This window comes from Aeromonas sp. R7-5 (genome assembly GCF_040908015.1).
GTDB classification, from domain to species: Bacteria; Pseudomonadota; Gammaproteobacteria; order Enterobacterales; family Aeromonadaceae; genus Aeromonas; species Aeromonas caviae.
Genome location: NZ_JBFOCZ010000035.1, coordinates 135525 through 249548 on the forward strand (window position 1 = coordinate 135525; position 114024 = coordinate 249548).

Genomic DNA, 114024 nt, shown 5'->3' on the forward strand with positions numbered 1-114024 from the left:
ATGTGGCCCGCAACAACCCGCTTTGGCAGGAGGTGAAAGACGGCGACGAGGTGCTGGTGATCTTCCGCGCCGCCGAGGGTTATATCTCCCCCAGCTGGTATCCGGGCAAGCAGGTGCATCATCAGCAGGTGCCCACCTGGAACTATGCCGTGGTGCACGCCCATGGCCGTATCCGGGTGAGGGACGATGCCCGCTTCGTGCGTCGCTTGCTCGCGACCCTGACCCGTACCCACGAGGCGGGAGAGTCCATTCCCTGGAAGATGGCGGATGCTCCGAGAGACTATCTCGAGACCATGGTGCAGGCCGTGGTGGGCATAGAGATCGAGATTGAGCGGCTGGTCGGCAAGTTCAAGCTGGGTCAGAACAAGGAGGCGGCGGATCGCCTGGGAGCGGCCAATGCCCTGCAGGATCGCGGGCAGAGCGCGCTGGCCGGCGCCATGCTGAACCCGCCCCCTTCACAGTCCTAGCGTGACATCTTGAGATTCGGCCCGACAAAAACGGCAACCGTCTGGTTGCCGTTTTTCATGGTTCCACTCCCGCTCACGCGCTGGCATTGAGCAGCTTGCCGACACCTTCCCCCTTGCCATTGGGCAGGGTCTGCTTGAAGGCGTAGAGCAACTGATCGAGGTTGAGGTCGCTGTTGCCAAGGGAGCTCTTGAGGGTGTCGAGCTCGCTCTGCAGCGCATCGAGGCGGGTGCTCTGGGTGCCGTCTGCCAACTGGGTGCGGGCGGCGTCGATGGCCTGGGGCAGGGGCTGGCCCGAGGATTCCTGACCCAGGGTCTGCATCAGCGCCCCCATGAAGTGGTTGATGGCGGGGCGGTTTTGCTCGCTGTCAGCCTCCTGGATGCCGAGGCGCTGGAACAGGCTCTGCACCGTGGGGGCAAGGTGCGCTTCCTGCACGGCGGGCTCGGTCTGGGCGGGCGGCGTGCTGTCGTCCAGCAGCTTGCTGCCGAGCTTGATGGCAAGGGAGGCGAGGGGAAGCAGGGTGCCGATGGCGATCATGATGTCACTCTCCGTACGACTGATGTCATGACGGAGCAGGGAACGGACCAGTTTGGCGAACATTCACCCGAAAAATGGCAGGGGATTGATCCTGCTGTGAATTTCGTTTTTGCCAGGCGGAGGGCGAGCGGGTGCGAACGGGGGCGGCGGCAAACCCTTGCAGCCCGGGGGCTGGCCGGTTTGCCGCCCGGCTTGCCGGATCAGAGCTCCTTGAACGGGCGGCGCTTCTCCTCCTCGATGACGATGGCCTCCAGATTGGCGATGCGCTCCTGCAACTCCTTGATGATCATGTCCTGCTTGCCAAGACGGTCGGTAATGCGGGCATCCCCCATCTGGTAGCGGGCGCGTTTGGTGAGATAGCTGAACGACACGCTGATAAAGACGATCAGGACGATACCTGTCCACATGGTCATGAATGACTCCTTTCAAGATTTGAACGAGAGGATCTGTCTCCCGCGCTGTCGTTGTCTCATACCCGGCCCTGGGCGGCAATGCCCGCTCAGTCTTGTCTGATGCGAGCACCAACATTTCCCATTGGCGACATCCACCATCCATGGACTGCGATTGGCAATGGAAGCCCTGCGCCTCCCGGCGCAGGTGAACAAGAGCCATCGACCTGAAGGCAGGTTGCTCTAGATATGTGTATGACACACCCCATGAAGGGGGATGGTATCGTTGCCGCTGCCGAAGTCGCCAGCACCCAGATGGACGGCGTAGTGGCCATCGCTGCCTTCGGCCTCGGATGTCCAATAAAAGTTCGAGGTGAAGCCTGCGTTCCCGTATTGTCCCAGATCCCCCCACTCCGACCACAATGAGCCCACTCCTCGGGTTCCCGATGTCAGGTCTGTGATGGAAGGCTGACTCCAGCCCAGCGTGGCACACCCGCTGGACGCGCTGACCCAATCCTGGGGGGCGGCCCCCTGGGGCTCAAACCAGCTTGTGACCTGGAAGGTATAGGCCAATGGAGCGCCACCCCATTTGGGCATGGCCATGATGGTGACTGGAGCCGCATTTCCCTGGGAGATGAAACGGACGTTGCCGCTGCTGTCAACCGAGACCCATGGTGTATTGCTGCTCCAGTGGTAGCTACTCGCCGTACCGGAGACATTCAGGACAAATTCTGCCCCTGTAAACCCGGTGCCAGGAAAACCGGCGCCCAGTGCGTAAATGATGTTCCCGGCAGAGATGTTGGTGAACGCCGGTGCTGACACATTGATCGCGACGGCGTTGCTGGTCATGCCATCTTTGCTGGCTGTGATGTCGGTCGTTCCCACCCCGCCGGCATTGAGAAGGCCTGAAAGTGTGACGGTTGCTGTGTCGGTGTCGAGTGATAACCAGGCTACGCTATCGCTCACATCCGAGGTTGAACTGTCGCTGTAAGTGGCGATTGCAGTGAGTTGCTGAGGCTGCCCAACGAGCAGAGACGCCTGTTCGGGGGTGACATCGATTGACGTCAATATGGCGGCCGTGACACTGACGGTTACGTTGTTGCTGCCAATACCATCCTTGCTGGCGTTGATTTCTGTAGCGCCTTCCTCTACGCCAGTCAGCAGGCCCTCTGGCGTGACGGTTGCCGTGACGGCGTCAACCGGTAGCCAAGTCACGCTGCTGCTGATATCCCCCGTCGTATTGTCGCTGTAGGTGGCAGTGGCGGTCAGTTGCCGGGTTTGTCCTTTGGCCAGAGAGACGTTCGGCGGCGTGACTTGAATGGCGGTGAGGGTGGCAGGGGTGATGGTAATGTTGATGGTGTCGCTGGTGATGCCGTCCTTGATGGCGGTCACTGCCGTGGATCCCGGTGTGATCCCGGTCAGCAGGCCGGTTGAGGAGACGGTTGCCGTAGTCATGTCTATCGCAAGCCAGGTGACATCGCTGCTGATATCCGCCGTGGTGTTGTCGCTGTAGGTGGCGGTGGCGGTCAGTTGCCGGGTCTGGCCCTTGGCCAGCGAGACGCTCGGAGGCGTGACTTGAATGGCCGTAAGGGTAGCATCGGTGATGGTTATGTTGGCGGTGTTGCTGATGATGCCATCCTTGCTGGCAGTCACTTCCGTGGTGCCCGGCATCATCCCGGTCAGGATACCCGCTGAATTCACGCTGACGGTGTGTGCTCCGACAGGAAGCCATGCAACCTGGTGGCTGATATCCGCCGTGGTGTGGTCGCTATAGGTGGCGATGGCGGTCAGTTGGTGTGTCTGGCCCTTGGGCAGTGACAGGATGGAGGGGGTGAGTTGAATGTCAGTGATGCTTGCCGCGCTGATGTTAATCGTCACCGCATTGCTGATGATGTTCTCTTTGCTGGCCGTTACATGAACTGTCCCTGTTTCAGTGCCGGTGAGCAGGCCCGAAAAATCAATATTCGCCACGGTCGGGTCACTGAGTATCCAGCGTACTGAGGTTGATATGTTATGGGCAGTACCATCCGAATAATATCCCATGGCAACAAAAGGCTGGGTGTTCCCTTTCGCCAGCGTCAGAACACTTTTTCCCTTTGTCACTGTCTGAGTCGGAATAATCTGAATTCGCATCAGACCGGTATCACTCGTTGTCATGGATGAACTGTTTTCACACCCGCTCAGTAACGCAGCGAGTATGCATAAAAATATTAAGTATATGTTTTTAATGGCCAAGTTATATCTCTCTCAACATGTGGCGTACTATGGGGTTGTTGGTTTTTTCCGGAAGTATTACCAGAAATAAATGCTGTTAGCCCCAAGTGCGAGTAATCGTCGAGATGTGTTCCCAGACGGGACTGATGGCAGGGGCCATGGGTAGGTGAGTATGCGACTTTCAATTGGCGCCCTTGATGCCCCCAGTCATCGGCTTTGGATGACAGATGAGGTTCCAGGGGGACTCATTCCTACTCGGTCAGGGTGGGCGTTATGCCTCTTTTGTTATGTGTTACTTGTAGTTGCGAGATCTTGTTGCGATATGGAGCGGCACTTACACAGCATGATAGGATATATAAAAATGTCACTGATAAAAAATTGATTTTATCATTGAATATATTCAGCCATGAGATGTGAGTGATCCGATATGTCCTTTCATATTCATGACAGCAAGAAAGTCTGATGCACTTTCAAACACCCCAATAGCCTACCACGTGAAATTGAATATGACCACCCAGATTACAGGCTTATTTAGCTCGTATCTTGGGAGTGTTGTTGATTTTGTCTGGCTTGTTCTGCATGGAATGTATAAAGGTTTGAACGTTATTGTATAGGGGGTGTGTATTTTTTGATTAGAGCCATTTTTCTTTCTGAAATGGAATGAATGAAGTCTGAATATTATTATCTTCCTCATATTTTCAGAAATTTCTTACAGATTTATTATTTCCCATGTAAGAGAAAGCTGAATTTCCCCTACTTTCCTAGACACCTCAAGAGCCTCAAACTGAGGTCATTCAGGAGATGCTATGAGCAAGCCGCAACGTGACACGAAAGAATTCAAACTGGCAGACGTCAAGCAGGTGACTGAGCGTCATTACCCAGTGACAGAGGTCGCTGAGCGACTTGGTGTTTCCAGCCACAGTCTCTACGCCTGGATCAGGCGCTACAGCCAGCCCGACGTGCAGCAACAGCATGACTCCAGCCAGCAAGCCGAAATTCGGCGCCTCAAGGTTGAGCCACGCCGTGTCACCGATGAGCGAGATATCTTAAAAAGGCCGCCGCGTACTTTGCCAAGCTGTCAGGGTAAGGTACACCTTCATCCGGGAGCACACGTCCGCACATCCCATCCGCCGACGGTGTCGGATGATGAATGTCCACCCGAGCGGTTATTACGCCTGGCAGCACCAGCCTGTATCTACCCGCGCTCTGGAAGACCAACGCCTCCTGGGCCAGATCAAGCAATGTTGGCTAGAAAGCAGCGGCGTCTATGGCTATCGCAAGATCCGGGACGACCTGCGAGAGATGGGCGAGACCTGCGGGAAACACCGGGCGGCGCGATTAATGCCTCATGAAGGTTTATGTTAACAAACGGGTTATCGTCGCCGTCCCGGTCATTATGGTGGCAGGCCAGCAGTGGTTGCACCGAATCATCCTGAGCGCCAGTTCGATGTGACTGAGCCAAATAAGGTCTGGGTAACGGACATCACTAATATCCGAATCCATGAAGGCTGGCTCTATCTGGCTGCGGTATTGGATTTGTTCTCACGACACGTCATTGGTTGGTCAATGGGGCCACGGCTCGACCGAGAGTTGGCCATCAGCGCGTTACTGATGGCAGTGTGGCGACGACGACCCGAACAGGAAGTGCTGGTTCATTCTGACCAAGGGAGCCAGTTTAGCTGCTATGATTGGCAGGATTTTTTGCGGGATCACCGGCTCAAGGCCAGCATGAGCAGACGCGGCAATTGTCATAACAACGCGGTGGCGGAGAATTTCTTCCAACTTCTCAAACGCGATCGGACCCGACGTAGAAACTATGCGGATCGCGAGGAGGCCCGACAGGATGTGTTCGATTACATTGAAATGTTTTACAACCCCAAGCGCCGACACAGCTTCAATAATGGGTTATCACCAGTAGAGTGTGAGATGCAATATTTCGAACGGCTCAAACGTGTCTAGATAAGCTGGGGCGATTCAGTCCGGGATGATTAAACCACTACAAAAACACCGCCAATGGGCGGTGCTTTGTCATTGCGATGAGAAGCAATGCCATCTATTTACAGCAACGCCTCACCATAGCGGTTGGCTTCATCAGAACCTTTTTGCAATTTAATCAGCAGCAACAGAACAAATCCGATAATGGGGACAGCGCCGAGCAGCAAATACCAACCAGTACGATTGGTATCATGTATCCGACGCACAGCCAGTGCCGCACAAGGAATGATCGTCAGCAATCCATAAACACCCAACGGATAATTAATATGATCCGGAACGTTGAACGCCAGCGTTAAAATTACAGAGATCACGGTATGAAACAGCAAGAACATAAAGTATTCTTGACGTGATGCACGCCCGTGGAAATTAAAGTATCTTTTGAATGCTTTAAAATAAAAATTCATCACACACCTCGATATGAGTACCTGAAAAAATGTTGTTGTGCCAATTTTAATGAGTTATGTCGCAATTGGCCGGAGCAGTTCAACAATAACCAATAGCGTTAGCCGTACCAACACAATAAACATTATTAAAAGATATTAACGCGAAAATATAAAAAACGAGGATGGCGCAGCGTGTCCTGGCAGATGGCTTACTTGCCGCCAGCCTCCCTTTTCGCACTCGATGGGAGCCTCGCTGCTTGGGAGAGGTGGCTTACTCACTGCATCAGCAAACGTGCTTGAAAATGGGCGTTCGGCCGTCAGCACCGCTCACTAACCTCATGATTTAATCTATTTTAACAGTTTTTAATAATTATTTTTGGTTGGCATCTCACTGGACTGGCCAGTTAGGCTTCAGGTCAGAAAGCAACGTTCCACATCACAAATGCCAAACAGGTGATATATGAAAAAAAGTTTAGCCATCCTTGTTACCATGACCTTGCTGACCACAGGCTGCTCGAATATCAGTACCCGTGATGCCTTGATTGGTGCAACAGCATTGGGTGCAGCCGGTGCGATTGGCTATTATGCCGGGCATCATAAAAAGTCAGGAAAAGAGAGCAGTTCAGCACAATTCGATCAGCAAGACTTGACCGGCATGCGTGAAAGCCAGGCCAGTGATCAATTGCAGCAACATGGATTTAATATGGTCGATGGCTGGCAAAATGATCACGGTAACCATGCCTCCTTTGCCATCTGGTATAACGACAACTCTCATCAGTGTTTGCAGTTGAAAAGTGTTCATGGCGACGTAAAAAATGCCTCTGACACACGCAATGAAAATTGCCATGCCTAATTTAATTATCTTTATTAACAGGAACATCCACATGAAAATGACATCTTCTAAATATATTGCTATCGCTGTTTTGCTGAGCACATCTAGTTGTGCATTGCCGATAATGGCGGCCGACACGGCCGATCTTAATTATCAGGATATTGGTTGGGTCAAACAGGAACTGAGCGACCGCGGTTTTGTAAAAGGTTCTGCACCCAGCAGCGCCGTCGAATATTGGTGGAACCAACAAGACCAGCAGTGCATCCGCCTGGCCATCAAACATGGCAAGGTCAATGACATCAGTGACGAGCAACGTGATGAGTGTGGCGCTGTCGTACAACGCTCTCACTCTTCAACCCCGCGTCATGACCACAAACAGCGACTTGCCGTCAACCAGATGCCCAGCTATTGCCTGAATTTTGCTGCCGAAGACTTGGGAAGATACAAAGATGATGTCAGCACCCTGCCCGCCGAAAAAAGCCATGGCAAATACGTGGTGCCGGGGCAGAGTGACTCGATTTTCTTCGAGTGTACCTTTAGCAAAGATGGCTCTTTCCTCGGCATGAACCTCAAACGCTAACCGCCCTCTTCCTCTGCTCAGGGCGGGAGTCTGTTGTGACGACTCCTGCCTTTACTCACGATCAGCAACAACAGAAGCCTGTCAGGCACATACGTCCCTTGACAAAAAAGAGCCTCCCCCGTCAGAGTTCACTATCAAGTTGACCTTCAGCACCATGACTCTCGAGACGCTCACCACGCCATGCTTCCGGATCAGGATTCCCATTTGCACTCTTTCGGCCGATTCGTGCTGGACACCAAACAACTTACGTTGACCCGACGCCAGGATGGCGAGCCATCGGTCATGCGTGTCTCTGCAGCTGAAGCGCGCCTCCTGCATTATTTTCTCACGCATGCAGGCACCTTGCTCAGCAAAGAAACGCTGCTGCAAACCGGCTGGCTGGGTCGACCTGTCAGCACCAGTTCACTGCCAGTCGCCATCGCCAACCTGCGCCGCTATCTCGATACCCCGGAACAAGAGGCGGTGATCAGAACCTTGCCGCGGCAAGGCTATCTGTTCATGCTTGCTCCCGGCGCTGTCGCTGTGCCGGAGGCCGAGCTGACCCAGCCGCAGGCTCCCTGTGAAGAAGGGGCTGCTGCCACGCCTATCATGTCGACCCCTGATGACCCACCCCATCCGGTATCAGCAACGACAAGCGAAGAGCCAAAGCCGCTCCCGCTGTCAACCTGGCAGCAAAATCTGATGCTGATCATGATGGGGGGATTTGTGCTCCTGCTACTGCTGACAGGCATTTACTTGAGTACTACCTGGGTCACCGTCAAATGCGAACCGGCTGGAGAAGGGATCCTTTGCCATACCCAGAAGCCAGCCAGTCAACTACCGACCCCAAAACAGGGGGAGATCTGGTTGATGGTGGGTGACGAGCAGGCAAAATTTCAGGAAAAACAGCGATGAAACGTAGTTTATTGACTCGATTGCTCTATGTGTCGAGTTCGCTGGGGATGCTGCTGGTCTCGCTGATACTGCTAAATAGTCTGGGTTGTGACTATGAAATGCGTCTGTCGTCCAAAGAGGCTGATTATTATGCCGTTTGCCGAGCTGGCAAATTTACCGTCATCGAACGTGAACACGGCTCCAAAGCGACCTGGATGGTCACGGCATATCAGGCTGTGCTGGGTAGCCAGCTCATTTTCTTCGTCACAGAACGTTCTCAGGTTGAAGCCCCCCAGACCAAATCGCCTTTGAGTGACCTTAATAAGATGCATGGCAGCTTCACCATGCCCCTTAACTATGGCTGGAAGAAGCTGACCCCTGACCATATCGCCATTTTTCAACAGTCGCCTCACCCGGAAATACTGCAGGGTCATTTTGAGGGTTCACTGGATTTCTACCACAGGTTCTGGCCTTCAACACCAGTGAAAATCGCAAAGTGAGGCCGAACAAGCCCTTGAGCATCAAGGCAGTGCTGATAGCTTGGCCAGTGTAAAGCTGGCTGCAGTCTATTACTCGTGTGCAGCGCAGCCCGCTCTGCGAGATGTCTGCAACCAGAGCGAGCGGCTTAGCCGGCGCCCGATCTGCCGCTATTCCAAAGGATGGTTTAGAACCTTAACCTGTGACTCTCCTGCTCTCTGCTTGCTCAGATCCCCTGCCAGATCGGCCAGCTGAGCCAGATCCCGAGCAACAGCAACTGCCTCCAGACGATGGCCCAGAACCGCAGGCGGTAGCTCCCTTTCTGGGTCTTGTGGCGTAGCCACTGGCGGGCGACCAGGGCGCCAGGCCAGCCGCCGCACAGCTCAAGCAGATGCAGGCGGGCCTCGGGCACGCGCCAGCCGCCACGAATGGCCTGGCGTTTGTCCCAGTCGTAGACGACCAGGGTCAGCAGGCTCATCAGCAGGATCAGGGCTAGCGGCCACCAGTTGGCGTCCCGCACCCCGAGCCAGCCTGCCCAACCCAGGGGCAGCAGGGCAAGGGCCATCATGACAGCAGCGCCGGATCCCGGGTCTCGCCCGGGTGTAGCGTGCGGATCACCCGGGCCGGATTGCCCACCGCCAGGGAGTCCGCCGGGATGTCCCGGGTCACCACGGCGCCAGCCCCTATGATGGAGCGGGGCCCTATGGTGACGCCGGGGCAGATGATGGCCCCGCCGCCAATCCAGCAGTCATCGCCGATCCGCACCGGCTTGTTGTAGGCGGTCCAGTTGCGTCGCTCCAGATGATCCATGGCGTGGGTGGCGGTGTAGATCTGCACGTTGGGGGCCAGCAACACATGGTTGCCGATGTGCACCTCGCCCACGTCGAGTATGGTGACGTTGAAGTTGAAGAAGGTCTTCTCGCCGATGTGGATGTTGCGGCCGAACTCGCAGGTGAAGGGGGTGCTGATCCAGCAGGAGTCGGGACAGTGGGCGAAGAGGTCGCGGCAGATCTGCTGGCGCAGGACGTGATCCCCCGCCGGTGAGGCGTTGAGTCGGCTCAGCAGCGCCTGGCCGCGAATGCGGTCGTTCGCTATCTCCTCGCTCTGGCTGTCCAGGGCGCCCCCCGCCAGTACCTTGTCCCAGTCGCTTGCCATGGTCATCTCCTCCTGCTGCAAGAGGGGGCAGTATACGCGACAAGGGGAAAGGGTGTCAGAGTGCCGGGCCCGTCAGGTGATCCCCGTCATCCTGTCACAGGACAAGGGGCAGGATGAGCAGGATGGAGACGAGGTAGGGGAGCAAGACCCGCCGCCCCAGGCTGCGTCCACCAATCACCAGTGCCAGCACCCCTTTCACCAGGGAGTTGACCAGCCCGGCGAGCAGTATGCCCCTGGCGGCTACCTCCAGGGCCAGCTCCTTCTGGGCGAGCTGGGAGAGGGAGAGGGTGATGGCGTCCACGTCCGTGATGCCGGAGACCAGCGCCAGCAGATAGACCCCGGAGTTGCCCACCTTGCTCTGCAGCAGGGTGGCCATGAAGCCGATGAGGGCCAGCAGCAGGCCGAACTTGATGGCGGTGGCGAGATCCAGCGGGTTGCGGGTTTCGGGCTGTACCGGGCCGTCCGGCATCTCTTCCCGCTGGCGCCAGAACCAGAAGGCAAAGCCGTAGACGATGGCTGCCAGCAGCAGCAGGGGGGCGGCCAGACGCAGCGCCAGCTCTCCGTGGATGATCAGCACTAGTGCCAGCAGCCTGAGCCACATGGTGGCTCCCGCCAGCAGAATGCCGGTGGCCAGCAGCCGCTCCAGCCCTCCCTGCTCCTTGTTGAGGCGGGCAAATTGCAGGGTGAGGGCGGTGGAGGAGGCGAGCCCCGCCAGCATGCTGGTGAGCACCAGCCCGGAGCGGGTGCCGAGCAGGCGCACCGCAAAGTGACCACAGAACGAGATGCCGGCAATCGCCACCACCATGAGCCAGATCTTGAAGGGATTGAAGGCATTGAGGGGACCCATCTCGGTATCGGGGAGCACCGGCAGCAGCACCAGGGAGATGAGCAGAAAACGCAAGGTGGCGTGAAACTCCATTTCGCTCAAGAACAGCATCCCTTGCTGGATCTTGCCCTTGAGCCCCATCAGGAGGGCCGCCAGCACGGCGCAGGCCACCGCCTCGCTCGGGCTCTGCAGCACCGACATCAGCCCCAGCAGGTAGGTGAGCACCATGGCTACCGAGCTGGTGAGGCCGAACTCCCCCTGCCAGCGCTGGGCCAGCCAGACCGAGAGGCCGCACCCCGTCACCACGGTCAGCAGACCGAGCAGGGCCAGCCAGGGCCCCAGGGTGGGCAGCAGCAGGGCGCAGACCCCGCCGAGCAGGCCGATGAGGCCATAGGTGCGCATCCCGGCGATGCGCTGGTTGTCTCCGAGCTGGCGTACCTGCCAGCCCCGCTCCAGCCCGATGATGAGCCCGATGGCCAGGGACACCAGGGCGCCGTAGACGGGCTCGGCCTCTATCCACATGGGTTTCTCCTCCCGCTGCCGTTTCAGTGAGGATGGCACAGGGCATCCCGGGGCAGGGGGAGCTGGCTCACAGAGCGGGTGTCCCGCCTGCCGGGGTCTTGCAAACAAAAAAAAGGCGCCACCTGGAGGGGGCGCCTGGAAAGGTCAAACCTTGCGGTTTGCAGACCAACGGAACCAAAGATCACACACTTCACACTCAGCACTGCTGTGGGGGCAGGGCTCAACCCTGCCACTTGCCTCCTTCCACTATCACGTCGTTGGGATCGGTATCGGCGCTAAGCTTGTCGCGCACATACTGGTCGTAGAGTTTGAGCAGGTACTTCTCTTCCCCCAGCTTGGCGAGACGGTCATTGACCCAGTCACGCAGCTCGATATTGCCCTTCTTCACCGCCGGGGCGATGGGGTCTTCCGAGCCCAGCTTCTCGGGCAGCACCCGATAGCCCGGGTTCTCCTTGGCCCAGCTGAAGAGCACCAGGTTGTCCTGGGCATAGGCGTCGCCACGGCCCTGGGCCAGGGCCTGCAGGGATTCGGTGTTCTTCTCGAACTTGAGCACCTTCCACTCCGGGTGGTTGCGGGTCAGCCAGATGTCGGCCGTGGTGCCGGTAGTGACGATAAGCCGCTTGCTGGCCAGATCGTCGAGCTTCTTGGCGTCGCTGCCTTCCGGCACCAGCACCTGCACCGCGACCTTGAGGTTCGGGTTGGTGAAGTCCACCACCTGCCGCCGCTCCGGGGTCACCGTCATGTTGGCGAGGATCAGATCCACCTTGTCGCTCTGCAGGAAGGGGATGCGACTGGCGGGCTCCACCGCCACGAACTCGACCTTGTTCTCGTCCCCCAGCAGATCCTTGGCGAAGCGGCGGCCGAGATCGGTGTCAAAGCCGACGTAGTTGCCCTTCTCGTCCACATAGCCAAACGGCGGCTTGTCGGTGAAGACGCCGACGATGAGCTTGTCCCGGGCCTTGATCTTGGCAAGGGAACCGTCTTCTGCCTGGGCGGCGCCGCTGGCGAGGCCCAGGCCGATGAGGGCGCTAAACAGGACCGAGGTAATTATCTTCATGCTGACTCCTTTCGTTTGCTGACAGTTGTATAAGAAAACTTGGCGAGGAACTGGCGGGCACGCTGGCTCCTGGGATTGTCGAAAAATTGATGGGGGGCGGCCTGCTCCAGGATGTGGCCGCCGTCCATGAAGATGATGCGATCCGCCACCGCCTGGGCGAACGCCAGCTCGTGGGTGACGATGAGCAGGGTCATGCCGCTGCCGGCGAGATCCCGGATCACCTCCAGCACCTCCTGCACCATCTCGGGATCCAGCGCAGCTGTCACCTCGTCAAACAGCATCACCTGGGGGTTCATGCACAGGGCCCGCACGATGGCGATGCGCTGCTGCTGGCCGCCGGAAAGCTGGCGTGGATAGTCGTGGCGCCGCTCCCACAGGCCGATGCGGGTCAGCAGCTGCTCTGCCTGCAGCAGGGCCTCCTGCCGCTCCCGCTTCTGCACCTGCACAGGGCCGAGCAGCACGTTCTCCAGCACTGTCAGGTTGGGGAAGAGGTGATAGCTCTGGAACACCATGCCGATGCGCTGGCGCAGCCGCTGCCAGTCGGTGCTGGCATCCAGCCTGTCTCCATCGAAGCGAATGTCGCCCCCCTGAATGGGTTCGAGCCCGTTGAGAGTGCGCAGCAAGGTGCTCTTGCCGCAGCCGCTCGGCCCCAGGATGACGATCACTTCCCCGGCGTTCACCGTGAGGCTGACCTCATCCAGTACCCGCTGTTGGCCGAATTGTTTGCTGACAGCATTGAGCTCAAGCAGAGGTGTCATACCGCATTACCCCATTGTTGCTCCAGCCAGCGCGAGGCGAGCGAGAGCGGATAGCAGACCAGAAAAAAGAACAGGAACAGCAGACCGTAGATGAGCAGCGAGCCATAGGTGCGCTCGATGATCTGCTGGCCCACCTTGATCACCTCCACCACCCCGATCAGCACCGCCAGGGAGCTGGTCTTGATGATGCGGGTGTAGATGTTGATGGTCGGCGGTGTCAGCCGTTGCAGCGCCTGGGGCAGCAGCACGTGGCGATAGAGCTGCCAGCGGGAGAGCCCGAGCGCCAGGCCGGCCTCCTGCTGGCCGCGGGCGAGGGACTTGAGACCACCGCGCACCACTTCCCCCACCTCACTGGCGCCCCACAGGGCCAGCACCAGCACGGCGCACCAGAAGGCCGGGATGTCCAGGCCAAAGAAGATCGGCAGCCCGAAGAAGAAGAAGTAGAGCCAGACCAGCACGGGCACCACCCGAAACAGCTCCAGGTAGACCCGCAGTGCTCCCCGAGTCAGCCTTCCCCCTTGCTGGGCCAGCACGCCATAACCGACCCCGCCCAGGGTGGCGAACAGGATGGCGAGCAGGGAGATGGCGAGGGTCTGACCCGCACCCACAGCCAGCAGCGGCAGCGCCTGCGCCAACTGCTCAGTAACCGGACTGGCCATAGTGATCCCTCCCTTCTTGTGTATGGGTGGCGAGTGACAGCGGCTGCAGCTGCAGGAAGATAAGTGCCCACATCGGGATCCTCGCCTGCATCAGCGATTCAGTGACCGAACTGACCATATTGATCCCTCCTTTCCTCTGCATGGGTGGCGAGTGACGGCAGCAGCTGGACAATAGGTGTCTGCATCAGTTGCTCAATGACCGAACTGACCATGTTGCAGCCTCCTTTCAACGACGCGCAGGGCAAGGGAGAGCGGCAGAAAGATCAGCACGCACATCAAGGTCAGCACCGCCAGCATCTCGTAGGTCTTGTAGTAGAGGGCGATGTAGTTCTTGGTGGTGTAGAGCAGTTCCGGCACCGCCACCGCCGAGGCCACCGTGGTCTCTTTGAGCAGAAAGATGAAGTTGGCAAACAGCGCCGGCAAGCTGGCGAGCCAGGCCTGGGGCAGCTGGACGTGGCGCAGCAGTTGCCAGCGGGAGAGGCCGATGGCCCGGCCCGCTTCCAGCTGGCTGGGGGGGATTGCCTGAACGCCTGCACGCAGCGCCTCGGTCAGGTAGCCGCCGCCGAGGAAGGTCATGGCGATCACTGCCGTGGCAAAGCCGGAGAGCGAGATGCCGAGCGCCGGCAGCCCGAAGTAGAGAAAGAACAGCTGGATCAAGAGCGGCGTGTTGCGGGCCAGCTCCACATAGGCGCGGATCACCCCGTTCAGCCAGGGCTTGTGCAGGCTTTGCAGCGTCACGTTGAGCAGCGCCACCCCGAGCGAGGTGAGGATCACGATGGCGCCGAGCTGCAAGGTGACCCAGACCGATTGGCCGAAGGCCGGCAGTGTGCTGAGGACAAAGGACCAGTCGAAGCTCATGCCGGGATCCTCCCGTCGCGGCGCAGCCGCTGGGGCAGCACTGTGATGGCGTCCGGGTACTTGATGCCGGCACCTGTGTTGAGCACCACCACCCGCTCGCCCCCCTGGATCCAGCCCGCTTCCCGAAGCTGGCGGGCGGCGGCGAAGGCGGCCGCCCCTTCCGGGCAGACGAAGCTGCCCTCCAGGGAGGCGAGCTGGCGGATCTCGCGCTGGATGGCGCCATCTTCCACCGCGACGGCGCAGCCCTCGGTGCGATAGAGGGCGTCCAGCACCAGAAAGTCCCCCAGCGCCTTGGGCACGTTGATGCCAAAAGCGAGGGTCTGGGAATCGGGCCAGAAGCGCGATTCGCGCTCCCCCTGCTGCCAGGCCTGGACGATGGGCGCGCAGCCGCTCGCCTGCACCGCCACCAGTCGCGGCAGCGGCCCCTTGACCCAGCCCAGCTCCTGCAACTCCCGCAGCGCCTTGTAGATGCCGATGAGACCAACCCCGCCGCCGGTGGGGTAGAGGATGACGTCCGGCAGGGTCCAGCCGAGCTGCTCGGCGATCTCCAGCCCCATGGTCTTCTTGCCCTCGATGCGATAGGGCTCCTTGAGGGTGGAGGCATCGAACAGCCCCTGCTCGGCCACCGCCTCGGCCACCTGGCGACCGGCGTCGCTGATGAGGCCATCCACCAGATAGAGGCGGGAACCGGCCAGCGAGGTCTCCAGTCTTGTGATGGCGGGTGCCGCCTGGGGCATGACTATGGTGCTGCGCAAGCCGGCGCGGGCGCCATAAAGCGCCCAGGCCGCACCGGCGTTGCCGTTGGTGGGCATGGCGAAGTGGGTGATGCCGAGCTCCCGGGCGCGGGAGACGCCGACCGCGGCGCCGCGGGCCTTGAAAGAACCGGTGGGGATGATGCTCTCATCCTTCATCCAGAGATCCGGAATGCCGATCTGTTTGCCGAAAGCGGGCAGGGGCAGCAGAGGGGTGAAGCCTTCCCCCAGGGTGATCACCTGGGCGGGATCGCGCACCGGCAGCAGCTCGTGGTAGCGCCACAGGCTGGCGGGGCGCCCCAGCAGAGCGGCCGGGTGCCAGGCCTGTTTCAGGGCCTCGAGGTCGTAACTGGCCAGCAAGGGGGCACCGACCGGGCTCAACTGCTGGGGCTGATCGGCATCCACTATCTCGCCGGTCTTGCTGCAACGCAGATGTGATAGGTAGCTGTACGGCATGCTTTATCCTGAATGGCTCACGTTGGCTGGTGTCTTATTCCATCCTGTGACCCAAGGGCCGGATAACAAACAAAATAAAGCGGCAAACTTAAGCGAAAAAATTCATATGGCTCCCCCGTGTCGGCGGGCCACCCTCTGCCACCGGTCGGGGGGTTGGGCCATCCGGCGCGCTTTGTTAACCTGCCCGCTCACTCAAACCGCAGGGAGCCGCCTCGATGCGAGCCATTGTCAACCTGCTGGCCCTGTCACTGCTCTGTGCGTGCAGCGGCCAGCCAACCAGAGAGGATGCCATGTCAGGGAATACGCGCCTTCACTACCCCGTCACCCGCCAGGGTGAGCAGGTGGATCACTACTTCGGCCAGGCCGTGGCCGACCCCTATCGCTGGCTGGAGGATGACCGCAGCCCCGAGACCGAGGCCTGGGTCAAGGCCCAGAACGCCGTGACTCAGGGTTACCTGGCACAGATCCCGTATCGCGCCGCCATCAAGGAGAAGCTGGCCGCTTCCTGGAACTACGCCAAGGAAGGGGCGCCGTTTCGCGAGGGGCGCTACCACTACTTCTTCAAGAACGACGGCCTGCAGAACCAGAACGTGCTGTGGCGCCAGCTGGAGGGCAAGCCGGCCGAGGTGTTCCTCGATCCCAATACCCTCAGCCCCGACGGCACCACGGCGCTGGATCAGCTGAGCTTCTCCCGCGATGGCCGCATCCTGGCCTACTCCTTGTCGCTGGCCGGCAGCGACTGGCGCGAGATCCACCTGATGGACGTAGAGAGCAAGCAGCCGCTGGAGGCGCCCCTCAGGGACGTGAAGTTCAGCGGCATCAGCTGGCTCGGCAACGAGGGCTTCTTCTACTCGAGCTACGACAAGCCCGACGGCAGCGAGCTGTCGGCCAGGACCGATCAGCACAAGGTCTATTTCCACCGGCTCGGCACGGCGCAGGAGGATGACCGGCTGGTGTTCGGCGCCATCCCGGCCCAGCACCACCGCTACGTGGGGGCGACCGTCACCGAAGATGACCGCTTCCTGCTCATCTCGGCGGCGAACTCCACCTCAGGCAACCGCCTCTATGTGAAGGATCTGAGCCAGGAGAACGCGCCGCTGCTGACGGTGCAGGGGGATCTGGATGCGGACGTGAGCCTGGTGGACAACAAGGGCAGCATGCTTTACTTGCTGACCAACCGGGACGCCCCCAACGGCCGGCTGGTGACAGTGGATGCCGCCAACCCGGGGCCGGCCCGCTGGCGGGATCTCATCCCCGAGCGTCAGCAGGTGCTGACGGTGCACAGCGGCAGCGGCTATCTGTTCGCCGAGTACATGGTGGATGCCACCGCCCGGGTCGAGCAGTTCGACTACGAAGGCAAGCGGGTGCGCGAGGTGGCGCTGCCCGGCCTTGGCAGCGTCAGTGGCTTCAACGGCAAGCACGATGATCCCGCCCTCTACTTCGGCTTCGAGCACTATGCCCAGCCGCCGACTCTCTACCGATTCGAGCCCAAGAGCGGCGCCATCAGCCTCTATCGCGCCTCGGCGGCGCCGTTCAAACCGGAGGATTACGTTTCCGAGCAGCGCTTCTTCCAGAGCAAGGACGGCACCCGGGTGCCGCTCATCATCAGCTACCGCAAGGGGCTGAAACTCGATGGCAGCAACCCGACCATCCTCTACGGCTATGGCGGCTTCGACGTGAGCCTGACCCCGAGCTTCAGCGTATCGGTAGCCAACTGGCTGGATCTGGGGGGCGTCTATGCGGTGGCCAACCTGCGCGGGGGCGGCGAGTACGGCCAGGCCTGGCACCTGGCGGGCACCCAGCAGAACAAGCAGAACGTGTTCGACGATTTCATCGCGGCGGCCGAGTACCTCAAGGCCGAGGGCTACACCCGCACCGATCGGCTGGCGATCCGAGGTGGCTCCAACGGCGGTCTGCTGGTGGGGGCGGTCATGACCCAGCGGCCGGATCTGATGCGGGTCGCCCTGCCGGCGGTGGGGGTGCTCGACATGCTGCGCTACCACACCTTCACCGCCGGGGCGGGCTGGGCCTATGACTATGGCACCAGCGCCGACAGCGAGGCGATGTTCGACTACCTGAAGGGCTACTCGCCGCTGCACAACGTCCGGGCCGGGGTCAGCTACCCCTCGACCCTGGTGACCACGGCGGATCACGACGATCGGGTGGTGCCGGCCCACTCCTTCAAGTTTGCTGCCACCCTGCAGGCCGACAATGCCGGCCCCCATCCCCAGCTCATCCGCATCGAGACCAATGCCGGGCACGGGGCGGGCACGCCGGTGGCCAAGCTTATCGAGCAGAGTGCGGACATCTATGCCTTCACCCTGTACGAGATGGGCTATCAGCAGTTGCCGCGGCAGCCTTGATCCGGGCGAGGCGGGCGCCAGCCATCCATTATCATCAGGGCCCTGCGGGGCCCTTTTTATTGCCGCGCGTTGGAAGAGCTGCGCTGGCTGCACTCGCTGCGACCATCCCTGTCTCGCCGCTGGCCCGTTTTGGCAGACGGGCCCCATCTGTCATCCCCCCGGTGGTATAGTCAGCCACAAGATCCGCATTCAAGGAGTCCATCGTGAAGAAGATCATCTACATCCTGCTGGGGTTGGCGCTGGCGGCCGTGGTGGCCATCGCCGCCCTGGTGTCCCTCATCGATCCCAATCAGTTCAAGCCCCAGCTGGTGGAACAGGTGGGCAAGAGCACCGGCCGCGAGCTGGTGATACAAGGGGATATCGGCTGGCGTTTCTGGCCGAGCCTCGGCCTCTCCCTCGAGAAGGTGGCGCTGCGCAACCCCGCCGGCTTTGCCGAGCCCGACCTGGTGCGCTTCACGCGCGGGGAGGCCTCGGTGGGCCTGCTGCCCCTGCTTTCCCACAAGCTTGAGATCGGCAAGGTGACCCTGAGCGGCGCCCATCTCTTTATCCAGACCAAGGCTGACGGCAGCTCCAACCTGAGTGACCTGCTCAAGGCCTCCGCCGACCCCAAGGAGGAGGCGGCCTCCGAGCCTGCCGCAACGACGCCCCCAGCCGCCAGTGACAAGCAGCCCTGGCAGATCAGCCTGCAAGGCATCGCGCTGGTGGATGCCAGCGCCCTGGTGCGGGACGACCGCAGCGGTACCGTCTCCCGGCTCGACAGGCTGGATCTCGATCTGGGGCAGTTGACCCCGGGGGAGTGGGTACCGGTGACCCTGGCGGCCAAGGGGGCACAGGGGGATCTGGCCTTTGATCTCAAGGGTCAGGCCCAGCTCAAACCGGCCCGGGAGGCCATGAAGAGCGAGCTCAAGGATCTCAATCTCAGCGGCAGCCTGAACCAGCCGGTGCTGCGGCTCGATGCCTTCACCCTCAAGGCCGATCGGCTGGCATTGGGGGAGTGGAGCAGTCTGAGCCTTAGCCTCAGCGGGGCACAGGGGGCGGCGGACAAGCCGACCCTGGCCGGTACGCTGGAGGGGACCCTCAAGGCGCGGCTCGATGAAAACCGGCAACTGCTGGAGCTGTCGGATGCCGTGCTGGCCGCCAAGCTGAGCGGTGATGCCCTGCCGCGCCCGCAGATGCAGCTCAAGCTCGCTGGCTTTGCCCGCGCCGAGCTGGACAAGCAGGCCGTCACCCTCAGCAACCTGGTGATGGGAGCGGACGATGCTCTGCTGAGCGGCAGCGGCGCCGTTCGTCTGGGGGCCGTTCCCAAAGTGGACTTTGACCTCAAGGGGGACAAGCTCGATCTCGACGCCTGGCTCGGTCAATCGGCCAAGGCCGCGCCCGCTGCGGCCACGTCAGGGGCGGCTGCACCGGCCGGAGCAAAGGATCAGGCTGCGGCGCCCGCCAACAGGGCGCTCTCCACGGTAGAGCCTGATCTGACCGCCCTCAAGTCGGTGGACCTGTCTGGCCGCCTGCAACTGGGTAGCCTGCGCCTCAAGGGGCTGGATCTGAGCGCCGTCGATCTGCAACTGGCCCTGGCCGGTGGTCAGCTCACCCTCAAGCAGTTCAGTGCCGGGGTGGCCGGCGGCAAGGTGACCGCCAGCGGTCTGCTCGATGCCCGTCAGCAACCCGCCCGCTATCAGGTGCACAAGCGGGTGCAGGGAGTCGATGTGCGGCCCCTGCTGCAGACCCTGGCCCAGACCGACCTGCTGGAAGGCAAGGGGGATCTGGAGGTCGAGGCGCAGGGCTCAGGACTCTCCGAACAGGCGCTGCGCAGCCGGATGCAGGGCAAGGTGAGCCTCAAGTTGAGCGACGGTGCCCTACACGGCATCAACCTGGCGGAGATGATCCGCGAGGCGCGGGCCACCCTGACCGGCAAGGGAGCGGATCAGGTGAAGGAGGTGCGCAAGACCGACTTCAGCGCCCTCACCGCCAGCTTCCAGATTGCCGACGGGGTTGCCAGGAGCGACGACATCCAGCTCTTTGCCCCCGCCCTGCGGGTGAAGGGGCAGGGCCAGACCGCCCTGGTGCCGGAGACCCTCGACTTCCTGTTCCTCACCTCCGTGGTGGAGAGCAGCAAGGGGCAGGGGGGCAAGACGGTGGACGAGCTCAAGGACATCACCATACCGGTGCGCATCGGCGGCCACTGGCAGGCGCCGAGCTACAAGCTTGACGTGAAGGCCTTGCTCAGCAGCAACAAGGTGCTGGAGGAGAAGGCCCGCAAGGAGGCCGAGCGCGGTCTCAAGAAGCTGCTGGGTGACAAGGCCGACAACGAAGGGGTGAAAGGGGTGGCGGACCAGCTGCTCAAGGGCCTGTTCAAATAGCCAACTTCCCCTTGTTGCCATCAAGAGCCCGCCCCGTGCGGGCTCTTTGTTGTGGGGCCGGGCGTCACGGGACGAGGTGTGGTCGCCAACATGAGGTACTATGCGAAGCAGTCTTCGAAACCGGGAATCAGGAGGGTTCATGAACAAACGGGTGCTGATCACCGGCGGCGGCAGAGGTATCGGGGCCGCGACAGCCCGCTATCTGGCGGCTCAGGGTTACCATCTCTGTCTCAACTATCGTCAGGACAGGGTGTCCGCCGAGGCGGTGGTGGCCGAGATCCTGGCCACCCATCCGGTCGAGTGCATCGCGGTGCAGGCCGATGTCAGCGTGGAGGCAGAGGTGGTGCGCCTGTTCGAGGAGATGGACGCGCGGCTCGGCCCCGTTACCCACCTGGTGAACAACGCCGGCAGGTTGCAGCCCCAGATGCGGGTGCTGGAGATGAGCGCCGAGCGCATCAACCAGACCCTGACCACCAATGTCACCAGCTGCTTTCTCTGTTGCCGCGAGGCGGTGCGCCGCATGACGGCAGGGGGCGCCATCGTGAACGTCTCTTCCGCCGCCGCCCGGCTGGGCTCCCCCGGGGAGTACGTGGATTATGCCGCCGCCAAGGGGGCCGTCGACGTGCTGACCAGAGGCTTGTCCCTGGAGGTGGCGGCCCAGGGGATCCGGGTCAACGGGGTGCGCCCGGGTTTCATCTACACCGAGATGCATGCCGACGGCGGCGAGCCCGGCCGGGTGGACAGGATCAAGGGCAATATTCCCCTGCAACGGGGCGGCGAACCCCGTGAGGTGGCGACCGCCATCGCCTGGCTGCTGTCGGACGAGGCCTCCTATGCCACCGGCACCTTTATCGATGTGGCAGGCGGGCGTTAGGTCATCTTCAACAAGCCTCTCGTCAACGAGAAGGGGCGCCATGGCGCCCCTTCTGCTTATTCTCCCAGAAGCTGTTGCCAGACCGCCAGCACATGGCCCCGCTCTCGCGGCAACTGATCGTCCCCCACCTTGCGGGAGATCTCCGAGAGATTGAGGCGATGGCCGAGGTTGCGGATCTCCAGATAGGCCTGCTTGAGCCCCTCCGCCTGCTCCAGTGTGAGTACCCCCGCCATGACGCACTCATCGAAGATGCGCACATTGTCTGACCAGCGGGTGAGGGCGTCCGGCTCACCGCAGGCATGGGCCAGCACCAGGTACTGGGCGATGAACTCGATGTCCACCATGCCGCCGGGGGACTGCTTGAGATCGAACTCTCCCTCTCCCGCCTTGAGCAGGTGATCCCGCATCTTCTGGCGCATCTCCCGCACTTCGCGGGCCAGGGTGGGCAGATCCCGCTCCTTGGCCAGCACGTCGCGGCGGATGCGGGCAAATTCGGCGACCACGGCATCATCGCCATAGATGGGACGGGCTCGCACCAGGGCCTGATGCTCCCAGGTCCAGGCTTCCTGCTGCTGGTACTGCTCATAGGCCGACAGCGATGAGACCAGCAGGCCGGCGTCGCCGGAGGGGCGCAGCCGCATGTCGATCTCGTAGAGGATGCCGGACGGGGTGCGGGTGCTGAACAGGTGCAGGATCCGCTGGGCGAGGCGCAGGTAGAACTGGCGGCTGTCGATGGACTTGCGACCATCGGTGTAACTGTTGGGGTCGCCGCCGTGCAGGAACACCAGATCGAGATCCGAGCCGTAGCCGAGTTCGATGCCCCCCAGCTTGCCGTAGGCCACCACCGCAAAGCCGCGCTCACCGCTCACCGCCACCTCGGGCGGCACCCCGTAGCGTTCGCTCATCTGGGCCCAGGCCTGGTTGACCACCTCCTCGGTGATCGCCTCCGCCAGCCAGGTGAGGTGGTCGCTCACCTTCATCAGCGGCAGGGCACCGGCGATGTCGGCGGCGACGATGCGCAGGAGCTGCACCTGCTTGAACTGGCGCAGCGCCTCCATCTGCTGCTCCACGTCCTCCTCGGGGATGCGCAGCAGGAACTGGCGCAGCTGGGGCTTGTACTGATCCAGCGGGGTGGGGTGGTAGAGGTGCTGGGGATCCAGCAGCTCGTCCAGCAGGATGGGGTAGCGGGCCAGCTGCTCGCTCACCAGGTTGCTCTCGTCACACAGGCGTACCAGCTGGCGCAGGGCGGCGGGGTTTTCCGCCAGCAGTTGCAGATAGGCGCTGCGGGTGAAGATGCGGGTCAGCAGGGTGCAGACCCGCTCGAACAGGCGGGCGGGCTCGCGGCTCGCCACCACCAGCCGCAGCAGCTCCGGCATCAGCCAGTCCAGGGCGATACGCCCCTGGGGCCCCACCTGACGGCGCTTGTACTCCTCCTTGAAACGCAGCAGGGCGGCGCAGAGGGGGGCGGGCTCCACCACTCCCTGCGTGGTCAGCAGTTTTTCCAGCTCGGCGGCATCAAGCTCGGTGCGCCAGAGATCGAGCCAGAGCTGTTCCAGGTGGGCGGGGGCCTCCTTCTCTTCCCCCACCACGGCGACGAACTCCTGATGGACGGCGGCCATCTCCTCGTCAAGGTGGGCCATGAAGGCGTCCCAGTCGGTAAAGCCGAGGGTGGCGATGAGCCGCTGGCGATCCCGATCCTCGGTGGGCAGGGTCTGGGTCTGCTGATCGCCGATCTCCTGCAAGATGTTTTCCACCCGGCGCAGGAAGCGATAGGCGGTGAGCAGGCGTTCGCACTGGCTCCCCTCCAGGGCACCCCCCTGGGCGATGGCGGCCAGCGCCTCCGGCAGGTGGCGTACCCGCAGGGCGGGCTCGCGCCCGCCACGGATGAGTTGCAGCGCCTGGGCGATGAACTCCACCTCGCGAATGCCCCCGGCCCCCAGCTTGATGTTGCCCTCCAGTCCCTTGCGGCGCACCTCAGCGGCGATCATCGCCTTCATCTGGCGCAGGCCGTCGATGACGCCGAAGTCGATATAGCGGCGGAACACGAAGGGGCGCAGCAGTTCGGTCAGGGCCGTGGCATGTTCACACTGGGGGCCCAGCACTCGCGCCTTGACCATGGCGTAGCGCTCCCAGTTGCGGCCGTGATGCTGGTAGTAGTCTTCCATGGCGGCGAAGGAGATGGCGAGTGGCCCCGCATCGCCAAAGGGACGCAGCCGCATGTCGACCCGGAACACCTGACCATCCTGGGTGGGCTGGTGGAGGGCGTTGATGATGCGCTGGCCCAGCTTGATGAAGAACTGCTGGTTGGCGAGCTCCCGCCGCCCGCCAACGGTGTAGCCGTTCTCGGGGAAGGTGAAGATAAGGTCGATGTCCGAGGAGAAGTTGAGCTCGCCGCCGCCGAGCTTGCCCATCCCGAGGATGAGCAGCGGCTGGGGGTTGCCATCGCCGTCCATGGGGGTGCCCAGCTCGCCGCACTGTTTGGCGTAGAGCCAGTCGCGGGCACCACAGATGAGGGCATCCGCCAGCTTGGTGAGATGGATGAAGCTCTCTTCGACCTCGGACTCCCCGAGCAGCTCGCGCCAGGCGATCACCAGCATGCGGCTGCGGCGGAACTGGCGCAGGATGCGCTTGAGCGCCTCCTCGTCCGTGACCTCGGCGAGCAGGGCTGCGAGCTCAGGTTCATAGGCGGGCCAGCGCTCGGCCCGGGTCAGTGCGTCCGATGCCAGGGTCTCGGCCAGCAGGCCCGGCTGCTTGATAAGGGAGTCGGCGACAAAGTCGGAGAGGCCGAGCAGGGTCAGCAGGGTCTGGCGGGTGGGCTCGGGCAGTGCGTCATACTGGGGCGCCAGGGCGAGCAGCCGCTGCCAGTGGCGCAGGGCCTGCTCCTGCAACAAGGGAGAGAAGGCGGAGAAAGAGGGAGAGTGCTGGGCCACGGTTGCCATCCTTGTGGTTGACGAGTCTGCAGGGAGAGTGAAATGCCGGCTGCCAATCTAGCACTCCCGGGCGCTGGCGTCACAGCGCCGCTGCCCGGAAGGTGATCCGGCGACGGATCTGGCGATCGGCCGGGCTCAGGGACGCCGGTAGATCTCGGGGTCGTAGATTTCCATCAGGCTGCCGGGGCTTCTCGGCGGCACAAAACCGAAACCGGCGTAGAGGCCGTGGGCATCGGAGGTGGCGAGGGAGAGACGGCGCAGCCCTTGCAGCTCCGGGTGGGCGAGGATGGCTGCCATCAGGGCCTTGCTGTGACCGCGCCCGCGATGTTCGGGCAGCACGAAGACGTCGGCGAGATAACCGAAGGTGGCCTTGTCGGTGATAACCCGGGCGAAGGCGACCTGCTGGCCGTCGAGATAGGCTCCGAAGCACAGGGAGTGGTTGATGGCCCGCTGCAGGGTGGCGAGGGGAATGCCGAGGCACCAGTAGGCCTCTTCACTGAGGAAACGGTGAATGAGCGGGACGTCGAGGCGCCCCTTGTCGTCGCTTATCTCAAGCGCACGTTCTGTGGTCTGCATCCTGGCTCCTTGCCGTGATGAAAAAAGAAAGGCCCCTAAGGGGGCCTTCCAGTGTACTCAAATCACGACCTCAGGCCAGCCTGAAGGTTTGACGATGGGCGCCAGCATCAGGCCAGCATCAGGCCAGCTTGAAGGCCTGGATATGGCTGTCCAGCGTCTGGCTGTGGTGTTCCACCAGTTCGGAGGCATCTTTCAGCTCCCGCAGCACCACGACGGAGCCTTCCACCACCTGTTTGACCTGCTCCAGGTTGGCATTCATCTCCTCGGCCACCGAGCTCTGCTGCTCGGAGGCGGCGGCGATCTGGCGGTTCATGTCGGCCACTCCCTGCACCCGCTGCACTATGGTGTCGAGCTGGGTACCAGCCTGAGTTACCTGCTCCACCCCCTTGTCCGCCTGTTGCACGCTCTCGGCCATCAGGCCGACGGCCTGGCGGGCGTTGCCCTGAAGCTGCTCGATCATCTTCTGGATCTCGACGGTGGCCGCCTGGGCACGGTTCGCGAGTTCGCGCACCTCGGAGGCGACCACGGCAAAACCGCGACCCGCCTCACCGGCGCGGGCGGCCTCGATGGCGGCGTTCAGGGCCAGCAGGTTGGTCTGCTCGGAGATGCTGCGGATGGTGTCCACCACGGAGCCGATGCGATCGACCCCGTGCTCCACTTCGTTGACCACGGTGGAGGAGCGCTGGATGTTGCCGGAGAGAGTGTCGATGGTGTTGACGGTAGCCGCCACGCAGCGGCTGCCCTCCTCGGCCAGCTGGCTGGTTTCGGCGGTGGCGTGGGACGCCTGCTCCGCGTGGTTGGCCACTTCTCGAATGGCACCCACCATCTGGCTCATGGCGCTGGCAAGCTGCTCAATCTGGGTGAACTCCTCGTTGATGGCCTCGTTCGCCTCATCCATGCAGAGAGTCACCTGGGAGGCGATCTCGTTGAGCTCCTTGCAGGCGGCACGCTGGGTCCCGAACACCTCCTTGAGGTTCTCCTGGGAGTGGGCCACCGCCTTGGCGATGTCGCCGAACTCGTCCCGGGACTTGAGCAGCACGCTGTGGCTGAGATCCTTGTTGGCGAAACGCTCCAGCAGCCCCACCAGGTAGTGGACCTGCTTGACCATGAGGCGGGAGCCGGTGAGCAGCAGCACCACGAAGACGACCCCCATGAGCGCCGTCTCCACCAGCCCGGTCCAGAGCAGGCGATCGGCGATGGTGTTGGCCATGGCGGCATCAATGCCCTCGCTGAGCAGGGTCGCTTCCAGGTTGCTGGCATCGAACCAGAGTTTGGCCAGCAGCAGCAGGGTGCTGAACACCATGAGCAGCACCACCTTGGGCACCAGTCGGATGTTGCTCATGCGCCTCTCCAGCGGGTTCAACTGCATAATTTTTCTCCTTTCAACGTCCATTATTCCTTTGCCGTCATAGCTATCGGCATTATCTTCCTTTTTATTAATTTGCACCGTGCTTAAAGTTGGAAAATGTATGCGACATCACTTAACTCATTTGCGTACCATGGATTTGCTGATGGGGTTTCTCTCCGTGATTTCGGTCTGCCTGGTGGCCGCTCGCTGGCTGGGGCACGGTGAATTGAGCCCCCAGACCCTGCAGCTCTTTTATGATGTCGACAGTCTGATCTGCTACTTCTTCCTCGCTCACTTCGCCTATGGCTGGGCGCGCGCCTCCGACAGGATGGCTTTCTTCAGGAGCAACTGGTTCTATCTGCCCGGCAGCCTGCCCATGGTGGAACAACTGCGTTGGGCGCGGCTCATCCAGCTGTGGCGGGTCTACCAGTTGCTCCGGGACAGACCGGATCTGCTGGCCATGTTCCGTCGTGAACGCAACGAAACCACCCTCTCCGGCATTCTCTTCCTCTTCTTTCTGTTGCTGGGGGTCGGCTCCGGCGTCATGTACTGGCTGGAAACGGGGCAACCCGGCAGCCAGATCCAGACTCCTTACGATGCCTTCTGGTGGACGCTGGTGACCCTCTCTACCGTGGGGTACGGGGATCTGGTGCCCAAGACGGAGGAGGGGCGCTTCGTCGCCAGCCTGCTGATCCTCTTTGGCGTGGGGTTGTTTGGCGCCCTCAGCGGCTTCATGGCCAGCCTGTTCGTCCATCCCGGCAAGACCAACGACGACACCGCGGTGTGGCGACGCCAGCAGAGCGAGCAGCAGGCGCAACTGCTCAAAGAGCTCAAGGCCCTGCGCGCCGAGGTGCAGGCGCTGAAACAGAAGTAGGTGCGACGTCTGGAATGGTCGCGTCGTAAACCGGCGGCGCTGCGAGACAGCTCTCACTCGGGGAGATGGCGCTTTTCTTTGCTTGTCCTTTGACCCGCAGGCGGCTTAACATTCGGCCTGCAACCTAATCCAACGAAGAGAATCGATCGACCATGCGCGCCCTTCTCGGGATCCTGATCTGCTTGTGTGCCCAACAGGCACTGGCCGATACCCGCTATGTTTCAGACAACATCTTTACCTATATCCACAATGGTCCGGGTACCCAGTACCGGATCCTCGGCAGCGTCAAGGCCGGTGAGCCGCTGGAGGTCAAGGCGGTGAACCAGGAGGCCGGATTCACCCAGGTGGTGGACGGTCGTGGCCGCGAGGGCTGGATCAAGAACAGCGAGCTGCAGGGGGAGATCAGCCTGCGTGAACGTCTTCCCCAGGTTCAGAAAGAGCTGGACGAAGCCAAGGCCCGTCTGCTGAACCTCAATGGCGACAACGAAAAACGCTTCGCCGAGAAGGATGGCAAGATCGCCGAGCAGAGCAAGGAGATCGCCAGCCTCAAAGCCCGTCTGGACAGCCAGAGCGCCGAGATGAGCAGCCTCAAGGAACAGAACGACGCCCTGACCCAGAGCTATGACAACCGTGAGCACGACATGCAGATGGACTGGTTCATCCGCGGTGGTGCCATGGTGGGGGGCGGCATCCTGCTCGGGATCCTCCTGCCCATGCTCCCGCGCCGTCGCAAGAGCAGCGAGCGCTGGATGAACTGATCGCCCGGGCGGTCAACAGGATGAAAGGTCGCCAGAGGCGGCCTTTTTTCATGGTGTGTCTGGCGAGAAGAGGGCCATGTCGGGGGTCGCCATCGGCCCTTCCCGCTCGTAAGATGAGGCAAACGATCCTGTGCCGCGCGCATTCTCAACAAGAGCCTTCATCATATGTCATCAACTGAACAGGCCTTCTGGTTCGTGCTGGGGGGCGATCACCTCGTCCTGCTGGATGAACAGGGGGGCATTCCACAAGGGCCCCGCGCCGTTTTGCCCACCCATCTGCACACCGCCCCCTTCGAGCGCTTCGACGAGTGGGACGGCCTGCCTTGCCATCTGCTGGATCTGGGGGCGGAGGCGGAGACCGGGGCCATGGCCCCGCTGCGCCAGCTCATGGTGGCGGGGGACGAAGAGGGCTTTCGCCTCGCAGGACGGGCCTGGCAGCTCGCCACCTTTCGCCGAACCCATCGTTTCTGCGGTGAGTGCGGCGCCCCCATGACCCCGAGGGAAGGGGAGTGGGCCCAGGGGTGTCATCACGGCCATGTCGTCTATCCGCGCATCTCCCCCTGCATCATCGTCGCGGTGCGCAAGGGGCCGGCCATCTTGCTGGCAGCCCACCGCCGTCACTATCAGGCGGATGATCCCATGTATACCGTGCTGGCCGGCTTCGTGGAGGCAGGGGAGAATCTGGAGCAGTGCGTGGCGCGGGAGGTGTTCGAGGAGAGCGGCATCCGGGTGACCAATGTGCGTTACGTGGCGAGCCAGCCCTGGCCCTTCCCCCACAGCCTGATGATGGGCTTCACCGCCGACTACGAGAGCGGCGAGATCCGGGTGCAGGATGACGAACTGGTGGCGGCAGGCTTCTTTGAGGCTGACCGGCTGCCGCGCTTGCCCCCTCATGGCACCATAGCGCGGCGGCTCATCGAACAGTGCCTCGCCGAGGCGCGTTGAGGGAAAACGGGGGCGCTTGTATGCGCCCCCTCACATCTTTGCACTCCTGCGGCGATGTGCGGCGTCAGGGTCGCCCTCAGCCTTGCACAAAGTGGTATCATGTCCGCCATTTTATGCGTGACATGACTCAGGAACTGGGATGAAAGAGCTGAAAAACGATCGATACCTGCGTGCCCTGCTGCGCCAGGAAGTGGACATGACCCCGGTATGGATGATGCGTCAGGCTGGCCGTTATCTGCCGGAATACAAGGCGACCCGCGCCGTTGCGGGGGATTTCATGTCCCTGTGTCGCAACGCCGAGCTGGCCTGTGAAGTCACCTTGCAGCCCCTGCGCCGCTATCCACTCGATGCCGCCATTCTCTTCTCCGACATCCTGACCGTGCCCGATGCCATGGGGCTGGGCCTCTACTTCGAACACGGGGAAGGCCCGCGCTTCGAGCGCCCGATCACCTCCATGGCCGACGTGCAGGCCCTGCCCATCCCGGATCCGGAAGACGAGCTCGGCTACGTGATGAATGCGGTGCGCACCATCCGCCGCGAGCTCAAGGGCGACGTGCCGCTCATCGGCTTCTCCGGCAGCCCCTGGACCCTGGCCACCTACATGGTGGAGGGGGGCAGCTCCAAGGCGTTCACCAAGATCAAGAAGATGATGTATGCAGAGCCGCAGACCCTGCATCTGCTGCTCGACAAGCTGGCGGACAGCGTGATTAGCTATCTCAACGCCCAGATCAGGGCGGGTGCCCAGGCGGTCATGGTATTCGACACCTGGGGCGGCGTGCTCACCCCGCGGGATTACCGCGACTTCTCCCTGCAGTACATGCACAAGATCGTCGATGGCCTGATCCGTGAACATGAGGGCCGCCGTGTACCGGTCACCCTGTTCACCAAGAACGGCGGCCAGTGGCTGGAGCAGATCGCCGCCACCGGCTGTGATGCCCTGGGGCTGGACTGGACCACCGACATCGCGGACGCCAAGCGCCGGGTCGGCGACAAGGTGGCGCTGCAAGGCAACATGGACCCCTCCATGCTCTACGCCACCCCGGAGCGGATCCGCGAAGAGGTCGCCACCATTCTGGCCGGTTTCGGTCATGGCAACGGTCATGTCTTCAACCTGGGGCACGGCATCCATCAGGATGTGGACCCGGAACATGCCGGCGTGTTCGTCAACGCGGTGCATGAGCTCTCCGCCCGGTACCACGGTCGCTGAGCGCGGCAAACAGCGTGATGAACGGGGCCTGCGGGCCCCGTTTTGCTGTCCGTGACACAGGGGGCTGCATCCTGGTTGCTGCTCGGGTTACACTGCACCCCCCATGTTGGCAGTCGTGGCCGGGATGGGGTCGTTGAGGGGCAGGAGGCTGGATGGAGAAGCAGGCGTGGGATTGGGGGATCGACCTTGGCGGGACCAAGTGCGAGTGCGTGGTGCTCGATGGCGACGAGGTGTTGCTGCGCCACCGCATTCCCACTGAACGGCACGGCGGCTACCAGCACATGCTGGGCCAGATCGCCAAACTGGTGGACGAGTGTGCCGCCAAACTCGGTCAGCGTCCTGCACTCATCGGCATGGGGACGCCGGGGGCCCGGGACCCCCAGACCGGGCTGCTGAAAAACAGCAACACCACCGAGTTCAACGGCAAGCCGCTCAAGGAAGATCTGGAGCGCAGGCTGGGCGTCCCCGTGCTCATCGCCAACGACGCCAACTGTTTCGCCCTGGCAGAAACCCATCTGGGGGCGGTGCGCCAGCATCATCCCGATGCAAAAGTGGTGTTCGGCATCATCATGGGCACCGGGGTCGGGGCCGGCATCGTCATCAACGGCCAGATCCTCAACGGTCACCACGGCATCGCCGGGGAGTGGGGGCACAACGTCCTGCTGCCGGAGGGGCCAGAGTGCTACTGCGGCAAGCGCGGCTGCGTCGAAACCCTCATCAGCGGCCCGGCGCTGGAGGTCTGGTACGAGGCCAGGACCAAACGCCGTCTCTCGCTCGCCCAGATTGCTGCGGCCAGTGCCCATGATCATGTCGCCAGGCTCACCATGGACAGGTTGCACCTGCTGTTCGGCCAGGCCCTCGCCAACGTGATCAATATTCTCGATCCGGACGTCATCGTCATCGGTGGCGGCGTGGGCAATGTGCAGAGCCTCTATCGCGCCGGGCGCGAAACGGTATTGCCCTTCCTGTTCAACCCCCGCTTCGCCACCCCCATGATAGCGCCGGCTCTGGGGGACAGCGCCGGGGTATTCGGTGCCGCACTGCTGGCCCGCGGCGTCTTTCGTGAGGCACTGCTCTCGTGAGTCGCCCCTTCCTCCCATCCCTTTGTCGCAGCTAAGGACACAACGTTTCCATGATCAAGATTGCCATCAACGGCTATGGCCGCATCGGCCGCAACGTGCTGCGGGCCCTCTACGAGAGCGGCCGCGACAAGACCATCAAGATAGTGGCCATCAACGAGCTGGCGGCCCCCGAGGCCATGGTGCACCTGACCCGCTTCGACACCAGCCACGGCCGGTTCCGCTATCCGGTGCAACTGGCGGGCAACAGCATGCAGGTGGGGGAGGATCTCATCGCCCTATTTGCCGAGAAGGATCCGTCCAGGCTGCCCTGGCGGGCGCTGGGGGTGGACGTGGTGCTGGACTGCACCGGGGTGTTCGGCTCCCGGGCCGATGCCGAGCTGCATCTGGGGGCGGGAGCGGGCAAGGTGCTCTTCTCCCATCCGGCGGACGCGGACGTGGACGCCACCATCGTCTACGGGGTCAACCACCAGGTGCTGACCGGGCGGGAGCGGATCGTCTCCAACGCCTCCTGTACCACCAACTGCGTGGTCCCCGTCATCGAAACATTGCATCGAGAATTCGAGATAAATTGTGGTACTATTACGACAATTCATTCGGCCATGCACGATCAGCAAGTCATCGATGCCTATCACGGCGACTTGCGCAGAACCCGGGCAGCCAGCCAGTCCATCATCCCGGTGGACACCAAGCTGGCAAAGGGGTTGGAACGTATCCTTCCCCACTTTGCCGGCAAGTTCGAGGCGATCGCGGTACGGGTACCGACCATCAATGTAACCGCCATGGATCTGAGCATTACTGTTCGTAAAAAAGTGACAGTTAGTGACGTAAATCAAGCCCTGCAACGGGCATCCAGAGGTACATTACACGGTATTCTGGACTACACGGAAGAGCCACTGGTCTCCGTAGACTTTAATCATGATGCACACTCCTGCATCATTGATGGTACCCAGACCCGGGTCAGCGATGCCAACCTCGTCAAGATGTTGATGTGGTGCGATAACGAATGGGGCTTCGCCAACCGCATGCTGGATACCACCCGGGCCATGATGGCCGCAGGCTGAAAGTCTGCACCGGGCGCAAGGTTACTGTTTTTTTAACATTACCTGAAAATATATAGAGGACTGAATATGTCTGTTATCAAGATGACCGACCTGGATCTGGCGGGTAAACGCGTTCTGATCCGTGCTGACCTGAACGTGCCGGTAAAAGACGGCAAGGTCACTTCCGATGCACGTATCGTTGCTACTCTGCCGACCATCAAGCTGGCTCTGGAAAAGGGCGCCAAGCTGATGATCACCTCCCACCTGGGTCGTCCGACCGAGGGTGAATACAACGAAGAATTCTCCCTGGCTCCGGTTGTCAACTATCTGAAAGACGCACTGTCCTGCCCGGTTCGTCTGGCCAAAGACTACCTGGATGGCGTAGATGTCGCCGCCGGTGAGCTGGTTGTGCTGGAAAACTGCCGCTTCAACAAAGGCGAGAAGAAGAACACCGAAGAGCTGGCCAAAAAATACGCCGCCCTGTGTGACGTCTTTGTAATGGATGCGTTCGGTACTGCTCACCGCGCCGAAGGTTCTACCTACGGTGTGGCCCAGTTCGCGCCGGTTGCCTGTGCAGGCCCCCTGCTGGCCGGTGAACTGGAAGCCCTGGGCAAAGCCATGCTCAAGCCCGAGCGCCCCATGGTTGCCATCGTTGGCGGCTCCAAGGTCTCTACCAAGCTGACCGTGCTGGAATCCCTCTCCAAGATCGCTGACCAGCTGGTGGTCGGTGGTGGCATCGCCAACACCTTCATCGCTGCTGCCGGTCACAACGTCGGCAAGTCCCTGTGCGAGCACGACCTGATCGACACCGCCAAGAAACTGGCTGCCGAAACCAACATTCCGGTGACCACCGACGTGGTTGTGGGTAGCGAATTCTCCGAATCCACCCCGGCCACCATCAAGTCCGTGTCCGACGTGACTGACGGCGACATGATCTTCGACATCGGTCCGGATTCCGCCAAGGCCCTGGCCGACATCATCATGAACGCCAAGACTATCCTGTGGAACGGCCCGGTCGGTGTGTTCGAGTTCGACCAGTTCGCTGAAGGCACCAAGGTGATCGCCGAAGCCATCGCCGCTTCCCCGGCCTTCTCCATCGCTGGCGGTGGTGACACCCTGGCTGCCATCGACAAGTTCGGCATCGCCGACAAGGTCTCCTACATCTCCACCGGCGGCGGCGCCTTCCTGGAGTTCGTAGAAGGCAAGGTACTGCCGGCTGTTGAGATTCTGGAACAGCGCGCCAAAGCCTAATTGACCCGGGACGGGGGGCAAAAGCCTCCCGTTTCGTTTATCATGTGGCCGCTGTGCCGGTTCATGATGAACCCCCCACTTTTTATTAACGGCATACGAGACAGGACGATTAAACATGTCTAAGAAAATTTTCGACTTCGTAAAACCCGGCGTGATCACTGGTGATGACGTTCAGAAAGTGTTCGCCATCGCCAAGGAAAACGGCTTCGCTCTGCCAGCCGTCAACTGCGTCGGTACCGACTCCGTGAACGCCGTGCTGGAAGCTGCTGCCAAGGTCAAAGCCCCGGTTATCGTACAGTTCTCCAACGGTGGTGCCGTGTTCACCGCCGGCAAGGGTCTGAAGCTGGAAGGCCAGCAAGCTGCCATCCTGGGTGCCATCTCCGGTGCCAAGCACGTGCACGCCGTTGCCGAAGCCTACGGTGTACCGGTGATCCTGCACACCGACCACGCCGCCAAGAAGCTGCTGCCGTGGATCGACGGTCTGCTGGACGCGGGCGAGAAGCACTTCGCCGAAACCGGCAAGCCGCTGTTCTCCTCCCACATGCTGGATCTGTCCGAAGAGTCTCTGGAAGAGAACATCGACATCTGCTGCGAGTACCTGACTCGCATGGCCAAGATGAACATGACTCTGGAACTGGAACTGGGCTGCACCGGCGGTGAAGAAGACGGCGTGGACAACAGCCACCTGGACCAATCCTCCCTGTACACCCAGCCGGAAGACGTGGCCTACGCCTACGAGCGTCTGTCCAAGATCAGCCCGCGCTTCACCATCGCTGCCTCCTTCGGCAACGTGCACGGTGTGTACAAGCCGGGTAACGTCAAGCTGACTCCGAAGATCCTGGACAACTCCCAGAAGTACGTCTCCGAGAAGTTCGGTCTGCCTGCCAAGTCCCTGGACTTCGTGTTCCACGGTGGCTCCGGCTCTACCCTGGAAGAGATCCGCGAATCCATCTCCTACGGCGTGGTGAAGATGAACATCGACACCGACACCCAGTGGGCGACCTGGGAAGGCGTGCTGAACTTCTACAAATCCAACGAAGCCTATCTGCAAGGCCAGCTGGGCAACCCGGAAGGTGCCGACAAGCCGAACAAGAAGTTCTACGATCCGCGCGTATGGCTGCGTGCCGGTCAGACTGCCATGATCGCGCGTCTGGAGAAGGCCTTCTCCGACCTGAACGCCATCGACGTACTGTAATTCGCTGCACCTTGATTGCATGAAAAGGCGCCCTTCGGGGCGCCTTTTGCATTTCTGTGATCCTGACGGGCTGGATTGGGGATGGGGGGCTGGGTATTATCGATGACATCCGTTTAATTTAGTAAACGAATGCAACCAGGCAGGATGCTGAGCATGCAGACAGGAAGACAGGGACATCAGGAACACACGGCCTCCTATTACGCGGCCACTCGCAACGACCATCGGCAGTGGCCCGAGCTCAGTGGTGAGCTGGATGCGGACGTCTGCGTCATCGGTGGCGGTTTCACTGGCCTCAACACCGCCATCAACCTGGCCGATGCCGGTTACAAGGTGGTGCTGTTGGAGGCCAACCGCATCGGCTGGGGAGCGTCGGGGCGCAACGGCGGCCAGCTGATCCGCGGCATCGGCCACGATACCAGCCAGTTTGCCCGCTGGATTGGCGAGGCGGGCGTGCGGGAGCTGGATCTCATGGGGATCGAAGCGGTGCAGCTGGTGCGCGAGCGGGTCGAGCGTTTCAATATCGAGTGCGATCTCACCTGGGGCTATTGCGATCTCGCCACCAAGGCGCGCCACCTGAAGGGGTTCGAGGAGGATGCCGAGCACCTGGCGAGCCTGGGTTACCGGCACGCACTGAAAATGGTGGCACGGGAGGAGATGCACACCGTGGTCGGGTCGGATCGCTATATCGGCGGGATGATCGACATGGGCTCCGGTCACCTGCATCCTCTCAACCTGGCCCTCGGTGAAGCGCGTGCGGCAGCCAGTCTCGGGGTCTCCCTGTTCGAACACTCAAGGGTGACCCACATCGACTACGGCGAGCGGGTCGAGGTGACCACGGCCCACGGCCGGGTCAGCGCGGACTACCTGGTGATCGGCTGCAACGCTTACCTGGGCGACCTCCAGCCCGATCTCGGGGGCAAGGTGCTGCCGGCGGGTTCCTACATTCTCGCCACCCAGGTGCTGGAAAAGCGCCTGCGCCAGCGCTTGCTGCCACAGAACATGGCGGTGTGCGATCAGAATGTGGCGCTCGACTACTATCGGCTGTCGGCGGACGGTCGCCTGCTGTTCGGCGGGGCCTGCAACTACTCGGGCCGTGACCCCCGCGATATCAAGGCCTTCATGCTGCCCAAGCTGCTGCGGGTCTTTCCCGAGCTCGCGGGTACCGCCATCGAGTTCCAGTGGGGGGGCATGATAGGCATAGGCGCCAACCGGCTGCCCCAGATAGGCCGCCTCGAGCAGCATCCCAACGTCTTCTATGCCCAGGCCTATTCGGGCCATGGCCTCAATGCCACCCACATGGCGGGCAAGCTGGTGGCGGAGGCGATCAAGGGGGAGAGCCGGGGCTTCGATCTCTTCAGCCGCGTCCCTCACATGACCTTCCCGGGTGGCCCGGCGTTGCGCTCTCCGCTGCTGGCGCTCGGGATGCTCTGGTATCGGCTGAAGGATCTGCTCTAGGGGGAGGGGGGCTCGGGATTATCCCTGCTGCGTCGCGTCTGGCTCGGCCAGGCGCCAGCCCTGCTCCGTCTTCATCATCCAGACCTGGGTCTCCTGCGCCAGGGCCTGGCCTGCCTCGAAGTCGCCATATTTGCGCTCGAGCTCCATCAGTCCCATCTCCTGCTGGAAGGGGCCGACCCTGTCATAGACGAGATCCTCGTCGTGTAGCACCTGCAACTGATCCAGTCCCTGCTTGAAGTGGAGCTGATAGCTCACCTTGACCAGATAGACCCCCTCCATCCGCTCCTCCTTGCCGAGCACGGCGAAGTCGCGGATATCGAACAGGTCAGCATCTGTGCCCGCCTGCAACCTGGCGGTGACCTGGCTCTGGATGGTCTCTTCACCGGGACCTGCGTTGCAGCCATAAAGCCAGAGGGCCAGCAGGGGGATGAACCACTTTTTCATCAAAACTCCGGACGAACGAGACGGGAAAGGGCAAATTCTGCCACGGCGTCGGTCATATACAAGGGATTGCCGGAAAAATGGCGGTCAAACCGGGGGCCCACACGGTTGCACGGGCCACCCGGTATCAGCGCAGCTTGTCCAGCTGGCCGAGAAATTCGACAGGCCCCATGAAGCCGGTCACCCGCTGGCCGTTCACCTCGTTGCCATCGCGATCGAAGAAGATGAGGGTCGGCAATCCCAGCACGTTGAGGCCGTTGAGCAGATCCACGTCGGCGTCGTCGTTGGCGGTGACGTCCGCCTGCAGCAGCACCATCTCGCTGAAGCGCGCCTGCACATCGGGGTTGCTGAAGGTCTTGTGCTCGAACTCCTTGCAGGCCACGCACCAGTCGGCGTAGAGATCCAGCAGCACCGGCTTGCCGCGGGCGGCGGCGAGCTGCACCTTGAGATCGTCCAGGGTCTTGATGCGGATGAATCGGGGGGCTTGGGTCTGGGCGGCGGCATTGGCCCCCTCGGGTGGCAGCAGCAGATCCTTGCCCACCACCACCAGACCCATCATCGCCAGCAGCAGAACGAAGCCGCCAAGGCTCTTGCCCACCGAATGGGCGCGATGCTGGTTGTGGTGATAGAGATAACCGCACAGCACCAGCCCCCAGCCGAGCCAGAGCAGGGTGGCGACGAGGTCGCTCAGGAGCCTTGAGAGCAGCAGGATGGGCACCGCCAGCAGCGCAAAACCGAAGAGTTGCTTGATCACATCCATCCAGGCGCCGGCCCTGGGCAGCAGCTTGCCGCCAGAAGTGCCGAGCAAGAGCAGCGGCAGCCCCATGCCCAGGGAGAGGGCATAGAGGGCCGCACCGCCGAGCCAGAGGTCGCCACTCTGGGCCACGTAGATAAGGGCCCCGGAGAGCGGCGCCGTGGTGCAGGGGGAGCAGACCAGTCCCGAGATCATGCCCATGATGGCAACGCCGGCCACGGATCCGCCCTGCTGGCGGTTGGAGAAGCCCGAGAGACGGGTTTGCAGGCTGCTCGGCAGTTGCAGGGTGTAGAGCCCGAACATGGAGAGGGCGAGCAGCACGAACATCACCGAGAGGCCGATGAGCACATAGGGGTGCTGCAGGGCCGCCTGGAATTGCAGGCCCGCCGAGGCGACGACGAGCCCGAGCAGGGTATAGGTGACCGCCATCCCCTGCACATAGACGAAGGAGAGCAGGAAGGCGCGACGGGTGGAGAGGCGATGCCCGGCCCCGGCGATGATCCCGGTCAGGATGGGATACATGGGGAAGACGCAGGGGGTGAAGGCGAGGCCGAGACCCAGGGCGAAGAAGGCGGCGACGCTGATCCAGAACCCCTGGCTGCCGAGGGCGGCCGCCAGCCTGTCCTGCTGGCTGCCCGGCACGTCGGTGCCCTGAAGGCTGGCCACCGCTTCCGCCCGGGCGGGGGCGGCGAGGGGCTCGACGGCGATCCGCTTGTCGGTCGGTGGGTAGCAGAGTCCCTCGGTGCAGCCCTGGTAACTCAGGGTGAGGCTGGCCGCGTCCCCGACCCGGGTCAGCGCCACGGGGATCTGCACCTCCTGGTAATAGACCCGGCTTTTGCCGAAGAAGTCATCCTCGTGCTCGGTGCCGGGGGGCAGGACGGGCTCGTCGAAGGCGAGGTTCTCTCCCTTCACACGGATACTGTGGCGATAGAGGTAGTAGCCGTCGGCGATGCGTATCCGGAGCAGCAGCCGATCACCCTGTTGTTCGCTCTCGAGGGCGAAGGCCTGATCCACCTTGAGGAATCTGGGCTGGGTCTCGATGCCGAGGCTGCCGAGCAGATCCTGGCTGCTGGCCCGGGCGGGGGCCGTCGTCAGGACGCAGAGCAGGCCCAGCAGCATCAGCAGGAAGGAGAGGGGGCGAGAGGCGGTCATGAGGTCTCCTGTGTCAACCAGTCGAGATAGGCAGGGTGGCCCTGGCTTGCCGGGAGCGCCAGGATCTCCGGTACCTCGTAGGGATGGTGGGCGAGAATGCACTGGCGCAGGGGCTCGAACAGCGCGGCCCGACTCTTGATGACGAGCTGGATCTCCCGGGTTCGCTCCGTCTTGCCCTGCCAGCGATAGACGGAGGTAACCCCGGGCAGCTGGTTGATGCAGGCGGCGAGGCGCTGGTCGAGCAGCTGCTCGCAGAGGCGGTCTGCACTGGTCTCGTCGGGGCAGGTGCAGAGCACCAGAATGGCGTCGGTCATAGGGATGGATGGTCTCGGCAACGGGGCGCACGGGCCCCCTGGATCAGCCGTTACTATACCGGGCCGGGGGGCAAATAGCACCCGGCCCCCCGCACCCGGAATAAGTCATGCGCCCGAGATGGACGCTGTGAAAAGGACAGGGCAGAATGAGCGGGCTTGTTCCAATTCTACGTAAGGAAATGTATGACCCAACAGAATGAGCAGCAGAGAAACCGCATGTTGAGCCTGTTGCGTGAAGGGGAGCGCCGCATGCTGGTGCAACTGGCCGGTCTGCTGCGTACCAGTGTCGACGAGATCAATGCGGAGCTGGAAAAAGAGGAGCTGTTGTCGGCGTTGGAGCAACCCATCACGGTGGAGTACCTCAACGGCGTGGTGCAGCATCATCTGTTCGAGCGCCTGCACAAGGGGGACATGGTGGCGGCCCAGCGCATGCTGAACCAGTACCAGAGCGACCTCGAAGCCATGATGCGCCAGGAAACCAGGCAGGACGATACCCCGCCGGAAGAGGTCAAGGCCCAGGCCTGACCCCGCGAGGCCCTCTTCAGCACCATCATGCCATCGCATGATGGTGCCTCGCCCTTACCCCTCGAATCGCTTATCCCAGCGCCTTCTGCACCTGTCCCATGGGAATGGGGAACACCTTGTCGTAACTCCAGTTGTAGACGAAGGCATAGACCAGGTAGAAGAGCACGAAGCCCATATCCAGCACCAGCGCCTCCAGCAGGCCGATGTCGAGCCACCAGGACATCACCGGCAGGGCCACGATCAGCAGGCCCCCCTCGAACCCCAGGGTGTGCAGCACCCGCTGCCACAGCGCCTTGTGGGTGTGGCCCTGATAGCGCAGCAGCAGCTTGTCCACCCCGATGTTGTAGACATAGTTCCAGACGGTGGCGACCACCGAGAAGAACAGGGCCAGGGGGCCCATGTGGTTGAGCCCGACGCCGGTCACCCAGCTGGCCAGCGGGGCGGCGATCAGCAGGCCAATCAATTCGAAGCCGATGGCGTGGCGCAGGCGGTCACGGGTCGTACGCATGGTCTGTCTCTCTCTTTGGTCAGGGAATGGCGGCAATGTATCGCCAAAACCGGATAGATTCACGTTGGTATCTATCGCTAAAATAGATAGATGTGACGACACAACAGCACGGCGGAGCAGGCTCATGACCCCTTCACTGGAACACTTCAAGGCATTGCTGGCGACGGCCGAGACCGGGTCGTTCTCGGCGGCGGCGCGCAGGCTGGGCAAGGCCCAGTCGGTGGTGAGTGCCGCCATCGCCAACCTGGAGATCGATCTCGGCCTTGCGCTGTTCGATCGCAGCGGCCGCTATCCCGTGCTGACAGAGGCGGGTGCCCGCATCTGTCAGGAGGCGGGGGTGCTGCTGGCCCAGAGCGAGCGACTGCAGGCCATCGCCGGCGAGCTGGCCAACGGCGTCGAGTCGCGCCTCACCCTGGCCATCGACGATGACTCCCACCTGCCCTGGCTTGGTTCCCTGCTGGAGGAGTTTGCCAGCCGCTACCCGGCGGTGGAGCTGGAGCTGCTGTTCCCGCTGATGGAGGACGTGACCGAGCTGCTCAAGAGCGGCCGTGCCCAGCTCGGCATCAGCTATCAGAAGGCGCACCCCGAGCGGGAGCTGGTCTCCCGCTCCCTGGGGACGGTCACCATGCCCCTGGTGGTCTCTCCGGATCACCCCCTGGCCCACAAGACGCCGTTGAAGGAGAGCGACCTGCAAGGGGCTCGCCAGTTGATGGTGACCGGACGGCGGGAGGGGACGGAGCGCCATCGCTTCCGCCTCTCGGCGCAAGTGTGGTGGGTGGAGGGGGATCTCGGGATCCTGGAGCTGGTGAAACTGGGGTTGGGATGGGCGGCGGTGCCCGAGTTTCTGCTGCACCGGCCCCTGGCGCGGGGGGAGCTGGTGGTGCTCAAGCCGGACTTCATCGCCGAGGCGGAACTGGCGCTGGAGTTGCAGTGGTATCGCGCCCGCCCGCTCGGGCAGGCGGGGCGCTGGTTGCAGGAGGCACTGCTGGCGCGGGTGCCTCGCTAGGGGGGATTCAGTCGATCAACGCATAGGGCAGGGGTTGCAGACCGAGGCTGGAGCCCTCTTCCAGCTTGAGGCGGAAGCGGGCGTCGGCCTCGGTGTCCTTGGGCAGCACGGTGGTGAGCCACACCTGACCCTGCTGCTGCCAGGCGTTGAGCACCAGACCGCTGCGGCGCCAGTTGTCACCGAGCTGGATCTCCAGGGTGTCACCGCTGGCTACCTGCGTTGCGGCAGTGCCGCTCAGCACGAAGAGGGCGCGGTTGTTGGCGCCGCGATACTTGGCGCGCGCCACCGTCTCCTGCCCCATGTAGCAGCCCTTGTTGAAGCTGATGCCATCAAGGGCTTGCAGGTTCAGCATCTGGGGGATGTATTCCCCCTGATGGACCGCTTCCAGATGGGGGAGACCGGCTTTGATTTCCAGCCCCCACCAGAGTCCTTCGTCGCCCACCGGCAGGTTCAGGGCCAGTGGAGATGTGCTCGCCAGCAGCCAGCGGTCCGCCTCCACCCTGACTGCCATGCCGCCCTCCACCAGACCGGTGCCGGTCAGCGCGAAGTGCTGTGCCATCCAGTCGTCTGTCCCCTGACCAGCCAGTCCGGCCAGGCTGCCCTGAAACTCGCCGATCTCGACCTTGGCAAAGATCGCAAACTTCTTGAGCTCCGGCAGCTGGCGGGCCAGCACCGAGGGCTTGGTCAGCATCAGCAGGCTGTCTTCCAGGCAGAGCAGGCGAAAATCGCTCCACAGCTTGCCCTTGGGATCGCAGTGGCCGCCGAGGGTGCTCTGGCCCGGTTGCAGGGCGTTGACGTCGCAGGTGACCTGACCTTGCAGATACTTGGCGCGATCCGGGCCGCCGAGGCGGGTGATGGCCAGGTTGGTCAGGGAAAACAGGGTCGGCTCGGCAGGAAGAAGAGGGGTCGGCAGGCTCACGATGGGATTCCAGAGACAGAAAGTATGTGACCTGCATGGTAAAGACGTAAGGAATGTTTGTCAGCCGGAAAATCCTGCTGCTACCATTCCCCGGTCTTTGTAAGGAGAGTTCCATGTTGAACCCAAGTGAGAAGTCCCGCCTGAAGTGGGCCTGCCGTCGCGGCATGCTCGAGCTGGATGTGATCTTTATGCCCTTCTTTGAGCACGAGTTCGATGGCCTCGGCGAGGCCGAACAGCGCACCTTCATCCGCCTGCTGGAGTGCGAGGATCCCGAGCTGTTCCGCTGGTGCATGGGTCACGGCGTGCCCGAGGATCCCGATTTTGCCGCCATGATCCCCCTGATCCTCGAGCGCAACCAGGCCCGTCACGACAGCCTGCGCTGAGCCCGACTCGCGACCGCCACCCCTCATGGCCAGCCTCGCGTCTCCCCAGCGGGTAGTGATGCCCGTGATCGCCTCCCGCCAGCAGCGTCTGTTGCTGTGCATCCTGTTTCTGTTGCTGCTCTTGCCCGTCGCCAGCCTGATCCAGGGCTGGCAATGGGGGCTGTTCCTCCCTGTCTGGGGGCTGGGCCTGTGGCGCGCGTTGCGTCGCCATCCGGCGGCGAGCGGCGTGCTCGTCTGGGACGGGGAGTGGCTCGAGTGGCAAGGGGCGCGCCATCGGCTGGATCCCCGCAGCCGCATCCTGCCCGGGGTGCTCTGGTTGCGGCTGAAGACGGTGGAGGGCTCCGAGGGGCAGCTCTGGCTCTTCTCCGATGCCCTGGCCCCTGCACACTACCGCGCCCTGGCCCGCGCCATCCACCTCGCTGTCCGCTAGGGGCGTCTCTCTCTGCCTGCCACATCTGCCGCTCATAGCAGATGACCCCGCCTGGGCGGGGTCATCTGGGGGAGGGCATACGCCCGAATCGAACGCAACGGCCTTATTCCTGATCCGGCGTCATTCCCGATCCGGGGTCAGCACGGTCGGCTTGGAGTCCGGCTGCATGTCCGGATAATCCAGGTTGTAGTGCAGACCGCGTGACTCCTTGCGCTCCAGGGCGCAGTTGACGATGAGCTCGGCCACCTGCAACAGGTTGCGCAGCTCCAGCAGGTTGTTGGAGACCCGGAAGTTGGCGTAGTACTCCTGCACCTCCTGCTTGAGCAGATCGATGCGACGCTTGGCCCGGGCCAGGCGCTTGTTGGTGCGCACTATGCCCACGTAGTCCCACATCATCAGCCGCAGCTCGTGCCAGTTGTGCTGGATCACCACCTGCTCGTCCGAGTCATCCACCTGGCTCTCGTCCCAGGCCGGCAGGCTGGGGGGCGCCACGCTGGTGGGCAGCTTGGCCAAGATGTCGGCTCCCGCCTGATGGGCATAGACCACGCATTCGAGCAGGGAGTTGGAGGCCATGCGATTGGCGCCGTGCAACCCGGTATAGGTCACCTCGCCGATGGCATAGAGGCCGGGGATGTCGGTCTGGCCGTTGTTGTCGATCATCACGCCGCCACAGGTGTAGTGGGCCGCCGGGACGATGGGCATCGCCTCCCTGGTGATGTCGATACCGACCGCGAGGCAGCGCTCATAAATGGTCGGGAAGTGCTTGATGATGAAATCCGCCGGCTTGTGGCTGATGTCCAGATACATGCAATCCGCCCCGAGGCGCTTCATCTCGTGGTCGATGGCGCGGGCGACAATGTCCCGAGGGGCCAGCTCGGCCCGCTCGTCAAACTCCGGCATGAAGCGGCTGCCGTCCGGGCGGCGCAGATAGGCCCCCTCGCCACGCAGGGCCTCGGTCAGCAGGAAGTTGGGGTCGTCCGGGTGGAACAGGCTGGTGGGGTGGAACTGGTTGAACTCCAGGTTTGCCACCCGGCAGCCGGCGCGCCACGCCATGGCAATGCCATCGCCGGAGCTTACATCGGGGTTGGAGGTGTACTGGTACACCTTGGAGGCACCGCCGGTGGCCAGCGCCACGAAGCGGGCGCGGATCACCTCGACCTGCTCGGCGTTGCGATTCCAGACATAGGCTCCCAGTACCTTGTTGCCCGGCAGACCCAGCTTGCGGGTGGTGATGAGATCGACCGCGTTGAAGCGCTCCATCAGCTGGATGTTGGGGTGGGCGCGCACCTGGTCGATCAGGGTGAGCTGCACCGCCTTGCCGGTGGCGTCGGCCGCGTGGAAGATGCGGCGATGGCTGTGGCCCCCTTCCCGGGTCAGGTGATAGTGGGATTCCCCCTCGGCATCCTCTTCCTGATCGAAGGGGACCCCTTGCTGAATGAGCCACTGGATGGAGTCGCGGGCGTTGCGGGCGGTGAACTCCACCACCGCCGGGTCGCACAACCCGGCGCCGGCGTTGAGCGTGTCGCTCACGTGGGATTCGATGCTGTCGGTCTCGTCGAACACGGCAGCGATGCCTCCTTGCGCATAGAGAGTGGCCCCCTCACTGATGGGCCCCTTGCTCAGAACCAGGACTTTGGCCTGGTCTGCCAATCGCAACGCGAGGGACAGACCGGCGGCACCGCTGCCAATGATGAGTACGTCGCAAAGGTATTCAACACTTGCTTTCATAAGTATCATTGGCCTGGATTAAGAACTGGCCCCATGGTAGCCCAAGGGGGGTTGTGATGCAGCCCGCATCACATTTTTTTCAATGCAAGCGAACTTTCCCTGATTCCTCCTGTCTGAACTTGTGCGCTTAGAAGGGGCCGGAAAAGAAAAACGATAACCTGATGGGGGTTTTACGGCTCTGATGAGCGACCAGAATCTACTGGACGAACAGCTGGTTGAACGGGTCCAGCGTGGCGATAAAAATGCATTCAACCTGTTGGTACGCAAGTACCAGCACAAGGTGGTCAACCTGGTGGCCAGGTATGTCAACAATCCGGGCGATGTACCGGATGTGGCGCAGGAGGCATTCATCAAGGCCTACCGTGCGTTGCCGACATTCCGTGGCGAGAGCGCGTTTTACACCTGGTTGTACCGGATTGCCGTCAACACGGCCAAAAACTACCTGACGTCACAGGGGCGCAGACCGCCCAGCAGTGATGTCGAAGCGGACGAGGCTGAATATTATGGTGGTGGTGAAGCCCTGCAAGAGGTGGCCACCCCGGAAAACCTGGCGCTGACCGACGAGATCAAGCGTACCGTGTTTACCGCCATAGAAGCCTTGCCAGAAGATTTGAGAACGGCGATCACCCTTCGTGAAATGGAAGGGCTGAGCTACGAGGAGATTGCGGAGATCATGGATTGTCCGGTGGGTACGGTGAGATCCCGCATCTTCCGGGCGAGGGAAGCAATCGATAAAAAGCTGCAACCTCTGATCGAGCATTAACTGGGGAAAGACAGGCAAACTTATGGCAAATAAAGAGCAACTTTCAGCCCTGATGGATGGCGACCTCAGCGAAATCGAGGTACTGAACGAGCTGGGAACGGATCCCGCTCTGCAGGATACCTGGTCGCGTTACCATCTGATCGGTGATGCCATGCGGGGTGACCTGCCGGTCAATCTGCAACTGGATCTCAGCGACAGCATCATGCTGGCGCTGGAGGATGAACCCGCCATACTGGCGCCCAAGCCGGCACAGCCTGCTGCGCCCCAGGTGCAGCCCGCCGGCAAGGTGATCCCCTTCGTTCGCCGCTTTGGCCAGCAAGTGGGGCAGTATGCCATTGCCGCCTCCGTGGCTGCCGCCGTCATCTTCGGCGTGCAGCAGTACCAGGGCAAGGATGGTGTGCCGACCAGCCCGGTGCTCAATACCATACCCGTGGGTGGCAGTGCTGCGCCGGTGAGCGTGCACTATCCCCAGGATGGCAGCCGGACCGGTGTGCGTCAGCAAGGTCTGAGCGAGCAGCAGATGCAGGAGCAGCGCGAGCGCATCAATGCCTTCCTGCGCGACCATCAACTGCAACAGCGTCTGCTGCAAGACAAGCAGATTCAGGAATAACGCATTTTTAGGGATCAGATCGTGCGCCAGTCCAGCCGTATCCTGCTGGCCTCTCTCCTGTTGATTTGTGCCAAGGCCTCGGCCGACGATCTGTCGGCCGAGGCCTTGTTGCAGCAGATGCAGAGTGCCGTTTCGCAACAAAACTTCGAATTGTCCATGGTCAAGGCCCGCCAGGGGCGCCTCGAGCCTATCCGTTTCAGCCACGGGATCATCGATGGCAAGGAGGTGGCTCACCTGAGCTATCTCGACGGCAAGGCCGTGGAGTTCCTGCAACGCCAGAACGAATACACCTTCTTCGAAAACACCCATGAACCCTACACCCTCAAGGGGGCGCGTTTCCCCGGGGTGTGGTCGAGCCTGGTGAGGATGCCGCTGCCCCGGGTGATGGAGAGTTATGACCCCGTGCTGGCGGGCCGCAGCCGGGTGGCCGGCCTGGTGGCACAAGTGGTACGGCTGGTGCCCAAGGAGGCAGACAAGTACGGCTTCGTGCTCTGGATTGATGAACAGAGCCATCTGCTGCTGCGGGTGGACATGGTGGATCGAGAGGGCAATCTGGTGGAGCAGGTGCTGGGGGTGGATCTGGACAGGCAATCTGCGCCGGCCCCCTGGCTGGTCACCCTGGCACGCAGCAAGCTGCCGGATGCGCTGGCGCTGGAAGATGCCTATCCCGCTCCCCAGCAGACCCTCAACTGGCACCTGACCTGGTTGCCCGATGGCTTCAAGGTGCTCTCTCAGGATCGGCATCAGCTGGTCAGCACCAGTCTGCCGGTGGATTACATGATGCTCTCCGACGGGCTGGTGGATCTCTCCGTCTACGTCTCCCGGGTCGATCCCAAGCAGGCGGTGCGCCAGCAGTTGATTCGCCAGGGGGCCACCTCGCTGGTGAGTTTCGTCAACGAGGTCGGGGTGGAGATCACCGTGGTGGGCGAGGTGCCAGCCGAAACCGCCAAGCGCATCGCCGAGGCAGTGCAGCCCCTGGCCCGCAACGAGGCGGTGCAGTGAGTCTTTGCCGTGAGACTTGCCCTGAGGGTGCCGCCGTGCTGAGATCCGGAGCATCCACCGCCCCCTGTGAGGAGTCATCAGGTGAGTAACATGAGTGAAGAGCTGGCCACAGTAGTGGCCATCGACGGCAATCACGCCTGGGTGGAGTGCGAGCGGCGATCCGCCTGCAGCGGTTGCCACCAACAATCCAGCTGCGGGACCGGCACCGTCGCCAAGGCCTTTCCCATGAAGGCGCAGCGGCTGCGGGTCGCCCTCACCGGTGATGTGGCGGTGGGCCAGCAGATCCGCCTGGGCATCCCTCAGGCCAGCATCCTGCGCGGTGCGGCCCTGGTGTACGTGCTGCCGCTCTTCTGTCTGCTGCTGGGTGCCCTGCTCGGCCAGCTCTGGCTGGTGCCGCTCTTGTCGGCGGGAGAGGGGGTGACCATCCTCTGCTGTCTGCTGGGCGGCGCCATCGGATTTTTACTGGTTCGTTACTTTTCTGACCGGCTCGAGCAGGGGGAATACGGTCCCCGCATGCTCGGGGTGGTGCTCAATACCCGTCATCTCTCTTGAGGGGCCGGGTCTGGCGGAGGGCATCCAGGTGCCCAACGCCCGCCAGACAAGGCGCTATTTGTGGGGCCCGCCGACTAAAGATTGGCCGTCGACCGGGTTATCCAGTAAAATCCTGCCCTCATATCCGACCCTAACTTAATTTTGAGTGATTCTTGCTCGATGAAACACATTCGTAACTTTTCGATTATTGCGCACATCGACCACGGTAAGTCGACCCTGTCGGACCGTTTGATCCAGACTTGCGGCGGCCTGTCCGATCGCGAGATGCAGGCCCAGGTGCTGGACTCCATGGATCTGGAGCGCGAGCGCGGCATTACCATCAAGGCACAGAGTGTGACCCTGAACTACCAGGCACAAGACGGTAACACCTATCAGCTGAACTTTATCGACACCCCGGGCCACGTGGATTTCTCCTACGAGGTTTCTCGCTCCCTGGCTGCCTGTGAAGGGGCACTGCTGGTGGTGGATGCCGGTCAGGGGGTTGAGGCACAGACTCTGGCCAACTGCTACACCGCCATGGAAATGGATCTGGAAGTGGTGCCGGTGCTGAACAAGATCGACCTGCCGGCCGCAGAGCCCGAGCGGGTTGCCGAGGAGATCGAGGACATCGTCGGCATCGACGCGGTGGACGCGGTGCGCTGCTCCGCCAAGACCGGCCTCGGTGTCGATCTGGTGCTGGAAGAGATCGTCGCCAAGATCCCGTCCCCGGAAGGGGATCCGGAGGCGCCGCTGCAGGCGCTGATCATCGACTCCTGGTTCGACTCCTACCTCGGGGTCGTGTCGCTCGTGCGGATCAAGAACGGTTCCCTGAAGAAGAACGACAAGATCAAGGTGATGAGCACCGGTCAGGTGTGGGGTGTGGATCGCATCGGTATCTTCACCCCCAAGCAGGTGGACACCGACGGCCTGGGTTGTGGCGAGGTAGGTTGGGTCGTCTGCGGCATCAAGGACATCCACGGTGCGCCGGTGGGGGATACCCTGACTCTGGCCAAGCACGGTGCCGAGAAGGCGCTGGCCGGCTTCAAGAAGGTGAAGCCCCAGGTCTATGCGGGCCTGTTCCCCATCTCCAGCGATGACTACGAGTCCTTCCGCGATGCACTGGAGAAGCTCTCCCTCAACGACGCCTCCCTGTTCTACGAACCGGAGAGTTCCACGGCACTGGGCTTCGGCTTCCGTTGCGGCTTCCTCGGGATGCTGCACATGGAGATCATTCAGGAGCGTCTGGAGCGTGAATACGATCTGGATCTCATCACCACCGCACCGACCGTGGTCTACGAGATCGAGCTGAACGATGGCTCCACCATCCACATCGACAGCCCGGCCCAGATGCCCGCCATCAACAACATCAAGGAGATGCGCGAGCCCATCGCCGAGTGTCACATCCTGCTGCCGCAGGAGTACATGGGCAACGTCATCACCCTCTGCATCGAGAAGCGCGGTGTACAGACCAACATGGTCTACCACGGCAAGCAGGTGGCGCTGACCTACGAGATCCCGATGGCGGAAGTGGTGCTCGACTTCTTCGACCGTCTGAAGTCCACCAGTCGCGGCTACGCCTCCCTGGACTACGGCTTCAAGCGCTTCGAAACCTCCGACATGGTCCGTCTGGACATCATGATCAACGGCGAGCGGGTCGACGCCCTGGCCATCATCACCCACAAGGAGAACGCCCAGTATCGCGGTCGCCAGGTGGTGGAGAAGATGCGTGAGCTGATCCCGCGCCAGATGTTCGACATCGCCATTCAGGCCGCCATCGGCAACCAGATCATCGCCCGCAGCACCGTCAAGGCATTGCGTAAAGACGTCACCGCCAAGTGCTACGGTGGTGACGTGAGCCGGAAGAAGAAGCTGTTGAACAAGCAGAAAGAAGGCAAGAAGCGGATGAAGTCCCTGGGCCGTGTGGATGTGCCGCAAGAGGCCTTCCTCGCCATTCTCCACGTCGGAAAGGATTAATCGATGGCAAGCACCTTTTCCCTGATCCTCGTCGTCGTCACCCTGCTGACCTGCATCATCTGGACGCTCGACAAGCTGGTCTGGGCCAAGCAGCGGGCAGCCAAGATTGCCGCCGCCCGTGCCAATGCCGGTCCGGATGTGGACGAGAAGACACTGGCCAAGGTGGCCCCCATGCCGGTCTGGATCGAACAGACCGGCGGGGTTTTCCCGGTGATCGCGCTGGTGCTGATCCTGCGCTCCTTCATCTTCGAGCCGTTCCAGATCCCGTCCGGCTCCATGATGCCGACCCTGCTGGTGGGCGACTTCATCCTGGTGGAGAAGTTTGCCTACGGCCTCAAGGACCCGGTGACCAACACCAAGTTCCTCGAGACCGGCGAGCCGAAGCGCGGTGATGTGGTGGTCTTCAAGTATCCGCTGGATACCCGGGTGGACTACATCAAGCGGGTGGTCGGCATGCCCGGCGATCGGGTCATCTATCGCAACAAGGAGCTGATGATCCGGCCGCGCTGTGTGGAAGAGAGCCGCGATGAACAGGCAGGGAAGACGTGCCCCGGCTTCCAGAAGCTGGACGTCAAGTTCGAGCAGCGCGGCGAGTTCAGCCAGATGGGGATCCCGCTGGATCGCTACACCGAACAGCTGGGCGATGTCTCCCACGAGACCTTGCGCAACCCGCTGATGCCGGACCTGGTGGACCGCTACTATCGTCAGCCCGGCACCTACCCCGACGAGTGGGTAGTGCCGGAAGGCCACTATTTCGTGATGGGTGACAACCGCGACAACAGCACCGACAGCCGTTTCTGGGGTTTCGTGCCCGAGCAGAACCTGGTGGGCAAGGCGGTCGCCATCTGGATCAGTTTCGAATTCGAGCGCGAGGAAGGGTCCAGCTTGCCGAGCTGGGTGCCGACCGGTGTGCGCTTCAACCGCATTGGCGGAATCAAGTAAATGAATATCAAGATGAACAGACTGCAGTCCCGTCTCGGGCATGTCTTTCAGGATCCTGAGCTGCTGACCCGGGCACTGACCCATCGCAGCGCAGGGTCCCGTCACAACGAGCGCCTGGAATTTCTGGGGGACTCCATCCTGAGTCTGGTGATTGCCGATGACCTCTTCCACCGCTTCCCGCAGGCAGCGGAAGGGGATCTCAGCCGGATGCGCGCCACCCTGGTGCGCGAGAAGACGCTGGCCGAGCTGGGCCGGGAATTCGACCTCGGGGATCACCTGATCCTGGGGCCGGGGGAGCTGAAAAGCGGCGGTTTTCGCCGCGAGTCCATCCTGGCCGACACCGTCGAGGCGGTGATCGGCGCCATCTATCTGGACACGGATCTGGAGCGGGTGCGCAGCCTCCTGCTCGGCTGGTATGCCAGCCGCCTTGGCGAGATCAAGCCCGGGATCGAACAGAAGGATCCCAAGACCCGTCTGCAAGAGATCCTGCAGGGCAGCCGCAAATCCCTGCCGACCTATACGGTGACCAACGTCAAGGGCGAGGCCCACAACCAGGAGTTCACCGTCCAGTGCGAAGTGGATGGGCTGGATGGCCCCCTGGTCGGGATCGGCTCCAGCCGCCGCAAGGCCGAACAGGCCGCGGCGCAGCAAGCACTGGAACGACTGTCATGAGCACCATGACGGATCCGGCACTGTGCGCTCATTTCACTCCATCAGCATTGGGAACGCGGTCATGACAGATACCACCTATTGCGGCTTTGTCGCCATCGTGGGCCGCCCCAACGTGGGCAAGTCCACCCTGCTCAACAAGTTGCTCGGCCAGAAGGTCAGCATCACCTCGAAGAAGCCCCAGACTACCCGTCACCGGATCCTGGGGATCGACACCGAGGAGAACCATCAGACCATCTATGTGGATACCCCGGGTCTGCACATCGAGGAGAAGCGGGCCATCAACCGCCTGATGAACCGCGCCGCCACCAGTTCCCTGGGGGACGTGGCCATGGTGGTGTTCGTGGTGGACGGCACCCACTGGACCAAGGATGACGAGATGGTGCTGGGCAAGCTGCGCCACCTCAAGTGCCCCGTGGTGCTGGCGGTCAACAAGATCGACAACGTCAAGGAGAAAGAGGATCTGCTGCCGCACCTCGAGTGGCTGGGTCAGCAGATGAACTTTGCCCACATCCTGCCCATCAGTGCCGAGAAGGGCACCAACGTGGAGAAGATCCGCGAGTGGGCCAAGGATCTGCTGCCGGAGAACGTCCACTTCTTCCCGGAAGATTACGTGACCGACCGCTCTTCCCGCTTCATGGCCTCCGAGATCATCCGCGAGAAGCTGATGCGCTTCACCGGCGAGGAGCTGCCCTATTCGGTGACGGTGGAGATCGAGCGCTTCAAGGTGGAGGAGACCGGTCTCTACCACATCCACGGGCTCATCCTGGTGGAGCGCGAAGGCCAGAAGAAAATGGTCATCGGCAACAAGGGCGAGAAGATCAAGACCATCGGCACAGAGGCGCGCATCGACATGGAACGGCTGTTCCAGAACAAGGTGCATCTCGAGCTGTGGGTCAAGGTCAAGTCCGGCTGGGCCGACGACGAGCGGGCCCTGCGCAGCCTCGGGTATGGCGACGACTGATTGCTGACCCCGGCTTTCGTCATCCACAGTCGGCCCTATCGGGAGACCAGCCAGCTGGTCGAGGTCTTCACCCAGGATAGCGGTCGATTCACCCTGGTGGCTCGCGGTTCCCGCGGGCCACGCTCCTCTCTGAAGGGGCTGCTTCAGCCCTTCACCCTGCTCACCATTGCCTGGCGCGGCAAGGGGGATCTCAAGAACCTCACCCAGGTGGAGTGCCCGGATCACTCGTTGCGCCTCGGGGGGGATCGTCTCTTCTACGGCCTCTATCTCAACGAGCTGGTCTACTACCTGCTGGAAGCGCACACCCCCTTCCCCGAGGTGTTCGACGCCTATGCCCGTGCCATCATGGCCCTGGCGGACGGCGAGACCCCGGAGCTGCCCCTGCGCCGCTTCGAGTTCCTGCTGCTGCAGGCCCTGGGCTACGCGGTGGACTTCGAATATGCCGCGGACGACGACTCCCCCATCGACCCTACCCTGCTCTACGGCTTCGAGCGGGAGCTCGGCTTTGTCGCTTGCGAGCGGGCGCCGGATCCCCGTACCCTGTTCCTCGGCGCCCACCTGCTGGCCTTCGCCGAGGGGCGTTTCGACACGCCTCCCTTGCTGCAGGCGGCCAAGCGTTTCAGCCGGCTGGCGCTGCAGCCCTATCTCGGCAAGCGTCAACTGAAGAGCAGGGAGCTCTTTTTGAAGCGAAAAGGCAGTGTTTCAAGCTGATTTTTATAATCTGGTGATGTTTTGTGTTTATGACATCGCCTTTCATGAACAATAATGCTGTCGCCGTGGCCAGAACCGGGCTGCGGCGGCACATGGACAGAGGAGCGGGCACCACCCGCCCCGGCATTCACAGATGACCTGTATCAAGGAGTAAGCAATGAGCGAGATCTACCTGGGTGTGAACATCGACCATATCGCCACCCTGCGCAACGCCCGCGGCACCCAGTATCCGGATCCGGTACAGGCCGCCTTCGTGGCCGAGCAGGCCGGTGCCGATGGCATCACGGTCCACCTGCGGGAAGATCGCCGCCACATCACCGACCGGGACGTGGAGATCCTGCGCCAGACCATCCAGACCAGGATGAACCTGGAGATGGCGGTGACCGAGGAGATGATCGGCATCGCCTGCCGCATCAAGCCCCACTTCGTCTGCCTGGTGCCGGAGAAGCGCACCGAGGTGACCACCGAGGGTGGTCTGGACGTGGCGGGCCAGCTGGACAAGGTGACCGATGCGGTGACCCGTCTTGCGGCCGTCGGTGCTCAGGTATCCCTCTTCATCGATGCGGATCCGTTGCAGATCGATGCGGCCGCCGCGAGCGGTGCTCCCTTCATCGAGATCCACACCGGCCGCTACGCCGATGCCACCACGGACGCCGAGCGCAACGCCGAGTTCAAGCGCATCGCCGCCGGTGCTTCCTACGCCGCTGGCAAGGGCTTGAAGGTCAATGCGGGCCACGGTCTGCACTACCACAACGTCAAGGCCATCGCCGCCATCCCCGAGCTCTATGAGCTCAACATCGGTCACGCCATCATCGGTCGCGCCGCCTTCGACGGTCTGGCCAAGGCGGTCAGCGACATGCGTGCGCTGATGCAGGAAGCCCGTCAGGGGATCTGATGCCGCTTCGCAGGTATGAAAACCACAAGGGACGCTTCGGCGTCCCTTGTGGTTTTCAGGAGTGGAAGGCGGGGTGAACCCCGTGTTCATCTGGCATGGGGCCGGGCATCCGTGTGCAGAGGGCGAAAGGGAAGGGGCGTCTCAGCCTGGTTCCGGGAAGTAGCGCTCCAGCAGGGCGGTGAGGATGGCCTGGCACTCGGCATCCGGCTCGCCGGTGACCAGGGCGGGGCGAAAGTGAAGCTGGAAGGCGCGCAGGACGGCGCGGCTCTGCTCATCCCAGGCGCCGTGCTGGGGGAGGCCGTAGCCGTAACGGGCAAGCTGCTGCTGCCATTGCAGCGCATCCCAGGGGATGAGCTGCGTCTGGCGCAACTCGGCCACCCGGGCCTCGTCGGGCCAGGCGCCGACACCGTAGCGCAGGGCGAGCTCGCGCCAGGGGAACCGGGGGCCGGGATCCTGCTTGCGCTCGGGGGCGACATCGCTGTGGGCCAGCACTTGGGTGGGGGGTATCTGGTAGCGTTCGACCAGATCCCGGGCGAGGGCGCCGAGGGCGGCGATCTGGGCAGGAGGATAGGGTTGCCAGTGTCTCAGATGGGCGGGCAGGGCCGCGTCTTTCTCGTCATACCCGAGATTCACTATCTCGATGCCGAGCGAACTGGCGTTGAGCCCGGCGTAGTGATGCCAGCGACTGCGTCCGGCGTGCCAGGCCCGCTGGCTGTCGGGCACCAGCTGGTAGACCGGGAACGGTTGCTCGTCGGTGTCGCGGGGGATCAGGTAGTGGGCGCTCACCTTGTGCTCCGGTTCGGTCAGCAGGCGTAGGGAGCGGGCATCCTCTTCATCCGTGTAGTGCAGGATGAGAAAGGCGATGCGTTCGTTCTGGCTGGCGCTCTGATGATCCTGGTTGAGACGATAGGGCGCAGGCTGGCAGGCGCCGAGCAGCAGGATGAGGGGCAGTGACCAGCGCCAGCGCGCCGCGAACCGGCACGCGCCGCCGCTCGCCGACGGGCGTGGAGTCAGCAGGCGGCGCCAGCCCATGGTCTAGCCTCGCACCTGGCCGGAGGCGGTCATCAGGGCCCGGGCCTGTATTTGGTGGTGAGGCCAATCAGGAAGTTGCGCAGGATCTGATCCCCGCAATCCTGATAGTGCTTGTGATCCCTGGCGCGGAACAGGGCGCTCAGCTCGGACTTGGAGAGGTTGAAGTTCGCAAGCTTGAGGGTGCCCAGCATCTCCTCTTCCTTGTAGTTGAGGCCGATGCGCAGCTTGCGCAGGATCAGGTTGTTGTTGATCCGGTTCGGGATCACCTGGGGCGGGGCATCTTCCCGCACACCGCGGCGCAGGGCGATGAAGCCGTCGAGGAACTGGCTCAGTGCCGAGTCCGGGCAGGCGGCGAAGCCCGCTTCCTGTGCCTCGCCCTCTTCGGCCTCTTTCATCAGCCAGCTGTGCAGCTGGGCATGGGTGATGGCCAGATTGCCCTTGGCAAAGATCTCGACCATCTGGTCGTTGCTGATGCTGAGGGCATAGCGCAGGCGGCGCAGAATATCGTTGTTGGTCATGTTGACTCCTGTGGAAACGGCGCAGATGTTACCACCTGCCGCCTGTCCAGTCAGAAAAAGCGCCTCAGTCGGTCAGGGCTAGGTAGCGGGGAGCCTCCTGCCTCACCTGCTCCAGGGCATCCTGCAGCTCCAGCAATTCGGGCTCCAGATCGCTCACGGCGACCCCGTCGCGCAGCTGCTGCTCGAGCTGGGAGAGCAGGCGTTGCAGACCCGGCACCCCGGAGTAGGCGCAGCCACCGTTGAGGCGGTGGAGCTGGGCCAGCACGTCTGCATCCTCGGCACTCCCTTCCAGCGCCGCCGCCAGGATGGGCTCCACCTCGTCGAAGCTGGCCAGCAACATGGTCAGCATCTCCCGGGCGAGGGCTGGCTTGCCGGCGGCCTGACGCACGGCGAGGGGCCAGTCTATCTGCTGATCCCCGTGATTCTGGTGCCGCCGGTGGGCGAAGTCGGTGATGAGCTGCGCCAGCATCCCCTCGTCGATGGGTTTGGCCAGGTAGTCGTCCATGCCCTGGCGAATGAGGCGCTCCCGCTCACCGGGAATGGCATGGGCGGTGACCGCGACGATGGGGGTCTCTGTGTTGAGGGAGTGGTGGCGGATCGCCTGGGTGGCGCTGATGCCGTCCATGACGGGCATCTGGATATCCATGAAGATGATGTCGAACGGCTGGCTCTGGGCCAGGTTGACCGCCTCCTTGCCGTTCTTGCACACCACCACCTCGGTCACCATCTCCTTGAGCATGGCGGCGATGAGCTTGAGGTTGGCGGCGTTGTCATCCACCGCCAGCACCTTGACAGCCTGCACGCTGCGCGGCGTCGGCGCGGGCAGGGGGGCACGGCGTACCGCCTCGGGGGAGAGCAGAGCGTGCAGCAACTTGCGATGGTTGATGGGCTTGGAGAGGCAGTGGACGGCGCCGTGGGCCAGCATGGCGTCGTAGAGGGCCGGCTCATGGCTGCTGAGCAGCACTATGGTGTTCTGCTGGCCGTCCAGTCCGTCGAGACGGGCAATCACCTGCTGCGGGCTGTGCAGGGTGCTGCTGCCGATGAGCACCATGTCCTGGCTGCTCATCGGGGGCCACTCCTCGTCCACCGTCAGGGAGTGCACATCCAGGTGCCACTCTCCCAGCAGGGCGAGCAGGGAGGCGTGAGTGAAGGGATCCGGCTCCAGCAGCCAGACCCGCTTGCCCTGGATGCGATCCAGCGGAAGCCGCTCGCTCTGGGGCAGGGGCGAGACATCCAGATCCAGGTGGAACGAGAAGACCGACCCCTTGCCGAGTTCGGATTCGAAGCGGATCTGGCCCCCCATCTGCTGCACCAGCTTCTGGGTGATGACGAGCCCGAGCCCGGTGCCCCCATAGCGGCGGGAGATGGAGGAGTCTGCCTGGTTGAAGGCCTGGAACAACTGGCGCTGCTGCTCTTCCGAGATGCCGATGCCGGTATCGCGAATCAGCACCCGCAGGCGCACCTTGTTGCCGCTGGATTCCCCGGTCTGCTCGACACGCACGTCCACGTTGCCGCGCTCGGTGAACTTGATGGCGTTGCCGGTGAGGTTGGTGAGCACCTGCTGCAGGCGCATGGGGTCGCCGGTGAGGTAGTCCGGCACGGCGGCATCCACCTGGAGGGAGAGTTCGAGCTGCTTGTCGTGGGCGCTCGGCCCCAGCAGGTGCATGGTCTCGTTGAGGGTGTCCCGCAGGCTGAAGGGGATGTGCTCGAGCTGCAGCTTGCCCGCCTCCAGCTTGGAGAAGTCGAGGATGTCGTTGATGATCCCAAGGAGGTTGCGTGCCGACTTCTCGATGGTCTGCATGTAGTCGGTCTGGCTCGGGGTCAGACTGGTCTTGAGCAGCTGGCGGGTGAAGCCGATGACCCCGTTGAGCGGGGTGCGCAGCTCGTGGGACATGTTGGCGAGGAACTCGGACTTGACCCTGGCGGCCTCCTGGGCGCGCTTCTTCGCCATGTCGAGCTCGACGTTCTGGATCTCGATCTGCTCGAGGGTCTCCCGCAGATCCGACGTCGCCTGATCGATGTTCTGCTGCATCTCCTCGTGATATTCGGAGAGCGCCTTGGCCATGGCGTTGATGCCGTTCTTGAGCATGTCCAGCTCGCCGGTGAGCTGGCCGCTGACCCGGGTATCGAGCCGCCCCTCCCTGATCCGGTGCACCGCCTGCACCATGTCGGTGATGGGCTGGGTCACGCTCTTGACCAGACGGAAGCCGAACAGGGCGCTGATGGCCAGCCCGATGAGCACGATGATGACCGCGAAGAAGGCGTCGCGGTACTGCAGGACGATGGCCCTGTCCGTGGCGAGTTGCATGGAGATGTAGCCGATGACCGGCGGCTCCAGATCGCTTGGCAGCGGGAAGCCGTCCAGGCTGGTCTCTGCCTGGATGGGGGTGCGCAGTATGATGTCATCGCCGTTGACGGAGACGCTGGTCAGGGCCGGGATGACGCTGCCGTCCGGCAGACGAAGCTGGCTGAAGTCCCTGTGGTAGTTGGACGTCACGAACAGCTGGTTCTCCTGGGTGAAGACGGCGATGGACTTGATGAAGGGCGAGTTCTTGCGATGGGTGAGCCCGATCAGCCGCTTGAGGGATTCGCGGCTGTGCTGTGTCATGCCGTATTCGCTGGCGATGGCCAGGGGCTCGATGATGTTGATGCCCTGATCGATGAGGTTGTTTTCCAGCTGCTGATAGCGGTGGAAGGTGAAATAGCCGGCGATGAGGCCGCCAATGATGAGGGTCGGCAAGATGGTGAAGGCCAGCACCCGGGCCCTGAGACCGTACTTGGTCATGCCGCCGACCCGCCTTTCGCAAGAGAAGCCATGACCCGGGGCGCATGCAGGCACCGGGGTCGGGCAGGCAATACAGTCACTGTCGCTGTACGGGGTCTCAGGCCGTATCCGGTCATATCAATGGGCCACTTTTGGTCAGAATGGACGATGGGGCGGATGCCGCGGCTGGGGCCCTCAGGCCGTATTTGGTCATACGATTATTCTTGTGGGACAATGGTCTGCCGCAGATTCCACAATCATGACATAGCCACCTATAGGCACCAAGTTTTATGGCCCAGTTTTTCAAGCCCCAAAAGAAATCCACCCAGCCCCAACGTATTGAATTTACGGTAGACAGTCTGGATCACCACTGTGTCGGCGTCGGCCGTCATCAGGGCAAGGCCATCTTCGTCGAAGGGGCGCTGCCCGGCGAGGCCATCAAGGCCCGCATCATCGACGACAAGAAGCACTATGCCCACGCCGCCCTGCAACAGGTGGTGACCCCGGCGGCCAACCGGGTCGCCCCCTTCTGCGACCACTATCGCGAGTGTGGCGGTTGCAGTGCCCAGCACCTGGGAGAGGGAGATCAACTGGCGGCCAAGGAGGCGGGACTGGTCAGCCTGTTCGAGCGCCTTGGCAACATCCAGGCGCCAGCGTTGGCACCTGCGCTGACGGGGGAGTCTCGCGCCTACCGCCGGGTCTGCCGTCTGGCCATCAAGTTTGACAAGAACGGTCGCTGCACCCGGGTGGGCTTTCGTCGTCGCCAGTCGAACGATCTGGTAGAGATTGCCGGCTGCCCTGTGCTGGCCGAGCCCCTCTCTGCCCTTATCGCCCCTCTGCGCGAATGCCTCAACCGGCTGAAGAGCCAGCGCGAACTGGGCCATGCGGAACTCATTAAGGGGGAGCAGGGCATTCTGATGCTGCTGCGCCACACCGGTCGCCCCACCGAGGCGGATCGGGCGCACTTGACCGAGTTTGCCACCGCCCAGGGGATAGACCTCTATCTGCAGGCGGCGAACGAGCAGATCGAACCTCTGCGTCAACAGTCTCAGCCAAGTTACACGCTGGATGGCCTGTCTCTTGCATTCGCTCCCGGCGACTTCATCCAGGTCAACGGGCCCGTCAACCAGCGCATGGTGGAGCAGGCATTGAGCTGGCTCGACGCAGGCAAGGATGACAAGGTGCTGGACCTCTTCTGCGGCATCGGCAACTTCACCCTGCCGCTGGCCCGTCAGGCCCGCGAAGTGGTGGGGGTGGAAGGGGAGCTCGCCATGGTGACGCGTGCACAGGAGAATGCCCGCCGCAACGGCATCGACAACGCCCGCTTCTACAAGGCGGACTTGAGCGGCGACATCGTGGGCATGTCCTGGGCCCGGGAAGGGTTCGATCTGGTACTGCTGGATCCGGCCAGACCCGGGGCGCTGGAGGTGATGAGCCACGTGGCGGCACTTTCCCCTAAACGGGTGGTCTATGTTTCCTGTAACCCGGTCACCCTGGCCCGTGACAGTCAGGTGCTGGTGCAGGGGGGCTACAAGCTGACCCGTCTGGGGATGTTGGACATGTTCCCCCACACCGGTCATTTGGAGTCCATGGCGCTGTTCGAACGAGGCTGAGTCGAGACGACCGCATTACTCTGGATGAATCAAGATGCGGTCGTGATGATTTTTCGATGTGCATGATGCTGCCAGAGTGAGGTAAAACAGGTGTTTTTCGCTGCCTTCAACGGGCAGGGCAGAATGCGGTTATCTTGGTTTTCCAGCGGCGGCGGCGCTGTTTGAGCGGGAGTGATTAGGGTAATCTAGGTCGTCGATAGTGGATCGGATGCGGGGAAGAGCCCTGTCACCTTGCGCGGTGACATGCCTTGAAAACTCTTTCATGCATCCCCATTTGAGGCAGTCATCAGTTGATGAGGGGATGAGGAGAGCATCGGCTTTCGACCCCACACTTTTAAGGATTGATACCATGGTTGCGGTGCGCGATATTCATTTGAAAGACAATTTCACTCTGGATGAGTGGGTCAGTTCCCTTACCCTGAGTGAAAGTGACAAGAATCAGTTGCGAACCGTCTACCAGTATTGCCTGACCCTGGGTGACGAAGCGCTCACCAACCGCCTGCTGGTGCGCGGGGTCGAGATGGTGGGCATCCTGCTGATGCTCAGCATGGATCTCGCCACCCTCAAGGCCGCCATTCTCTATCCCTTCGTCGAAGCGGGTCTCATCAGCCAGGAAAAGGTGAACGAGGACTTCGGCCCCAAGATCGCCAAGCTGGTGGAAGGGGTGCTGGAGATGGAGGCCATCCGCTCCCTGCAAACCCTTCACCGCAGCGAAACCTCGCCGGAGCAGGTGGACAACGTGCGCCGCATGCTGCTCGCCATGGTCGAGGACGTGCGCGCCGTGGTCATCAAGCTGGCGGAGCGCATCGCCTGCCTGCGTGAGGCGAAGAAGGCGGATGAGGAGACCCGGGTGCTGATGGCCCAGGAGATCACCAACATCTATGCCCCCCTTGCGAACCGCCTCGGTATCGGTCAGCTCAAGTGGGAGCTCGAGGATCTCGCCTTCCGCTACCTGCACCCGGACACCTACAAGCAGATCGCCAAACAGCTGGATGAGAAACGGCTCGACCGCGAGCGCTACATCCGCGAATTCGTACAGTCTCTGCGCGATGCCCTGGCCGAGGCCGGCGTCGAGGCCGAGGTCTATGGCCGACCGAAACACATCTACAGCATCTGGCGCAAGATGCAGAAGAAGCACCTCGAATTCAACGAGCTGTTCGATGTGCGCGCGGTGCGGGTGATCACCAAGCGGCTGCAGGATTGTTACGCGGCGCTGGGTATCGTTCACACCCATTTCCACCATATTCCCCGCGAATTTGACGACTATGTCGCCAACCCCAAGCCCAATGGTTACCAATCCATCCACACCGTGGTGGTGGGGGAGGAGGGCAAGACAGTGGAGATCCAGATCCGTACCGAGCAGATGCATCAGGATGCGGAGCTCGGTGTGGCTGCGCACTGGCGCTACAAGGAAGGGGCCCAGGCCGCTGCCAAGACCAGCACCTTCGAAGACAAGATCGAATGGCTGCGCAAACTCCTCGCCTGGCAGGAGGACCTCTCGGAGAGTGGCTCCTTGCTGGACGATCTGCGCAGTCAGGTGTTCGAGGACAGGGTTTATGTCTTCACTCCCAAGGGCGATGTTATCGACCTGCCGGCAGGGGCGACGCCGCTCGACTTCGCCTATCACGTGCACAGCATGATCGGTCACCGCTGCATCGGCACCAAGATCGACGGCCGCATCGTGCCCTTCACCTATACGCTGCAAACCGGTGATCAGGTGGAGGTGATCACCCAGAAGGAGCCGAACCCGAGCCGCGACTGGATGAACCCGAACGCCGGCTTCCTGCGCTCCAGCCGGGCGCGGGCCAAGGTGGCCACTTGGTTCAGAAAGCTGGACCGGGACAAGAACATCGCCGCTGGCAAGGAGCTGCTGGAGAAAGAGCTGGACAGACACAACCTCACCCTCTCCAAGGTGGACAAGGTGGTGCTGGAGCGCTTCCATGCGGAGGAGCTGGAAGATTTGCTGGCCGGTATCGGCAGCGGCGATATCCGCATCAACCAGCTGCTCAACTACCTCGACACCCGCTACAACAAGCCGACGGCGGAAGAAGAAGATCGCCGTCTGCTGGAGAAGCTGGAGCAGAAGGCCAATGTGCCCTTCCGCCCCAAACCCAAGGATCACATCGTGGTGGAAGGGGTGGGCAACCTGATGACTCACATCGCCCGCTGTTGCCAGCCCATCCCGGGGGACGCCATCCAGGGCTTCATCACCATGGGACGGGGGGTTTCCATCCACCGGGAAGATTGCGAGCAGCTCAAGGAGCTGTCGCGTCGCAACCCGGAGCGCCTGATCGATGCGGTATGGGGGGAGAACTACTCCGGCGGTTACGGTCTCACCATCCGCATTCTCTCCAACGACAGATCCGGCCTGCTGCGTGACATCACCACCGTGCTCGCCAACGAGAAGATCAACGTGATGGGAGTGCGTTCGCGCTCCAACGTGCGCGAGCAGACCGCCGAAATAGACATGGAGCTGGAGATTTACAACATCAACGCCTTCAACCGGGCGTTGGCCAAGCTCAGTCAGCTCAACGACGTGATCAGCGCCAAGCGGCTGTAATGCTCAACCGACCGGCCCCAGTGGCCGGTCTGCATTTTCTCCCTCCTTGCAGAGCATTGAAGACGGATATCACGCGCCCCATCTCCGGCCGCCATGGCTCCACATCATGTGGAACAGTGGCGTGAGCGGATATTCATGAACCCATTTACTGAATTGAAAGTGAGTTGCCCATGTCCCAACGCTACGACCTTCCCCAACTGCTCGACATCATGGCCAGATTGCGTGACCCGAACGGGGGCTGCCCCTGGGATCTCAAGCAGAGCTTCCAGACCATAGTGCCGCACACCCTGGAGGAGGCCTACGAGGTGGCGGATGCCATCGAGAGCGAAGATTGGCAAGGGCTGAAGGGGGAGCTCGGTGATCTGCTGTTCCAGGTGGTGTTCTATGCCCAGCTCGGCAAGGAGCAGGGGTTGTTCGACTTTGCCGACATCGTAGATACCGTGAGCGAGAAGCTCATTCGCCGCCACCCCCATGTCTTCTCCGATGCCGACCTGGGTGACGAGCAGGCGGTCAAAGCGAACTGGGAGGCGGAAAAGGCGAAAGAGCGTGCGGCGCTCGACAAGGAGAGCGTGCTGGACGATATCCCCCTCTCCCTGCCTGCCCTGACCCGGGCAGCCAAGATCCAGAAGCGCTGCGCCACCGTCGGTTTCGACTGGAAGACCCTGGGGCCCGTGGTGGACAAGATCCACGAGGAGATCGAGGAGGTGATGGAAGAGGCGCTGATGGTCGACGTGGACGAGACTCGGGTGAGCGACGAGCTCGGCGATCTCTTGTTTGCCACCGTCAATCTGGTGCGTCATCTGGGCAAGGATCCCGAGCAGGTGCTGAGGGCTGCCAACACCAAGTTTGAGCGTCGTTTTCGTCAGGTTGAACACTTTATTGCCGCAGAAGGTCTGAAAATGACGGATTGCTCCCTGGAGAAGCTGGACGAGGCCTGGAACAAGGCCAAGGAAACCGAGCAAAGTTGATTTGGCGCAAGACGGGGCGGCGGGGAGCCTGATAGATTTTTGTTCATTGTTTGGGAGTGGGGGTTTTGGTATACTGTTTCCCCGTCCTGCTTCATCCCCGAAGCACCCCTTAAAATTCCCTAAACTTCTTTCAGGTTCAGCATGACGACCAAATATATTTTTGTGACTGGTGGCGTTGTTTCATCCCTCGGCAAAGGCATTGCCGCAGCTTCTCTGGCAGCCATTCTGGAAGCCCGTGGTCTGGATGTGACCATCATGAAACTGGACCCGTATATCAACGTGGATCCGGGCACCATGAGCCCGACCCAGCATGGTGAAGTGTTCGTAACCGAGGACGGGGCCGAAACCGATCTGGATTTGGGCCACTACGAGCGTTTCATCCGCACCAAGATGACCCGCCGCAACAACTTCACCACCGGCCGCATCTATGCAGACGTGCTGCGCAAGGAGCGTCGTGGTGACTATCTGGGCGCCACCATCCAGGTGATCCCGCACATCACCAACGCCATCAAGGAGCGGGTGATTGCCGGTGCCGAAGGCCATCAGGTTGCCATCGTCGAAGTGGGCGGTACCGTGGGCGACATCGAGTCTCTGCCGTTCCTTGAAGCCATTCGTCAGCTGGCGGCCATCGTGGGTCGCAACAATGCCATGTTCATGCACCTGACCCTGGTTCCTTACCTGGCCGCCGCCGGCGAGGTGAAGACCAAGCCGACCCAGCACTCCGTTAAAGAGCTGCTCTCCATCGGTATCCAGCCGGATGTGCTGATCTGCCGCTCCGACCGCGCCATTCCGGCCAACGAGCGTGCCAAGATCGCCCTGTTCTGCAACGTGCCCGAGCGCGCCGTCATCTCCATGAAGGATGTCGACTCCATCTACAAGATCCCGGCGCTGCTGAAATCCCAGGGGCTGGACGGCTACATCACCGAGCGCTTCGGCATCGAGTGCAAAGAAGCCGACCTGGCCGAGTGGGAACAGGTCATCTATGAAGAGGCCAACCCGACTGCCGAAGTCACCATCGGCATGGTGGGCAAGTATGTCTCCCTGCCGGACGCCTACAAGTCCGTCAACGAAGCGCTCAAGCACGGTGGCCTGAAGACCCGTCTCTCCGTCAACATCAAGTACATTGACTCCCAGGACATCGAGACCCGTGGCGCCGAGCTGCTGGAAGGTCTGGATGCGATCCTGGTACCGGGTGGCTTCGGCGAGCGCGGTGTGGAAGGCAAGATCCTGGCCGCCAAATATGCCCGCGAGAACAAGATCCCGTACCTCGGTATCTGCCTGGGCATGCAGGTTGCCTTGATCGAATACGCCCGCAACGTGGCGGGCATGGAAGGGGCTCACTCCTCCGAGTTCAAGAAAGACAGCCCGTACCCCGTGGTCGGTCTCATCACCGAGTGGGTGGATGACGAAGGCAACGTCGAGACCCGGACCGAGAAGTCCGATCTGGGCGGTACCATGCGTCTGGGCTCCCAGCTCTGCCATCTGGTGGAAGACTCCAAGGTGCGTCAGATGTACGGCAGCCCGACCATTTACGAGCGCCACCGTCACCGTTATGAAGTGAACAACAAGCTGCTGCCGCAGATTGAAGCGGCAGGTCTGAAGGTGACCGGTCTCTCCGCCGATAAGAAGCTGGTGGAAATCATCGAGATCCCGGATCACCCCTGGTTCGTGGCCGCGCAGTTCCACCCGGAGTTCACCTCGACTCCCCGTGATGGCCACGCCCTGTTCGCCGGTTTTGTGAAGGCGGCGGGCGAGTATCAGAAGCGTAATTTGAAGTAATTGAAAATAAATGCGGTTGGGGCTCTGTGCCACAGCCGCTTTTTTTGGCATATTTTTGTTGTTTTTTTACGAAACCTGAGGAAATACACATGTCCAAGATCGTTAAAGTGATCGGTCGTGAAATCATCGACTCCCGTGGTAACCCGACCGTTGAGGCCGAAGTTCACCTGGAAGGTGGTTTTGTTGGTATGGCAGCCGCTCCGTCTGGCGCGTCCACCGGTTCCCGCGAAGCGCTGGAACTGCGTGACGGCGACAAGAGCCGTTTCCTGGGTAAAGGCGTGCTGAAAGCCATCGAAGCTGTCAACGGCCCGATCGCTCAGGCTCTGCTGGGTAAAGATGCCAAGGACCAGGCCACTGTCGACCAGATCATGATCGACCTCGACGGTACCGAGAACAAATCCAAGTTCGGCGCCAACGCCATCCTGGCTGTTTCCCTGGCCAACGCCAAAGCTGCCGCTGCTGCCAAAGGCATGCCGCTGTACGCCCACATCGCCGAGCTGAATGGCACCCCGGGTGTCTACTCCATGCCGCTGCCCATGATGAACATCATCAACGGTGGTGAGCACGCCGACAACAACGTCGACATCCAGGAGTTCATGATCCAGCCGGTTGGCGCCAAGACCCTGAAAGAAGCCGTTCGCATGGGCGCAGAAGTGTTCCACAACCTGGCCAAAGTGCTGAAGTCCAAGGGCTACAACACTGCCGTCGGTGACGAAGGTGGTTTCGCTCCGAACCTGAAATCCAACGCCGAAGCGCTGGAAGTGATCGCTGAAGCCGTTGCCGCTGCCGGTTACAAACTGGGCACCGACATCACCCTGGCCATGGACTGCGCTGCGTCCGAGTTCTACGACGCAGAGAAGAAAGAGTACAACCTGAAGGGCGAAGGTCGTATCTTCACCTCCAACGGTTTCTCCGACTTCCTGGCTGACCTGACCACCAAGTTCCCGATCGTCTCCATCGAAGATGGCCTGGACGAATCCGACTGGGAAGGCTTCGCCTACCAGACCGCCGAACTGGGCAAGAAAATCCAGATCGTGGGTGACGACCTGTTCGTAACCAACACCAAGATCCTGAAGCGCGGTATCGACAATGGCATCGCCAACTCCATCCTGATCAAGTTCAACCAGATCGGTTCCCTGACCGAAACTCTGGCTGCCATCAAGATGGCCAAAGACGCTGGCTACACTGCCGTCATCTCCCACCGCTCCGGTGAGACCGAAGACGCGACCATCGCCGACCTGGCTGTGGGTACCGCTGCTGGCCAGATCAAGACCGGTTCCATGAGCCGTTCTGACCGTGTTGCCAAGTACAACCAGCTGATCCGTATCGAAGAAGCCCTGGGCGCCAAGGCTCCGTTCCGTGGTCTGAAAGAAGTGAAGAACCAGGCTTAATTTTCGCCTGCGTTCATGCTTCACAAAGCCCCGCCATCTGGCGGGGCTTTTTCGTTCTGCGCTTATGGGCGTGTGCGACCTGCATTTTTTATTCCGACCAACCCATCCGGCACACAGGCTTTCTTTTGTCTTGCCTGCGAATATGGGAAACTAGGCCGCTTGAAGGAGACTCAGTGCATGCGGCTACTCACTCTTATCCTGCTCCTCCTGTTGGGAGGGCTGCAATATGACCTCTGGCTGGGGAAAAACGGCCTCTCCGACTATCGGGAACTCTCCACCGCCATCGAGCGGCAGCAACAGGACAACCTGGTACTCAAGGACCGCAACAGTCTGATTTACCGGGAAATCGACGATCTGACCTCGGGCCTTGAGGCCATCGAGGAGTTGTCGCGCAACGATCTTGGCTACATCAAGCAGGGCGAGACCTTCTACCGAATCATTCCCAAAGAAAAGGATCAGGTGACGGAGCCTGATGGTGCCCCCTACGATGACTGATAGCCTGAGCGGCCTGACCGCCATCGTCCCGGCTGCCGGTATTGGCAGTCGCATGGGGGCCAGTTGCCCCAAGCAGTACCTTTCCCTGGCAGGGAAATGCATTCTGGAGCACACCCTGGAGCGTCTGCTCTCCCATCCCGCCATCACCCGTGTGATCGTGGCGCTGGCGCCCCACGACCGCTGGTTTGAGACCTTGACCGTGGCAACCGATCCGCGGGTGCTGCGAGTGGAAGGGGGAAGCGAGCGCGCCTTCTCCGTGCTCAATGCGTTGCACGTGGCAGAAGGGGAGTGGGCACTGGTGCATGACGCCGCCCGGCCCTGTCTGACCCACGAGGATCTCGATGCGCTCATTGCTGCCGCCATGGCCTCTGGCGGTGCCATCCTCGGCAGCCGGGTGCGCGATACCATGAAGCGCACCGATGCGGCCGGCAATATCCTCGCCACCGTGGATCGCGAGCAGCTCTGGCATGCCCTGACGCCCCAGATGTTTTTGGTCCGTCCCCTCAAGCGGGCGCTGGAGGAGGGGCTGGCGCTCGGCGCCGCCATCACTGATGAAGCCTCCGCCATGGAACGCGCCGGTTTCCCCGTGCGCATGGTGGAAGGGCGGGCCGACAACATCAAGGTGACCCGGCCGGAAGATCTCTCCCTGGCCGGGCTCTATTTACAGCAACAACGTGCGTGCCGGTCGGCACGACCCGATTCATCCCCAGAGGAGCAGGCATGATCCGCACCGGACATGGTTTTGATGAGACAGATTTCCGTGTATTGAGGAGGGCGCAAGCATGATGCGGATCGGACATGGTTTTGATGTTCACAAGTTTGGCGGGGTCGGCCCCTGCATGCTGGGCGGGGTGGCGGTGCCCTATGAACAGGGCCTGCTGGCCCACTCCGATGGCGACGTGGTGCTGCATGCGGTGAGCGATGCCCTGCTGGGGGCCATCGGCGCCGGCGACATCGGCCGCCACTTCCCCGATACCGCCGCCGAATTCAAGGGCATCGACAGCCGCATCCTGCTGCGGGATGTCTTTGCCCGCGTGCAGCTCGCAGGTTATGCCATCGGCAACCTGGATGTGACCATCATCGCCCAGGCCCCCAAGATGGCACCCCATATCGACGCCATGTGCGCCGTGCTGGCCGCGGATCTGCAATGTGATTTGAACCGGGTGAACGTCAAGGCGACCACCACCGAACAACTCGGATTCACGGGGCGCAAGGAAGGGATCGCCACCGAAGCCGTCGTCTTGCTGGTGAAACAATGATGCTTGAACAACTTGCCTATCTGCACGGGACGCCCACTGCTCGCGGCATCCTCAAGGCCGAGGCCGCCGACTTCGTGGTCAATGAAGATCTCGGGTTTGCACCTTGCGGCGAGGGTGAACACATCTTCGTCCGGGTACGCAAAACCGGCGAGAATACTGCCTGGGTGGCTGGCCTGCTGGCCGATGCGGCCGGGGTTGCCCGCAATGCAGTGACCTGGGCTGGTCTGAAAGATCGCCATGCGGTGACCGAACAGTGGTTCGGCATCCATCTGCCGGGCAAGGGCGAGCCGGATCTCTCGGTCATCGAGAACGACAACATCCGGATCCTTGAGGTGAAGCGCCACAACAAGAAGCTGCGGGTCGGCTATCTCAAGGGCAACCACTTCACCCTGCGTCTCACCGGGCTGGAGCAGGCCGACGGGCTGGAATCCCGTCTGCAGGCGATAGCAACCCAGGGGGTGCCCAACTACTACGGCGAGCAGCGTTTCGGCCGAGGTGGCAACAACCTGGAGGCCGCCAAGGCGATGTTCGCCGGCAAACGGATCAAGGATCGCAACAAGCGCTCCCTCTATCTGTCCGCCGCCCGCAGCATGCTGTTCAATGCCATCGTCAGCGCCCGCATCGAGCAGGGACTGGCCCATCAGCTGCTGGCAGGCGACTGCGTGATGCTCAAGGGCAGCCACTCCATCTTCAGCGAAGAGAGCGTGACGCCCGAGCTGGAGGCTCGCCTTGCCTCCGGAGACGTGCAGCTGACCGCTCCCCAGTGGGGCCGTGGCCGTCTGGCGAGCCAGGGCGCGGCTGCCGAGTTCGAGCAAGAAGTGCTGGCTCCTTATGGTGACTGGTGCGAAGGACTGGAGAAAGCCGGGCTGGATCAGGACAGGCGCCCGCTGCTGCTCAAGCCGGAGCAGATGAGCTGGCAACGGGAGGACGAGGTGCTGACCCTGTCGTTCTTCCTGCCTGCCGGCGCCTTTGCCACCAGCGTGGTACGAGAGTTAATGCAGGCCGAAGAGGCCGATCACGGTTTCAGGAACTCAACCGATGCGAATTCTGGTCAGTAATGACGATGGGGTACACGCCGAGGGCATTCGCGCCCTCAGCGAGGCGTTGCGTGCCTGTGGCGAGGTCGTGGTGGTGGCGCCGGATCGCAACCGCAGCGGTGCCAGCCACTCCCTGACGCTGGAAGTACCGCTGCGGGTCACCCGCCTCGATGCGTCCAGTTTTCACGGCATCAAGAGTTATGCGGTCAAGGGGACGCCGACCGACTGCGTTCATCTGGCGGTCAACGAACTGTTGCGCCCTGAGCCCGACATGGTGGTGGCCGGTATCAATCACGGGGCCAACCTGGGGGATGACGTCATCTACTCGGGGACGGTGGCGGCCGCGACGGAAGGGCGTCATCTTGGTTTCCCCTCCATCGCCGTTTCGCTGGTGGGCAAGACTCATTTCGCCAGTGCGGCCCACTACGCCGCCCAGCTGGTGCGGGGGCTGATGGTGCATCCGTTGCCTGCGGATCAGATCCTCAACGTGAATGTGCCGGATCTGCCGCTCGAGCAGATCAAGGGGATCAGGGTGACGCGTCTTGGCAATCGCCACCGGGCGGAGTCGGTGATCCGCACCGAGGATCCCCGTGGTCAGCCCGTCTACTGGATTGGCCCCCCCGGCAACCAGCAGGATGCGGGAGAGGGAACGGACTTTGCCGCCATCGAGCAGGGTTATGTCTCCATCACTCCCCTGACCATCGACATGACGGCCTACGGCAGTCTGTCGACCCTGGGCGCGTGGCTGGATCTGCAGGGATGACGTTGTGATAGTACAGCGCCTGTTGAATCAACTGATTGCCCAGGATGTCCGCGATTTCCGCGTATTGGCGGCGATCGCGAAGGTGCCGCGCCAGCTGTTCGTGGACGAGGCCATGGCCCACAAGGCCTGGGACAATACGGCCCTGCCCATCGGCCATGGGCAGACCATCTCCCAGCCTTACATCGTGGCGCGCATGACCGAGCTGCTGATCCAGAACGATCCGGCCCATGTGCTGGAGATCGGGACGGGATCGGGCTACCAGACGGCGGTACTGGCCCACCTGGTGGAGCATGTCTACACCATGGAGCGGATCAAGTCGCTGCAGTTTCAGGCCAGGCGCAGATTGCGCCAGCTCGATCTGCACAATGTGTCGGCCAAGCACGGCAATGGGTGGCTAGGTTGGCCCAACAAGGGCCCTTTCGACGCCATTCTGGTGACGGCGGCGGCCAGTGAGGTCCCCAAGGCCCTGACCGATCAGCTGGCTGACGGTGGTCGTCTGGTGTTGCCGGTGGGTGATGGCCAGCAGACCCTGCAGCTCATCGAGCGATCGGGCTCCCAGCTCACCAGCCGGATTCTGGAGCCGGTACGTTTCGTTCCCCTGATTGACGGAGATGTCGAGTGAAGTTGTTTTCCCGCCTTTATGTTCTGGTGATGCAGTGGGCACGCCACAAGTATGCCCCCTGGTATCTGGCCATCACCGCCTTTATTGAATCCATCTTCTGGCCCATCCCGGTGGATGTGATGCTGGCGCCCATGGCGCTCGGCAAACCTCATCGCGCCTGGCACTATGCCGCGCTGGCTACCCTCTTTTCGGTGCTGGGCGCCCTGTTTGGTTATCTGCTCGGCTATGCCCTGTGGGAGCCAGTGGTGCAGCCGCTGGTGACCTCGGTTGGCTATGAGGACAAGATTGCCCTGGCCGAGCAGTGGTTCGCGCAGTGGGGCATCTGGGTTATTTTTATTGCCAGCTTCACGCCGATCCCCTACAAGGTGTTTACCGTCACGGCTGGCTTGCTCCACATGGCACTGTTGCCTTTCATCCTGACCTCGCTGATCGGTCGTGGCATGCGCTTCTTCCTGGTTGCAGGTCTGATGCGCTGGGGCGGCGAGAAGATGGAGCGCAAGCTGATGCACTATGTGGATGTGCTGGGCTGGCTCTGTATTGGTTTGGCCGTTGCGGCCTATTTCTGGTTTAGTCGTTAAGGATCCACTATGTGTTCGCGTGTTTGGCAAGGTAGCGGTGTCGTCGTGTTGTCATGGCTGCTGCTTGCCTGTTCCTCCAGCAAGACTGCGGCTCCGGTGCACAGCCTGGGCAATGATCAGGTCGCTTCGACCATCCCCGTGCGTCAAGGTATGACCAAGCCCGGCATTGCAGGCAACGGGTACACCGTGGTCAAAGGAGACACTCTCTACTCCATTGCATTTCGTTCTGGCATGGATGTGGCTTCGCTTATCAGCATCAATGGCATCACTCCCCCCTATAACATTTATCCCGGCCAGCAGCTCAGGCTCGATGGCGCTTCCGCCCCCATGGCGGTGGCAACCGTCGGCAGCCCTGTCAGTCGTGGCAGCGTGACGGGGTCTGGCAGTTACGAGGTGCGCCGTGGCGATACATTGAGCAGCATCGGTCGCCAGTTCGGTCTTTCCAACCAGGCCTTGGCCCAGCGCAACAACCTCCAGGCTCCTTATGCATTGCACGTGGGTCAGGTGCTCAATGTGGGGGGCGCGGGTTCCTCGGGTAGTCAGATGGTGGCAGCAACCACACCGGTTGTGACCAGCACGGGGCCCAAACCCCTGGCCACGGCTCCGGCAGGTACGACCACACCATTTATTGCTCAGAAAACGATTGCTCCTGCCTCGTCAACAGCATACGCTCAGGCGAAAGAACAAAAAACCGTCAGTTCCTCGTCGACACTCTCCTGGCATTGGCCGACCAAAGGGCGGATCGTTGAAGGCTTCTCCGTTGCGGAACAAGGCAACAAGGGCATCGACATTTCCGGACAGAAGGGCCAACCCATTTACGCTGCGAGCAGCGGCAAAGTGGTCTATGCGGGCAGTGCACTGCGAGGTTATGGCAAGCTGATAATTCTCAAGCACAACGATGACTACCTCTCCGCCTACGCTCACAACGATGAGTTGAGGGTCAAGGAGGGAGACACCGTGAAGGGCGGAGCGGTTATCGCCAATATGGGTAGCACGGATGCGCCGGATGTGCGCTTGCACTTTGAAATCCGGTACAAAGGCAAGTCGATCAACCCGATGGGCTATTTGCCAAAGCGTTAACTCAGAGAGCTGAGTCTTACTCTGGTGTAGGTCAGGGAGAGATATCATGAGCCAAGAACAACTGGTAATGCAGGATGCAGAGTTAGAGTTCGACGAGGAGCTGGAGGTTCAGGAGGAAGAAGAGGTTCAGGAAGTGGCGGCCGAAGCCGAAGAGACCATTTCCGATGAACTGATGGCGCCCGAGCTGAACAAGGTAATGGACGCCACCCAGCTCTATCTGGGGGAGATAGGTTTCTCCCCCTTGCTCACGGCCGAAGAGGAAGTCTACTACGCCCGCCGTGCCCTGCGTGGCGACAAAGCGGCGCGCAAGCGTATGATCGAATCCAACCTGCGCCTGGTGGTCAAGATTGCCCGGCGCTACAACAACCGCGGCCTGGTGCTGCTGGATCTCATCGAAGAGGGCAACCTTGGTCTTATCCGCGCCGTCGAGAAGTTCGACCCCGAGCGCGGTTTCCGTTTCTCTACCTATGCCACCTGGTGGATCCGCCAGACCATAGAGCGGGCCATCATGAACCAGACCCGTACCATTCGTCTGCCCATCCATGTGGTCAAGGAGCTGAACGTCTATCTGCGCACTGCGCGCGAGCTTTCCCATCGTCTCGACCATGAGCCGACCGCCGAGGATATCGCCTCTGCACTGGATCGCTCTGTGGACGATGTGAATCGCATGCTCAAGCTCAACGAGAAGATCACCTCGGTGGATACTCCCATTGGTGGCGATCGCGACAAGGCGTTGCTGGATGTGCTTTCCGACGAGCGCGGAATGGGGCCCGAGCTGGAGTCCCAGGAAGATGACATGCGCAGCAGCATAGTGCACTGGCTGGAGGAGCTGAATCCCAAGCAGCGCGAAGTGCTGGCCCGCCGTTTCGGTCTGCTCGGCTATGAACCGGCCACCCTGGAAGACGTGGGCGCCGAGATTGGTTTGACCCGCGAGCGGGTGCGCCAGATCCAGGTGGAAGGGTTGCGCCGTCTGCGGGAAATTCTGCTGGGGCAGGGGCTCTCCATTGAGGCGCTGTTCCGCACCAACTAAACGGGTATGAATACCGTCATCAAGATGAAAAAGGGGCCGCAGGCCCCTTTCTTTTTGTCGTGGATCTTCCGGATCACACCGGATCCAGAGTGTCCAGCGGCCAGCGCGGCACGGCCTTGACGACGAGGGGTTCGAAGACTCCCGCCTTCAGGCGTTGCATGCCGGCATAGGCGATCATGGCGCCGTTGTCGGTGCAGTATTCGGTGCGCGGGTAGAAGACTTCACCTTTGAGGCTCTCCATCAGCTCGGCCAGCTGGGCGCGCAGATGACGGTTGGCACTGACGCCGCCTGCCACGACCAGACGATTGAGACCGGTCTCTTTCAGGGCACGGCGGCACTTGATGGCCAGGGTGTCGACCACCGCATCCTCAAACGCCCGGGCGATGTCGGCACGGGTCTGCTCGTCGTCGCCATTAGCTGCTATGGTATTGGCGGCAAAGGTCTTGAGGCCGGAGAAGCTCATGTCGAGCCCGGGACGGTCGGTCATGGGACGCGGGAAGGTAAAGCGTCCAGTGGTGCCCTTTTCTGCCAGCCGGGAGAGCAGCGGACCACCGGGGTAGTCCAGACCCATCAGCTTGGCGGTCTTGTCGAACGCCTCACCGGCGGCATCGTCGATCGATTCGCCCAGCAGCTGATAGCTGCCGATACCGTCGACCCGGACCAGCATGGAGTGGCCGCCGGAAACCAAGAGCGCCACGAAGGGGAACTCGGGGGCCTTCTCTTCCAGCATGGGGGCCAGCAGGTGGCCTTCCATGTGGTGTACGGCGATGGCCGGCTTGTCCCATGCCATGGCCAACGAGCGGCCTATGGTCGCCCCGACCAGGATGGCACCAACCAGACCTGGCCCCGCGGTATAGGCGATGCCATCGATGTCATCCTTGCCAAGTCCAGCCTCTTTCAAGGCGGCCTGGATCAAGGGGATCGTCTTGCGTACATGGTCCCGGCTGGCGAGCTCGGGAACGACGCCGCCGTAGTCCGCATGCAGCTTGACCTGGCTGTACAACTGGTGGGAAAGGATCCCTTTTTGATCATCGAAGATCGCGATCCCGGTTTCGTCACAGGATGTCTCTATGCCCAATACACGCATTGCTAAAAAATTTCACTGCTAAAATGAGACGGCTATGGTAACCTTCGCGGGTTTTTTAAACCAGAGCGATCTCTGCGGGTTTACTTTCATTCCCTGTCCAGAGTATAATTTCGCACCATTTTAAGACATGCTGATCGATTGAAGGTCAGCTAACAATTTATCACTGAGGTGAAAGGCACATGCCAGTAATCAAAGTCCGTGAAAATGAGCCGTTTGACGTTGCTCTGCGTCGCTTCAAGCGTTCTTGCGAAAAGGCCGGTATCCTGTCCGAAGTTCGTAGCCGTGAGTTCTACGAGAAGCCGACTACCATTCGCAAGCGCGCCAAAGCGTCCGCTGTCAAGCGTCACGCCAAGAAGCTGTCCCGCGAAAACGCACGTCGTATCCGCCTGTACTAATCAAGGGATCATGCCGTGTCTCTGAAGGATCAACTCAAGGATCAGCAAAAGCTCGCCATGCTTGCCAAAGACAAGCCTCGGTTGGGTGCTATCCGCTTGTTGATGGCAGAAATCAAGCAGCGTGAAGTCGATACCCGTGTCGAGCTCAATGATGAAGAGATCCTCGCCGTCGTGACCAAAATGGTCAAACAGCGTCGTGATTCCATCAGCCAGTTTGAAGCTGCCGGTCGCCAGGATCTCGCCGACAAAGAGTCCGCCGAGATCGTTGTGCTGCAGGAGTTCCTGCCACAACAGCTGACCGCAGACGAAATTGCCGCCCTGATCGAGCAAGCCATCACTGAAAGTGGTGCTGCCGTCATGGCTGACATGGGTAAAGTCATGGCTGTCTTGAAGCCAAAAATTCAGGGGCGTGCCGATGTCGGCGCCGTCAGTGCTCAGGTGAAAACCCGCTTGGCGTAACAGGCAACTCTCTTGTTTGGTCGAAGAAGCCGTGCTTCCCATTGGAATGCGCGGCTTTTTTATTTCCTATGCAATGAAACAGGACGGTTATGGCTGGCAGGATCCCGCAATCCTTTATCGATGATCTGCTCGTACGCACGGACATAGTCGAGTTGATCGACTCCCGTGTGCGGTTGAAGAAAGCCGGTAAGAACTACCAGGCTTGCTGCCCTTTTCATAACGAAAAAAGCCCCTCCTTTACCGTCAGCCAGGAGAAGCAGTTCTATCACTGTTTCGGTTGTGGTGCCCACGGCAATGCCATCGGCTTTGTCATGGAGTACGACGGCCTGGAATTCCCCGATGCCATCGAAGAGCTGGCAAGCCTGCACGGTATGCAGGTCCCCCGTGAGCAAACGGCGGGTGGATCAAGCCATAGCCAACCAGCCGTCAGCAAGGATCTGTTCGAGCTGATGAACCAGATTGCGCGCTTCTACGAGAGCAATCTCAAGAACGCGCCTCAGGCGGTGGAGTATCTGAAAGGCCGGGGCCTGACTGGCGAGGTGGTCAAGCGCTTCAACATCGGTTATGCCCCTGGGGACTGGGATCAGGTGCGTCGCCGCTTTGGCGCCAGTAGGGATCACGAACAACTGCTGATTTCGGGCGGTATGCTGATCCCCCGTGACAGCGGCCCGGGCAGCTACGATCGTTTCCGCGATCGCATCATGTTTCCGATCCGGGACAAACGCGGCCGGGTCATCGGCTTCGGTGGCCGAGTGCTGGGGGATGGCACGCCCAAGTACCTGAACTCCCCCGAAACCCCCATCTTCCACAAGGGGCGAGAGCTGTTCGGCCTTTATGAGGTCAAGCAGGCACACAAGGATCCGCGCCGGATCCTTGTGGTGGAAGGCTACATGGATGTGGTGGCGCTCGGCCAGTACGACATCGACTATGCGGTGGCGGCACTGGGGACTGCGACCACCAGCGATCACATCCACACCCTGTTCCGTACCACGGCAGAGGTGGTCTGTTGCTACGACGGCGACAACGCCGGTCGGGAAGCGGCCTGGCGGGCGCTGGATAACGCGCTCTCCTACCTGCAGGACGGCCGTGAACTCAAGTTCGTCTTTTTGCCGGATGGCGAGGATCCCGACTCGCTGGTACGCCAGATCGGCAAGGAGGGGTTCGAAGCGCTGCTCGACAAGGCCCAGTCGTTTGCGGATTTCATGTTCGAACGCCTCGGGCGCGATGCGGCTCTTTCCGGTGAGGCAGGCAAGTTTGAAGTGGCCAACAAGGCCGCCGAGCTGATTCGTCGGGTACCGGAAGGTTTCACTCGCGAGGGGTTGATTACCCGACTTTCCAGCATGATGCGCTGGGGAGAAAACAAGCAGCGGATTGCCGAGCTGTTTGCCCGCAACAGCCAGCCCAAGGCGGAAGTCAACAAACCCAAGGCGACCAAACTGACGCCGATCCGCAGGGCTCTGGCCCTGATGGTGCAGTATCCGGCGATCACCGCCGAGCTGCCGGCCATGCCCGAGTTGGCCGGGCTGCGCCTGCAGGGGATCCCTTTCCTGCTGAAACTGCACCAGCAGATCCTGATCCAGCCGGGAGTGACAACGGGTATCCTGCTGGAGCATTGGCGCGGCACAAAAGAGGGAGAAATACTTGCCCAGCTGGCGATGCATGACCTGTTTGAAGAGGTAAAGCTCGACCAGGAGCCCGATATTCTGGGAGAATTGCAGGATACCTTTGTCGGTTTCATCAACCTTTTCCTGAAGCAACGGATCGAAGAATTGCAGGCCAAGGTGGCGCAGGAAGGGCTAAGCTCTGAGGAAACTCAGGAGCTGATGATGCTGATCAGAGAGGTGCAGATTGAGAAAAGAAATGAGAGTGGGGCTTGATATTTGAGTGAGCAGTCCCAATATGAATAGCGTTGCCCGAATCGACGGGATTGAAAGCAAACACTTTATAACCACCTGGCCCCGACAACACTGCGGGCAGGGGTTTCTCATGACCGACGCCGCAACCAGACATAGCATGTCTGGCGGTTTTCTATTAGAATTGGCTATTTGCGCAGCAGCGCACTGTACGCGCAACCTAGCAACACCAACCGGATGAGTTCTATGGAGCAAACCCCGCAGTCTCAGCTTAAACTCCTCGTTGCCAAAGGTAAAGAACAGGGCTACCTGACCTATGCCGAGGTGAACGATCACCTCCCGCAAGACATTGTCGATTCAGACCAGATCGAAGACATCATCCAGATGATCAACGATATGGGCATTCAAGTGGTTGAAAACGCTCCGGATGCCGATGACCTTATCATGGCTGAAGGTGGTACCGCCGATGAGGACGCTGCCGAAGCAGCGGCCCAGGCTCTGGCATCTGTTGAATCTGAGATTGGTCGCACGACCGATCCCGTCCGCATGTACATGCGGGAAATGGGTACCGTCGAACTGCTGACCCGCGAAGGCGAGATCGACATCGCCAAGCGGATCGAAGACGGTATCAACCAGGTACAAAGCTCCGTCGCCGAGTACCCTGAAGCCATCACCTATCTGCTCGAACAGTACGACAAGTACGAAGCCGAGCAGCTTCGCCTGTCCGACATCATCTCCGGCTTCATCGATCCGAACGAAGTGGATGACGTGGCGCCGACCGCCACTCATATCGGCTCCGAGCTCAGCGAGGACGACCTCGCCGACGAAGACGAAGATGAGGACGAAGACGAAGACGAAGACGGTGACAACTCCGACGATGACGGCGACGGTGGCCCGGATCCGGAAGTCGCTCGCGAGAAATTCGGCGAACTGCGTGCCCAGTACGAGGTGACTCGTCTCTCCATTCAGCAGAATGGTCGTGCCCACGACGACACCCAGAATGCCATCGCCCAGCTGGCCGATGTCTTCCGTCAATTCCGCCTGATGCCCAAGCAGTTCGATCGCCTGGTCAACAATATGCGGGAGATGATGGAGCGTGTCCGCGTGCAGGAACGCATCATCATGAAGCTCTGCGTTGAGCAGGCCAAGATGCCGAAGAAGACCTTCGTCGCGGCCTTCACCAACAACGAGTGCGAAACTGCCTGGTTCGAATACCAGAAGCAGGCCGGCAAGGCGTGGTCTCCCCGCCTGCTCGAGATGGACGAAGAAGTACTGCGTTCTATCGGCAAGCTGCAGCAGATCGAAGAAGAGACCGGTCTGTCCATCGCCCAGATCAAGGACATCAACCGCCGCATGAGCATTGGTGAGGCCAAAGCCCGCCGTGCCAAGAAAGAGATGGTCGAGGCCAACTTGCGTCTGGTTATCTCCATCGCCAAGAAGTACACCAACCGCGGTCTGCAGTTCCTGGATCTGATCCAGGAGGGCAACATCGGTCTGATGAAGGCGGTCGACAAGTTCGAATATCGTCGCGGCTACAAGTTCTCGACCTATGCCACCTGGTGGATCCGTCAGGCCATTACCCGCTCCATCGCGGATCAGGCCCGTACCATCCGTATCCCGGTGCACATGATCGAGACCATCAACAAGCTCAACCGTATCTCCCGCCAGATGCTGCAGGAGATGGGTCGTGAACCGAACCCGGAAGAGCTGGCCATGCGCATGGGCATGCCGGAAGACAAGATCCGCAAGGTACTGAAAATCGCCAAGGAGCCCATCTCCATGGAGACGCCCATCGGTGATGATGAAGACTCCCACTTGGGCGACTTCATCGAAGATACCACCCTGGCTCTGCCAGCGGATGCGGCCACCAGTGAGAGCCTGCGCAACGCGACCCGCGAAGTGCTGGCCGGGCTGACCGCACGGGAAGCCAAGGTACTGCGCATGCGCTTCGGTATCGACATGAACACCGACCACACCCTCGAGGAAGTGGGCAAGCAGTTCGACGTCACCCGTGAGCGTATCCGTCAGATCGAAGCCAAGGCCCTGCGCAAACTGCGCCATCCGAGCCGCTCGGAAGTGCTGCGCAGTTTCCTGGACGAGTAGTCCCGGGTTCTGTCAGCCTGACATTGCAACAAAAAGCCCCGCCGTGCGGGGCTTTGTTTTATCCGTGCTGGCATGGGTGTGAAGAGGGGTCATGGAACCGCTTGAATATGGATGAAATCTCGCCAAGTGGTTGATCTGACTATGGACGGGGTATCCGCCATCCCCTATAATCCACGCCGCTAACCAGCATCAATGGCCCCTTAGCTCAGTTGGTCAGAGCAGTCGACTCATAATCGATTGGTCGTGGGTTCAAGTCCCCCAGGGGCCACCATTTTCAGACAAAGCCGCTCTTTTGAGCGGCTTTGTCGTTTCTGGCGCTCACCAGCGCCTGTCCAGATCCTCGGCATAGAGTGCCATGGCGCGCCGGTAGGGGAGCAGGGCGGGATCCGTGGTGGTGGTCGCGAGGATCCCCAGCAGCGTCTCCATCCCCTCCTTGCTGCGCCCCAGGTTGTAGCAGGTCATGGCACGAAACACCTTGAACTCCACGGCATCGGGGAAGCGGGACAGGGCCTCGTCAAAGGTGGCCAGCGCCTCGGCATGACGGCCCGTGGTGCGATAGGAGCTGCCAAGTCCAAGCAGGGCCCCGCGCAGCGACGCCTCGCCAAGCCCCAGCGACACGGCCTTCTGATAGAGGGGAATGGCCTCGGCCTCTCGCCCCAGCATGTCGTGCAGTCCGGCCACTTCGTAATGCAGCTCGGCGTGGGCCGGGTACGCGATGAGTTGCAGCAGACCGTGCTGACGTGCTTCCTCGATCCGTCCCTCGGCCTTGAGGGTGTTCAACTGTTTCATATGCGCTCCTGCATGGGGATGAAGGATCAGTATGCCTGCCAACAGGCTGGCGGGGAACGGGTCATGGGGCCATGAAAAAGGCCTCCCGCCGATGGAGGGAGGCCTGGTTCGGCGCCGGGGCGCAATGGCCCTGGCGTGTGTCCAGCCCTACTGGGCGCTCAGGTTGTAGGCCAGGGTCTGGTCGTTGAAGCGCACCACATAGGCACCGACCACTGCCGTGGTAATGTCTGCCCCGGCCAGCTCGGCCACGCCATCCTTGTTGGTGTCGCCGTAGTTCTGGGTCCAGTCCCCCTTGACGTCGAACTTGAAGCGCTGGCTGCCGTTGCCATCACCGCTGCCGGTGAAGGTGACGCTGGCCTTCCAGAGGTGATCCCCGACCAGGGACATGGGGGTGATGCCCCAGTTGTTGGTGGTGCCGCGAATGTTGAGGCTGGCGACATTCTTGGCATAGGTGACGCTCACCGGAGTCAGGCTGTATTGCAGGGTCTGATCGTTGAAACGTACCCGGTACTGGCCGATGACCGGGGTGAGGATGTCACTGCCAGTCAGTTCGGCCACGCCGTCCTTGTTGGTGTCGCCGTAGTTCTGGGTCCAGTCCCCCTTGACGTCGAACTTGAAGCGCTGGTTGGTCTGACCGTCGAAGGTGACCAGGGCTTCCCACTGATTGTCGGCGACCAGCGTCATGGCAAGGGAGCCCCAGGCATTGGGGGTGCCGCGGAAGTTCAGGGTGGGCAGTACGCTGGCGTAGGTGCCGTTGTCGTCGGCGACGGTCACGGTGGCGCTGGCACTGGCGGTCAACCCTTCCGCATCGGTCACGGTGACCGTCACGGTATGGGTACCCGGGGTATCGAACCGGACCGTCTCCGTGGCGGCGGTGCCCCCGCTGGACCAGCTGTAGCTCACCACGCCGCCATCATCGCTGGAAGCGGAGGCGTCGAACACCACGCTCTCCCCCGCCTTGACGCTGAGGGTTTTGGGAGAGAGGGCGGCGACCGGTGCCTGGTTGCTGGTGAGGGGGGTGACCGTGTAGCGCAGATCGCTCTCGCTCAGGGTGATGCGGTAGGTGCCCGCCCCGCTGACCAGGATATCCTTGCTGCTGCCCTTGTCGGCGATGCCATCCCCTTCGTTGTCGCCGTAGTTCTCGGCCCAGTTGCCGAAGACGTCGAACTTGAAGCGCTGGGCACCGGTGGCGTCACCGTTGCCGGTCAGGGTGAGGGTGGCGGACCAGACACGGTTGGCATCGACGGTCATGGGGGTGTTGCCCCAGGCGTTGTGGGTGCCGCGCAGGTTCATGCTGCTGAACTTGTTGCCCGGCAGGACGGAACCGCCGCAGGGGCTGGCCTTGGTGCAACCGGCAATGATGGCGGCCGCCTTCATGCCGGGGACGTTCAGGCTGGCCTTGCCGCTGCCATCGACGGTGACATAACCGCCGCTGCAGTAGTCATTGCCCCCCAGGAGGTTGCAGTACTCGCCGGCTGGCAGGCCGGTCTGCACCGAGGCCACCAGGCTGCCGCTCTCGTTGTTGATGGCGACGAAGCCCTTGTCACCGCGGCTGAAGGCTATCTGGTTGTTGCCGTTGTCCCACCAGTTGCTGACGGGCTGGCCTTCGGTCCGGTTGTGGAACAGGGCCATGTTCATGATGGTCGGTCGGCGCTGTTCGCAGTTCCACTGGCTGTCCGTGCAGGGAGTGCTGCCCGGCGCCCCCTTGTCGGTTTCATAGGTACCCATGTTTTCAAAGCGATAGCCCGACATCACCTGCTTCCAGCCATAGGGCCAGGCCATCATGAAGGTGTTGGCCAAATCGTAGCGGGCACCGCTCATGAAGGTGAGCATGCCGCCACCGCCGTGGCCGCGTTCGCGGTCGTGGTTGACCACGAAGACGAAGGCCTTGTTGGAGGGGAGCAGGCCCCAGCTCTCGCCCAGGGTCTTGAGGTTCTTGATCTGGCCGTTGAAGTTGGCGGCGAGATCGGTGCCGTATTTGAAGTCGGTGACGGTGTCGATATAGGTGTAGCGGCCCGGCTGAATATCGGGGGACTCCCCGCCTGCGCCGATCACCTCCAGGTAGGCCCTGGGGCTGCCCGCCTTGTCGAGGATGGCCTTCACATCGGCCGGCGCCATGTGCTTGGCCGCATCGATGCGAAAGCCCGCCACGCCCCAGCCGAGCAGGGTCTTCATGTAGGTGGCGATCTGATCCTGGACGTAGGATGAGCCGGTATTGAGGTCCGGCATGCCGTAGAGGGCGCCGTTCCAGACGTTGTTGCTGTCACCGTAGTTGGTGATGTCGCCGCTGTGATGGAAGTCGTTGTAGCCGAACTGGGGATATTGGTATTGCCCCGAGTTGTAGCTGCCGCCGCCGGTGGCGGTGCCCGAACCCGATGCCAGCTGGTTGAAGACGGCGTCGGCATAGACCTTGACCCCGGCCGCGTTGCAGCGGGCGATCATGCTCCTGAGCTCTGCCTCGCTACCGCCGAAGCTGTTGAAATTCTTGAAGCTGACCGGTTGATAGACGGTCCACCAGACCTGGCTGCCCTGCTTGTGCTCGGCCGGTGGGGTGATCTGGACGCCACCGAACCCCTTGGGCCCGAGCACGGTCTCGCACTCGTTGGCGATGTCGTTGAACTTCCATTGGAACAGGTGAACCATGACTCCTTCGGCGCTGGCAGTGTGGCTGAAAGAGCCGAGTGCCGCCGCCAGCAGGGCGGTTCGAAACAGTGTGTTGTGCATGACGATTTTCCCTTCGATCTTGTTATTGACGTATCACTGTCGTGTAGTCGAACGGACAACAAACAACCTCGTTCAGCTCCGTAGCATTCATGAAATCGATGTGGTTGAAAATCGAACAAGCTGAATTAATTAAGAAATGTGAATGAAAATGCTTTCATGCCATTCGGTGGCAGCAGGAGGGGGCAGATCGGTGCGAGATCCCGTCAAGCGGGTAGCGAAAGGGATGAACAGGGGCCCCGCAGGGCCCCGTGAACGTTCAGACGTTGGGTTCCTGCTGCCCGGTACTGGCCCGGGCACGACGCCCTGGCAGCATGCGGGTGACCAGGTTGCTGCGCTGGCGCCAGGAGGTGTAGGCGATGGCGCACAGGTGCAGGGCGATCATGCCCTGGAGTGCCCAGGTGCACCACTCGTGCCAGTCGTCCGCCCCCAGATCGAAGCCAGTCTCGGTGTTCTGGAACCAGCCGGTCCCTGCGGTGGCGAGTACCAGCAGCCAGAGTGCCCAGACCGCCAGCTTGCCGCTGCCGTGATGGCCAGGGGTGGGCGGGGTCCGTTCGCGCAGGGCGTCGGCCTGATGGCGAAAATCCTCCCGGCTCGGGATGAGGGCGCGCAGGCGGGCGTGGCTGCGAGCGAAGGTGAGCCCCCACAGCAGGCGTATGCCGATGAGCACCATGACGGCGTATCCCATCCGCTCGTGCCACTCCTCGCCCGCCTCGTTGAGCCAGAGGTTGCCGATACAGATGGCCGCCACACCCCAGTGGGTTAGGCGCACCAGAGCATCCCAGTGGAAGGGATCAGCCTTTCTGCTTGGCATATTTGTGGTACTCCTTCTTCAGGTCGTTGACCTTGGCCAGGTGCTCGCGCGCCTTGGCTTCGTCACCGGCCTGGAGGGCTGCCAGGCTGGCATCCAGCTCGGTCTGCACTTCGGTCATGCCTTCCAGGAACTTCTCCTTCTTGGCGGCGGGCATGTTCTTGCCCTTGGCGACGTCCAGCTGGGCCTTCATCTCCTTGATGTATTTCTCCATGGTGGCCGCGTCGTCGGCCTTGACGGCCTGCTTGTAGTTGAAGCCGATCTTCTTCATCGGCTGCTCCAGATCGCCGGCCATGGCAGGCAGGGCCATCAGGCCGAACATCAGGGGCAGCAGCAGGGGACGCACAGTTTTCAGCATGGGATTTCCTTATGAGACGACGAGATTGCAGGTTGTTATAGCACTCATTTGAGTGCGGTTTCACGCATCATGATGCCATGAAAGGGCGATCATTGTATGAAGAAAGTGCGACCAATTGTGACGAATTGTGCAGGGGATTGCTGTGGGAATGTAGCCGAAAGAGAACGGCCACCGGATCTCGCCTCCTGCAGGGATACAAGGGCGCGCATCTGGCCCGGGAAGGGGTCCGCAGGCAGTGAATCATGCTGCCATTTTTTATCACACATCGGTTTTTTAAAGTCAGGTGAGTTTTTCAGGTGTTTTTGTTTTTGAAAGCCACCACCCATGGATGATTCCACTGCTCGCACAGACGCCGTGCAACAAAAAAAGGGCCCGCAGGCCCTTTGAGTGATCGGGATCCGGCCCTTATTCGGCCTGCTCGCGCTCGATGGCACGCCAGCCGATGTCCTTGCGATAGAAGATGCCGTCCCACTGGATGCGACCAGCCAGGGCATAGGCCCGCTGCTGGGCTTCCTGCACCGTGTGGCCGAGGGCGGTGGCGCACAGCACGCGGCCACCCTGGGTCAGGCTGGTGTGTCCTTCCAGGCGGGTGCCTGCATGGAACACCTTCTCCCCTGCCACTTCGTCCACCGGCAGACCGCTGATGGGGTGGTTGCTGGTGTAGTCGCCGGGATAGCCACCCGCCGCCAGCACCACGCCGATGGCGGCACGGGGGTCATAGATGGCTTCCTTCTGATCCAGCTGGCCGGCGCAGGCGGCGAGGCAGAGATCCACCAGATCGGACTGCATCCGCAGCATGATGGGCTGGGTTTCGGGGTCGCCGAAGCGGCAGTTGAACTCGATCACCTTGGGGTTGCCCTCGGCATCGATCATCAGGCCGGCGTAGAGGAAGCCGGTGTAGACGTTGCCCTCGGCCGCCATGCCGCGCACGGTCGGCATGATCACCCGTTCCATCACGCGCTGGTGCACTTCGTCGGTCACCACGGGCGCCGGGGAGTAAGCCCCCATGCCGCCGGTGTTGGGGCCGGTGTCGCCGTCGAAGGCGCGCTTGTGATCCTGGCTGGTGGCCATGGGCAGCACGTGCTCGCCGTCCACCATGACGATGAAGCTCGCCTCTTCCCCGTCCAGGAACTCTTCGATCACCACCCGGGCGCCAGCATCGCCGAAGGCATTGCCGGAGAGCATGTCACGCACCGCAGCTTCCGCCTCGTCGAGGGTCATGGCGACGATCACCCCTTTGCCGGCGGCCAGACCGTCGGCCTTGATGACGATGGGGGCGCCCTTCTCGCGCAGATAGGCCAGCGCCGGCTCCACCTCGGTGAAGTTCTGGTAATCGGCGGTGGGAATGGCGTGGCGGGCCAGGAAGTCCTTGGTGAAGGCCTTGGAGCCTTCCAGCTGGGCGGCGGCGGCGGTCGGGCCGAAGATGGTCTGATCGGCGGCGCGGAAGGCATCGACCACCCCTTTCACCAGGGGGGCTTCCGGTCCGACGATGGTGAGGCCGATCTGGTTCGCCTTGGCGAAGGCCAGCAGGCCCTCGATGTCGGTGGCCTGGATGGCGACGTTCTCGATGCCCGGCTCAAGCTGGGTGCCCGCATTGCCCGGTGCCACGAAGACCTGGGTCACCAGGGGGGAGTGTTTGGCCTTCCAGGCCAGGGCGTGTTCACGGCCGCCGTTGCCAATGATCAGTACTTTCATCGTCTCGCTCGCTTCTGTCTGAGTTCACTGGCGCTGCGGTGGCAACCTGCCAGTGGAAAGGATCCGGTGCTAAAGAGGCAGGGCCGCCATCGGCGGCCCTGGGCTGTCAGTGACGGAAATGACGCATGTTGGTGAACACCATGCACATGCCGTGTTCGTTGGCGGCGTCGATCACCTCCTGGTCGCGCATCGAGCCACCTGGCTGGATGACGCAGGAGATGCCCGCGGCAGCGGCGGCATCGATGCCGTCGCGGAACGGGAAGAAGGCGTCGGAGGCCATGACGGAGCCCGCCACAGTCAGCCCTTCATCCTCGGCCTTGATGCCGGCGATCTTGGCGGAGTAGACGCGGCTCATCTGGCCGGCGCCCACGCCGATGGTCTGGCCGTTCTTGGCGTAGACGATGGCGTTGGATTTGACGAACTTGGCGACCTTCCAGCAGAACAGCAGATCCTGCAGCTCGGCCTCGGTGGGCTGACGCTGGCTGACCACGGTCAGATCCCCGAGCGTCACCATGCCCAGATCGCGCTCCTGCACCAGCAGGCCGCCGTTGACGCGCTTGAAGTCAAAGCCTTGCGCCGGGGCAGTCCACTGGCCGCACTCCAGCAGGCGCACGTTCTGCTTGGCGGCGACCGCCTCGCGGGCAGCCTGGCTGATGCTGGGGGCGATGATCACTTCCACGAACTGGCGGGCGACGATGGCCGCGGCGGTTTCGCCGTCCAGTTCGCGGTTGAAGGCGATGATGCCGCCAAAGGCCGAGGTGGGGTCGGTCTGGTAGGCGCGATCGTAGGCTGCCAGCAGGTCGTCACCGATGGCGACGCCGCAGGGGTTGGCATGCTTGACGATGACGCAGGCCGGTTCGCTGAACTCCTTCACGCACTCCAGCGCCGCATCGGTGTCGGCGATGTTGTTGTAGGAGAGGGCCTTGCCCTGCAGCTGGATGGCGCTTGCCACCGAGCCCGGCGCGGCCTGCTCTTCGGCGTAGAAGGCGGCAGCCTGGTGGCTGTTCTCGCCATAGCGCATGTCCTGCTTCTTGATGAACTGGCTGTTGAAGGTGCGGGGGAAGCGGGACTCTTCGTCGCCTTCCTTGTTTTCGCCGTAGGAGGGCACCAGGGTGCCGAAGTAGTTGGCGATCATGCCATCGTAGGCGGCGGTGTGCTCGAAGGCGGCGATGGCCAGATCGAAGCGGGTGGAGAGGGTCAGGCTGTTGCCGTTGCCATCCATCTCGGCAATGACGCGGTCATAGTCGGAGGCCTTGACGACGATGGTGACGTCCTTGTGGTTCTTGGCAGCGGAGCGGACCATGGTCGGGCCGCCGATGTCTATGTTCTCGACGGCGTCTTCCAGGGTGCAACCGGCTTTGGCCACGGTGGCGGCGAAGGGATAGAGGTTGACGACGACCATGTCGATGGGGGAGATAGCGTGCTCGGCCATGATGGCGTCATCCCGGTCGCGACGGCCGAGAATGCCGCCGTGTACCTTGGGATGCAGGGTCTTGACCCGGCCGTCCATCATCTCGGGGAATCCGGTGTAGTCGGACACCTCGGTCACCGGCAGGCCCGCATCGGCCAGCAGCTTGGCGGTACCACCGGTGGAGAGCAGGGCCACACCACGCGCGTCGAGTGCCTTGGCAAATTCCAGGATGCCAGTCTTGTCAGACACACTCAGCAGTGCACGGCGAATGGGTCGAGCTTGTTCCATCACACTATCGTCCTCAGCATAACGGGGACCGTTCCATGGGAGGCGAGGCTCAACACACAGAGAGTCCCCAAATAAATGGAAGTGGGGGATTTCGCAAACCACTCTCGCCCGGGGCGGCCGTTGGCAAAAGCGTTTTAGGAAATGCCCGCTTGACGCGACGCTCTCTTGTGGGCGCGTATTCTACACAAAAAATGTGACCTGTGGTGGATTTTTTAAAGAGACAAACCCTTGTGGGATGCGGCGTTAAACGTTTTCTGGTGAATTTTTGTGAAACGTTTGTCTTTTCAGTGTTTTGGGGATAAATGGCCGGCAAGTGAGGGGTTAGCTGCTGCTTTCCTGCCTTTGACTGGCAATCGCCGGGCAAAGAGGTGATAGTGGAGGCCGGTTTATATTGAGTACCATGTCGGGAATGTCATGCGGGGGGAGAGGACCATGTATCGGATCGGTGAACTGGCCAAGGCGTGCGGGGTGAAGGCCGACACCCTGCGCTTTTACGAGAAGAACGGCCTCATCTCGCCGGGCATTCGCAACGAATCCGGTTATCGCCTCTACGGGGAGCAGGACAGGCGGCGGCTGGAGTTCATCATCCGCGCCAAGTCGGTGGGCTTCTCCCTCGCGGACATCGGCGAGCTGCTCGCCCTCGACACCAATAAGGCCAAGGTCACCTGCCAGGAGGTGAAGGCGGTGGCCGACACCAAGCTCGAACAGGTGGAGCAGAAGATCCTGGAGCTGACCCGTTTTCGCGAGAACCTGAAGGCCCTCTCCGACATCTGCTGCGGCGGCCCGCGCTCGGCGGAGCACTGCGCCATCCTCGAGACCCTGGAGTCCGGCGCCCCTTCCCGCCACGAGCATCACGACCATGAGCACTGAGCTGCGTCGGCCCCGGGTCTCCGCCTTTCTCGCCCTCTCCCTCGACGGTTTCATCGCCGGGGAGGGGGGCGATCTGGCATGGCTGGCCCCCTATGGTGGCGACGGGCCGGAGGAGACCGGCTACAGCGCCCTGATGGCGAGCGCGGACACCCTGCTGATGGGGCGCAACACCTACGATATCGTGAGCGCCTTTCCCGAGTGGCCCTACGGGGACAAGCCGCTGGTGGTACTGACCCACAGGCCCGCCGACCCCCGTCCTCGGGTCTCCTTCCGGCAGGGGGCGCTGGCGCAGGTGCTGGACGAGTTGTGGCAGGGGGGAAGCCGTCACCTCTATCTGGATGGCGGGGAGCTGGTGAGGCAGGGTCTGCAGGGGGCCCTGGTGGACGAGCTGACCCTGTTCTGGGTGCCGGTCACCCTGGGGGGCGGGATCCCGCTCTTTACCGGGCCTCTCCCCGCAGGGTTGAGACCGGTGTCGAGCGCCGTGCTGCCAAGCGGCCTGGTGCGGGTTATCTATCACCCCGCCTGACAGCTTGCACGGGGGAGGCAAGAGGCGCACAATCGGCGCGTTTTTCGCCATCTGCCCTTCCAGGCAGGGACGATAGGCAAACACGACAACCCCATCAAGGAGCCCATATGGCCAAGAAGAAGGTGACCTGTGTCACCGCCGAACCCGCCTGCGAACATCAGCGCGGCATCATTCAGGACAACCACCTCAAGGCACTGGTGACCTCCCCCCTGTTCCAGGCCCGGGTCGAGCCGAGCAAGAAGGGCAAGGGCAGCTATCAGCGCAAGGCCAAGCACGGCAAGCGGTGGGAGCCCGGCCAACAGCAGATGGCAAGCGTCTGCTGTTGAGCGGGTTTCTGCCGCAAGGCATCAGCTAACACAATCAGGGCGCCAATGGCGCCCTGATTGTTTTTCTATTCGCTGGTGCTGACTTGCGGTCTTGACGCAAGAGAGTGAACCCGTGCTCACTCGTCCATAAAGAGTTCGAGCAGCACGTTGAGGTAGCGATGGCCGAGGGGGGTGAGCTGCCAGCTGTCGCCAAGATCCTCGATAAGCTCCTTGGTCCGGGCGATGGCGAGCATGGTCTCTACCCGCTCCAGCGGTAGCCCCGTGAAGGCCTCGAACTCCGCCTTGGGGGCGGGTTCAAACAATCTGAACCGGTTCATGAAGTACTCGAGGGGCAGATCGTCCGCGCTCACCTGCCATTGGCTGTCCAGATAGGGGCGGCTCGGATCCAGATAACCTTTCGGATGCTTCACCTTGGCGGTGCGCAGGATCTGCTGGTTGGCAAGATCCGTCACCTTGCCGTGGGCGCCGCAGCCGATCCCCAGATAGTCGCCAAAGCGCCAGTAGTTGAGGTTGTGGCGGCACTGATACCCCTCTTTGGCATAGGCCGAGATCTCGTACTGCTGATAGCCCCGGGCGGTCAGCATGGCGTGGCCTTGCTCGTAGATGTCCCACAGGGTGTCATCTTCCGGCAACGTGGGGGGCTTGGAGGCGAATGCCGTGTTCGGCTCTATGGTGAGCTGATACCAGGAGAGGTGCGGCGGCGCGCAGTCGATGGCCTGCTGCAGGTCGTAGAGCGCATCGTCCAGGCTCTGATCCGGCAGGCCGTGCATCAGATCCAGGTTGAAAGTGGGAAGCGCGATGGCGTGGGCCAGTTCGGCGGCCTTGCGAGCCTCCTCGGGGCCGTGGATGCGGCCGAGCCGGGTCAATTTCTCCTGCTGGAAGCTTTGCACCCCGATGGAGATGCGGTTGATGCCGGCCCGCTGGAAGCCGGCGAACTTGTCCGCCTCCACCGTGCCCGGGTTGGCCTCCATGGTGATCTCGCAGTCCGGGGTCAGTGCGATCCGTGCGCGCACCCCGTCCAGCAGCGCCTGCATGGCGTCGACGGAGAGCAGGCTCGGCGTGCCGCCACCGATAAAGATGGAGGAGAGGGGGCGCCCCTGGGCCCAGTGCAGATCCTGCTCCAGATCCTCCAGCAGGGCCGCCACGTACTCGAGGTGGGGCAGTTCCCCCTTCTGGGCGTGGGAGTTGAAGTCGCAGTAGGGGCACTTCTGGACGCACCAGGGCACGTGGATATAGAGGGAGAGGGGCGGCAGTTGCAGCATGGGATTTCCAGTATTCAACAATCAAAAGGGGTCGGGTGGCCCTGGTTGCCGGTGACAACGGGCGGGGCGCCGCGAACGAAACGGGGGCCGACGGCCCCCATTGTAGATGACAACGCGGCGGGAGACAGCGCTTTAGTTGACCGCCGCCAGGGCCGCTTTGAGCTTGGCCAGGGCCTGGCCGCGATGGCTGAGCTGGTTCTTGAGCTCCGCCGGCATCTGGGCCGAGGTGCAGTCGTGGTCGGGGACGAAGAACACGGGGTCATAGCCGAAGCCGTGCTGGCCGCGGGGTTCGTCGATGATCATCCCCTCCCAGCTCGCCTGGCAGATAATGGGGGTGGGATCGTCGGCGTGGCGCATGTAGACCAGCACGCACCAGAAGCGGGCGCTTTTCAGGTAATCCGGCGCGCCCTTGAGCTCGGCCAGCAGCTTGTCGATGTTCTCCTTGTCGCTGGCACCGCTACCTGCAAAACGGGCGGAGTAGACGCCGGGGCGGCCGTGCAGCAGATCCACTTCCAGACCGGAATCGTCGGCCACGGCGGGCAGGCCGGTGACGCGGGCGGCGTGGCGTGCCTTGATGATGGCATTCTCGACGAAGGTGGTGCCGGTCTCGTCGGCATCGGAGACTGCAAACTCGCTCTGCGGGATCACCTGGATCTTCATATCGGCCAGCATGGCGGCCAATTCCTTCACCTTTTTCTGGTTCCCTGTTGCCAGGACAAGCTTGTTCATCACACACCTCCGCAAAAATAATCTGCGCATTCTATGCGGGGGAGGGGTTTAGTAAAAGCGCCAATTGCCCGGGATCCGGTGCCAACGGGGGATCCTGGTTCCACCCCCTGAGAGGTAGAAGAGATACATGTTTCCAGTGGGGAATAACCGAAGTGATTAAATACCATTTCAATTCATTACTCTGAGTCAGTAGACTCGCGGCCCAATCGATATTCCTAGGGCTTGAGGTGACTGATGCCATTGATTCTTTTGCTTGTACTCCTGGTGTTGTTCAGCCCGCTGGCCATCGACATCTATCTGCCTGCCATCCCCCAGATGGCCGAGCAGCTGGGGGCCGAAGTGACCCTGATGCAGGGCACCATCACCTGGTTCCTGTTCAGCATGGGGCTGGGGCAACTGCTGGTGGGGCCGCTCGCCGATCGCTACGGGCGCAAACCCATTGCCCTGGGGGGCGTGCTGCTCTACGGCCTGAGCGCCCTGGCAGCCGGCTTTGCCGCGAGCCTGGGCGAGCTGATGCTGGCGCGGGTGCTGCAAGGCTTCGGGGCCTGCGCCACCTCGGTGGCCGCCTTCTCGGTGGTCCGTGACAGCTATGGCCCCAAGAAGAGCGGTCAGATGATCTCCTATCTGAACGGTGCCATCTGCTTCATCCCCGCACTGGCGCCCCTGCTGGGTGGCTGGCTCACCGCCAAGGCGGGCTGGTCGGCGAACTTCTGGTTCATGGCGGGTTACGCCGTCGTGGTCGGCAGCTGGCTGCTGTGGCGGATGCCGGAAACCCGCCCTGAGGAGACCAGCAGTGCTGGCCCGCTCATCAGCTGGTCCCGCTACAGCCCGGTGCTGCGCTCCCCGAGCTTCCTGTTCAACGCAGCGCTGTGCATGCTGGCGATGGCGGTGATCCTCGCCTACGTGACGGCGGCGCCGGTGCAACTGATGGTGACCCTGGGGCTGGACATGAGTGGCTTCAGCCACTGGTTCACCGCCAATGCGGCACTCAACATCCTGGCCTGCTTCCTGGCCCCGCGCTTCATCGCCCGGGTAGGGCCAAGACGGACCCTGCGCATCGGCCTGCTGGTGCTGCTGCTCTCCGCCATCACCCTGACCCTGGCCATGCACATCCCGCACCCGCTGGCCATGATGGGGCCTGTGTTCCTCTCCAGCATCGGTTTTGCGATGATCCTGGGCGCCGCCGCCGGCATGGCGCTGGCCCCCTTCGGCCACTGCGCCGGCACTGCTGCCGCCCTGCTCGGCCTGTTCCAGATGAGCGGCTCCGGCGCCCTGGTGGGGATCACCGGTTGGCTGATGCCGGATCCCCTGAGCCAGCTGGCCCTGCACATGTGGCTGCTGCTGCCCCCGCTGGTGATGCTGATGACCCGCCAGGGTCGCCGCTTGTGTTTGCAATAAATCCTGTGCTCTGATGAGCACACTCAGGGGGCCTTGAGCCCCCTTCTCTTTTTCAGGTGACCTCGCCTGCCTCGCATGATCACAGACCCGTGGAGAAAACCGGATGAGCCACACAATCAACGCCGCCCTGGTGGGATACGGCTTCGCAGGACAGACCTTTCACGCCCCCTTCCTGGCCACGACCCCGGGCCTGACCCTGCGCTGGGTGGTGAGCCGGGATGCCGCCAAGGTACAGGCCGCGTTGCCCGGCACCCGGGTCGGCACCCTGGAGCAGGTGCTGGCCGATGACAGCCTCGATCTGGTGGTGATCGCCACCCCCAACGACACCCACGCCCCCATCGCTCGCGAGGCCCTGCTGGCGGGCAAGCACGTGGTGATCGACAAGCCGTTCGCCCTGGATCTGGCCGAAGCGAAGGCGCTGGTCGAGTTGGCGGAGAAGCAGCAGCGGCTGCTCAGCATCTTCCACAACCGGCGCTGGGACGGGGACTTCCTCACGGTGCGCCGTCTGCTGGCGGAGGGGGCGCTGGGGCAAGTCGCCCAGTTCGAATCCCACTTCGACCGTTATCGCCCCGAGGTGCGCCAGCGCTGGCGCGAGGCGGGCGGCCCGGGCTCCGGTCTCTGGTTCGATCTCGGCCCTCATATCCTGGATCAGTCGCTCCAGCTGTTCGGCCAGCCGGACTGGTTGCAGGCGGATCTAGGCAAGCAGCGCCCCGGGGCCCTGGCGGACGACTACTTCCATGTGGTGCTGGGTTACGGCGAGATGCGGGTCATTCTGCACGGCAGTTGTCTGGTGTCGGCCGTGATGCCCCGCTTCGTGGTGCACGGCAGTCAGGGCTCCTTCATCAAGTTCGGCATGGACGTGCAGGAGGAGCAGCTCAAGGAGGGCAAGCGGCCTCCGGCGGCGGACTGGGGCGTGGATCCCGCCCCCGGCCAGCTCAGCCAGATCCGGGACGGTCAGCTCGTGCAGCAGACCGTGGCTGGCGAGGCGGGGGACTACGGCGCCTACTATCGCGGTGTCTGCGCCGCCATCCGGGGAGAAGGGGAGAACCCGGTGCCGGCCGACGAGGCCCTGGCGGTGATGGCCTTGCTGGACCTGGCCCGGGAGAGCGACCAGCAGGGGCGGCGCCTGCCTTGTCAGAAGCTGTCTGACTGACGGCGTTATCCGGCAGCGCCGAGAGCCTGACAGAAAGACAATGGCTGACTGGCAATCGTCAGGTAATTGGCGATTTGTTGTGCGAATCTGGTGATGAATGGGTGTTTTATATTAATATTTGTCGTTGCAGCAGTGTTTCTTATCATGCCAACGAGAAAATATCATTGTGATACGCGTTTTCATCGGCCGCATATGGGGATATATTTCGCGCGCCTTCGGGCTCCAGCGGCCGGTGTGCCGACAGGAGCCGGGGCGTACAGTGATGGTCCCTGCACCATCTCTCCATCTTTTTTTGAGGGTATGCACATGAACAAAGTACTGGTAGCCGGTATCCTGGGTCTGATGTTGACCGCCTGTGGTCAGAAAGAAGAAGCTGCCGCTCCGGCTGCGACCCCGGCCGCAGACGTTGCTGCCACTGTCGAGAAAGCCGCTAGCGAAGCGTCTGCTACCGTCGAGAAGGCTGCTTCCGAAGCTTCCGCTACTGTCGAGAAGGCTGCCGCTGACGTGGCCACCAAGGCTGAAGCTGCCGTGAGCGATGCCAAGGCCAACTAAGCCAGCACCTCATTGAAAAACGGGCCCGGCGCACTCGCGCCGGGCCCGTTTTTTTATGGCCATGGCGGGGCGCTGCCCGGTCAGTCGAGGGGTTCCACCAGCAGGATGTGGGAGTCGGCCCCCACCACCTTGACCCGGCTGCCGGCCGGCAGCGGCGCGTTGCAGCGCACCGTCCAGACGGTGTCGTCCAGATGCACCCGGCTCATCCCCTGGCTGACCTCGTCCAGCAGGGTCAGCTCGCGGCCCATGTAGCTTTGCATCCGCTCGTTGATGGGAGCGGCGGCATCCAGCCCGGAGCGATCCCGGCGATGCTGCAAGCGCCACCAGGCCCAGGTGGTGAGCAGGGATTGCAGGGCGAAGAGCAGCAACTGCGCCTGCCAGCCGAAGGGCCAGACCAGCAGCAGGAGCCCCACCTCCAGGGCGGCGATGCCGGTCCAGAGTAGAAAGCCCACCGACCCCATCACCTCGATGGCCAGCAGCACGAAGCCGAGTCCCAGCCAGTGCCAGTGGGTCAGCCCCTCGAACAGGGCTGTCATGATTTGCCCGCCTTGCCGTCTTTGTTGAACAGCTCGGCCATGCCCGCCACCGAACCTATCAGGCTGCCCGCTTCCAGGGGCATCATGATGATCTTGCTGTTGGGGCCTTCACCGATGCGGGCCAGGGCCTCGGTGTATTTCTGGGCCACGAAGTAGTTGATGGCCTGCATGTCGCCCTCGGCGATAGCCTGGGAGACCATGTGGGTCGCCTTGGCTTCCGCCTCGGCGGCCCGCTCCCGGGCTTCGGCGGCGAGGAAGGCGGCCTGACGCTCACCTTCGGCTTTCAGGATCTGGGACTGCTTCTCCCCCTCGGCCTTCAAGATCTTGGACTGGCGCACCCCTTCGGCCTCCAGCACCTCGGCCCGCTTCTGGCGCTCGGCCTTCATCTGGGCGTTCATGGCTTCCACCAGGGCGAGGGGCGGGCGCACATCCTTGATCTCGATCCGGGTCACCTTGATGCCCCAGGGGGCGGTGGCGGCATCCATGGTGCGCAGCAGCTTCTCGTTGATGGTGTCGCGCTGGGAGAGCATTTCGTCCAGCTCCATGGCGCCGAGCACGGTCCGCATGTTGGTCATGGTGAGATTGCGGATGGCACTGGTGAGATCGTTGACCTCGTAGCCCGCCTTGCGGGCATCCACTACCTGCACGAAGCTGATGGCGTCGATGGTGACGTTGGCGTTGTCCCGGGAGATCACCTCCTGGGCCGGGATGTCCAGCACCTGCTCCATCATGATGATCTTGTGACCGATGCGGTCGATGTAGGGGATCAGCAGGTTGAGGCCCGGGGAGAGGGTGCGGGTGTAGCGGCCGAAGCGCTCCACGGTCCAGTTGTAACCCTGGGGCACTATCTTGATGCCGGCACTCAGGGTGGCGAGTACCAGGAATATGAAGATCCCCAATACAATCAATGACTCATTCATGATTAAGCTCCTTATGAAACACTTTCACTAGCCTAGGGTCTGGTGCCATCCACCACAAGCAGATTCGCTTCTCTATTGCCGCTACACGGCTTTACTAATTACCAAAACGCATTAAAGAGCATTTTTTATTATTTTGAGGGATAAGCGCTCCTGCCTATAGTCGCCCCAGATGTCGCGATGCCGAGGAGCGGGCCCTGATGGATTATTTACCTATGTTTGCCAGGTTGGAAGGCCGCCCGGTACTGCTGGTGGGCGGGGGCGAGGTTGCCCTGCGCAAGGCGCGCCTGCTGCTGGCGGCAGGTGCCCGGATCACCCTGGTCTCTCCCGCGCTCGAGCCCGAGTTCCATGAATTTGCCGGTCGCTTCACCCATGTGGCGGCGCGTTTCGACCCGGCCCACCTGGCAGGGCAGATCCTGGTGGTGGCCGCGACCGACGATCTCGAGGTCAACGCCCTGGTCTACCAGAGCGCCACCGAGCGCGGTCTGTTCGTCAACCTGGTGGATGACCCCGAGCGCTCCAGCTTTATCTTCCCCTCCATCATCGATCGCAGCCCCATCGTGGTGGCCGTCTCCAGCGGCGGCAAGGCCCCCGTGCTGGTGCGCCTGTTGCGCGAGCGGCTCGAGAGCCTGCTGCCCCGCCATCTTGGCGGTCTGGCGGAGCTCTCCGGCCGGGTGCGCAGCCGGGCCAAGCAGGTGCTGGCCTCCCTCTCCGATCGCCGCCGCTTCTGGGAGCGCGCCTTTGCCTCCAACACCCTGGCCGGTCTGATTGAGAAAGCCGATTGGCAAGGGGCCGAGCAGTGGCTCAATGAGGGGCTGGACAAAGCCCGTACCGAAGTGGGCGAAGTGGTCTTGGTGGGGGCGGGCCCGGGGGATCCTGGCCTGTTGACCCTCAAGGCGCTGCAACAGATCCAGCAGGCCGAAGTGGTGCTCTATGACCAGCTGGTCTCCCCCGAGATCCTGGACCTGGTACGCCGCGACGCCACCCTGGTGTCGGTCGGCAAGAAGGCGGGGGCCCACAGCGTGCCCCAGGAAGAGACCAACCGCCTCTTGGTGGAATATGCCAAAGCGGGCAACCGGGTGGTGCGCCTCAAAGGGGGCGATCCCTTCATGTTCGGCCGCGGCGGCGAGGAGCTGGAAGTGCTGGCCGAGGAGGGCATTCCCTTCTCCGTGGTGCCCGGCATCACCGCCGCCGCCGGTGCCACCGCCTATGCGGGCATTCCGCTCACCCACCGCGACCATGCCCAGAGCGCCGTCTTCATCACCGGCCACTGCCAGAAGGAGGGCAAGGAGCCCGACTGGCAGCAGCTTGCGGCCACCAACCAGACCCTGGTCATCTACATGGGGCTGATGCGCTCCGAGCATATCCAGCAGCAACTGGTAAGCCATGGCCGACGCGCCGCCACCCCCATCGCCATCATCGAGCGGGGCACCACCGCCCGCCAGCGGGTGCTGACCGGCACCTTGGCGGATCTGGCCGAACTGGCCCAGCAGGCGGTGAGCCCGTCGCTTATCGTCATCGGTGAAGTGGTGGCACTGCGCCAGCAACTCGCCTGGTTTGGCGAACAGGGGCAAGGGCAGGAGGCAAAAAGCGGCCACGAGCTCAAGCTGGTGAGCCTGGCCTGAGAGGCGAGACCCGAATCGATTTGACGGTGCGGCCAAGGCGGCACCGAACTGAACCAACACCGCGCCCCGAGCAGGTGCGATAGCAATGAACCGAGGACCCAGACATGGACCGTGAAAGACTGACCCAACTGCAGCCATCCGATGCACAGAGCATCCGTGCAGGTGTCACCCGCGAGCGACTGACTCACCTGCAGCAACTGGAAGCCGAGAGCATCCACATCATCCGCGAGGTGGCCGCCGAATTTGAAAACCCGGTGATGATGTACTCCATCGGCAAGGACTCCTCCGTCATGCTGCACCTGGCCCGCAAGGCCTTCTACCCGGGCAAGATCCCCTTCCCCATGCTCCACGTGGACACCAACTGGAAGTTCAAGGAGATGATCAAGTTCCGGGACGAGACCGCCAAAAAGTTCGGGCTGGATCTCATCGTCCACAAAAACCCGGACGGTCTGGCCATGGACATCAACCCCTTCGTGCACGGCAGCAGCAAGCACACCGACATCATGAAGACCGAGGGGCTCAAGCAGGCGCTCAACAAATACGGCTTCGATGCCGCCTTCGGGGGGGCCCGTCGCGACGAGGAGAAATCCCGCGCCAAGGAGCGGGTCTACTCCTTCCGTGACAAGTCCCACCGCTGGGATCCGAAGAACCAGCGCCCGGAGCTGTGGCGCGTCTACAACAGCCAGGTCAACAAGGGGGAGAGCATCCGTGTCTTCCCGCTCTCCAACTGGACCGAGCTCGACATCTGGCAATACATCTATCTCGAGAACATCGACATAGTCCCGCTCTACTTCGCTGCCATGCGCCCCGTGGTGGATCGCGGCGGCATCAAGATCATGGTGGATGACGATCGCATGCCCATCGGCCCGGAAGACGAAGTGAAGCAGGAGCTGGTGCGCTTCCGTACCCTCGGCTGCTACCCGCTGACCGGGGCCATCGAATCCAATGCCACCACCCTGCCGGAGATCATCGAAGAGATGCTGATCACCACCTCGAGCGAGCGGCAAGGGCGGCTCATCGACCACGATCAGGCCGGCTCCATGGAGCAGAAGAAGCGTCAGGGCTATTTCTAAAAAAATGTTCTAAGGAATCGCAACATGAACAACCACATTCAGACCGCCATCAGCGAACAGGGCATTGAAGCCTACCTGCACGCCCAGCAGCACAAGAGCCTGCTGCGTTTTCTCACCTGCGGCAGCGTGGACGACGGCAAGAGCACCCTCATCGGCCGCCTGCTGCACGACTCCCAGCAGATCTATGAAGATCAGCTCAAAGCGCTGGAGTCCGACAGCCAGAAGCTCGGCACCACCGGCGAGAAGCTGGACCTGGCCCTGCTGGTGGACGGCCTGCAGGCGGAGCGCGAGCAGGGCATCACCATCGACGTGGCCTACCGCTATTTCTCCACCGCCAAGCGCAAATTCATCATCTCGGACACCCCGGGCCATGAGCAGTACACCCGCAACATGGCCACCGGCGCCTCCACCTGCGATCTGGCCATCATCCTGATCGACGCCCGCAAGGGGGTGCTGGATCAGACCCGCCGCCACAGCTTTATCGCGAGCCTGCTCGGCATCAAGCAGTTCGTGGTGGCAGTGAACAAGATGGACCTGGTGGAGTTCAGCCAGGAGGTGTTCGATCGCATCAGCGCCGATTACCGCGAATTCGCCAAGAAGCTCAGCGTCGACACCATCCACATCGTGCCGGTCTCGGCCCTGGACGGTGACAACGTGGTGAACCCGAGCGACAAGCTGGCCTGGTATCAGGGCGAGACCCTGCTCTCCTTGCTGGAGTCCGCCGAAGTGGAGCGCGAGCTGGAGCGTCACCCGGTGCGCCTGCCGGTGCAGTACGTGAATCGCCCCAACCTTGATTTTCGCGGCTTCGCGGGCACCCTGGCCTCCGGCATCCTGCGGGTGGGCGACAAGCTTGCCGTGCTGCCGTCCGGCAAAGAGAGCACGGTGACCCGCATCGTCACCTTCGACGGGGATCTGGAGTACGCCCTGCCGGGTCAGGCCATCACGGTCACCTTCGCGGACGAAATCGACATCAGCCGGGGCGACCTGCTGGTGGATGCGGCGAAAAAGCCCCAGGTGACCCAGAACGTGCTGGCTCACATCGTCTGGATGGGGGAAGAGTCCCTGCAACCGGGCCGGGTCTATGACGTCAAGCTTGCCACCAAGAAGAGCCGCGGCCAGGTGGAGGCCATCCGCCACCGCATCGAGATCAACAAGCTCGACGAGCTGCCCGCCTCCGAGCTCAAGCTCAACGAGATCGGCCTGTGTGAATTCAGCCTGACCGACCCGGTGGCGTTCGACCCCTACAAGGAGATCCGCGACACCGGCAGCTTCATCCTCATCGACCGGCTGACCAACGTCACCGTGGGCGCGGGCATGATAGTGGAAGGGCTGGCGGCCAAGGCGGTGGCAGGGCACTACAGCGAGTTCGAAGTGGAGCTCAACGCCCTGGTGCGCAAGCACTTCCCCCACTGGCAGGCGCTGACCATCAGCAACGATTCCGGCAAGGAGTAAGCCCATGACCTGGCAACAATCCCTGGTGCTGGGTCTGCTGGCTGCCCTCGTCGCCCTGCTGATCCAGGGCAAACTCCGGCCGGCGCTGCTCTTCTCGGGCGCCGTGCTCATCACCTACCTGAGCGGCCTGGCGGACATCAACGCCGTGGTGGCGGGCTACACCAACAGCGCCCTGCTGACCCTGGTGTTGCTGCTGCTGGTGTCGCTCGCGGTGGAGAAGACCCGGGTCATGAGCTGGTTTGCCAACCTGGTGGGCACCGGCTCCTTCAACAAGGTGCTGGTGAAGGTGTGGTTTTCCACCGCCTTCCTGTCGGCGTTCGTCAACAACACCGCCGTGGTGGCGTCCATGCTGGGGGCGGTCAAGCGCAACCCCAACCATGCGCCCTCCCGGCTGCTGTTGCCCATGTGCTTCGCGGCGACCTTTGGCGGCGTGCTGACCCTGATCGGCACCTCCACCAACCTCATCGTCAACAGCTTCCTCATCAAGATGGGGGCCAAGCCGCTCGGCATGTTCGACTTCTTCATGGTGGGGGCGGGGACCCTGCTGACCGGCCTTATCGCCGTGCTGCTGTTTGCCCGCCACCTGCCTGAGCAGGACACCGAGATGAGCCGGGAATCCGGCTATTTTCTCGAGGCCAAGGTGGGCCCCGGCTCCCCCATGGCCGGGCGCAGCGTCAAGGAGAACGGCCTGCGCAGCCTGAAAAGCCTCTATCTTGCCGAGATCATCCGGGGCAACCAGGTGATCTGCCCGGTGCAGCCGGAACACGAGCTGCACGAGGGGGACATGCTGCTGTTCTGTGGCGACGTGGAGAGCGTCGGCGTGTTGCAGGAGCTCAAGGGGCTGGATCTCTACGGCCAGCACCGCCTCAATGGCCAGCACCTGGTGGAGGTGATCGTCAGCCACAGCTCGCGCCTGGTGGGTCAGACCATCAAGGATGCGGAGTTTCGTACCCACTTCGATGCGGTGGTGCTGGCGGTGCGCCGGGGCGAGACCCAGCTCACCGGCGGCCTCGGCCAGATTGAATTGCACGCAGGGGATACCCTGCTGCTGGCCCCCGGCCCCAAGTTTGCGGGCAACAAGTCCCTCTCCCGGGAGTTCGTGGTGGTGAGCGGGCTGGAGGCCTCCACCCGGCTCGATGCCACACGCAGCGCCGCCGTGGTGGCGGGGTTCCTCGGGGTGCTGACCCTGTCGGTGCTCGATCTGGTGCCGCTCTTCAAGGGGCTGCTGGTGATGCTGGTGGTGCTGCTGTTTTCACGCATCCTGACCCTGGACGAGATCCGCCGCCGCTTTCCCCTGGATATCTGGCTGGTGGTGGGCGGGGCGCTCGCCATCGCCGATCAGCTGGAGAAGAGCGGCCTGGCCAAGCTCATCGCCGACTGGCTGATGGGGGAGTTCAACGGGGCCAGTCCCTTTATCGCCTTCGTGGGTATCTATCTGTTTACCCTGGTGCTGACGGAGCTGATGAGCAACAACGCGGCGGCGGCCCTGGCCTTCCCCATGGGATTCCAGCTGGCGCTCAGCATGGACGTCTCCACCATGCCGTTCATTCTGGCGGTGCTGTTCGGGGCGAGCTCCAGCTTTATCCTGCCCTACGGCTACCAGACCAACCTGATGGTCTATGCGGCGGGCAACTACAAGATGCCGGATTATCTCAAGCTGGCCCTGCCTGTCTCCCTGGCCTACAGCATCGGGGTGATCGTCATGGTGCCCCTGCTGTTTCCGTTTTAAGGTCTGATACCGGGGGATGTGTTAAGGGCTGTTTATGTTAACGCAGCTTTTATCAAGGCTGCTTATGATGCAGGGGAGTGCCAGGGCACTGGCATCCAGGCGTGAGCGCCAATCAGGGGGGGTTGCATGCGCAATATCAGGGCATCAGCACCTTGCCGCCTCATCGCGAGGCGGCTCCCCGCTGTAGCGGACAGTTTTCAGTATTGCGGCGTGAGCGCCAATCAAGGAGTGTTGGGTGAGCAATGCCATGGCATCAGCACGTTGTTGGCTGATAGTCCGAGGTGGCTCCCTGTGGTGCCGGACAGTTTAAGTTTTGAGGCGTGAGCGCCAATCAAGGAGTGTTGGATGAGCAATATCGTGTGGCATGCCCATGCCGTCGACAAACAGAGCCGGGCCGAGCAGAAGGGGCAAAAGCCGCTGGTGATCTGGTTTACCGGGCTCTCCGGGGCGGGCAAGTCCACCCTGGCGGGGGCGCTGGAGCAGGCGCTGGCCACCTCGGGCAAGCACACCTATCTGCTGGATGGGGACAATGTGCGCCACGGCCTCTGTGGCGATCTCGGCTTCGATGACGCCGCCCGCCAGGAGAATATCCGCCGGGTCGGCGAAGTGGCAAAACTGATGGTGGATGCGGGCCTGATCGTCCTCACCGCCTTTATCTCGCCGTTCCGTGCCGAGCGACAACTGGTGCGCAATCTCGTGGGTGAAGGGGAGTTCGTCGAGGTGTTTGTGGATGCGCCGCTCGCTGTCTGTGAAGAGCGCGACCCCAAGGGGCTTTACAAAAAGGCGCGGGCAGGGGAGATCCGCAATTTTACCGGTATCGACTCCGCCTATGAGGCCCCGGAAAACCCGGAAATCCATCTGCTGAACGCCGGCAAGCCGGTGGAAGCGCTGGTGGATGAGTTGCTGACTGCGCTAAGGCTGCGGGGGTTGATCGGCTGATATCGATGTGCGTCACCGAGCATTGATAGCAGGGGGGGGCGTGAGCCCCCCCCTTGTGTATTACTTTCCAATTATTCCCCCTTGTCGTCGCTATTTCTCCATTGAGTGCTGTTGAGATCGCAGGGTGCAATAAGCGCAGCACATTCCACTCTGAACCTGATGGTGGACTCTCTGCTGAGAGGGTTCACAATACCGTGCCCGCATGAACTTTAGGAGATGGTCGCGCTATGCAGTACTTAAAAAAGTGGGTGTCTCAATTTGTCGTGCTAAAGTCCGCATAAGCAAGACACCGGTTTTAAGCCGGTGTCAGGTGATAACTAAAAATATACGTAATTAGGAAGTATGATTAATTGAGATTAACCAACGATAAAGTCTAAACCAACTCTAGACTTTGAGAACCCAAGTCGGCTCAAAAGGTTTAAAGCATACTCATACCTCAGCTCAGCTACAACTTTTCCCTTCATTTCCGCAACCTTAAGAGTCATCCCTTTATCGCAAGGCTCTGGTAAAAACAGGTTCACTTCCCTTTCATCATCAAAAATCCCTTGATTCTTTGCATAATATTGCTTTGCATTAGGATTTGCCTTTCCATCTAGTCCTACAGTGAAACTTAGAATTTTTATTTCACTATCACCACCATCTGGCCTAATAAACAATAAGTTATTCTGAGTGGAATGGTGGAGTATTGCCTTTAACGTATCATCCTCATTCAGGATAGGTACATGTTCATCAGATAAATTTAGAGACCTGATCATATTTTCTCTAGTTGCACGCAGAGCACTTTTAGCATCATACATTTGTACGAGAGTAACTGGCATAAGTTGACCTAATTCTTCATCTCCGTCTAAGCTGATCTTTTGACCAGGGACTAAGTCACATATTGGAGTTAAACAGAGCCAATAATTACCACTAATGTCTAATATATGACCAGTTATTACATGATGCGTACTAACCTGTCTGCTACAGCTAAAGCAATTGGCTTGCTTAGTTTGCTCTAAAGGATCTCTATCATCTCCTACAAAATAACTAAGTAAATTGTCTACGTTGCCATCCGCAGCTTTTAGAACATTTAACATCCTAACAGCAAAATCACTTAAATCCTCCTTGATTTCAAGCGCTAACTCTTCCCACAACTTTGATACCACGTTCCAAGTAACAGTTTTTAGTTGCTTCTTATCAGTTGCGCTTAATAGTTCCTTTAGCCAGGCGGCTTGCAAGTGTTTTTTATTTAGAATATTACTAGATGCAGAGATCCCTTTGCTCTCGATTTCGTTCCTTAACTTTGACAAAATCAACTTGTGAGGATGTGGCTTCCATGCTGACATTGACTCAAGCAACATGTTAGGTATGTCACTGACTGGAGTTTCTTTCTTCCCCAAGACAGTTAAAAATAAGTCCTCTGTTTTCAGCCAGTTAAGATGCCCATCAACCCCCCATTCTAAATATCTATACGTATCTTGAGGGAAAATATCTCCAAATGCTTCTAACTTTTCAGAAATCAACCATTTCAATAAAATTTTTTTATGTAAAGAAACACTTTCAGGTTTAGACTCAAATAAATGATTAAAATTCGAAAGAATTTGGCTATCACAATCAGATTTGATTAACCCATCAGCATCTCTCACCAAAAGCAATGTATCCAACTTACTAATTGAGTCTTTTAGTTCATTTCTGATATTCGAATTTTCAAACTCCCACTCATCCAAATTACGATTAACTTGAGTCAATAGTGCCTGACTCAGAGTTAATTTTTTGGATTTGGCTTGTAATGATGCCACGATATCACAAAATACGTCATTGGCAGTGCCTTTTTCTCCGGTATATCCTTTTGTATGAACTACTACAATATTAAAGTGTCTGTTTGCTGCAAGATTTTTAATAATGTCAAGTGATTTCGAACAAGCACCATCATCCTCTCCATCCAGGTGATAATCAAGGATAAGGAGATCACTATGAAATAATCGATTAGAGACTTGTTTCAGGTCTTTATCGGTATCGTCGCCATCATAGATATCAAGTAACCAATTATAGCCTTCACTTTTGCTTATTTTAATAATAGCATCAAGCCTATCAATATCATCAGAGGCATACGCATCAATGCCAACGCTAATTAATTTTTCAAGAGTCGGATACTCATCGTCGATAACAGTGACAGTCCTGATAGGATCGATATATGCTTCTTTTAAAAATGGTTTATAGTCAAAATTATTTCTAAGCATATTTCAGCCCCTTGAAATCAATAATGAAATTAGCGCCAGGTAATACTTTTTGTTCATTGTCTGTTTGGTAGTATATTTTATGGCCGCTAGTGCTTAAGTTATTTCGACAAAGATAAAGCCCAACACCTCGGCCACCTCGTTGTTTTTTTGTGAAAAATAAAGTAAACAGCTCAGGAACATCATCTATATCAACACCTGGACCATTATCCGCTATCACAACCAAGCCATTTTTTATATCAAGAAGTATTCTTTTTTGTTCTTCTTGAGAGGCTCTTACCCAATAGCGAGCATTATTTACTAGATTAATAAAAACCGGATAAATTTTGGCAGGTTGCTCGTAAATACTTATCTTACTGAAAATCTCAGATTGCTCAAATATAATATTGCTCTTTTCTAAGCGCTTACCGAAAAATTCTTTCACATACTCATATATGTCGGAACCCGTTATCTGCGTTCTCACTTTCTCGCCTGCTAGTTTAAGCGGGCTTAAAAATCGCCATGAGTCACTCAAGGATTGATGAGCATGTTGAATATTTGATAAATACTCCTTTTGCTTACTATCTAATATGGTATTCGATAAACTCTTAAGTCCTCGCTCCATAGTCATGTCCTGACTTTCTATTTCATGACCAATAATCTCCACAGAGATACCAAGCTGTGCGAGTGAATGAAGTTGCTCATTTAATTTTGCCAACCTACTATTTTCATTAACAGATTGTATCGCCAAACCTTCTAAGTCTATCTTCTCACTGAGCGTCTCTAGTGCTGATAAATATGCACTAAGCGACTGTTCAACTTCTAACTCTTGCTTCCCATATTCAGTTGTTATTATCGAGTTGAACTGTTTCAACGTTATTCTGCTAGCGGCCAAATCATCTAAATGAATAGACATCGATTTATGAAATGATTTATTGGCTAAATCAATCTGTTCTTCAAATCGTTGTAACTCTGCCTTAAGCAATCCACGACCTTGATTTGCTATCTTTCTTATTTTGTGATGCAAAATACCCGCTTTGCTATTGAAGTCGTTCTCAGCAATGTCTATATCTTTCTTAACTTCTAGTTTATCAATGGAAAAATTAACAGAACGAATAAAATCATCAAGAAGAGATTTAATATATAGTTCTGAATCTCTATAAAATCTATAATCTGCCTCTAGACTACCAAGCGTTTTTGGAACTGGACTTAATGAAAAATCCTTTATTCTGGCTTCCAGTTCGTTTAGTTCGTGCTTTAACCGGATTAATTCATCTTGGCTTTGTAAGTTGCATGAAGTATTAAAGAACTCAATGTATTCGTGTAATTCTTTATTGGCATTATTAATGAGAGGTGTATTTTTCCGCATTAATTTTTCAATGCGCTCTCTTTCCTTCTTTAATAGTGCCTTACGATCTTTTGCTGCTTTCTCAGCTTCATGGTTAGCTTTTATCTCATCTAGTTTAATCGCTCGGTTATCTGACTGGCCGCCAATGAGCCTTTTTGCAACCTCAATTAGGATATTTTCCACAACCTCACGAAATAATTTTGAGGCTTTATTGTCGATAATTCCTTCCCTTCCTGCTTTATCACGTAAATTAGGGTTGCCGTTCTTAGTGATAGATACGCCACCAAAACATGCTCGATTTGAAAATACGAAGGTACCAGCCCTTTGCGAGCGTCTTTTTTCTATTTCGAAGAAATCATTATCCTCACGACCATAGGGCATTACCCTAAGATTATCGCGATATACCATTACTCCACCAAAACGCTCCCGCATTTTGTCAAATTTTGCATGAGCTTCATCTGACAGCGTACTATTTTTCCGGTTTACTTCGAAAGTTCCTAATCTAATTTTAAAACTTCCGAATCGGGTGTCTTTACGAGTTTTATATCTTGACTTAGGTTTAACTTCAAAGTTGTCATGCCATTCTCCGAATGCTTTCACTCGGCCAACGAATCTACCATCTTCATCTACATCACCATCAATAACATGTTCTAATTGTTCAAATGACTCAACATTGAAGTCACGAATCTCGTCAATAATCATTCGTTGCAAGCTACCATGCCACGCAACCACAGATGTCACAAAGTCAATTAAATTACCAAGTTCTTCTTTACAAACAGGATTAACAAAATTATTTAATGTCTGAATAAATCGCTCTTTAGCTCTGATTTCTACACCTTCGGACTCAGACCCAGAATCAGCTGATAGTTGGGCTTTTAGATCCTCGTGTATATCAGCTATCAGCATTGCTGTTCCATTTGAAGAATCCCCAATCCAAACTGGCCATGTATCTAAATGACGTTCACTAAAGCAAGTTTCAATTACTGTCATTTCTATAGCCTGTTTGGTAGAGTCTTTACCTTCCTTAAGCTCTAATTCTTGGAATAATAACCAAGATTTTTCAACGCGAGAGTCCCTTTCGTCATCCTCACCATCCCCCCAGATATTTCCCATCAAAGAGTCAAACATTTGCGGCAAGAGAGGCTGTAGTTCTAATCGGCTAGAAAATTCAACGATGGGTAATTTAATGTCATGCAGCATTAAATATGGATTTTCAAATAAACGCCAATCAAGAAGGCAAGCAACAAATTCATGTTCTTTTTTCTTGCTAAGTAATAGCATAAGAGAGCCTAATGCTGCACAAGACAGGCGCCCAATACCTTTTTGCCCTTGCTTTATACGTATTCTTGATAAGCCATTACGATCTATCTCGGTAACTTCTTCACCGGTAGCTTTTGATTCTGTACCCACCGTCAGCCATTTATTTCTGACGTCATCGATGCTCATGCCATGGCCATCATCAACCAAGGTTACGATTGGTATATCACCATCAAATATATTCAGTGATACAGATCTCGCGTATGCGTCATATGCATTTTTCCAGAGTTCAGAAATTGCTGTAGGACAATCAGCTATCTGTTCTCGTCCTAGATGATCGATGGTTCTTGCGCGTGTTTGAAAAGAGATAGAATTTATCATTGTTTCGTACTCAACTTTTAATTTGTCTTTGTGTTGGCACTATTTCTTTCAGATAAGCGATGAGCTCTTTGCCCAATAACACCGGCACTGCATTACCTATCTGCCTAGCTTGCTGAGTGGCATTACCATAAAAAATAAAGTTATCGGGAAAAGTTTGAAGCCGTGCGGCATGACGCATAGTAATGCCGTGATTTTCCCATGGATGAACAAATCGGCCTTTTGACGGGTTAATGCAACCTGTCGTGATTGTATTTGAGGGCAAATGGATCATGATTCTTCCGTATACATCCTTATGGCCATCGTGTTCCTTATGGCACGGTAAAACACGGTTTGAATCGGTACGACTTCCATTAAGTGGAGTTGATCTAAATACGCTTACCATATCCGATGTGTGACCCATGTTGAAATTAAGCGGGTCGTTGGCATCTAATTTGCTTCCAAATTCCAGGTTTGCCAAAAGCTTATCAAATTCTTCTTTTGAAAGTTTACTCTTCTTCGAAAAATACTCCGGCCAATAGCGGTTAAGAATGGTGTCTGAAGGTTTTTCAAATACGCAAGACGCCGTCCTCCAAGAAGGGAGGAATTCAGAGTCTGGTGAGAAGTGAGTGGGCTTTGGTGGAAAGTCTATTTTCTCAGGGTTAAGATCGATTCTGATGCCTAAAATAAAAACCCGCTTGCGATTTTGTGGCACGCCATAAGCTCGCGCATTCAACAGGTCACAAAACCTGATGGTATAGCCGTTTTCTTCAGCATTTCTCTTCAATGTTGCAAGATAAGACTCATGACGCTTCCACAGGAGGCCTGCCACATTCTCAATCAGAAACATCTTGGGCTGAAGTGCATGAACAAACTCGTAGTATTTCAGCAATAGTTGATTACGAGGGTCATCAACGCCGGCGTTATTTATCCTATGGGTGGAAAAACCCTGACATGGCGGCCCTCCGAGCAAGAGATCAAGTTCCCCCGGTTTGACGTCCACTTCCTTCATGAACTGCTTTAGGTCAGTTATCTTATTGATATCTGTGTTGTAGACCTTGGTATTTGTGCTACCAAAGGTTTTTTTAATGCTTTGTTCATAGGTGTTGGCAGCGGCTGCATCAAACTCGACAGCCGCCAAAACGTTGAATCCGCATTGAAGAGCTGCCAAGGAGAAACCACCTGCACCAGCAAAGAGGTCAATTGCGGTTAGTTTGTCTGTCATTCTTGTTGTTCGTTTCACATTCAAAAATGTCTCGATTATATCGAGCTTGGGATGGTTGGACAGAGAAACCATCTATTTCTTCAATCTAGAGACTCAATCAGGAGCATCTTCCGGCCTAGTTGCCGGGGTGGTAGCTGCGCTCGCCGGGGCGACGTTGTCCTTTCCTACCTTGACGAGCGCCGCCTTAGAAAGTTGTCGATCATGGCGCTGTCTTGCGCCTGAAACGCTAGATGGTGGCGACCGGTCAGCACCCCAGCGACGCCGGACTATCGAAAAGGTTACAAACAGCTCATCAGCAGGAGGCCAAAATGGCTGGCTTGCCGCAAAATTCCCCACCACTAGCTGGATATGGTCGATAGGTCGACTCCGGTGTAGCACTTGTGTTTCCATACACTACTTCCATTCGAACAATGTTGGGTGGTCACTGGTCTGCTTGCTGGCCGCTTCCTCGTGGCAAGGCTACCGCCCCTGAATTTCAGCCTCCAGCCTGCTGCGCTTTCCCTGTGGCTCCGGTCTGGTTCATGGCTGACTCCGACAAGAGGTGATCCTGATGGCCATGTTACCGAACGGAGCTGGTTAGGGAAGGGGGATCGGGTGATTTCTCGGGCAAGATCAATAAATTGGGGGGACAGCGGGGCCTGCGTCAGGTTGGATAAGAGGGATCTCATGGCGCAACGCTTTCCCGCTTTCCCGCTTTCCCGCTTTCCGCCCAACGCCCAACATTCACGGCGTATGAATGGGGGAGTGAGCGAGATCATTGCCTTGCTGAGGGTTATGCGGTGCAGCCGAGAGGGTCGGCCTGGCAAGGGCGAGCAGGTGGTTGGGAGGGGGCGAAAGACCCGCGGGGTCAGTCGAGGACTCGAATTTGAAACCCGCTCAGACGCCCATGCACCACCCAAAAGAGGGGCCCGCTGCCGGTGACGACAGGGGCCCATGTTTTTTTTGTATTAGCGCACGGTCTTTAGGTCTGGTTTGCTCCGTGAAGGCTTAGCGGGCCAGCAGGGGTTGGCCGCTGGTCAGGGCGGTGCTGGTTGGCCGGGTGGCGGGATGCTGCTGGAACTGGCGTACCAGCCGCTCCAGGTCCCCGAGCTGCTTCACGAGGGCAATGATGCCCTGCACGGCGTGGCGGCTGCCCTGGCTGGAGTCGTCGGCCAGACGCTTGATGTCCAGCACGCTGTGGTGGATGTCCTGGGTGACCAGGGACTGCTCCTGCACCGCCTGGGCTATCTGGTTGCTGCCCGCGGTCACCTGCAACAGGCGTTCGCTTATCTGTTGCAGGATATCGCCGGTGGCGGCGGCCTTGAGGCGGCAACTGGCGGAGAGCTGTTCCCCTTGCGCCATGGCCTGCTGGGCATCGTCGGCGCTGGCCTGCAAGAGGCTTATCATCTGCTGGATCTCGCCGGTGGAGGATTGGGTCTTGATGGCCAGGGTGCGGATTTCGTCCGCCACCACCGAGAAGCCGCGACCGGACTCGCCCGCCCGGGCCGCCTCGATGGCCGCATTGAGGGCCAGCAGGTTGGTCTGGTTGGCGATGTTGTTGATGACGTCCAGGATGCCGTCGATGGCGCGGCATTGGTTGGCCAGCGCCTCTATCACGGCGCGGGAGGTGAGCAGCTCGCCGTGAACCCCTTCCACCGCCGCCACGGTATCGAGCACGCTGCGATTGCCCTCCCGAAACAGCACGGCGGTGTTGTCCAGGCTGTCCGAGGAGGCGCTCGAGCTGTGGGAGACTTCGCGAATGGACGCCGTCATCTCGGTGATGGCGGTCGCCACCTGGTTGGTCTGGGCCTGCTGTTGTTGCAGGTTGCCGGTGATGGACTCGGCATTGTTCAGATCCGTCTGCGCCGCCTGCACGATCTGCTGGCAGGTCTGCTGGGTGCGGGCCAGCACCGCATTGAACTCGGCCTGGTTCATCTTCATGGCGAGCTCGACGGCAGCCAGGCGATCGACCCGGCCGGTATACAGCAGTTGCATCAAGGGGTTGTCGAAACGGTGGCGGGCCAGGGTCTCCAGCCGGGCGAGGCGCCGGGAGAGGGTCTGGCAGATGACGAGCGCAACCACCAGGGGCAGGGCGCCGATGAGCAGAGGCCAGCCCGGGCCGTGCTGATAGCCGAGGGTGACCAGGCTGGCCAGCAGTGCCATCAGGCAGAGGTGGATCCCCAGGGTGTGGCAGCAGGGGGGCAGGCGCAGGGCCCGGGGGGTCTTGCCGCGGCGCATTTCGTCATAGACCCGCTCCGCACGCTGTTTGATCGCGTCGTCCGGCGCCGTGCGCACCGACTGGTACTCCACCACCTTGCCGCTTGCGTCCTGAATGGGGGTGACGAAGGCGTTGACCCAGTAGTGATCCCCGTTCTTGCAGCGGTTCTTGACCGGGCCCATCCAGCTTTTGCCTTCCCGCAGATGGCGCCACATGTCGGCAAACGCCTGGGGCGGCATGTCGGGGTGGCGGACCAGGTTGTGGGGGGCCCCTTGCAGCTCCTCCAGGGTGAAGCCGGCTATCTGGCAGAATTCGTCGTTGGCATAGGTGATGCGGCTCTCCAGATCCGTGGTGGAAATCAGGTTCTGATGCGACGGGTAGAGGCGCTCATGCTGGGTAACGGGTTGATTGACTCTCATGGTACTTCCTGCCTGACAGAGGAAAGAGAGTCTGGTTGCAATTCGTACACCAGAGTGCCCAAAAACGCTTAAATAGCGTTCTATGTGTCTCTTTTGTGCTCAAAGCCCGTAGTGGGGGGAACATGGCCCGGGCTCGCGTCCGCCCCTGCTGTCAGGATTCGCTTTTTGGGAGCCGTTTTGGCAATGGCGGGGCGGGTTTCGCAATTTGGCAAGGCGGGGCCGGGGCCTCCGCCAGCCTCAGGCGGGCAGATCCGGCTCGCTGACCGGGGCCGGCATCTGAGTCTCTATCTGCATGTGGGTGGAGAGCAGGGTCTTCAGATCCTGCAGGTACTCCTCCAGGGGGGGCTCGTCCAGCAGCAGGGCAAGCTCGTTGCCGATGGGGGTGAGCCGGTAATAGAGCAGGGTGAGGTTGCTCTGGCGTTGGCGCAGACGCCAGCGCTGGTTGCCAAAGGCCAGCTCGACCCCGTCGGCGGGCAGGGGACCGGATTCGAGCTCGCCACGGTGCAGCAGCCCGAGATCGCACAGCAGCAGCAGGGCGCTGTAGGGCACCCGGTATTTGCCGAGCCCCATCCGGGTGACCTTGGCGCGACTGAGCAGGCTGGCCCCCTTGTGCATGCCCAGCAGCAGGCGCTGCTCGTCGCTGCCCTCGTAGTGGCAGGAGAGGGCGCAGATGCGCTGGAACAGCTGGGCTTCGCGCTGGGTCATCTCCTTGAGGGTGTTGAGGGCACGGATGGAGAAGCGGCCCGGGGTCGCCACTTCCAGGGCGAAGATGCGGCCCCACAACTGCTGCATGGGGGTCATGCTGATGTCTTCGGCCAGTTGCAGGAAGCGGGTAAGCCAGTCGCTGTCTATCTCGCCGCCGGCGGCAGTCTCTTCGCAGTGGCGCGCGGCCATCACCATGATGGATTCCAGATTGCGCTGGCGGGTGGCCTGCTCCGCCAACTGGCGAAAGGTGGCGCGCTGCTCGAAGGTGCTGTCGCTGTTGCGGGTGAGCATGCCATCGATGCCGCGGCTGCGGGCCAGGCGCAGGGTCTGCTCCTGGCTGCTCAGGATGGAACTCTCTTTCTTGGGGGGCAGGTCAGCCATGCTGGCTCCGTGATGGCAAGGTCTGGTAGTGAATGTTACTCCAACCAGATCCATGAACAATCCCTTTGCCGGGGTCGTCACGGGATAAAAAAATGGCCTCCCGGGGGAGGCCATCAGGGGCTCACTCTTCGTAGACGCTGACCTCGACCGCGTCCATGGAGTAGGAAGCGGTGGCCATCTCGTGGCTGGAGCTGACGGTGTGCATCTTGCCCTTGACCCAGATGGCGTCCCAGAGGTCATCCACCGGCGCCCCCTTGGGGTAGCTCACGTAGATCACCTGGTTGGTGGGCGGGGGCGGCACGTGAATGCAGGCGCCGAAGTAGGGGACCAGCAGGAAGGCGGTGATGGTCTTGGCATCCCCTTCCAGGGGCACCACGAACCCGGGGATCCGCACCTCCTGATTGTCCAGCTTCTTGTTGACGCCCCCCACCGGCTGCGGCACCGAGGAGAAGTCGCCATCATGGCTGACCTGGGGCGGTGGCAGCAGTTTTTCCCCCTCCGGGATGAGGATATCCCAGTCGATGGTCTTGTAATCTGCGGCCATGGCAGGCAGCACCAGCAGGCTGGCCAGCAGCGCCACTATTTTCCACTTCATCATCTGTTCTTCTCTCTTGGTCGGATGCGTCGGGTCAGACGCGAATGCTCATGCCGTCGCTCAGGCTGTAGCGGTAAGCGCGGGCGGCAGGCAGCAGCCCGATCACCATGCCCGCCAGCCAGACCAGGCACAGCAGTTGCCACTCATAGGCGCTCGGCAGACCCAGGCTCATTTGCAGGCCATAGTGGCTGAGCAGCCAGGGGCTAGCAAGCCCCTGACCGAGATAGAGCGCGGCCACCCCGAGGGCGATGCCCGCCGTGGTGAGCGCCATCGCCTCCAGCGCCAGCAGCAGGAAGAGGTGGGCAGGGCCCGCCCCCAGCGAGCGCAGAATGGCGAGCTCGCGGCGCCGCTCGTTGAGGCCGGCGAGCAGGGTGGTCAGCATGCCGATGAGGCCCGCCACCACCACGAAGCCCGCGATCACCGACAGGGCGGTCTCCGCCACGCTCATCAGCCCCCAGAGCTCCTGCAGGGCGGCTCCCGGCAGGATGGCCATCAGGGGCTCTCTGGGATAGGTGTTGACGCTGCGCTGCAACTGGAACGCCAGGATCCGGTTGCTCAGACCCACCATGAAGGCGGTGATGGTCTTGGGGGTGAGATCCAGCGCCATCGCCTGTTCCGGGGTCACGTTCTTGCTGTGACGACCGGTGTCCCAGCCCAGGTGGATCGCCTCTATGCCCGCCAGCGGCACATGAATGGTGCGATCGATGGGGGTGCCGGTGGGGGCCAGGATCCCCACCACCTTGAACGGCATGTTGTCGTGCTGGCTGAACGAGGTGTTGCCGGCGCCATGGGCGATGACGATGGATTGATCCAGGTGATAGCCGAGCTTTTCGGCCACCTGGGCACCCAGCACCGCTTCAAACGGTGTTTCGAAGGGGCGACCTTCGCGCAGGACGAGCGCCTGCTGCTGGCCGTACTTCAGGTGGGTGAAGTAGTCCCCGTTGGTGCCGAGCACGCGAAACCCCTTGTGGGAGTCGCCGAGGGAGAGGGGGATGGTCCAGGCGACGCCTGGCTTTGTCTTGATCGCCTGATAGGAGTCCCAGCCCACGTTGTTGGTGGGGTTGCCGATGCGAAACACCGAATAGAGCAGCAGGTTCACCTGGCCGGAGCGGGCGCCGACGATGAGATCGGTGCCGGAGACGGTGTTGGCGAAGCTGTCCCGTGCCTGACTGCGCACCCGCTCCACCCCGAGCAGCAGGGTGACGCTGATGGCGACGGCCAGCAGGGTGAGCCCGGCGGTGAGGCGACGGGCCCAGAGACTTTGCAGGGCGAGTTTCAGCATGAGAGCCTCCGCAGTGAAGTGGAGATGGCCGGACGGGCTGCGAGATGATGGCGTGTGGTCATGCCGCCCTCCGGTTGAGCTGTTGCAGGTTCTCCACCCGGGGGAAGAGGGGCTCCAGATAGGGATCGTGACTGACGAAGACCAGGGTAGATCCCTGCTTGTCGCACTCCTCGAACAGCAGCCGGATGAAGGCGGCCCGGTTGTCGGTGTCCAGGGCCGAGGTGGGCTCGTCGGCGATCACCAGAGGAGG

The 114024-nt window shown here is 60.8% G+C and carries 103 protein-coding genes, 1 tRNA gene and 1 pseudogene (1 of these 105 cut by a window edge); 62 read left to right on the top strand and 43 right to left on the bottom strand.

Features of this window, described 5'->3' with window-relative positions:
• Positions 1-467, top strand: a 467-nt coding sequence (locus tag AB5Y53_RS20535) for an FMN-binding negative transcriptional regulator (protein WP_368183082.1), incomplete at its 5' end; no start/stop codon positions are given.
• A gap of 73 nt (positions 468-540) precedes the next feature.
• Here the strand turns inward: AB5Y53_RS20535 and AB5Y53_RS20540 are convergent.
• The 3 genes from AB5Y53_RS20540 to AB5Y53_RS20550 form a co-directional block, all read right to left on the bottom strand.
• Positions 541-1002, bottom strand: a complete 462-nt coding sequence (locus AB5Y53_RS20540) for a hypothetical protein (RefSeq protein WP_368183084.1) — start codon at positions 1000-1002, stop codon at positions 541-543.
• 200 nt (positions 1003-1202) lie between these two features.
• Positions 1203-1415, bottom strand: coding sequence for a hypothetical protein (locus AB5Y53_RS20545; RefSeq protein ID WP_041211694.1), 213 nt, complete (start codon positions 1413-1415; stop codon positions 1203-1205).
• 219 nt (positions 1416-1634) lie between these two features.
• The gene (locus AB5Y53_RS20550; protein WP_368183086.1) at positions 1635-3548 is read right to left on the bottom strand and encodes an Ig domain-containing protein; all 1914 of its coding nucleotides are present in this window, start codon (positions 3546-3548) and stop codon (positions 1635-1637) included.
• 863 nt (positions 3549-4411) lie between these two features.
• Here AB5Y53_RS20550 and AB5Y53_RS20555 point away from each other — a divergent pair.
• Positions 4412-5564, top strand: a pseudogene (locus tag AB5Y53_RS20555) (IS3 family transposase).
• 98 nt (positions 5565-5662) lie between these two features.
• Here AB5Y53_RS20555 and AB5Y53_RS20560 read toward each other — a convergent pair.
• Complete coding sequence (locus AB5Y53_RS20560; RefSeq protein ID WP_368183088.1) at positions 5663-6004, bottom strand: DUF805 domain-containing protein; 342 nt, start codon at positions 6002-6004, stop codon at positions 5663-5665.
• Positions 6005-6443: 439 nt separating this feature from the next.
• Here AB5Y53_RS20560 and AB5Y53_RS20565 point away from each other — a divergent pair, with 439 nt between their 5' ends.
• The 4 genes from AB5Y53_RS20565 (at position 6444) to AB5Y53_RS20580 (ending at position 8768) form a co-directional block, all read left to right on the top strand.
• The gene (locus AB5Y53_RS20565) at positions 6444-6836 is read left to right on the top strand and encodes a hypothetical protein (RefSeq protein ID WP_368183090.1); all 393 of its coding nucleotides are present in this window, start codon (positions 6444-6446) and stop codon (positions 6834-6836) included.
• Between the two features lie 31 nt (positions 6837-6867).
• On the top strand, positions 6868-7395 hold the full coding sequence (locus tag AB5Y53_RS20570) for a hypothetical protein (protein ID WP_368183091.1): 528 nt from the start codon (positions 6868-6870) through the stop codon (positions 7393-7395).
• Between the two features lie 204 nt (positions 7396-7599).
• Positions 7600-8289 carry a transcriptional regulator gene (locus tag AB5Y53_RS20575; protein ID WP_368183093.1) on the top strand — a complete coding sequence of 230 codons (690 nt, stop codon included), beginning with the start codon at positions 7600-7602 and terminating at the stop codon, positions 8287-8289.
• A complete protein-coding gene (locus AB5Y53_RS20580; RefSeq protein ID WP_368183094.1) occupies positions 8286-8768 on the top strand; it encodes a hypothetical protein in 483 nt (160 codons plus the stop codon). Before AB5Y53_RS20575 ends, AB5Y53_RS20580 begins: the two co-directional genes overlap by 4 nt.
• Before the next feature lie 203 nt (positions 8769-8971).
• Here AB5Y53_RS20580 and AB5Y53_RS20585 read toward each other — a convergent pair whose 3' ends face one another.
• The 8 genes from AB5Y53_RS20585 to AB5Y53_RS20620 form a co-directional block, all read right to left on the bottom strand.
• Positions 8972-9313, bottom strand: coding sequence for a DUF1294 domain-containing protein (locus tag AB5Y53_RS20585; RefSeq protein ID WP_368183096.1), 342 nt, complete (start codon positions 9311-9313; stop codon positions 8972-8974).
• A complete protein-coding gene (locus AB5Y53_RS20590; protein ID WP_180907058.1) occupies positions 9310-9900 on the bottom strand; it encodes a sugar O-acetyltransferase in 591 nt (196 codons plus the stop codon). The genes AB5Y53_RS20585 and AB5Y53_RS20590 overlap by 4 nt, the downstream gene beginning before the upstream one ends.
• 94 nt (positions 9901-9994) lie before the next feature.
• Positions 9995-11248: an MgtC/SapB family protein gene (locus AB5Y53_RS20595; RefSeq protein WP_368183097.1), complete on the bottom strand. Its 1254-nt coding sequence runs from the start codon at positions 11246-11248 to the stop codon at positions 9995-9997.
• A 220-nt stretch (positions 11249-11468) separates the two neighbouring features.
• The gene (locus tag AB5Y53_RS20600; protein ID WP_368183099.1) at positions 11469-12305 is read right to left on the bottom strand and encodes a transporter substrate-binding domain-containing protein; all 837 of its coding nucleotides are present in this window, start codon (positions 12303-12305) and stop codon (positions 11469-11471) included.
• Positions 12302-13063: an amino acid ABC transporter ATP-binding protein gene (locus AB5Y53_RS20605; RefSeq protein ID WP_368183100.1), complete on the bottom strand. Its 762-nt coding sequence runs from the start codon at positions 13061-13063 to the stop codon at positions 12302-12304. The genes AB5Y53_RS20600 and AB5Y53_RS20605 overlap by 4 nt, the downstream gene beginning before the upstream one ends.
• Entirely contained in the window at positions 13060-13722 is a 663-nt protein-coding gene (locus AB5Y53_RS20610; RefSeq protein WP_368183103.1) for an amino acid ABC transporter permease, read from the bottom strand. Before AB5Y53_RS20610 ends, AB5Y53_RS20605 begins: the two co-directional genes overlap by 4 nt.
• 192 nt (positions 13723-13914) lie before the next feature.
• A complete protein-coding gene (locus tag AB5Y53_RS20615) occupies positions 13915-14580 on the bottom strand; it encodes an amino acid ABC transporter permease (protein WP_368183105.1) in 666 nt (221 codons plus the stop codon).
• Positions 14577-15788, bottom strand: a complete 1212-nt coding sequence (locus AB5Y53_RS20620) for a threonine synthase (RefSeq protein ID WP_368183108.1) — start codon at positions 15786-15788, stop codon at positions 14577-14579. The genes AB5Y53_RS20615 and AB5Y53_RS20620 overlap by 4 nt, the downstream gene beginning before the upstream one ends.
• A gap of 215 nt (positions 15789-16003) precedes the next feature.
• On the opposite strand from AB5Y53_RS20620, the gene AB5Y53_RS20625 reads away from it, so the two are divergent.
• The 3 genes from AB5Y53_RS20625 to AB5Y53_RS20635 all read left to right on the top strand — a co-directional run bounded on the left by AB5Y53_RS20625 (position 16004) and on the right by AB5Y53_RS20635 (position 21385).
• Complete coding sequence (locus AB5Y53_RS20625; RefSeq protein ID WP_368183109.1) at positions 16004-18151, top strand: prolyl oligopeptidase family protein; 2148 nt, start codon at positions 16004-16006, stop codon at positions 18149-18151.
• A gap of 203 nt (positions 18152-18354) precedes the next feature.
• Entirely contained in the window at positions 18355-20511 is a 2157-nt protein-coding gene (locus AB5Y53_RS20630; protein WP_368183111.1) for an AsmA family protein, read from the top strand.
• A gap of 139 nt (positions 20512-20650) precedes the next feature.
• Entirely contained in the window at positions 20651-21385 is a 735-nt protein-coding gene (locus AB5Y53_RS20635; RefSeq protein ID WP_368183112.1) for an SDR family oxidoreductase, read from the top strand.
• 56 nt (positions 21386-21441) lie between these two features.
• On the opposite strand, the gene glnE is transcribed toward AB5Y53_RS20635, so the two are convergent.
• The 3 genes from glnE to AB5Y53_RS20650 all read right to left on the bottom strand — a co-directional run bounded on the left by glnE (position 21442) and on the right by AB5Y53_RS20650 (position 26260).
• Complete coding sequence (gene glnE / locus AB5Y53_RS20640) at positions 21442-24315, bottom strand: bifunctional [glutamate--ammonia ligase]-adenylyl-L-tyrosine phosphorylase/[glutamate--ammonia-ligase] adenylyltransferase (RefSeq protein ID WP_368183114.1); 2874 nt, start codon at positions 24313-24315, stop codon at positions 21442-21444.
• 135 nt (positions 24316-24450) lie between these two features.
• Positions 24451-24891, bottom strand: a complete 441-nt coding sequence (locus AB5Y53_RS20645) for a GNAT family N-acetyltransferase (RefSeq protein ID WP_201926454.1) — start codon at positions 24889-24891, stop codon at positions 24451-24453.
• Positions 24892-25009: 118 nt separating this feature from the next.
• Positions 25010-26260, bottom strand: a complete 1251-nt coding sequence (locus AB5Y53_RS20650) for a methyl-accepting chemotaxis protein (protein ID WP_010675666.1) — start codon at positions 26258-26260, stop codon at positions 25010-25012.
• 100 nt (positions 26261-26360) lie between these two features.
• Here AB5Y53_RS20650 and AB5Y53_RS20655 point away from each other — a divergent pair, with 100 nt between their 5' ends.
• The 9 genes from AB5Y53_RS20655 to AB5Y53_RS20695 all read left to right on the top strand — a co-directional run bounded on the left by AB5Y53_RS20655 (position 26361) and on the right by AB5Y53_RS20695 (position 36046).
• Positions 26361-27113 carry a potassium channel family protein gene (locus AB5Y53_RS20655; RefSeq protein WP_227263337.1) on the top strand — a complete coding sequence of 251 codons (753 nt, stop codon included), beginning with the start codon at positions 26361-26363 and terminating at the stop codon, positions 27111-27113.
• 152 nt (positions 27114-27265) lie between these two features.
• Positions 27266-27871 carry a TIGR04211 family SH3 domain-containing protein gene (locus AB5Y53_RS20660; protein WP_010675664.1) on the top strand — a complete coding sequence of 202 codons (606 nt, stop codon included), beginning with the start codon at positions 27266-27268 and terminating at the stop codon, positions 27869-27871.
• A 165-nt stretch (positions 27872-28036) separates the two neighbouring features.
• Entirely contained in the window at positions 28037-28816 is a 780-nt protein-coding gene (nudC, locus tag AB5Y53_RS20665; protein WP_319885492.1) for an NAD(+) diphosphatase, read from the top strand.
• 139 nt (positions 28817-28955) lie between these two features.
• Complete coding sequence (gene hemE, locus AB5Y53_RS20670) at positions 28956-30023, top strand: uroporphyrinogen decarboxylase (RefSeq protein ID WP_042016218.1); 1068 nt, start codon at positions 28956-28958, stop codon at positions 30021-30023.
• A gap of 152 nt (positions 30024-30175) precedes the next feature.
• Positions 30176-31105, top strand: coding sequence for an ROK family protein (locus AB5Y53_RS20675; RefSeq protein ID WP_368183115.1), 930 nt, complete (start codon positions 30176-30178; stop codon positions 31103-31105).
• A gap of 50 nt (positions 31106-31155) precedes the next feature.
• The gene (epd, locus tag AB5Y53_RS20680; RefSeq protein ID WP_010675660.1) at positions 31156-32166 is read left to right on the top strand and encodes an erythrose-4-phosphate dehydrogenase; all 1011 of its coding nucleotides are present in this window, start codon (positions 31156-31158) and stop codon (positions 32164-32166) included.
• A gap of 66 nt (positions 32167-32232) precedes the next feature.
• A complete protein-coding gene (locus AB5Y53_RS20685) occupies positions 32233-33396 on the top strand; it encodes a phosphoglycerate kinase (protein WP_368183116.1) in 1164 nt (387 codons plus the stop codon).
• A 115-nt stretch (positions 33397-33511) separates the two neighbouring features.
• Positions 33512-34591: a class II fructose-bisphosphate aldolase gene (fbaA, locus tag AB5Y53_RS20690; protein WP_045522008.1), complete on the top strand. Its 1080-nt coding sequence runs from the start codon at positions 33512-33514 to the stop codon at positions 34589-34591.
• Positions 34592-34744: 153 nt separating this feature from the next.
• Positions 34745-36046 carry an FAD-binding oxidoreductase gene (locus tag AB5Y53_RS20695; protein ID WP_041213912.1) on the top strand — a complete coding sequence of 434 codons (1302 nt, stop codon included), beginning with the start codon at positions 34745-34747 and terminating at the stop codon, positions 36044-36046.
• 18 nt (positions 36047-36064) lie between these two features.
• Here the strand turns inward: AB5Y53_RS20695 and AB5Y53_RS20700 are convergent, their stop codons facing one another.
• From AB5Y53_RS20700 to cutA, 3 genes are all read right to left on the bottom strand, one after another.
• On the bottom strand, positions 36065-36490 hold the full coding sequence (locus tag AB5Y53_RS20700; RefSeq protein ID WP_039040544.1) for a hypothetical protein: 426 nt from the start codon (positions 36488-36490) through the stop codon (positions 36065-36067).
• A gap of 124 nt (positions 36491-36614) precedes the next feature.
• Complete coding sequence (locus AB5Y53_RS20705; protein WP_368183117.1) at positions 36615-38393, bottom strand: protein-disulfide reductase DsbD; 1779 nt, start codon at positions 38391-38393, stop codon at positions 36615-36617.
• Positions 38390-38707, bottom strand: a complete 318-nt coding sequence (gene cutA / locus AB5Y53_RS20710; RefSeq protein WP_010675653.1) for a divalent-cation tolerance protein CutA — start codon at positions 38705-38707, stop codon at positions 38390-38392. Before cutA ends, AB5Y53_RS20705 begins: the two co-directional genes overlap by 4 nt.
• Positions 38708-38890: 183 nt before the next feature.
• On the opposite strand from cutA, the gene AB5Y53_RS20715 reads away from it, so the two are divergent.
• Positions 38891-39232, top strand: coding sequence for a hypothetical protein (locus AB5Y53_RS20715; RefSeq protein WP_010675652.1), 342 nt, complete (start codon positions 38891-38893; stop codon positions 39230-39232).
• 70 nt (positions 39233-39302) lie between these two features.
• On the opposite strand, the gene AB5Y53_RS20720 is transcribed toward AB5Y53_RS20715, so the two are convergent.
• Entirely contained in the window at positions 39303-39740 is a 438-nt protein-coding gene (locus AB5Y53_RS20720) for a PACE efflux transporter (protein WP_039040541.1), read from the bottom strand.
• Between the two features lie 124 nt (positions 39741-39864).
• Between AB5Y53_RS20720 and AB5Y53_RS20725 the strand changes: the two genes are divergently transcribed.
• Positions 39865-40746, top strand: a complete 882-nt coding sequence (locus AB5Y53_RS20725; RefSeq protein WP_010675650.1) for a LysR family transcriptional regulator — start codon at positions 39865-39867, stop codon at positions 40744-40746.
• Between the two features lie 7 nt (positions 40747-40753).
• Here the strand turns inward: AB5Y53_RS20725 and ygfZ are convergent, their stop codons facing one another.
• Positions 40754-41665, bottom strand: a complete 912-nt coding sequence (gene ygfZ / locus AB5Y53_RS20730) for a tRNA-modifying protein YgfZ (RefSeq protein ID WP_368183118.1) — start codon at positions 41663-41665, stop codon at positions 40754-40756.
• A gap of 113 nt (positions 41666-41778) precedes the next feature.
• On the opposite strand from ygfZ, the gene AB5Y53_RS20735 reads away from it, so the two are divergent.
• Positions 41779-42048, top strand: coding sequence for a succinate dehydrogenase assembly factor 2 (locus AB5Y53_RS20735; RefSeq protein ID WP_041213909.1), 270 nt, complete (start codon positions 41779-41781; stop codon positions 42046-42048).
• A gap of 58 nt (positions 42049-42106) precedes the next feature.
• Complete coding sequence (locus tag AB5Y53_RS20740; RefSeq protein ID WP_104454757.1) at positions 42107-42478, top strand: protein YgfX; 372 nt, start codon at positions 42107-42109, stop codon at positions 42476-42478.
• Positions 42479-42598: 120 nt separating this feature from the next.
• Here the strand turns inward: AB5Y53_RS20740 and nadB are convergent, their stop codons facing one another.
• Complete coding sequence (gene nadB / locus AB5Y53_RS20745; protein ID WP_010675646.1) at positions 42599-44206, bottom strand: L-aspartate oxidase; 1608 nt, start codon at positions 44204-44206, stop codon at positions 42599-42601.
• A gap of 181 nt (positions 44207-44387) precedes the next feature.
• Here nadB and rpoE point away from each other — a divergent pair, with 181 nt between their 5' ends.
• The 10 genes from rpoE to pdxJ all read left to right on the top strand — a co-directional run bounded on the left by rpoE (position 44388) and on the right by pdxJ (position 53267).
• Complete coding sequence (gene rpoE, locus AB5Y53_RS20750) at positions 44388-44969, top strand: RNA polymerase sigma factor RpoE (protein WP_010675645.1); 582 nt, start codon at positions 44388-44390, stop codon at positions 44967-44969.
• A 22-nt stretch (positions 44970-44991) separates the two neighbouring features.
• On the top strand, positions 44992-45579 hold the full coding sequence (locus tag AB5Y53_RS20755; RefSeq protein WP_041211670.1) for a sigma-E factor negative regulatory protein: 588 nt from the start codon (positions 44992-44994) through the stop codon (positions 45577-45579).
• A gap of 21 nt (positions 45580-45600) precedes the next feature.
• Positions 45601-46581, top strand: a complete 981-nt coding sequence (locus tag AB5Y53_RS20760; RefSeq protein ID WP_010675643.1) for a MucB/RseB C-terminal domain-containing protein — start codon at positions 45601-45603, stop codon at positions 46579-46581.
• A 90-nt stretch (positions 46582-46671) separates the two neighbouring features.
• The gene (locus tag AB5Y53_RS20765) at positions 46672-47133 is read left to right on the top strand and encodes a SoxR reducing system RseC family protein (RefSeq protein WP_039040538.1); all 462 of its coding nucleotides are present in this window, start codon (positions 46672-46674) and stop codon (positions 47131-47133) included.
• Between the two features lie 159 nt (positions 47134-47292).
• Positions 47293-49086: a translation elongation factor 4 gene (gene lepA / locus AB5Y53_RS20770; protein WP_010675641.1), complete on the top strand. Its 1794-nt coding sequence runs from the start codon at positions 47293-47295 to the stop codon at positions 49084-49086.
• Between the two features lie 3 nt (positions 49087-49089).
• Entirely contained in the window at positions 49090-50028 is a 939-nt protein-coding gene (gene lepB, locus AB5Y53_RS20775; RefSeq protein WP_368183119.1) for a signal peptidase I, read from the top strand.
• Complete coding sequence (gene rnc / locus AB5Y53_RS20780) at positions 50029-50700, top strand: ribonuclease III (RefSeq protein WP_010675639.1); 672 nt, start codon at positions 50029-50031, stop codon at positions 50698-50700.
• Between the two features lie 61 nt (positions 50701-50761).
• Positions 50762-51661: a GTPase Era gene (gene era / locus AB5Y53_RS20785; protein ID WP_041211854.1), complete on the top strand. Its 900-nt coding sequence runs from the start codon at positions 50762-50764 to the stop codon at positions 51659-51661.
• Positions 51662-52372, top strand: a complete 711-nt coding sequence (gene recO / locus AB5Y53_RS20790; protein ID WP_039040537.1) for a DNA repair protein RecO — start codon at positions 51662-51664, stop codon at positions 52370-52372.
• 157 nt (positions 52373-52529) lie between these two features.
• Complete coding sequence (gene pdxJ / locus AB5Y53_RS20795; protein ID WP_010675636.1) at positions 52530-53267, top strand: pyridoxine 5'-phosphate synthase; 738 nt, start codon at positions 52530-52532, stop codon at positions 53265-53267.
• A gap of 141 nt (positions 53268-53408) precedes the next feature.
• Here pdxJ and AB5Y53_RS20800 read toward each other — a convergent pair whose 3' ends face one another.
• The 3 genes from AB5Y53_RS20800 to barA all read right to left on the bottom strand — a co-directional run bounded on the left by AB5Y53_RS20800 (position 53409) and on the right by barA (position 57602).
• Positions 53409-54299 (bottom strand): N-acetylmuramoyl-L-alanine amidase, encoded by an 891-nt coding sequence (locus AB5Y53_RS20800; RefSeq protein ID WP_161470273.1) that lies wholly within the window; start codon positions 54297-54299, stop codon positions 53409-53411.
• Between the two features lie 32 nt (positions 54300-54331).
• The gene (locus AB5Y53_RS20805) at positions 54332-54817 is read right to left on the bottom strand and encodes a DUF1456 family protein (protein ID WP_368183120.1); all 486 of its coding nucleotides are present in this window, start codon (positions 54815-54817) and stop codon (positions 54332-54334) included.
• 64 nt (positions 54818-54881) lie between these two features.
• On the bottom strand, positions 54882-57602 hold the full coding sequence (barA, locus tag AB5Y53_RS20810; RefSeq protein WP_041211665.1) for a two-component sensor histidine kinase BarA: 2721 nt from the start codon (positions 57600-57602) through the stop codon (positions 54882-54884).
• A 269-nt stretch (positions 57603-57871) separates the two neighbouring features.
• Here barA and rlmD point away from each other — a divergent pair, with 269 nt between their 5' ends.
• The 14 genes from rlmD to rpoS all read left to right on the top strand — a co-directional run bounded on the left by rlmD (position 57872) and on the right by rpoS (position 72756).
• The gene (rlmD, locus tag AB5Y53_RS20815) at positions 57872-59194 is read left to right on the top strand and encodes a 23S rRNA (uracil(1939)-C(5))-methyltransferase RlmD (RefSeq protein WP_368183123.1); all 1323 of its coding nucleotides are present in this window, start codon (positions 57872-57874) and stop codon (positions 59192-59194) included.
• Between the two features lie 349 nt (positions 59195-59543).
• Positions 59544-61754, top strand: a complete 2211-nt coding sequence (gene relA / locus AB5Y53_RS20820) for a GTP diphosphokinase (RefSeq protein ID WP_010675631.1) — start codon at positions 59544-59546, stop codon at positions 61752-61754.
• A 170-nt stretch (positions 61755-61924) separates the two neighbouring features.
• Positions 61925-62722 (top strand): nucleoside triphosphate pyrophosphohydrolase, encoded by a 798-nt coding sequence (gene mazG / locus AB5Y53_RS20825; RefSeq protein ID WP_213320120.1) that lies wholly within the window; start codon positions 61925-61927, stop codon positions 62720-62722.
• A 141-nt stretch (positions 62723-62863) separates the two neighbouring features.
• Positions 62864-64501, top strand: coding sequence for a glutamine hydrolyzing CTP synthase (gene pyrG / locus AB5Y53_RS20830; RefSeq protein WP_039041042.1), 1638 nt, complete (start codon positions 62864-62866; stop codon positions 64499-64501).
• An 89-nt stretch (positions 64502-64590) separates the two neighbouring features.
• Positions 64591-65892, top strand: a complete 1302-nt coding sequence (gene eno / locus AB5Y53_RS20835) for a phosphopyruvate hydratase (RefSeq protein ID WP_043154803.1) — start codon at positions 64591-64593, stop codon at positions 65890-65892.
• Between the two features lie 177 nt (positions 65893-66069).
• A complete protein-coding gene (gene ftsB / locus AB5Y53_RS20840) occupies positions 66070-66387 on the top strand; it encodes a cell division protein FtsB (RefSeq protein WP_010675628.1) in 318 nt (105 codons plus the stop codon).
• Positions 66380-67111: a 2-C-methyl-D-erythritol 4-phosphate cytidylyltransferase gene (ispD, locus tag AB5Y53_RS20845; RefSeq protein WP_368183125.1), complete on the top strand. Its 732-nt coding sequence runs from the start codon at positions 66380-66382 to the stop codon at positions 67109-67111. The genes ftsB and ispD overlap by 8 nt, the downstream gene beginning before the upstream one ends.
• 58 nt (positions 67112-67169) lie before the next feature.
• Positions 67170-67646: a 2-C-methyl-D-erythritol 2,4-cyclodiphosphate synthase gene (gene ispF, locus AB5Y53_RS20850; RefSeq protein ID WP_010675626.1), complete on the top strand. Its 477-nt coding sequence runs from the start codon at positions 67170-67172 to the stop codon at positions 67644-67646.
• The gene (truD, locus tag AB5Y53_RS20855; RefSeq protein ID WP_042865433.1) at positions 67646-68704 is read left to right on the top strand and encodes a tRNA pseudouridine(13) synthase TruD; all 1059 of its coding nucleotides are present in this window, start codon (positions 67646-67648) and stop codon (positions 68702-68704) included. Before ispF ends, truD begins: the two co-directional genes overlap by 1 nt.
• Complete coding sequence (surE, locus tag AB5Y53_RS20860; RefSeq protein WP_041211067.1) at positions 68685-69446, top strand: 5'/3'-nucleotidase SurE; 762 nt, start codon at positions 68685-68687, stop codon at positions 69444-69446. The genes truD and surE overlap by 20 nt, the downstream gene beginning before the upstream one ends.
• A 4-nt stretch (positions 69447-69450) precedes the next feature.
• Positions 69451-70068 (top strand): protein-L-isoaspartate(D-aspartate) O-methyltransferase, encoded by a 618-nt coding sequence (locus AB5Y53_RS20865; protein ID WP_010675623.1) that lies wholly within the window; start codon positions 69451-69453, stop codon positions 70066-70068.
• Positions 70065-70646 (top strand): YqaA family protein, encoded by a 582-nt coding sequence (locus AB5Y53_RS20870; protein WP_010675622.1) that lies wholly within the window; start codon positions 70065-70067, stop codon positions 70644-70646. Before AB5Y53_RS20865 ends, AB5Y53_RS20870 begins: the two co-directional genes overlap by 4 nt.
• Before the next feature lie 9 nt (positions 70647-70655).
• Complete coding sequence (locus AB5Y53_RS20875) at positions 70656-71726, top strand: LysM peptidoglycan-binding domain-containing protein (RefSeq protein WP_368183127.1); 1071 nt, start codon at positions 70656-70658, stop codon at positions 71724-71726.
• A 46-nt stretch (positions 71727-71772) separates the two neighbouring features.
• Positions 71773-72756 (top strand): RNA polymerase sigma factor RpoS, encoded by a 984-nt coding sequence (gene rpoS / locus AB5Y53_RS20880; RefSeq protein WP_010675620.1) that lies wholly within the window; start codon positions 71773-71775, stop codon positions 72754-72756.
• A 73-nt stretch (positions 72757-72829) separates the two neighbouring features.
• Here rpoS and tsaD read toward each other — a convergent pair whose 3' ends face one another.
• On the bottom strand, positions 72830-73843 hold the full coding sequence (tsaD, locus tag AB5Y53_RS20885; protein WP_041213897.1) for a tRNA (adenosine(37)-N6)-threonylcarbamoyltransferase complex transferase subunit TsaD: 1014 nt from the start codon (positions 73841-73843) through the stop codon (positions 72830-72832).
• A 179-nt stretch (positions 73844-74022) separates the two neighbouring features.
• Here tsaD and rpsU point away from each other — a divergent pair, with 179 nt between their 5' ends.
• From rpsU to AB5Y53_RS20910, 5 genes are all read left to right on the top strand, one after another.
• On the top strand, positions 74023-74238 hold the full coding sequence (rpsU, locus tag AB5Y53_RS20890; RefSeq protein WP_005309452.1) for a 30S ribosomal protein S21: 216 nt from the start codon (positions 74023-74025) through the stop codon (positions 74236-74238).
• A gap of 15 nt (positions 74239-74253) precedes the next feature.
• Complete coding sequence (locus tag AB5Y53_RS20895) at positions 74254-74697, top strand: GatB/YqeY domain-containing protein (RefSeq protein WP_010675618.1); 444 nt, start codon at positions 74254-74256, stop codon at positions 74695-74697.
• Positions 74698-74786: 89 nt separating this feature from the next.
• Positions 74787-76574 (top strand): DNA primase, encoded by a 1788-nt coding sequence (gene dnaG / locus AB5Y53_RS20900; protein ID WP_368183128.1) that lies wholly within the window; start codon positions 74787-74789, stop codon positions 76572-76574.
• 183 nt (positions 76575-76757) lie between these two features.
• Complete coding sequence (rpoD, locus tag AB5Y53_RS20905; RefSeq protein WP_263639565.1) at positions 76758-78653, top strand: RNA polymerase sigma factor RpoD; 1896 nt, start codon at positions 76758-76760, stop codon at positions 78651-78653.
• 194 nt (positions 78654-78847) lie between these two features.
• Positions 78848-78924, top strand: a tRNA-Ile gene (locus AB5Y53_RS20910).
• Between the two features lie 47 nt (positions 78925-78971).
• Here the strand turns inward: AB5Y53_RS20910 and AB5Y53_RS20915 are convergent.
• The 6 genes from AB5Y53_RS20915 to purH all read right to left on the bottom strand — a co-directional run bounded on the left by AB5Y53_RS20915 (position 78972) and on the right by purH (position 86726).
• The gene (locus AB5Y53_RS20915; RefSeq protein WP_368183129.1) at positions 78972-79442 is read right to left on the bottom strand and encodes a tetratricopeptide repeat protein; all 471 of its coding nucleotides are present in this window, start codon (positions 79440-79442) and stop codon (positions 78972-78974) included.
• A 147-nt stretch (positions 79443-79589) separates the two neighbouring features.
• Positions 79590-82166 carry an alpha amylase C-terminal domain-containing protein gene (locus AB5Y53_RS20920; protein ID WP_368183132.1) on the bottom strand — a complete coding sequence of 859 codons (2577 nt, stop codon included), beginning with the start codon at positions 82164-82166 and terminating at the stop codon, positions 79590-79592.
• A gap of 256 nt (positions 82167-82422) precedes the next feature.
• A complete protein-coding gene (locus AB5Y53_RS20925) occupies positions 82423-82977 on the bottom strand; it encodes a cytochrome b/b6 domain-containing protein (protein ID WP_201969784.1) in 555 nt (184 codons plus the stop codon).
• Positions 82958-83332: a cytochrome b562 gene (locus AB5Y53_RS20930; RefSeq protein WP_039040825.1), complete on the bottom strand. Its 375-nt coding sequence runs from the start codon at positions 83330-83332 to the stop codon at positions 82958-82960. Before AB5Y53_RS20930 ends, AB5Y53_RS20925 begins: the two co-directional genes overlap by 20 nt.
• 405 nt (positions 83333-83737) lie before the next feature.
• Complete coding sequence (gene purD / locus AB5Y53_RS20935; RefSeq protein WP_323904358.1) at positions 83738-85027, bottom strand: phosphoribosylamine--glycine ligase; 1290 nt, start codon at positions 85025-85027, stop codon at positions 83738-83740.
• A 106-nt stretch (positions 85028-85133) separates the two neighbouring features.
• Positions 85134-86726 (bottom strand): bifunctional phosphoribosylaminoimidazolecarboxamide formyltransferase/IMP cyclohydrolase, encoded by a 1593-nt coding sequence (purH, locus tag AB5Y53_RS20940; RefSeq protein ID WP_010675610.1) that lies wholly within the window; start codon positions 86724-86726, stop codon positions 85134-85136.
• Between the two features lie 432 nt (positions 86727-87158).
• Between purH and zntR the strand changes: the two genes are divergently transcribed.
• The 3 genes from zntR to AB5Y53_RS20955 all read left to right on the top strand — a co-directional run bounded on the left by zntR (position 87159) and on the right by AB5Y53_RS20955 (position 88448).
• On the top strand, positions 87159-87596 hold the full coding sequence (gene zntR, locus AB5Y53_RS20945; protein ID WP_368183133.1) for a Zn(2+)-responsive transcriptional regulator: 438 nt from the start codon (positions 87159-87161) through the stop codon (positions 87594-87596).
• On the top strand, positions 87586-88122 hold the full coding sequence (locus AB5Y53_RS20950; protein ID WP_010675608.1) for a dihydrofolate reductase family protein: 537 nt from the start codon (positions 87586-87588) through the stop codon (positions 88120-88122). Before zntR ends, AB5Y53_RS20950 begins: the two co-directional genes overlap by 11 nt.
• A gap of 107 nt (positions 88123-88229) precedes the next feature.
• Complete coding sequence (locus AB5Y53_RS20955) at positions 88230-88448, top strand: alternative ribosome-rescue factor A (RefSeq protein WP_010675607.1); 219 nt, start codon at positions 88230-88232, stop codon at positions 88446-88448.
• A 116-nt stretch (positions 88449-88564) separates the two neighbouring features.
• On the opposite strand, the gene hemW is transcribed toward AB5Y53_RS20955, so the two are convergent.
• Together hemW and rdgB are read right to left on the bottom strand one after the other, a co-directional pair.
• A complete protein-coding gene (gene hemW, locus AB5Y53_RS20960) occupies positions 88565-89710 on the bottom strand; it encodes a radical SAM family heme chaperone HemW (protein WP_324036998.1) in 1146 nt (381 codons plus the stop codon).
• A 132-nt stretch (positions 89711-89842) separates the two neighbouring features.
• The gene (gene rdgB, locus AB5Y53_RS20965) at positions 89843-90439 is read right to left on the bottom strand and encodes an RdgB/HAM1 family non-canonical purine NTP pyrophosphatase (RefSeq protein WP_103259563.1); all 597 of its coding nucleotides are present in this window, start codon (positions 90437-90439) and stop codon (positions 89843-89845) included.
• 234 nt (positions 90440-90673) lie between these two features.
• Between rdgB and AB5Y53_RS20970 the strand changes: the two genes are divergently transcribed.
• The 3 genes from AB5Y53_RS20970 (at position 90674) to AB5Y53_RS20980 (ending at position 93542) form a co-directional block, all read left to right on the top strand.
• Entirely contained in the window at positions 90674-91837 is a 1164-nt protein-coding gene (locus AB5Y53_RS20970; RefSeq protein WP_039040832.1) for a multidrug effflux MFS transporter, read from the top strand.
• A gap of 103 nt (positions 91838-91940) precedes the next feature.
• Positions 91941-92990: an oxidoreductase gene (locus tag AB5Y53_RS20975; RefSeq protein ID WP_041213888.1), complete on the top strand. Its 1050-nt coding sequence runs from the start codon at positions 91941-91943 to the stop codon at positions 92988-92990.
• Positions 92991-93296: 306 nt separating this feature from the next.
• Positions 93297-93542: a hypothetical protein gene (locus AB5Y53_RS20980; RefSeq protein ID WP_010675602.1), complete on the top strand. Its 246-nt coding sequence runs from the start codon at positions 93297-93299 to the stop codon at positions 93540-93542.
• A gap of 80 nt (positions 93543-93622) precedes the next feature.
• Here AB5Y53_RS20980 and AB5Y53_RS20985 read toward each other — a convergent pair whose 3' ends face one another.
• Positions 93623-94078 (bottom strand): NfeD family protein, encoded by a 456-nt coding sequence (locus tag AB5Y53_RS20985; RefSeq protein ID WP_368183135.1) that lies wholly within the window; start codon positions 94076-94078, stop codon positions 93623-93625.
• Positions 94075-94998 (bottom strand): SPFH domain-containing protein, encoded by a 924-nt coding sequence (locus tag AB5Y53_RS20990; protein ID WP_029314806.1) that lies wholly within the window; start codon positions 94996-94998, stop codon positions 94075-94077. The genes AB5Y53_RS20985 and AB5Y53_RS20990 overlap by 4 nt, the downstream gene beginning before the upstream one ends.
• A gap of 197 nt (positions 94999-95195) precedes the next feature.
• Here AB5Y53_RS20990 and cysG point away from each other — a divergent pair, with 197 nt between their 5' ends.
• From cysG to cysC, 5 genes are all read left to right on the top strand, one after another.
• Positions 95196-96620, top strand: a complete 1425-nt coding sequence (gene cysG / locus AB5Y53_RS20995; protein ID WP_319904299.1) for a siroheme synthase CysG — start codon at positions 95196-95198, stop codon at positions 96618-96620.
• A gap of 104 nt (positions 96621-96724) precedes the next feature.
• The gene (gene cysD / locus AB5Y53_RS21000; RefSeq protein ID WP_010675598.1) at positions 96725-97693 is read left to right on the top strand and encodes a sulfate adenylyltransferase subunit CysD; all 969 of its coding nucleotides are present in this window, start codon (positions 96725-96727) and stop codon (positions 97691-97693) included.
• A 24-nt stretch (positions 97694-97717) separates the two neighbouring features.
• Positions 97718-99145: a sulfate adenylyltransferase subunit CysN gene (gene cysN, locus AB5Y53_RS21005; protein ID WP_368183137.1), complete on the top strand. Its 1428-nt coding sequence runs from the start codon at positions 97718-97720 to the stop codon at positions 99143-99145.
• 4 nt (positions 99146-99149) lie between these two features.
• Complete coding sequence (locus AB5Y53_RS21010) at positions 99150-100874, top strand: SLC13 family permease (protein WP_042007068.1); 1725 nt, start codon at positions 99150-99152, stop codon at positions 100872-100874.
• 345 nt (positions 100875-101219) lie between these two features.
• On the top strand, positions 101220-101813 hold the full coding sequence (gene cysC, locus AB5Y53_RS21015) for an adenylyl-sulfate kinase (protein WP_368183140.1): 594 nt from the start codon (positions 101220-101222) through the stop codon (positions 101811-101813).
• Between the two features lie 356 nt (positions 101814-102169).
• On the opposite strand, the gene AB5Y53_RS21020 is transcribed toward cysC, so the two are convergent.
• The 8 genes from AB5Y53_RS21020 to AB5Y53_RS21055 all read right to left on the bottom strand — a co-directional run.
• Complete coding sequence (locus tag AB5Y53_RS21020; RefSeq protein WP_368183142.1) at positions 102170-104032, bottom strand: response regulator receiver domain; 1863 nt, start codon at positions 104030-104032, stop codon at positions 102170-102172.
• Positions 104025-106994, bottom strand: coding sequence for an ATP-binding protein (locus tag AB5Y53_RS21025; RefSeq protein ID WP_368183145.1), 2970 nt, complete (start codon positions 106992-106994; stop codon positions 104025-104027). The genes AB5Y53_RS21020 and AB5Y53_RS21025 overlap by 8 nt, the downstream gene beginning before the upstream one ends.
• 10 nt (positions 106995-107004) lie before the next feature.
• Positions 107005-108195 (bottom strand): DNA cytosine methyltransferase, encoded by a 1191-nt coding sequence (locus AB5Y53_RS21030; RefSeq protein ID WP_368183147.1) that lies wholly within the window; start codon positions 108193-108195, stop codon positions 107005-107007.
• Positions 108196-109182: 987 nt separating this feature from the next.
• The gene (locus AB5Y53_RS21035; protein ID WP_368183148.1) at positions 109183-110811 is read right to left on the bottom strand and encodes a PAS domain-containing methyl-accepting chemotaxis protein; all 1629 of its coding nucleotides are present in this window, start codon (positions 110809-110811) and stop codon (positions 109183-109185) included.
• Positions 110812-111048: 237 nt separating this feature from the next.
• Positions 111049-111897, bottom strand: a complete 849-nt coding sequence (locus AB5Y53_RS21040; RefSeq protein WP_324041845.1) for a TIGR03899 family protein — start codon at positions 111895-111897, stop codon at positions 111049-111051.
• 121 nt (positions 111898-112018) lie between these two features.
• Positions 112019-112495 carry a DUF3299 domain-containing protein gene (locus AB5Y53_RS21045; protein WP_010675589.1) on the bottom strand — a complete coding sequence of 159 codons (477 nt, stop codon included), beginning with the start codon at positions 112493-112495 and terminating at the stop codon, positions 112019-112021.
• A gap of 31 nt (positions 112496-112526) precedes the next feature.
• Positions 112527-113774 (bottom strand): ABC transporter permease, encoded by a 1248-nt coding sequence (locus AB5Y53_RS21050; RefSeq protein WP_368183151.1) that lies wholly within the window; start codon positions 113772-113774, stop codon positions 112527-112529.
• A 58-nt stretch (positions 113775-113832) separates the two neighbouring features.
• A protein-coding gene (locus AB5Y53_RS21055; RefSeq protein ID WP_039040841.1) for an ABC transporter ATP-binding protein crosses the window boundary here: on the bottom strand, positions 113833-114024 show its final stretch. 495 nt of this gene lie beyond the right edge of the window; 192 of the gene's 687 nt are visible here — the last part of the coding sequence; the start codon falls outside the window, past its right edge — the gene reads right to left on this strand; its stop codon occupies positions 113833-113835.

What these genes read in the sequence shown, in the direction of transcription:
- AB5Y53_RS20540 (WP_368183084.1), bottom strand. Translation starts at nt 1,002, where the DNA reads ATGATCGCCATCGGCACCCTGCTTCCCCTCGCCTCCCTTGCCATCAAG.
- AB5Y53_RS20545 (WP_041211694.1), bottom strand. Translation starts at nt 1,415, where the DNA reads ATGACCATGTGGACAGGTATCGTCCTGATCGTCTTTATCAGCGTGTCG.
- AB5Y53_RS20550 (WP_368183086.1), bottom strand. Translation starts at nt 3,548, where the DNA reads ATGACAACGAGTGATACCGGTCTGATGCGAATTCAGATTATTCCGACT.
- AB5Y53_RS20560 (WP_368183088.1), bottom strand. Translation starts at nt 6,004, where the DNA reads ATGAATTTTTATTTTAAAGCATTCAAAAGATACTTTAATTTCCACGGG.
- AB5Y53_RS20565 (WP_368183090.1), top strand. Translation starts at nt 6,444, where the DNA reads ATGAAAAAAAGTTTAGCCATCCTTGTTACCATGACCTTGCTGACCACA.
- AB5Y53_RS20570 (WP_368183091.1), top strand. Translation starts at nt 6,868, where the DNA reads ATGAAAATGACATCTTCTAAATATATTGCTATCGCTGTTTTGCTGAGC.
- AB5Y53_RS20580 (WP_368183094.1), top strand. Translation starts at nt 8,286, where the DNA reads ATGAAACGTAGTTTATTGACTCGATTGCTCTATGTGTCGAGTTCGCTG.
- AB5Y53_RS20585 (WP_368183096.1), bottom strand. Translation starts at nt 9,313, where the DNA reads ATGATGGCCCTTGCCCTGCTGCCCCTGGGTTGGGCAGGCTGGCTCGGG.
- AB5Y53_RS20590 (WP_180907058.1), bottom strand. Translation starts at nt 9,900, where the DNA reads ATGGCAAGCGACTGGGACAAGGTACTGGCGGGGGGCGCCCTGGACAGC.
- AB5Y53_RS20595 (WP_368183097.1), bottom strand. Translation starts at nt 11,248, where the DNA reads ATGTGGATAGAGGCCGAGCCCGTCTACGGCGCCCTGGTGTCCCTGGCC.
- AB5Y53_RS20600 (WP_368183099.1), bottom strand. Translation starts at nt 12,305, where the DNA reads ATGAAGATAATTACCTCGGTCCTGTTTAGCGCCCTCATCGGCCTGGGC.
- AB5Y53_RS20605 (WP_368183100.1), bottom strand. Translation starts at nt 13,063, where the DNA reads ATGACACCTCTGCTTGAGCTCAATGCTGTCAGCAAACAATTCGGCCAA.
- AB5Y53_RS20610 (WP_368183103.1), bottom strand. Translation starts at nt 13,722, where the DNA reads ATGGCCAGTCCGGTTACTGAGCAGTTGGCGCAGGCGCTGCCGCTGCTG.
- AB5Y53_RS20615 (WP_368183105.1), bottom strand. Translation starts at nt 14,580, where the DNA reads ATGAGCTTCGACTGGTCCTTTGTCCTCAGCACACTGCCGGCCTTCGGC.
- AB5Y53_RS20620 (WP_368183108.1), bottom strand. Translation starts at nt 15,788, where the DNA reads ATGCCGTACAGCTACCTATCACATCTGCGTTGCAGCAAGACCGGCGAG.
- AB5Y53_RS20625 (WP_368183109.1), top strand. Translation starts at nt 16,004, where the DNA reads ATGCGAGCCATTGTCAACCTGCTGGCCCTGTCACTGCTCTGTGCGTGC.
- AB5Y53_RS20635 (WP_368183112.1), top strand. Translation starts at nt 20,651, where the DNA reads ATGAACAAACGGGTGCTGATCACCGGCGGCGGCAGAGGTATCGGGGCC.
- AB5Y53_RS20645 (WP_201926454.1), bottom strand. Translation starts at nt 24,891, where the DNA reads ATGCAGACCACAGAACGTGCGCTTGAGATAAGCGACGACAAGGGGCGC.
- AB5Y53_RS20650 (WP_010675666.1), bottom strand. Translation starts at nt 26,260, where the DNA reads ATGCAGTTGAACCCGCTGGAGAGGCGCATGAGCAACATCCGACTGGTG.
- AB5Y53_RS20655 (WP_227263337.1), top strand. Translation starts at nt 26,361, where the DNA reads ATGCGACATCACTTAACTCATTTGCGTACCATGGATTTGCTGATGGGG.
- AB5Y53_RS20660 (WP_010675664.1), top strand. Translation starts at nt 27,266, where the DNA reads ATGCGCGCCCTTCTCGGGATCCTGATCTGCTTGTGTGCCCAACAGGCA.
- nudC (WP_319885492.1), top strand. Translation starts at nt 28,037, where the DNA reads ATGTCATCAACTGAACAGGCCTTCTGGTTCGTGCTGGGGGGCGATCAC.
- hemE (WP_042016218.1), top strand. Translation starts at nt 28,956, where the DNA reads ATGAAAGAGCTGAAAAACGATCGATACCTGCGTGCCCTGCTGCGCCAG.
- AB5Y53_RS20675 (WP_368183115.1), top strand. Translation starts at nt 30,176, where the DNA reads ATGGAGAAGCAGGCGTGGGATTGGGGGATCGACCTTGGCGGGACCAAG.
- epd (WP_010675660.1), top strand. Translation starts at nt 31,156, where the DNA reads ATGATCAAGATTGCCATCAACGGCTATGGCCGCATCGGCCGCAACGTG.
- AB5Y53_RS20685 (WP_368183116.1), top strand. Translation starts at nt 32,233, where the DNA reads ATGTCTGTTATCAAGATGACCGACCTGGATCTGGCGGGTAAACGCGTT.
- fbaA (WP_045522008.1), top strand. Translation starts at nt 33,512, where the DNA reads ATGTCTAAGAAAATTTTCGACTTCGTAAAACCCGGCGTGATCACTGGT.
- AB5Y53_RS20695 (WP_041213912.1), top strand. Translation starts at nt 34,745, where the DNA reads ATGCAGACAGGAAGACAGGGACATCAGGAACACACGGCCTCCTATTAC.
- AB5Y53_RS20700 (WP_039040544.1), bottom strand. Translation starts at nt 36,490, where the DNA reads ATGAAAAAGTGGTTCATCCCCCTGCTGGCCCTCTGGCTTTATGGCTGC.
- AB5Y53_RS20705 (WP_368183117.1), bottom strand. Translation starts at nt 38,393, where the DNA reads ATGACCGCCTCTCGCCCCCTCTCCTTCCTGCTGATGCTGCTGGGCCTG.
- cutA (WP_010675653.1), bottom strand. Translation starts at nt 38,707, where the DNA reads ATGACCGACGCCATTCTGGTGCTCTGCACCTGCCCCGACGAGACCAGT.
- AB5Y53_RS20715 (WP_010675652.1), top strand. Translation starts at nt 38,891, where the DNA reads ATGACCCAACAGAATGAGCAGCAGAGAAACCGCATGTTGAGCCTGTTG.
- AB5Y53_RS20720 (WP_039040541.1), bottom strand. Translation starts at nt 39,740, where the DNA reads ATGCGTACGACCCGTGACCGCCTGCGCCACGCCATCGGCTTCGAATTG.
- AB5Y53_RS20725 (WP_010675650.1), top strand. Translation starts at nt 39,865, where the DNA reads ATGACCCCTTCACTGGAACACTTCAAGGCATTGCTGGCGACGGCCGAG.
- AB5Y53_RS20735 (WP_041213909.1), top strand. Translation starts at nt 41,779, where the DNA reads ATGTTGAACCCAAGTGAGAAGTCCCGCCTGAAGTGGGCCTGCCGTCGC.
- AB5Y53_RS20740 (WP_104454757.1), top strand. Translation starts at nt 42,107, where the DNA reads ATGCCCGTGATCGCCTCCCGCCAGCAGCGTCTGTTGCTGTGCATCCTG.
- nadB (WP_010675646.1), bottom strand. Translation starts at nt 44,206, where the DNA reads ATGAAAGCAAGTGTTGAATACCTTTGCGACGTACTCATCATTGGCAGC.
- rpoE (WP_010675645.1), top strand. Translation starts at nt 44,388, where the DNA reads ATGAGCGACCAGAATCTACTGGACGAACAGCTGGTTGAACGGGTCCAG.
- AB5Y53_RS20755 (WP_041211670.1), top strand. Translation starts at nt 44,992, where the DNA reads ATGGCAAATAAAGAGCAACTTTCAGCCCTGATGGATGGCGACCTCAGC.
- AB5Y53_RS20765 (WP_039040538.1), top strand. Translation starts at nt 46,672, where the DNA reads ATGAGTGAAGAGCTGGCCACAGTAGTGGCCATCGACGGCAATCACGCC.
- lepA (WP_010675641.1), top strand. Translation starts at nt 47,293, where the DNA reads ATGAAACACATTCGTAACTTTTCGATTATTGCGCACATCGACCACGGT.
- lepB (WP_368183119.1), top strand. Translation starts at nt 49,090, where the DNA reads ATGGCAAGCACCTTTTCCCTGATCCTCGTCGTCGTCACCCTGCTGACC.
- rnc (WP_010675639.1), top strand. Translation starts at nt 50,029, where the DNA reads ATGAATATCAAGATGAACAGACTGCAGTCCCGTCTCGGGCATGTCTTT.
- era (WP_041211854.1), top strand. Translation starts at nt 50,762, where the DNA reads ATGACAGATACCACCTATTGCGGCTTTGTCGCCATCGTGGGCCGCCCC.
- pdxJ (WP_010675636.1), top strand. Translation starts at nt 52,530, where the DNA reads ATGAGCGAGATCTACCTGGGTGTGAACATCGACCATATCGCCACCCTG.
- AB5Y53_RS20800 (WP_161470273.1), bottom strand. Translation starts at nt 54,299, where the DNA reads ATGGGCTGGCGCCGCCTGCTGACTCCACGCCCGTCGGCGAGCGGCGGC.
- AB5Y53_RS20805 (WP_368183120.1), bottom strand. Translation starts at nt 54,817, where the DNA reads ATGACCAACAACGATATTCTGCGCCGCCTGCGCTATGCCCTCAGCATC.
- barA (WP_041211665.1), bottom strand. Translation starts at nt 57,602, where the DNA reads ATGACCAAGTACGGTCTCAGGGCCCGGGTGCTGGCCTTCACCATCTTG.
- rlmD (WP_368183123.1), top strand. Translation starts at nt 57,872, where the DNA reads ATGGCCCAGTTTTTCAAGCCCCAAAAGAAATCCACCCAGCCCCAACGT.
- relA (WP_010675631.1), top strand. Translation starts at nt 59,544, where the DNA reads ATGGTTGCGGTGCGCGATATTCATTTGAAAGACAATTTCACTCTGGAT.
- mazG (WP_213320120.1), top strand. Translation starts at nt 61,925, where the DNA reads ATGTCCCAACGCTACGACCTTCCCCAACTGCTCGACATCATGGCCAGA.
- pyrG (WP_039041042.1), top strand. Translation starts at nt 62,864, where the DNA reads ATGACGACCAAATATATTTTTGTGACTGGTGGCGTTGTTTCATCCCTC.
- eno (WP_043154803.1), top strand. Translation starts at nt 64,591, where the DNA reads ATGTCCAAGATCGTTAAAGTGATCGGTCGTGAAATCATCGACTCCCGT.
- ftsB (WP_010675628.1), top strand. Translation starts at nt 66,070, where the DNA reads ATGCGGCTACTCACTCTTATCCTGCTCCTCCTGTTGGGAGGGCTGCAA.
- ispD (WP_368183125.1), top strand. Translation starts at nt 66,380, where the DNA reads ATGACTGATAGCCTGAGCGGCCTGACCGCCATCGTCCCGGCTGCCGGT.
- ispF (WP_010675626.1), top strand. Translation starts at nt 67,170, where the DNA reads ATGATGCGGATCGGACATGGTTTTGATGTTCACAAGTTTGGCGGGGTC.
- truD (WP_042865433.1), top strand. Translation starts at nt 67,646, where the DNA reads ATGCTTGAACAACTTGCCTATCTGCACGGGACGCCCACTGCTCGCGGC.
- surE (WP_041211067.1), top strand. Translation starts at nt 68,685, where the DNA reads ATGCGAATTCTGGTCAGTAATGACGATGGGGTACACGCCGAGGGCATT.
- AB5Y53_RS20875 (WP_368183127.1), top strand. Translation starts at nt 70,656, where the DNA reads ATGTGTTCGCGTGTTTGGCAAGGTAGCGGTGTCGTCGTGTTGTCATGG.
- rpoS (WP_010675620.1), top strand. Translation starts at nt 71,773, where the DNA reads ATGAGCCAAGAACAACTGGTAATGCAGGATGCAGAGTTAGAGTTCGAC.
- tsaD (WP_041213897.1), bottom strand. Translation starts at nt 73,843, where the DNA reads ATGCGTGTATTGGGCATAGAGACATCCTGTGACGAAACCGGGATCGCG.
- rpsU (WP_005309452.1), top strand. Translation starts at nt 74,023, where the DNA reads ATGCCAGTAATCAAAGTCCGTGAAAATGAGCCGTTTGACGTTGCTCTG.
- dnaG (WP_368183128.1), top strand. Translation starts at nt 74,787, where the DNA reads ATGGCTGGCAGGATCCCGCAATCCTTTATCGATGATCTGCTCGTACGC.
- AB5Y53_RS20915 (WP_368183129.1), bottom strand. Translation starts at nt 79,442, where the DNA reads ATGAAACAGTTGAACACCCTCAAGGCCGAGGGACGGATCGAGGAAGCA.
- AB5Y53_RS20920 (WP_368183132.1), bottom strand. Translation starts at nt 82,166, where the DNA reads ATGCACAACACACTGTTTCGAACCGCCCTGCTGGCGGCGGCACTCGGC.
- AB5Y53_RS20925 (WP_201969784.1), bottom strand. Translation starts at nt 82,977, where the DNA reads ATGCCAAGCAGAAAGGCTGATCCCTTCCACTGGGATGCTCTGGTGCGC.
- AB5Y53_RS20930 (WP_039040825.1), bottom strand. Translation starts at nt 83,332, where the DNA reads ATGCTGAAAACTGTGCGTCCCCTGCTGCTGCCCCTGATGTTCGGCCTG.
- purD (WP_323904358.1), bottom strand. Translation starts at nt 85,027, where the DNA reads ATGAAAGTACTGATCATTGGCAACGGCGGCCGTGAACACGCCCTGGCC.
- purH (WP_010675610.1), bottom strand. Translation starts at nt 86,726, where the DNA reads ATGGAACAAGCTCGACCCATTCGCCGTGCACTGCTGAGTGTGTCTGAC.
- zntR (WP_368183133.1), top strand. Translation starts at nt 87,159, where the DNA reads ATGTATCGGATCGGTGAACTGGCCAAGGCGTGCGGGGTGAAGGCCGAC.
- AB5Y53_RS20950 (WP_010675608.1), top strand. Translation starts at nt 87,586, where the DNA reads ATGAGCACTGAGCTGCGTCGGCCCCGGGTCTCCGCCTTTCTCGCCCTC.
- AB5Y53_RS20955 (WP_010675607.1), top strand. Translation starts at nt 88,230, where the DNA reads ATGGCCAAGAAGAAGGTGACCTGTGTCACCGCCGAACCCGCCTGCGAA.
- hemW (WP_324036998.1), bottom strand. Translation starts at nt 89,710, where the DNA reads ATGCTGCAACTGCCGCCCCTCTCCCTCTATATCCACGTGCCCTGGTGC.
- rdgB (WP_103259563.1), bottom strand. Translation starts at nt 90,439, where the DNA reads ATGAACAAGCTTGTCCTGGCAACAGGGAACCAGAAAAAGGTGAAGGAA.
- AB5Y53_RS20970 (WP_039040832.1), top strand. Translation starts at nt 90,674, where the DNA reads ATGCCATTGATTCTTTTGCTTGTACTCCTGGTGTTGTTCAGCCCGCTG.
- AB5Y53_RS20975 (WP_041213888.1), top strand. Translation starts at nt 91,941, where the DNA reads ATGAGCCACACAATCAACGCCGCCCTGGTGGGATACGGCTTCGCAGGA.
- AB5Y53_RS20980 (WP_010675602.1), top strand. Translation starts at nt 93,297, where the DNA reads ATGAACAAAGTACTGGTAGCCGGTATCCTGGGTCTGATGTTGACCGCC.
- AB5Y53_RS20985 (WP_368183135.1), bottom strand. Translation starts at nt 94,078, where the DNA reads ATGACAGCCCTGTTCGAGGGGCTGACCCACTGGCACTGGCTGGGACTC.
- AB5Y53_RS20990 (WP_029314806.1), bottom strand. Translation starts at nt 94,998, where the DNA reads ATGAATGAGTCATTGATTGTATTGGGGATCTTCATATTCCTGGTACTC.
- cysG (WP_319904299.1), top strand. Translation starts at nt 95,196, where the DNA reads ATGGATTATTTACCTATGTTTGCCAGGTTGGAAGGCCGCCCGGTACTG.
- cysD (WP_010675598.1), top strand. Translation starts at nt 96,725, where the DNA reads ATGGACCGTGAAAGACTGACCCAACTGCAGCCATCCGATGCACAGAGC.
- cysN (WP_368183137.1), top strand. Translation starts at nt 97,718, where the DNA reads ATGAACAACCACATTCAGACCGCCATCAGCGAACAGGGCATTGAAGCC.
- AB5Y53_RS21010 (WP_042007068.1), top strand. Translation starts at nt 99,150, where the DNA reads ATGACCTGGCAACAATCCCTGGTGCTGGGTCTGCTGGCTGCCCTCGTC.
- cysC (WP_368183140.1), top strand. Translation starts at nt 101,220, where the DNA reads ATGAGCAATATCGTGTGGCATGCCCATGCCGTCGACAAACAGAGCCGG.
- AB5Y53_RS21020 (WP_368183142.1), bottom strand. Translation starts at nt 104,032, where the DNA reads ATGCTTAGAAATAATTTTGACTATAAACCATTTTTAAAAGAAGCATAT.
- AB5Y53_RS21025 (WP_368183145.1), bottom strand. Translation starts at nt 106,994, where the DNA reads ATGATAAATTCTATCTCTTTTCAAACACGCGCAAGAACCATCGATCAT.
- AB5Y53_RS21030 (WP_368183147.1), bottom strand. Translation starts at nt 108,195, where the DNA reads ATGACAGACAAACTAACCGCAATTGACCTCTTTGCTGGTGCAGGTGGT.
- AB5Y53_RS21035 (WP_368183148.1), bottom strand. Translation starts at nt 110,811, where the DNA reads ATGAGAGTCAATCAACCCGTTACCCAGCATGAGCGCCTCTACCCGTCG.
- AB5Y53_RS21040 (WP_324041845.1), bottom strand. Translation starts at nt 111,897, where the DNA reads ATGGCTGACCTGCCCCCCAAGAAAGAGAGTTCCATCCTGAGCAGCCAG.
- AB5Y53_RS21045 (WP_010675589.1), bottom strand. Translation starts at nt 112,495, where the DNA reads ATGATGAAGTGGAAAATAGTGGCGCTGCTGGCCAGCCTGCTGGTGCTG.
- AB5Y53_RS21050 (WP_368183151.1), bottom strand. Translation starts at nt 113,774, where the DNA reads ATGCTGAAACTCGCCCTGCAAAGTCTCTGGGCCCGTCGCCTCACCGCC.